Origin of the sequence: Bacillus sp. AFS059628 (assembly GCF_002571225.1) — a bacterium.
Lineage (GTDB): Bacteria > Bacillota > Bacilli > Bacillales > Bacillaceae_G > Bacillus_A.
In genome coordinates, this window is sequence record NZ_NVEC01000061.1 from 1 (window position 1) to 115,343 (window position 115,343).

General features: G+C 35.8%; 98 protein-coding genes, 2 pseudogenes and 1 riboswitch (1 of these 101 running past the window's edge). Of the genes and pseudogenes, 30 read left to right on the forward strand and 70 right to left on the reverse strand.

Translation table 11 applies throughout. From position 1 onward, the window contains the following. From COL05_RS20380 to COL05_RS20460, 15 genes and pseudogenes are all read right to left on the reverse strand, one after another. Positions 1-1,430 (reverse strand): ABC transporter ATP-binding protein (locus tag COL05_RS20380; protein WP_098669921.1); only part of this gene is annotated, 1,430 nt, incomplete at its 3' end. Positions 1,431-1,633: 203 nt separating this feature from the next. Then, positions 1,634-2,836, reverse strand: coding sequence for a PDZ domain-containing protein (locus COL05_RS20385; protein WP_098669922.1), 1,203 nt, complete (start codon positions 2,834-2,836; stop codon positions 1,634-1,636). Positions 2,837-2,995: 159 nt separating this feature from the next. Further along, positions 2,996-4,432, reverse strand: a complete 1,437-nt coding sequence (locus COL05_RS20390; RefSeq protein WP_098669923.1) for a S41 family peptidase — start codon at positions 4,430-4,432, stop codon at positions 2,996-2,998. A 118-nt stretch (positions 4,433-4,550) separates the two neighbouring features. Beyond that, entirely contained in the window at positions 4,551-5,444 is an 894-nt protein-coding gene (ftsX, locus tag COL05_RS20395) for a permease-like cell division protein FtsX (protein ID WP_098669924.1), read from the reverse strand. Further along, complete coding sequence (gene ftsE, locus COL05_RS20400) at positions 5,434-6,120, reverse strand: cell division ATP-binding protein FtsE (protein ID WP_074601739.1); 687 nt, start codon at positions 6,118-6,120, stop codon at positions 5,434-5,436. Before ftsE ends, ftsX begins: the two co-directional genes overlap by 11 nt. A 279-nt stretch (positions 6,121-6,399) precedes the next feature. Beyond that, a complete protein-coding gene (gene cccB / locus COL05_RS20405; protein ID WP_000727972.1) occupies positions 6,400-6,723 on the reverse strand; it encodes a cytochrome c551 in 324 nt (107 codons plus the stop codon). Between the two features lie 443 nt (positions 6,724-7,166). Continuing rightward, positions 7,167-8,265 (reverse strand): peptide chain release factor 2 gene (gene prfB / locus COL05_RS20410; protein ID WP_098669925.1). Its coding sequence is split into 2 segments (ribosomal slippage): positions 7,167-8,192 and positions 8,194-8,265, totalling 1,098 coding nucleotides; the frame shifts between segments, so codons are not numbered across the junction. A 144-nt stretch (positions 8,266-8,409) separates the two neighbouring features. Beyond that, complete coding sequence (secA, locus tag COL05_RS20415; RefSeq protein WP_098669926.1) at positions 8,410-10,917, reverse strand: preprotein translocase subunit SecA; 2,508 nt, start codon at positions 10,915-10,917, stop codon at positions 8,410-8,412. A gap of 275 nt (positions 10,918-11,192) precedes the next feature. Then, positions 11,193-11,735, reverse strand: coding sequence for a ribosome hibernation-promoting factor, HPF/YfiA family (gene hpf, locus COL05_RS20425; protein ID WP_098669928.1), 543 nt, complete (start codon positions 11,733-11,735; stop codon positions 11,193-11,195). Between the two features lie 323 nt (positions 11,736-12,058). Further along, positions 12,059-12,256, reverse strand: a complete 198-nt coding sequence (gene cspC, locus COL05_RS20430) for a cold shock protein CspC (protein ID WP_001990088.1) — start codon at positions 12,254-12,256, stop codon at positions 12,059-12,061. 126 nt (positions 12,257-12,382) lie between these two features. Then, positions 12,383-13,087 (reverse strand): ComFC family protein, encoded by a 705-nt coding sequence (locus COL05_RS20435; protein ID WP_098669929.1) that lies wholly within the window; start codon positions 13,085-13,087, stop codon positions 12,383-12,385. Then, positions 13,087-14,436, reverse strand: coding sequence for an ATP-dependent helicase ComFA (gene comFA / locus COL05_RS20440; RefSeq protein ID WP_098669930.1), 1,350 nt, complete (start codon positions 14,434-14,436; stop codon positions 13,087-13,089). The genes COL05_RS20435 and comFA overlap by 1 nt, the downstream gene beginning before the upstream one ends. A 126-nt stretch (positions 14,437-14,562) precedes the next feature. After that, positions 14,563-15,991 (reverse strand): annotated as a pseudogene (locus COL05_RS20445) (C40 family peptidase). A gap of 147 nt (positions 15,992-16,138) precedes the next feature. After that, positions 16,139-16,453: a winged helix-turn-helix transcriptional regulator gene (locus tag COL05_RS20450; protein WP_000400857.1), complete on the reverse strand. Its 315-nt coding sequence runs from the start codon at positions 16,451-16,453 to the stop codon at positions 16,139-16,141. A 173-nt stretch (positions 16,454-16,626) separates the two neighbouring features. Next, positions 16,627-17,469, reverse strand: a complete 843-nt coding sequence (locus tag COL05_RS20460; protein ID WP_098669933.1) for a DegV family protein — start codon at positions 17,467-17,469, stop codon at positions 16,627-16,629. A 239-nt stretch (positions 17,470-17,708) separates the two neighbouring features. Between COL05_RS20460 and COL05_RS20465 the strand changes: the two genes are divergently transcribed. Beyond that, positions 17,709-18,344: a YigZ family protein gene (locus COL05_RS20465; RefSeq protein ID WP_098669934.1), complete on the forward strand. Its 636-nt coding sequence runs from the start codon at positions 17,709-17,711 to the stop codon at positions 18,342-18,344. Between the two features lie 74 nt (positions 18,345-18,418). Further along, positions 18,419-19,540 (forward strand): LCP family protein, encoded by a 1,122-nt coding sequence (locus COL05_RS20470; protein WP_098669935.1) that lies wholly within the window; start codon positions 18,419-18,421, stop codon positions 19,538-19,540. Positions 19,541-19,579: 39 nt separating this feature from the next. On the opposite strand, the gene wecB is transcribed toward COL05_RS20470, so the two are convergent. Continuing rightward, entirely contained in the window at positions 19,580-20,695 is a 1,116-nt protein-coding gene (wecB, locus tag COL05_RS20475; protein ID WP_000140129.1) for a non-hydrolyzing UDP-N-acetylglucosamine 2-epimerase, read from the reverse strand. Between the two features lie 74 nt (positions 20,696-20,769). Beyond that, positions 20,770-22,140 carry a UDP-glucose dehydrogenase family protein gene (locus COL05_RS20480; protein ID WP_098669936.1) on the reverse strand — a complete coding sequence of 457 codons (1,371 nt, stop codon included), beginning with the start codon at positions 22,138-22,140 and terminating at the stop codon, positions 20,770-20,772. 548 nt (positions 22,141-22,688) lie between these two features. Here COL05_RS20480 and COL05_RS20485 point away from each other — a divergent pair. The 3 genes from COL05_RS20485 to COL05_RS20495 all read left to right on the forward strand — a co-directional run bounded on the left by COL05_RS20485 (position 22,689) and on the right by COL05_RS20495 (position 27,481). Continuing rightward, positions 22,689-23,762: a glycosyltransferase family 4 protein gene (locus COL05_RS20485; RefSeq protein ID WP_061529281.1), complete on the forward strand. Its 1,074-nt coding sequence runs from the start codon at positions 22,689-22,691 to the stop codon at positions 23,760-23,762. A gap of 201 nt (positions 23,763-23,963) precedes the next feature. Then, positions 23,964-24,701: a polysaccharide deacetylase family protein gene (locus COL05_RS20490; protein ID WP_098669937.1), complete on the forward strand. Its 738-nt coding sequence runs from the start codon at positions 23,964-23,966 to the stop codon at positions 24,699-24,701. 104 nt (positions 24,702-24,805) lie between these two features. Continuing rightward, on the forward strand, positions 24,806-27,481 hold the full coding sequence (locus tag COL05_RS20495) for a sigma-54-dependent transcriptional regulator (RefSeq protein ID WP_098669938.1): 2,676 nt from the start codon (positions 24,806-24,808) through the stop codon (positions 27,479-27,481). A gap of 140 nt (positions 27,482-27,621) precedes the next feature. Here COL05_RS20495 and exsM read toward each other — a convergent pair whose 3' ends face one another. Further along, positions 27,622-28,035, reverse strand: a complete 414-nt coding sequence (exsM, locus tag COL05_RS20500; RefSeq protein ID WP_098669939.1) for an exosporium regulatory protein ExsM — start codon at positions 28,033-28,035, stop codon at positions 27,622-27,624. 189 nt (positions 28,036-28,224) lie between these two features. Here exsM and COL05_RS20505 point away from each other — a divergent pair, with 189 nt between their 5' ends. After that, complete coding sequence (locus COL05_RS20505; protein WP_098669940.1) at positions 28,225-29,406, forward strand: chromate transporter; 1,182 nt, start codon at positions 28,225-28,227, stop codon at positions 29,404-29,406. A 41-nt stretch (positions 29,407-29,447) separates the two neighbouring features. On the opposite strand, the gene chbG is transcribed toward COL05_RS20505, so the two are convergent. From chbG to COL05_RS20530, 5 genes are all read right to left on the reverse strand, one after another. Beyond that, positions 29,448-30,152, reverse strand: coding sequence for a chitin disaccharide deacetylase (chbG, locus tag COL05_RS20510; protein WP_098669941.1), 705 nt, complete (start codon positions 30,150-30,152; stop codon positions 29,448-29,450). Positions 30,153-30,280: 128 nt separating this feature from the next. After that, on the reverse strand, positions 30,281-31,606 hold the full coding sequence (gene celF, locus COL05_RS20515; RefSeq protein ID WP_098669942.1) for a 6-phospho-beta-glucosidase: 1,326 nt from the start codon (positions 31,604-31,606) through the stop codon (positions 30,281-30,283). 3 nt (positions 31,607-31,609) lie between these two features. Beyond that, positions 31,610-31,933, reverse strand: coding sequence for a PTS lactose/cellobiose transporter subunit IIA (locus COL05_RS20520; RefSeq protein WP_000989055.1), 324 nt, complete (start codon positions 31,931-31,933; stop codon positions 31,610-31,612). A gap of 183 nt (positions 31,934-32,116) precedes the next feature. Next, complete coding sequence (gene celB, locus COL05_RS20525; protein WP_098669943.1) at positions 32,117-33,424, reverse strand: PTS cellobiose transporter subunit IIC; 1,308 nt, start codon at positions 33,422-33,424, stop codon at positions 32,117-32,119. Positions 33,425-33,441: 17 nt separating this feature from the next. Further along, entirely contained in the window at positions 33,442-33,744 is a 303-nt protein-coding gene (locus tag COL05_RS20530) for a PTS sugar transporter subunit IIB (protein WP_001023563.1), read from the reverse strand. Between the two features lie 400 nt (positions 33,745-34,144). Between COL05_RS20530 and COL05_RS20535 the strand changes: the two genes are divergently transcribed. Together COL05_RS20535 and speD are read left to right on the forward strand one after the other, a co-directional pair. After that, entirely contained in the window at positions 34,145-35,230 is a 1,086-nt protein-coding gene (locus tag COL05_RS20535; protein WP_098669944.1) for a polyamine aminopropyltransferase, read from the forward strand. A 27-nt stretch (positions 35,231-35,257) separates the two neighbouring features. Then, positions 35,258-35,629, forward strand: a complete 372-nt coding sequence (gene speD / locus COL05_RS20540; protein ID WP_098669945.1) for an adenosylmethionine decarboxylase — start codon at positions 35,258-35,260, stop codon at positions 35,627-35,629. Between the two features lie 109 nt (positions 35,630-35,738). On the opposite strand, the gene COL05_RS20545 is transcribed toward speD, so the two are convergent. The 3 genes from COL05_RS20545 to COL05_RS20555 are packed head-to-tail and all read right to left on the reverse strand — an operon-like array spanning position 35,739 to position 37,684. After that, positions 35,739-36,056: a PTS sugar transporter subunit IIA gene (locus tag COL05_RS20545; protein WP_000379634.1), complete on the reverse strand. Its 318-nt coding sequence runs from the start codon at positions 36,054-36,056 to the stop codon at positions 35,739-35,741. A gap of 9 nt (positions 36,057-36,065) precedes the next feature. Then, on the reverse strand, positions 36,066-37,367 hold the full coding sequence (celB, locus tag COL05_RS20550; RefSeq protein ID WP_098669946.1) for a PTS cellobiose transporter subunit IIC: 1,302 nt from the start codon (positions 37,365-37,367) through the stop codon (positions 36,066-36,068). 14 nt (positions 37,368-37,381) lie between these two features. Then, positions 37,382-37,684 (reverse strand): PTS sugar transporter subunit IIB, encoded by a 303-nt coding sequence (locus tag COL05_RS20555; RefSeq protein WP_048528123.1) that lies wholly within the window; start codon positions 37,682-37,684, stop codon positions 37,382-37,384. Positions 37,685-37,907: 223 nt separating this feature from the next. Here COL05_RS20555 and COL05_RS20560 point away from each other — a divergent pair, with 223 nt between their 5' ends. The 3 genes from COL05_RS20560 to COL05_RS20570 all read left to right on the forward strand — a co-directional run bounded on the left by COL05_RS20560 (position 37,908) and on the right by COL05_RS20570 (position 40,954). Further along, complete coding sequence (locus COL05_RS20560; protein ID WP_098669947.1) at positions 37,908-39,125, forward strand: dicarboxylate/amino acid:cation symporter; 1,218 nt, start codon at positions 37,908-37,910, stop codon at positions 39,123-39,125. 248 nt (positions 39,126-39,373) lie between these two features. Then, complete coding sequence (locus COL05_RS20565) at positions 39,374-40,531, forward strand: acyltransferase (RefSeq protein WP_098669948.1); 1,158 nt, start codon at positions 39,374-39,376, stop codon at positions 40,529-40,531. 42 nt (positions 40,532-40,573) lie between these two features. Further along, positions 40,574-40,954, forward strand: a complete 381-nt coding sequence (locus COL05_RS20570) for a VOC family protein (protein WP_098669949.1) — start codon at positions 40,574-40,576, stop codon at positions 40,952-40,954. 39 nt (positions 40,955-40,993) lie between these two features. Here the strand turns inward: COL05_RS20570 and COL05_RS20575 are convergent, their stop codons facing one another. Beyond that, complete coding sequence (locus tag COL05_RS20575; protein WP_098669950.1) at positions 40,994-42,994, reverse strand: YhgE/Pip family protein; 2,001 nt, start codon at positions 42,992-42,994, stop codon at positions 40,994-40,996. Between the two features lie 135 nt (positions 42,995-43,129). Here COL05_RS20575 and COL05_RS20580 point away from each other — a divergent pair, with 135 nt between their 5' ends. Further along, positions 43,130-44,014: a LysR family transcriptional regulator gene (locus COL05_RS20580; RefSeq protein WP_098669951.1), complete on the forward strand. Its 885-nt coding sequence runs from the start codon at positions 43,130-43,132 to the stop codon at positions 44,012-44,014. Positions 44,015-44,073: 59 nt separating this feature from the next. Here COL05_RS20580 and COL05_RS20585 read toward each other — a convergent pair whose 3' ends face one another. Then, entirely contained in the window at positions 44,074-45,159 is a 1,086-nt protein-coding gene (locus COL05_RS20585; RefSeq protein ID WP_142337594.1) for a transcriptional regulator, read from the reverse strand. Between the two features lie 91 nt (positions 45,160-45,250). Then, positions 45,251-45,400 (reverse strand): hypothetical protein, encoded by a 150-nt coding sequence (locus tag COL05_RS31480; protein WP_002174240.1) that lies wholly within the window; start codon positions 45,398-45,400, stop codon positions 45,251-45,253. Between the two features lie 256 nt (positions 45,401-45,656). Between COL05_RS31480 and cydA the strand changes: the two genes are divergently transcribed. The 3 genes from cydA (at position 45,657) to COL05_RS20605 (ending at position 49,761) form a co-directional block, all read left to right on the forward strand. Beyond that, positions 45,657-47,012 (forward strand): cytochrome ubiquinol oxidase subunit I, encoded by a 1,356-nt coding sequence (gene cydA, locus COL05_RS20595; protein WP_098669953.1) that lies wholly within the window; start codon positions 45,657-45,659, stop codon positions 47,010-47,012. After that, positions 47,005-48,030 carry a cytochrome d ubiquinol oxidase subunit II gene (locus tag COL05_RS20600; protein WP_098669954.1) on the forward strand — a complete coding sequence of 342 codons (1,026 nt, stop codon included), beginning with the start codon at positions 47,005-47,007 and terminating at the stop codon, positions 48,028-48,030. The genes cydA and COL05_RS20600 overlap by 8 nt, the downstream gene beginning before the upstream one ends. Before the next feature lie 372 nt (positions 48,031-48,402). Then, positions 48,403-49,761, forward strand: a complete 1,359-nt coding sequence (locus tag COL05_RS20605; protein WP_098669955.1) for an arsenic transporter — start codon at positions 48,403-48,405, stop codon at positions 49,759-49,761. A gap of 153 nt (positions 49,762-49,914) precedes the next feature. On the opposite strand, the gene thiC is transcribed toward COL05_RS20605, so the two are convergent. Together thiC and lldP are read right to left on the reverse strand one after the other, a co-directional pair. Next, complete coding sequence (gene thiC / locus COL05_RS20610; protein WP_098669956.1) at positions 49,915-51,675, reverse strand: phosphomethylpyrimidine synthase ThiC; 1,761 nt, start codon at positions 51,673-51,675, stop codon at positions 49,915-49,917. Positions 51,676-51,787: 112 nt separating this feature from the next. Further along, a riboswitch (TPP riboswitch) is annotated at positions 51,788-51,903 on the reverse strand. A gap of 71 nt (positions 51,904-51,974) precedes the next feature. Continuing rightward, on the reverse strand, positions 51,975-53,636 hold the full coding sequence (lldP, locus tag COL05_RS20615; protein WP_098669957.1) for an L-lactate permease: 1,662 nt from the start codon (positions 53,634-53,636) through the stop codon (positions 51,975-51,977). Positions 53,637-53,919: 283 nt separating this feature from the next. Between lldP and COL05_RS20620 the strand changes: the two genes are divergently transcribed. Continuing rightward, positions 53,920-54,237, forward strand: a complete 318-nt coding sequence (locus COL05_RS20620) for a magnetosome magnetite crystal formation protein family (protein ID WP_098669958.1) — start codon at positions 53,920-53,922, stop codon at positions 54,235-54,237. 91 nt (positions 54,238-54,328) lie between these two features. On the opposite strand, the gene COL05_RS20625 is transcribed toward COL05_RS20620, so the two are convergent. Together COL05_RS20625 and COL05_RS20630 are read right to left on the reverse strand one after the other, a co-directional pair. Then, positions 54,329-54,820 (reverse strand): metal-binding protein, encoded by a 492-nt coding sequence (locus COL05_RS20625; RefSeq protein ID WP_098669959.1) that lies wholly within the window; start codon positions 54,818-54,820, stop codon positions 54,329-54,331. A 50-nt stretch (positions 54,821-54,870) separates the two neighbouring features. Then, entirely contained in the window at positions 54,871-55,236 is a 366-nt protein-coding gene (locus COL05_RS20630) for a YkvA family protein (RefSeq protein WP_000435504.1), read from the reverse strand. Between the two features lie 545 nt (positions 55,237-55,781). Here COL05_RS20630 and COL05_RS20640 point away from each other — a divergent pair. From COL05_RS20640 to COL05_RS20670, 6 genes are all read left to right on the forward strand, one after another. Continuing rightward, complete coding sequence (locus COL05_RS20640) at positions 55,782-57,710, forward strand: LTA synthase family protein (protein ID WP_098669961.1); 1,929 nt, start codon at positions 55,782-55,784, stop codon at positions 57,708-57,710. Positions 57,711-58,221: 511 nt separating this feature from the next. Beyond that, on the forward strand, positions 58,222-59,106 hold the full coding sequence (locus COL05_RS20650) for a D-amino-acid transaminase (protein ID WP_098669962.1): 885 nt from the start codon (positions 58,222-58,224) through the stop codon (positions 59,104-59,106). Between the two features lie 209 nt (positions 59,107-59,315). Further along, on the forward strand, positions 59,316-61,058 hold the full coding sequence (locus tag COL05_RS20655) for a C40 family peptidase (RefSeq protein WP_098669963.1): 1,743 nt from the start codon (positions 59,316-59,318) through the stop codon (positions 61,056-61,058). Positions 61,059-61,404: 346 nt separating this feature from the next. Further along, positions 61,405-62,616: a NupC/NupG family nucleoside CNT transporter gene (locus COL05_RS20660; RefSeq protein WP_087955131.1), complete on the forward strand. Its 1,212-nt coding sequence runs from the start codon at positions 61,405-61,407 to the stop codon at positions 62,614-62,616. 263 nt (positions 62,617-62,879) lie between these two features. Then, positions 62,880-63,635: a diguanylate cyclase gene (locus COL05_RS20665; protein ID WP_142337596.1), complete on the forward strand. Its 756-nt coding sequence runs from the start codon at positions 62,880-62,882 to the stop codon at positions 63,633-63,635. After that, positions 63,632-64,933: a glycosyltransferase family 2 protein gene (locus tag COL05_RS20670; protein WP_098669964.1), complete on the forward strand. Its 1,302-nt coding sequence runs from the start codon at positions 63,632-63,634 to the stop codon at positions 64,931-64,933. The genes COL05_RS20665 and COL05_RS20670 overlap by 4 nt, the downstream gene beginning before the upstream one ends. Before the next feature lie 149 nt (positions 64,934-65,082). Here the strand turns inward: COL05_RS20670 and COL05_RS31980 are convergent, their stop codons facing one another. Both COL05_RS31980 and opuD read right to left on the reverse strand, forming a co-directional pair. Next, a complete protein-coding gene (locus COL05_RS31980) occupies positions 65,083-65,217 on the reverse strand; it encodes a hypothetical protein (protein ID WP_001993508.1) in 135 nt (44 codons plus the stop codon). A gap of 342 nt (positions 65,218-65,559) precedes the next feature. Beyond that, the gene (gene opuD, locus COL05_RS20680) at positions 65,560-67,077 is read right to left on the reverse strand and encodes a glycine betaine transporter OpuD (RefSeq protein ID WP_098669965.1); all 1,518 of its coding nucleotides are present in this window, start codon (positions 67,075-67,077) and stop codon (positions 65,560-65,562) included. Positions 67,078-67,741: 664 nt separating this feature from the next. On the opposite strand from opuD, the gene COL05_RS20690 reads away from it, so the two are divergent. Then, positions 67,742-68,614 (forward strand): cell wall-binding protein EntA, encoded by an 873-nt coding sequence (locus COL05_RS20690; RefSeq protein ID WP_098669966.1) that lies wholly within the window; start codon positions 67,742-67,744, stop codon positions 68,612-68,614. A gap of 80 nt (positions 68,615-68,694) precedes the next feature. After that, positions 68,695-68,997: a DUF3910 family protein gene (locus COL05_RS20695; protein ID WP_098669967.1), complete on the forward strand. Its 303-nt coding sequence runs from the start codon at positions 68,695-68,697 to the stop codon at positions 68,995-68,997. A gap of 130 nt (positions 68,998-69,127) precedes the next feature. Here the strand turns inward: COL05_RS20695 and COL05_RS20700 are convergent, their stop codons facing one another. From COL05_RS20700 to COL05_RS20710, 3 genes are read right to left on the reverse strand one after another with little or no spacing between them, the layout of a single operon-like run. Next, complete coding sequence (locus tag COL05_RS20700; RefSeq protein WP_098669968.1) at positions 69,128-70,507, reverse strand: zinc ribbon domain-containing protein; 1,380 nt, start codon at positions 70,505-70,507, stop codon at positions 69,128-69,130. Positions 70,508-70,520: 13 nt separating this feature from the next. Further along, the gene (locus COL05_RS20705; RefSeq protein WP_098669969.1) at positions 70,521-72,074 is read right to left on the reverse strand and encodes a hypothetical protein; all 1,554 of its coding nucleotides are present in this window, start codon (positions 72,072-72,074) and stop codon (positions 70,521-70,523) included. 5 nt (positions 72,075-72,079) lie between these two features. Next, positions 72,080-72,568, reverse strand: coding sequence for a zinc ribbon domain-containing protein (locus COL05_RS20710; protein WP_098669970.1), 489 nt, complete (start codon positions 72,566-72,568; stop codon positions 72,080-72,082). 171 nt (positions 72,569-72,739) lie between these two features. Here COL05_RS20710 and COL05_RS20715 point away from each other — a divergent pair, with 171 nt between their 5' ends. Then, positions 72,740-74,359, forward strand: coding sequence for an SWIM zinc finger family protein (locus COL05_RS20715; protein ID WP_098669971.1), 1,620 nt, complete (start codon positions 72,740-72,742; stop codon positions 74,357-74,359). Next, complete coding sequence (locus COL05_RS20720) at positions 74,343-77,099, forward strand: DEAD/DEAH box helicase (protein ID WP_098669972.1); 2,757 nt, start codon at positions 74,343-74,345, stop codon at positions 77,097-77,099. Before COL05_RS20715 ends, COL05_RS20720 begins: the two co-directional genes overlap by 17 nt. 125 nt (positions 77,100-77,224) lie before the next feature. Here COL05_RS20720 and COL05_RS20725 read toward each other — a convergent pair whose 3' ends face one another. Beyond that, positions 77,225-77,710 (reverse strand): VanZ family protein, encoded by a 486-nt coding sequence (locus COL05_RS20725; protein ID WP_098669973.1) that lies wholly within the window; start codon positions 77,708-77,710, stop codon positions 77,225-77,227. A gap of 110 nt (positions 77,711-77,820) precedes the next feature. Here COL05_RS20725 and COL05_RS20730 point away from each other — a divergent pair, with 110 nt between their 5' ends. Both COL05_RS20730 and COL05_RS20735 read left to right on the forward strand, forming a co-directional pair. Then, positions 77,821-78,045, forward strand: coding sequence for a DUF1659 domain-containing protein (locus COL05_RS20730; protein WP_098669974.1), 225 nt, complete (start codon positions 77,821-77,823; stop codon positions 78,043-78,045). A 67-nt stretch (positions 78,046-78,112) separates the two neighbouring features. Beyond that, the gene (locus COL05_RS20735; RefSeq protein ID WP_098669975.1) at positions 78,113-78,328 is read left to right on the forward strand and encodes a DUF2922 domain-containing protein; all 216 of its coding nucleotides are present in this window, start codon (positions 78,113-78,115) and stop codon (positions 78,326-78,328) included. A 19-nt stretch (positions 78,329-78,347) separates the two neighbouring features. Here the strand turns inward: COL05_RS20735 and COL05_RS20740 are convergent, their stop codons facing one another. Continuing rightward, positions 78,348-78,746, reverse strand: a complete 399-nt coding sequence (locus tag COL05_RS20740; RefSeq protein WP_000747726.1) for a DUF4359 domain-containing protein — start codon at positions 78,744-78,746, stop codon at positions 78,348-78,350. Positions 78,747-78,937: 191 nt separating this feature from the next. On the opposite strand from COL05_RS20740, the gene COL05_RS20745 reads away from it, so the two are divergent. Continuing rightward, a complete protein-coding gene (locus tag COL05_RS20745; RefSeq protein WP_098238609.1) occupies positions 78,938-79,444 on the forward strand; it encodes a competence protein ComK in 507 nt (168 codons plus the stop codon). 56 nt (positions 79,445-79,500) lie between these two features. On the opposite strand, the gene COL05_RS20750 is transcribed toward COL05_RS20745, so the two are convergent. The 13 genes from COL05_RS20750 to fabZ form a co-directional block, all read right to left on the reverse strand. Next, a complete protein-coding gene (locus COL05_RS20750; protein ID WP_098669976.1) occupies positions 79,501-79,971 on the reverse strand; it encodes a sigma-70 family RNA polymerase sigma factor in 471 nt (156 codons plus the stop codon). 221 nt (positions 79,972-80,192) lie between these two features. Next, positions 80,193-80,894, reverse strand: a complete 702-nt coding sequence (gene yknW, locus COL05_RS20755; RefSeq protein WP_098669977.1) for a YknW family membrane protein — start codon at positions 80,892-80,894, stop codon at positions 80,193-80,195. A gap of 126 nt (positions 80,895-81,020) precedes the next feature. Beyond that, positions 81,021-82,223: an ABC transporter permease gene (locus COL05_RS20760; RefSeq protein WP_098669978.1), complete on the reverse strand. Its 1,203-nt coding sequence runs from the start codon at positions 82,221-82,223 to the stop codon at positions 81,021-81,023. Further along, positions 82,220-82,900, reverse strand: a complete 681-nt coding sequence (locus COL05_RS20765; RefSeq protein ID WP_063221853.1) for an ABC transporter ATP-binding protein — start codon at positions 82,898-82,900, stop codon at positions 82,220-82,222. The genes COL05_RS20760 and COL05_RS20765 overlap by 4 nt, the downstream gene beginning before the upstream one ends. Beyond that, positions 82,897-84,090 carry an efflux RND transporter periplasmic adaptor subunit gene (locus COL05_RS20770; RefSeq protein ID WP_098669979.1) on the reverse strand — a complete coding sequence of 398 codons (1,194 nt, stop codon included), beginning with the start codon at positions 84,088-84,090 and terminating at the stop codon, positions 82,897-82,899. Before COL05_RS20770 ends, COL05_RS20765 begins: the two co-directional genes overlap by 4 nt. Before the next feature lie 239 nt (positions 84,091-84,329). Continuing rightward, a complete protein-coding gene (gene pgtP, locus COL05_RS20775) occupies positions 84,330-85,664 on the reverse strand; it encodes an MFS transporter (protein ID WP_098669980.1) in 1,335 nt (444 codons plus the stop codon). Between the two features lie 19 nt (positions 85,665-85,683). Further along, positions 85,684-86,718 carry an ABC transporter substrate-binding protein gene (locus COL05_RS20780; RefSeq protein WP_098669981.1) on the reverse strand — a complete coding sequence of 345 codons (1,035 nt, stop codon included), beginning with the start codon at positions 86,716-86,718 and terminating at the stop codon, positions 85,684-85,686. Further along, positions 86,715-87,497, reverse strand: coding sequence for a DUF3919 family protein (locus COL05_RS20785; protein ID WP_098669982.1), 783 nt, complete (start codon positions 87,495-87,497; stop codon positions 86,715-86,717). Before COL05_RS20785 ends, COL05_RS20780 begins: the two co-directional genes overlap by 4 nt. Positions 87,498-87,563: 66 nt before the next feature. After that, positions 87,564-88,994, reverse strand: coding sequence for a HAMP domain-containing sensor histidine kinase (locus COL05_RS20790; RefSeq protein ID WP_098669983.1), 1,431 nt, complete (start codon positions 88,992-88,994; stop codon positions 87,564-87,566). 11 nt (positions 88,995-89,005) lie between these two features. Then, on the reverse strand, positions 89,006-89,677 hold the full coding sequence (locus COL05_RS20795) for a response regulator transcription factor (protein ID WP_098669984.1): 672 nt from the start codon (positions 89,675-89,677) through the stop codon (positions 89,006-89,008). A 224-nt stretch (positions 89,678-89,901) separates the two neighbouring features. Continuing rightward, on the reverse strand, positions 89,902-90,813 hold the full coding sequence (gene tagU / locus COL05_RS20800; RefSeq protein ID WP_098669985.1) for a polyisoprenyl-teichoic acid--peptidoglycan teichoic acid transferase TagU: 912 nt from the start codon (positions 90,811-90,813) through the stop codon (positions 89,902-89,904). A gap of 366 nt (positions 90,814-91,179) precedes the next feature. Beyond that, complete coding sequence (locus tag COL05_RS20805) at positions 91,180-91,377, reverse strand: hypothetical protein (RefSeq protein ID WP_098669986.1); 198 nt, start codon at positions 91,375-91,377, stop codon at positions 91,180-91,182. A 386-nt stretch (positions 91,378-91,763) separates the two neighbouring features. Further along, positions 91,764-92,198, reverse strand: a complete 435-nt coding sequence (gene fabZ / locus COL05_RS20810; protein ID WP_070807206.1) for a 3-hydroxyacyl-ACP dehydratase FabZ — start codon at positions 92,196-92,198, stop codon at positions 91,764-91,766. A 502-nt stretch (positions 92,199-92,700) separates the two neighbouring features. Between fabZ and COL05_RS20815 the strand changes: the two genes are divergently transcribed. Continuing rightward, positions 92,701-93,144: an SRPBCC family protein gene (locus COL05_RS20815; protein ID WP_098669987.1), complete on the forward strand. Its 444-nt coding sequence runs from the start codon at positions 92,701-92,703 to the stop codon at positions 93,142-93,144. Between the two features lie 56 nt (positions 93,145-93,200). On the opposite strand, the pseudogene COL05_RS20820 reads toward COL05_RS20815, so the two are convergent. From COL05_RS20820 to COL05_RS20900, 17 genes and pseudogenes are all read right to left on the reverse strand, one after another. Next, positions 93,201-93,966, reverse strand: a pseudogene (locus tag COL05_RS20820) (UTP--glucose-1-phosphate uridylyltransferase); the annotation flags it as partial. Between the two features lie 256 nt (positions 93,967-94,222). Then, positions 94,223-95,860, reverse strand: a complete 1,638-nt coding sequence (gene tagH, locus COL05_RS20825; protein ID WP_098669988.1) for a teichoic acids export ABC transporter ATP-binding subunit TagH — start codon at positions 95,858-95,860, stop codon at positions 94,223-94,225. Between the two features lie 15 nt (positions 95,861-95,875). Further along, complete coding sequence (locus COL05_RS20830; RefSeq protein WP_098669989.1) at positions 95,876-96,682, reverse strand: ABC transporter permease; 807 nt, start codon at positions 96,680-96,682, stop codon at positions 95,876-95,878. Next, a complete protein-coding gene (locus tag COL05_RS20835; protein WP_098669990.1) occupies positions 96,679-97,962 on the reverse strand; it encodes a nucleotide sugar dehydrogenase in 1,284 nt (427 codons plus the stop codon). The genes COL05_RS20830 and COL05_RS20835 overlap by 4 nt, the downstream gene beginning before the upstream one ends. A gap of 3 nt (positions 97,963-97,965) precedes the next feature. After that, positions 97,966-101,496: a bifunctional glycosyltransferase/CDP-glycerol:glycerophosphate glycerophosphotransferase gene (locus COL05_RS20840; RefSeq protein ID WP_098669991.1), complete on the reverse strand. Its 3,531-nt coding sequence runs from the start codon at positions 101,494-101,496 to the stop codon at positions 97,966-97,968. 22 nt (positions 101,497-101,518) lie between these two features. Next, positions 101,519-102,994, reverse strand: coding sequence for a DUF6270 domain-containing protein (locus tag COL05_RS20845; RefSeq protein ID WP_098669992.1), 1,476 nt, complete (start codon positions 102,992-102,994; stop codon positions 101,519-101,521). Continuing rightward, positions 102,991-105,735: a bifunctional glycosyltransferase/CDP-glycerol:glycerophosphate glycerophosphotransferase gene (locus tag COL05_RS20850; protein ID WP_098669993.1), complete on the reverse strand. Its 2,745-nt coding sequence runs from the start codon at positions 105,733-105,735 to the stop codon at positions 102,991-102,993. Before COL05_RS20850 ends, COL05_RS20845 begins: the two co-directional genes overlap by 4 nt. A gap of 65 nt (positions 105,736-105,800) precedes the next feature. Then, positions 105,801-107,099 (reverse strand): glycosyltransferase, encoded by a 1,299-nt coding sequence (locus tag COL05_RS20855; protein WP_098669994.1) that lies wholly within the window; start codon positions 107,097-107,099, stop codon positions 105,801-105,803. After that, complete coding sequence (locus COL05_RS20860) at positions 107,050-108,309, reverse strand: glycosyltransferase family 4 protein (protein WP_070807214.1); 1,260 nt, start codon at positions 108,307-108,309, stop codon at positions 107,050-107,052. The genes COL05_RS20855 and COL05_RS20860 overlap by 50 nt, the downstream gene beginning before the upstream one ends. Before the next feature lie 298 nt (positions 108,310-108,607). Next, the gene (mreB, locus tag COL05_RS20865; RefSeq protein WP_000457986.1) at positions 108,608-109,609 is read right to left on the reverse strand and encodes a rod shape-determining protein; all 1,002 of its coding nucleotides are present in this window, start codon (positions 109,607-109,609) and stop codon (positions 108,608-108,610) included. A gap of 161 nt (positions 109,610-109,770) precedes the next feature. Next, positions 109,771-110,043, reverse strand: a complete 273-nt coding sequence (gene spoIIID / locus COL05_RS20870; RefSeq protein WP_000544012.1) for a sporulation transcriptional regulator SpoIIID — start codon at positions 110,041-110,043, stop codon at positions 109,771-109,773. Positions 110,044-110,354: 311 nt separating this feature from the next. After that, positions 110,355-111,203: a polysaccharide deacetylase family protein gene (locus COL05_RS20875; protein ID WP_098669995.1), complete on the reverse strand. Its 849-nt coding sequence runs from the start codon at positions 111,201-111,203 to the stop codon at positions 110,355-110,357. A gap of 165 nt (positions 111,204-111,368) precedes the next feature. Next, entirely contained in the window at positions 111,369-111,503 is a 135-nt protein-coding gene (locus COL05_RS20880) for a hypothetical protein (protein ID WP_000008901.1), read from the reverse strand. Between the two features lie 287 nt (positions 111,504-111,790). After that, positions 111,791-112,696 (reverse strand): stage II sporulation protein SpoIIQ, encoded by a 906-nt coding sequence (spoIIQ, locus tag COL05_RS20885; RefSeq protein WP_098669996.1) that lies wholly within the window; start codon positions 112,694-112,696, stop codon positions 111,791-111,793. Between the two features lie 161 nt (positions 112,697-112,857). Further along, positions 112,858-113,562, reverse strand: coding sequence for an ABC transporter permease (locus COL05_RS20890; protein ID WP_061680835.1), 705 nt, complete (start codon positions 113,560-113,562; stop codon positions 112,858-112,860). Then, positions 113,562-114,404, reverse strand: a complete 843-nt coding sequence (locus COL05_RS20895) for an ABC transporter ATP-binding protein (RefSeq protein ID WP_000170848.1) — start codon at positions 114,402-114,404, stop codon at positions 113,562-113,564. Before COL05_RS20895 ends, COL05_RS20890 begins: the two co-directional genes overlap by 1 nt. Positions 114,405-114,584: 180 nt before the next feature. After that, positions 114,585-115,343: the 3' portion of a LytTR family transcriptional regulator DNA-binding domain-containing protein gene (locus tag COL05_RS20900; RefSeq protein ID WP_098669997.1), read on the reverse strand. It continues 249 nt past the right edge of the window; only the last 759 of its 1,008 coding nucleotides appear in the window; its start codon lies off the right edge, out of view; its stop codon occupies positions 114,585-114,587.

A 115,343-nucleotide genomic window follows, 5' to 3' on the forward strand; every position in this document is an offset into this window, starting at 1 on the left:
CGCTGCTTCTGTCCACCTGAAAGTTTCACGCCGCGCTCACCGATAACAGTATCTAAACCGTCTGGTTGTGAGTAAATTAAATCTTCTAATTGCGCACGTTTTACTGCCTGCCAAATTTCAGCCTCTGATGCCTTTAAATTTCCGTAAGCGATATTTTCGCGAATCGTTCCAGAGAATAAGAACACATCTTGCTGCACGATTCCGATTTGCTTACGAAGTGACGATAACGTCATATCTTTCGTATCAATACCATCAATTTGAATGGATCCTGATGATTGTTCATAAAAACGTGGTAATAAGCTACATAACGTCGTTTTTCCAGCTCCAGATGGCCCAACAAACGCAACTGTTTCACCTGCATGTATTTTCAAACTAATGTCATTTAAAATCGGCTCTTTGTTTTCATATCCGAACGTAATGTTGTTATATTGAATATCACCATGTACATGTTTCACTTCCATCGCATCTTTAGCGTCCACAATATCTGGCTCTGTTTCAAGAAGCTCTACATATCTCTTAAAACCAGCGATTCCTTTCGGATAACTTTCGATTACCGCATTAATTTTTTCAATTGGGCGGAAGAAAATATTCGTTAATAGAACGAATCCGATAAATCCACCGTACGTTAATTCACCTTGCAACACAAACCATGTACCGCATATTAAGACGAAGAGTGTTACGAGACGCATAAGCATATAACTAATCGACGAATTTAACGCCATAATTTTATACGCCATTAATTTCGTTGTACGGAAACGAGCATTATTAACAGCAAATTGCTCTTTCTCAAACTTTTCATTTCCGAATGCTTGTACAACGCGGATACCACCAACGTTATTTTCAATACATGCATTAAAATCAGCAACATCTGAGAATAAACGTCTAAATGTACCTGTCATTTTTTTATTGAAGTACAGTGCTAACCATAATAAGAATGGAATGACGAAGAACGTTAATAGAGCTAACTTCCAGTTGATCATCATCATAAATGAAAATGCCCCAACTAAAGTCATAACGGCGATAAATAAATCCTCTGGCCCGTGGTGAGCAATTTCACCAATTTCCATTAAGTCGTTTGTAAGACGTGAAATTAAATGACCTGTTTTATTATTATCAAAAAATCTGAATGATAGCTTTTGGATGTGATCAAATAATTTCTGCCTCATATCCGTTTCAATGTTAACACCAAGCATATGTCCCCAATATGTAACAACATATTGTAAGCCCGCATTTAACATATACACTGCAAGTAAACCGAAACAAGCCCATAAAATAAGCGTCCAGTTTTGTCCTGGCAATAACTTATCAATAAATTGATTTACGATAAGCGGGAAGCCAAGTTCTAATAACCCTGCGACAACTGCGCAAGAAAAGTCGAGTATAAATAAACCTTTATACGGTTTATAGTAAGAAAAAAATTTACGTAGCATATCTTCCCTCCATTTTCTAAAATTAAAAAGACCCCCTAAATGATAACCATTATCAAATAATTATTCAAGTGATTCGACTATGAAACTAAAATAAGGTTCACGATAGTTGTCGTTTTTTACAGGAAAGTCGATATAAATTTCATTTACTATTAATCCTGTCCAAACAAAAAAGGGTATCACTACAAGGTGATACCCTACTTTTATTACATAGCTTCCGAATCCCACTCATGCTCCTGCTGAACAAACACAATACCTAATTCGTGATGTCCTCCGGCGTATAATGCCGTTTGAGCAAGGCGAAGCTCTCCATTTGTATCTAATACTTCTAATTTACAAAATGCTCCTGTCGTCTTCGTTTGAAGTGCATCATAAAATTCCTCGGCGCTTCTTGGAATGACTCCATTTACTTTCGTAATCATTTCTCCAGGTAGTAAATTCAGCTCCGCCCCAATTGTATTCGGGATTGTATCTAATACAACGAGTCCATCATTACGTGCAGCAAAGTACGCTGGTCTTGTTTCATCCGCAATTTTCTCTTGCATGGAAATTGTAAAACGTCCAAGCATTGCAACGCCCATTGCGATAATTGCAAGTACGTGCCACCAATAACTTGCGATTCCTAAAACAAGCACAAGTCCTGCTAATCCGTACACACGTCTTCCTGTAAATAATAAAGCTTCCGTCGGTTCATAACTTCTAATCCTTCTCATAAATCCAATTAAAAATGGAACGAAGAATAGAGAATATGTATCTGAACCGATTGAAACGACAGGCCACCATGAAATAAACTGCGTTACTGCGTCACCTGGTACAAGAATAAAAATAGGAACGATCCATAAACGCTTTGATTCGTGTAGGCCAATCTTTAGCCCACGCTTACCCTTCCTAATCTTCGGCGTCGAATATCCTACTGCATTTTTAGAAATCAACAAGCCCTCTACAACGAGCATAATGCCTAGCAAAATAGCAAGAGATACAATCGTACTCTCTTCACCTTCTCCAAGCTGTAAGAAGGAAACTGGTAGCTTAGAAGATAATAGAACACATACAATCGCGATACTAAACGTATAAGCTGCTGATAAATATCGATACATAGCCGTTAATCCAAATAATAACGTCCATAATAAGATGGCCCATAAGCTTGCTTTAGAAACAACAAGTCCAAGTCCAATTGTAATAATAGATACGATTAATCCGTATTTAACTCCTGCGAATAAAGATGTTCGCAGTTCAAACCAAATATCATAAACTTTAAAGGAAAAATCCTTTCGTTCTCGTAACATACGTAAGTATCCAACGAAGATACTACTTATTAAAAATACATAGACAGCAGGGTGTAAGAAAAAACGTCCAACCGCCCGCATTATTTCAAAAATCCATGCCTCCACGAATTCATTCACCACCATTTATATCATTCTTTCTTTTTATATTATCATAACTGGACAAACGTTTGTTTAACACAAAAAAATACAGGCATCAAACTGCCTGTATTTCTTTCTATCCCACTTTAATGGGCANNATAATCAGTGGGGGATGAAGAACCCCCCACTGATTAAAATTTCACTTTATTTCGCTATTAATTTTAATGCTGACTGTAATTGTAGATCATTTTCTCCAGAACGGATTTTTTCAATAATTTTCGTTTGAATCGCTTCAGCTGTCTTTTTATCAAGCTGTCCTGTCGCTTCCATCTTATTCGCATTTTGGAATGCTTTCAGCGCTGATTCTGTCTCTTTACTAAAGTATCCATCTTCACGTCCTGGTACATATCCTAAACTTTTAAGCATTTCTTGCGCGTGTTTTACTTGTACATCATTTGAATTGTATGAAAGTGTCTTTTCAATTTGAATTGGTGTCGCATGATAATAATCTGGTTGCTTCACTTCTACTGTTGGCGCAATTCCTTTTTTATGAATCCAGTTTCCATCCGGTGTTAACCATTTAAACATCGTTAATTTAATGTTGCTGCCATCTTTAAATGGAACGGCTTGCTGAACAGTACCTTTACCAAACGTTTTTTCACCAACTAAATCGTATCCTTCTCCCTCTTTTAGCGCACCCGCTAAAATCTCTGAAGCAGAAGCACTTCCATTATCAATTAATACTGAAATTGGATATGGCTTTCTCTCTTTCAGTTCAGTAGAGAATTTCTTCTTCTCACCATTTCGCTCTTCTACTTGTAGCATCGGCTTTTTATCCGTCATAATTTCCCCTAGTATCTCTTCTACACTATTTAAGTAGCCACCAGGATTACCACGTACATCAATCACTAAGCCTTTTATGTTTTTCTTCTCTAACTCTTTTAACTGATCCTTAAATTCTTTCGCCGTATTTTCAGCAAAAGAAGTGATTTGCATATAACCGATATCTTTTCCGCTCTCTTGTTTCACAGAGCTAAACACTGTGAAAATCGGAATTTTTTCACGCTTAATTTTAAACACAATCGGATCAGCTACTCCTGCACGTTTAATTTCAATCGCGACACTCGTTCCTTTTTTACCACGAATCTTTAATACTGCTTCTTCACGTGATAAATCTTTCACACTATTTCCATCTACAGATAAAATTTGGTCATTCGGTTTAATTCCAATCTTTTCTGCCGGTGAGCCTTTAATTGGAGATACGATAATAAGCTTACCGTCCGTTTTGTTCACCTCAGCCCCGATCCCTTCTAACTCAGGATCAAGCGATTCACTAAACTGTTTCGCCGTTTCTTTATCCATATACGTGGAATAAGGGTCCTTCAGCGTAGACAACATGCCTTGTATCGCACCTTCGACTAATTTTTCATCTTTCACGTCTTCCACATAACGTGAATCAATTAGTGCATACGCCTCATTAATTTTTGCCAAATTCCCTTGTGCAGTGCTAGCGTTTCCACTCGAAATTGTTTGCGTTACTTCTGCTGGGTTAACCCCAAATAAAGACATACCTGCAAACATTCCGCCAGCACCAATTAAAAATGCAACAACCATTCCAATAATTGCAACTCTACGTTTCAATGCGGAATTCCCCTTTCCAAAACACACAGGTGGTGTAGCAAAAGGCATCACACAGTGTGTGATGCCTTTACATATTTCTACTATATGATAAGCTTGTACGAATTATGTTTGCAACTTTTTATACTTTTAAGAAGCGACGAATTGACATTACACTTCCCCACATACCGATTAAAGCCCCGATTAACACTAGTAAACCAGCTAATTGGAATACGAAAGGACTGTATGGTAGAAGTTCGAAAATTGTTCCGCCAAGTTTCTCGTTAAACACACCTTGTAGTGAATTATACGTAACTAGAATTAAACCAATTGGAATAATTGATCCTAATACTCCTAAGAATAATCCTTCTAATAAGAATGGCCAACGAATAAACCAGTTTGTCGCACCTACAAGTTTCATAATTTCGATTTCTGTACTACGAGCATAAATTGTAATTTTAATTGTATTAGAGATTAAGAACATCGCTGTGAATAAAAGACCAGCAATTAACACAATCCCGATGTTACGACCCGTTTTTACAGTATCAAATAATCGTTCAACTTGACCTTTTCCGTACTGAACATTACTTACAAACTGCATTTTTTCAATCTTTTTCGCGATTGTCGCTGTATCTGTTGGTTCTTTTGCTTTTACAACGAATACGTTTTTAAGTGGGTTATCCTGCTCAAATAACTCAAACGTTTTTCCGCTATCGCCTAAGCTTTTAATTAAACGTTTTAACTCGTCTTCTTTAGAAGAATATTTAATAGAGTCTACTTTTGCAATCTTACTCATATCTTCTTCTAATTTCTTTTGATCAGCTTCTTTTGCTGCTGGATCAATGTGTACACGAATCTCTACATCTTGCTCTACTTTCGTCGCAAAATGGTTCATATTCATAATTGCTGTTAAAAAGACACCTACAAGTAATAATGTAACTGTTACCGCACTAACAGAAGCAAACGTCATCCATCCGTTACGTGATAGATTCTTTACACCTTCTCGCAAATGTCGACTAAGGGTCTTAGCCTTCATATCCGTATCCTCCCTCAATCTCATCTCGAACAATTTTTCCGCCTTCAATCGCGATTACACGATGACGGATTGTATTTACGATATCTGCGTTATGTGTCGCCATAACAATCGTTGTACCACGCTCATTAATGCGCTTGAAAATCTTCATAATATCAAGAGCTGTTTCAATATCTAAGTTACCTGTTGGCTCATCGGCAATTACAACCTTTGGTCTATTAACAATTGCTCTCGCAATCGCAACACGTTGCTGCTCTCCGCCTGAAAGTTCACTTGGAAGAGCGTCTGCACGATCTTCAAGACCTACAAGACCTAAAACTTCTGTTACACGCTCACGAATTGCATCTGGCTCTTCTTCAATTACCTCTAAGGCAAACGCAACATTCTCATATACCGTTAATTTAGGTAGTAATTTAAAGTCTTGGAAAATTACGCCTAATTGACGACGGAAATATGGAACGTCTCTTTCTGCTAATGACTCGATAGTAAGACCATTTACATTAATAGATCCTGTAGATGGCTTCTCTTCACGATACATCATTTTAATAAATGTAGATTTCCCGGCTCCACTCGGTCCAACTACGTATACAAACTCACCTTGTTTAATGTTAACTGTAAGACCAGCAATGGCTTTCATACCATTCGGGTACTCCTTATAAACATTCGTCATTTTTATCATTATTTATCACCCAATACTTAATGATTTTTTCGAAATACTTTTCTGTACATCTGAAAATAAAATCTTTATTCTCACTTAACTACTCTTGTTGAAGGTAGCTTCCATTCATGCTTTTTATTAGCAGCGCTACTCTATGTAATATATTTCAGCAAAATTCTACAAACCTCATTGTAACATCAAACGGTTTCCAATTCGGATACATTTTTGTTACAGTTATGTTACATTCCACAAAAAGGAAAACGAGTTGGCTATATAACCAACTCGTCTATTTTACTCTCTTTATTTATGTTCAGCTAACCACTCAGCTACTTTTTTTGCATCCTCACCTTGAATAAGTCCTGGTGACATGGAACCGCGACCTTTTTTAATAATTTCTTCGATATCTGCAGCATCGTACTTACCGCCTACTTTTCTTAAGTCAGGTCCAGTTGCACCTGATAAATCTGTTGCGTGACATCCAGCACAACTTCTTTGGAAAATTTGTTCTGCACTGTCTGTACTTGCAGACTGGTTCGAAGACTTACTCTCTTCTTTATTTCCACACGCTCCTAAAGCAAAAACGACTGATGTTCCTAGTGCAATAGCCAACAATTTCTTTTTCACTTCTATCGCTCCCCATTGTTGATATTCTTTTCATTCCTAACACACTCATTTTCATTATAAGCATTATCTTCATATAGAAAAACTAAGGTATATTTCATATTCTTCAAAAATACCGTGAGAACCCCAATGATATAAAGCTTTTATAAGTTGTTTCAATTCTGTGAACAACTTATAAACTTCTATAAAGAATCCTTTTTGAACAGGAAATTAAAAAAGTTCTGTATAAAGTCTTACTCTATTGCCGCTCTGTTTTACTATTCTCTACTTTTTACAAAACAATATACAACATTGTATGCTACATATAATCCCATCAAAAAGAGAAGTTGTCGTTTCCAACTTCTCTTCCTCTTTCGTTCATCCATATAGATAAAATAACACTCTTTATATCCTCTATATCCTCAACATACGCCAACAATTTTGTTGGTCTTTTTTCATTTAGCTTATTAGATGCGAGAACGTAAGTAAGCATCAATAAATGGATCAATTTCTCCATCCATAACTGCTTGTACGTTACCAACCTCTGTATTTGTACGATGGTCTTTCACAAGAGAATATGGGTGGAATACGTAAGAACGAATTTGGCTACCCCATCCGATTTCTTTTTGTTCACCGCGAATCTCATCTAACTCCGCTTGTTGCTCTTCTAGTTTCTTTTGATATAACTTCGCTTTTAACATCTTCATCGCATGCTCACGGTTTTTTATTTGAGAACGCTCTGACTGACACGTTACAACCGTATTTGTCGGTGTATGCGTAATACGAACTGCCGAATCTGTCGTATTAACGTGCTGTCCACCCGCTCCACTTGCACGATACGTATCAATTTTCAAGTCTTCTGTACGTACTTCAATTTCAACTTCATCATTGAATTCAGGTACAACTTCACAAGATACGAATGATGTATGACGACGGCCTGAAGAATCGAATGGTGAAATACGCACAAGACGATGTACACCTTTCTCTGCCTTTAAGTAACCGTAAGCGTTATGGCCTTTAATTAATAAAGTAACACTCTTAATACCCGCTTCATCACCTGGTAAATAGTCAACCGTTTCTACTTTAAATCCACGCTTTTCAGCCCAACGTGTGTACATACGTAGCAACATAGAACCCCAGTCTTGTGACTCTGTCCCACCAGCACCTGGGTGCAATTCTAAAATCGCGTTATTTTTATCATAAGGGTCGCTTAGTAATAATTGCAGCTCATACTCATTCATTTCTTGAATTAAGCCTTTTACTTCTGATTCCAGCTCCTCATGTAAATCTTTATCATACTCTTCTTTTAAAAGCTCATGCGTGATTTCTAAATTTTCGAACGTCTCGTCTAACTGACGGAACTTTCCAACCATATCTTTCAGTGCATTCGCTTCGTTAATGACAGCTTGTGCGCCTTGTTGATCATCCCAAAACCCCGCACCCATCATTTTCTCTTCTAATTCTGCAATTTGTTTCTCCTTAGTAGGAAGGTCAAAGAGACCCCCTAAAAGCCGCTAATCTCTTAGCCATTTTCTCTAATTCTTGTCTAATTTCTACTAATTCCATTTCCTTCACCTCTATGTAATTGCTGTTACTTTCGTATGAAAACAAGGGAAACTCTCTCCACTTATGACGGAGAGAGTTTAATCCTTCTTAATTATACATTTTTGATGTAAAACTTTGCAAAGTAGCCTGGGCTAATGCCTTGTATTACTTCCCAATACCACAGCAGTTTTTATATTTTTTACCGCTACCACATTTACATAAATCGTTACGGCCTACTTGGTCACCTTTTACAACTGGCTTTTTCTTCGCTTCTTCGCCATCGCTAGATGGGTGAACAGCTTCACCTTGAACAACTTCTTGACGCTCTAGGTTTTGTTCAATTTCAGCTTTCATAATGTAACGAGAAATTTCTTCTTCAATAGAAGCAATCATTGATTCGAACATTGCGAACCCTTCCATTTGATACTCACGAAGTGGATCAATTTGACCGTAAGCACGTAAATGAATACCTTCACGAAGGTGATCCATCGCATCAATATGCTCTGTCCATTTCGTATCTACAACACGGAATACAACAACTTTTTCAAACTCACGCATTTGCTCTTCTGGCATAAGCTTTTCTTTTTCGTTGTAACGCTCTATTAATTTCGCGATAATTGGCTCGCTCATTTCCTCCGGAGCAAGGCGACGTAATTCTTCTTCTTTTACATCTCCTTCTTGCAGAAGATTTGTATTTAAGTAGTCAACAAGACCTTTAATATTCCAATCTTCTTCAATTTCCTCTTGTGTATGAAGTGCAACTGCACGCTCTACTGTAGATTTCATCATACCTTCAATAATATCGCGTAAGTTCTCAGACTCCATTACCTCTTGGCGCTGCTTGTAAATAACTTCACGTTGCTGACGAAGTACATCATCGTATTGTAGTAACTGCTTACGTGCATCATAGTTATTTCCTTCTACACGTTTTTGCGCAGATTCTACTGCACGAGAAACCATTTTACTTTCAATTGGCTGAGAATCATCCATGCCAAGACGATCCATCATTGCTTTCATATTGTCAGAACCGAAGCGGCGCATTAGTTCATCTTCCATTGATAAGTAGAACTGCGTAACACCAGGGTCTCCTTGACGACCAGCACGACCACGTAACTGATTATCAATACGACGACTTTCGTGACGTTCTGTACCGATAACTGCTAAACCAATGTTTTTAATATCGTCCCCAAGCTTAATATCCGTACCACGACCCGCCATGTTCGTCGCGATCGTTACAGCACCTTTCAGACCAGCTTCTGCAATGATATCTGCTTCACGCGCATGGTTTTTCGCATTTAAGATGTTATGACGTACGCCTTTACGTGTTAACATTTTTGAAATAAGTTCTGACGTTTCAATCGCAACTGTACCAACAAGAACAGGTTGTCCTTGTTTATGACGATTTACAATATCCTCGACAACAGCATTAAATTTACCTTCCATTGATTTGAAGATTAAATCAGCACGATCATCACGAATAATCGGTTTGTTTGTTGGAATTACAATAACGTTCATATTGTAAATGTTACGGAATTCCTCTTCCTCTGTTTTCGCTGTACCAGTCATACCAGATAACTTTTCATACATACGGAAATAGTTCTGGAATGTAATTGTCGCAAGCGTCATACTTTCATTTTGAATTTCTACGCCTTCTTTTGCCTCGATAGCTTGGTGTAACCCTTCGCTATAACGACGACCTTTCATAAGACGACCAGTAAATTGGTCTACAATTACGATTTCGCCCTCTTGTACAACATAATCTGTATCACGGTGCATAACAACGTGCGCACGAAGTGCCTGATTAATATGGTGAAGAAGCGCTACATGTTTTAAGTCGAATAAGTTTTCAATATGGAAAGCTTTCTCGGCTTTCGTAATACCATCTTCTGTTAACATTACATTTTTCGTTTTCACATCAAATGAATATTCTTTTTCATTTTCTAACGTACGAACAAATGCATTTGCAAACATGTATAGCTCTGTTGATTTTTGAGCTTGTCCAGAAATAATAAGCGGCGTACGCGCTTCATCAACTAAGATAGAATCGACTTCATCGATAATAGCAAAGTGAAGTGGGCGTTGAACGCACTGCTCTTTATATAAAACCATGTTGTCACGTAAGTAATCGAATCCAAGCTCATTATTTGTGCTATACGTAATATCAGCAGCATAAGCCTCTTGTTTTTCTTCGCGTGACATACTGTTTAAGTTAATTCCTACTGTTAAGCCTAGGAACTCATGAAGTTGTCCCATTTCGTTCGCATCACGTTGTGCTAAGTATTCGTTGACTGTAACAACGTGAACACCTTTTCCTGTTAAAGCATTTAAATATACAGGCAATGTAGATGTTAACGTTTTACCTTCACCCGTTTTCATCTCAGAGATATTCCCTTCATGTAAGGCAATACCACCCATTAACTGTACGCCATACGGACGCATTCCGAGAACACGAGTCGCAGCTTCACGAACAACCGCAAAAGCTTCAGGTAGTAGATCATCTACTGTTTCACCTTTTGTTAGACGTTCTTTAAATTCAAGCGTCTTCCCTTTTAATTGTTCATCAGTTAATGGCTTAATAGATGGCTCTAGTGCATCAATTTGCTCAACTGTCTTCTGCATACGTTTAATTTGGCGTTGATTTACATCAAACACCTTTTTTAAAATACCGATCATAGGAAATACGCTCCTCTTTTTATTAAAATAAAACTTCCGATTGTTTTTTCTTTTTCTCTATTACAATCAGTCGTTATAAAAATCAAATGTATGTTATGCCAATTTTTCTCCTAATTAAAAAAACTAAAATGTATATACCTAATGATAATTGTAACACTTGTCTTATAACTATGACAACAATCGGCCGAATGTCTCGTTCTAAATTAAGAAAACTTTTTGTAGAAATCTATTTTCAGCAAAAAAAGCGCAGCCATTTCGGCTGCGCTTTTGAATTATTATTTAGTTTCGATCAAACCATATTTCCCATCTTTACGGCCATATACAACGTTAGTTTCGTTTGTATCAGCATTTGTGAAGACGAAGAAATTATGTCCTAGCATATCCATTTGTAGAATTGCTTCTTCAACGTCCATCGGTTTTAAATCGAATCGTTTTGTACGTACAAGTTCTAATTCATCCTCTTCTACCTCATCCAGAACAGCTACTGCCTCTGGAAGAATAAAGTTCGTTTTCACAGAACCTTTCTCACGTAACTTACGATTTACTTTTGTTTTATGTTTACGAATTTGTCGCTCAAGTTTATCAACTACTAAATCGATAGCAGCGTACATATCGCTATTAGTTTCTTCTGCACGAAGTAATAAATCAGTAAATGGAATTGTTACCTCGACACGTTGCTTGTCAGAGTATACTTTTAAATTAACTTTAATCTCTGGGAATGTATCAAAATAACGCTCTAACTTACCTAGTTTTTTCTCTACATATTCCTTTAATGCTGGAGTTACTTCAATATTTTCACCACGAATGTTGAATTTCATAGATGAATTCCTCCTTTCAAGCCTATGTACTATAATTTCGACACCGGCTTAAAAACTCCTTCTAACTTTTTTAAAAAAATTAGTGGAATTGCGATTTTTTTATCGTTTTTTGTTGAAATGAAAAGATGCATCGTTTCTATCTTTATTTTATCCTATTAACATCGTGAATAACGAATATAACTGTGGACAATTCGTTACAGAAAAGAAACAACTTTTTGACAACTTAACTCATAACAAAAAACCCCTTGTAACAAACAAGAGGTTCTACTACATATATATAACGTTGCCACAAACGCAGCTTTCTCTCCCCAAAAACAACATTCCTACAGTTTTACAACATTAGCTGCTTGCGGTCCACGTGCGCCATCTACAATGTCAAACTCAACTTGTTGCCCTTCTTCTAATGACTTATATCCATCTTGTTGAATCGCAGAAAAATGAACAAACACATCATCACCGTCTTCACGCTCAATAAACCCAAATCCCTTTTCTGCATTGAACCATTTTACTCTTCCTTGCATGTTCATTCCATTCCCTTCACTCTAAAAATCAGGGCATTTGCCCCACAATTTCACTATAACGAATGACAACTTACGAAGTCAAAGAAGACTTATCGTCTTTTTATTATCTCTTTCGACAGTTACAAATCAACTTCTACAGAGCGTCAAACTTGAAACTTCTCTAGCTCCTCTATCGTATAAAAGACTTCCAATTTGTCTCACTGTAATTCCTGTCGTATATACATCATCGACGAGTAAAATGTGTTGACCATGAAACATCTCTTCTTCCTGAAAATAAAAAGGATTACTTCCCGAAAGCCTTTCTTTACGTGTCTTCTTACTTTGCTTTTCTGTTTCTCTTCTTCTTAATGATGAATAAGACATGTTGACAGGTAAACAAGTTGCTAATAACTCTGCTTGATTAAAACCACGTTCATATTCCCGCTCCCTACTAAGCGGAACAGCAATAACAGTTGAAACGTCCGTAAAATACTTTTGAAATAGTTCCCGAAAAGATCGATGAAAGATATGAACTAACTCCGCATCTCCCCGAAACTTAAACTGTGCTACTATTTCTTTCATCTCATCATTGTACATGTGCAAAGAACGATTTTTAAAAGGACGATACTTCTCCTCATTTATCCACCTTACACAATCCATACAAATATCATTTTCTTTATATACGGAAGGCAAGTCTTCTAAAGGTCGCCCACACTCTATGCAAATCTTCCCTATAATATAGGAAAGTTTCCGCTCACACCTATTACATATATATTTTTTATGGGACTTTACAAAAAAGGTGTACCAACTAACTGTTTCCAATATATACTCATCACAAAGTAAACAATGCATTAGTCAATCAATCCTTGTTCCTTCGCATTTTTGTTCATACTTTGAATATGTTTTTTCGCCCGTACCATCGACTCTGTCTTACCGTAATGAAAATACATAACCTCGCCATATGGCTCTTCAAAACTACGACCCGCTCGGCCTGCAATTTGTACGAGCGCACTCTCTGAAAAAATTTCTTCTTCTGCCCCTAGCACCGCCACTTGTAAGTTCTTCACAGTTACCCCTCTTTCTAAAATTGTCGTTGTAACTAATAACGGAATGTCTCCCTTTCTGAAGGATGTCACTTTTTCTTTTCTCATCGGATCTTCTGCATGTACGCCATCGATTCGATTATCCAATCCTTTCAATAACAGACTTACATCTTCTATATATCGCACATGAGGAACAAATAAAAAAATAGGATACTTTTTGTTTAAGTTCATTTTTAACCATTGTAGTAACACGCGAGGAATTTTTTTATGATGGAGACTTTTCTTCCAATTTCCGCACCAGCTAAATAGAGGAACTGGTAACGGATGACGATGGTATCGTCCCGAAACAATGATACCTTTTTGTTTCCCCCTTCTGAAATTGCGCTTCCACTTTTCATCAGGGGTTGCTGTTAAATAAATACGCGCCGCTTTCTCTTTCATCGCTTGTTTCACTGCATACTGCAACATTTGATCCGCATGATAGGGGAAGGCATCAATCTCATCTACAATCATGACATGAAATGCTCTATAGTAACGTAACAGTTGATGAGTCGTTGCAACGACTAACGTTGCATCTTTTTCACGATCTACACTCCCTCCGTATAAAGCAGCTACATTTATACTAGGAAACACTTCTTGTAATCTCGGTGCTAATTCCAGTACAACGTCTGTTCTTGGCGTTGCAATACAAACCCTTTCTCCTTTTTGAAGCGCCTCTGCAATACCGTAAAATAACATTTCTGTTTTCCCAGCGCCGCATACAGCCCAAATAAAAAAAGATTCTTTCTGCTTAATAGCTTCTATAACACCTTTCGCCGCCAACTCCTGACCAATAGATAAAGTTCCATTCCACTGTAACGGATTTGCCCCCCTTTCTCCGTTTCTTTCACGAATCCCGCGAACGAGTACAGCACATTCACTAACTCTCCCCATCGTTATACACTTCCGGCAATACGTACATACTCTCCTGCACCTTTTACATAAAAATGATGCAAAGAGTCGTTGCTCTATATTTCCGCAGCGCTGACATGTATATCTAGAAGCATTCTTCATTACACCTTGTACACATACGACCTCTCCCTTCTTTTCCATATCACTTAATTCTCTCCGTAAATCTGAAGAGAGTTCTTCTAATAGTAATTGCTTTCCAGCAAGCATTAGCACTCACCTCCAGCATTACTATAAACCTTGCTTATAATCTCGTAAAAACGCAAAAAGCCGATAACCTACTTATAAAATAGTAAGCTATCGACTTTATACACATGTTTTATTCGTTTATAAATCCTAGAATCGACCGTATCCTAAGAAATGTTTTTGGTTGTAGCTACTGCTTAAGCTAGCGTAAGCAATCCCTTTATCACCAGCATGAATCATTTGGCCATTACCAACGTAAATACCGATGTGAGATGGACCTGGTTTATAAGTACCTTGGAAGAAAACTAAATCTCCAGGTTGTGGGCTACTTACTTTAGAAACTGAGTTCCAGTAACCTGCAACGTCTTGACGTCCTACACCATAGATGTAAGAAATGAATCCACTACAGTCAAAACCACCGTTTGATGGAGATGCACTTCCCCAAACATACGGTAAGCCTAAGTAACCTTGCGCTTTACCAATTACGCCACCCGCATTTGAAGCTGGTGCTGGCTCTGGTTTTTTCGTTTCTTGCTTAGGTGCTTCTTTTTTAGGCTCTTCTTTTTTAGGTTCTTCCTTTTTAGGCTCTTCTTTCTGAGCTTGTCCACCGTTGTTTGCTGGTGCTGCAGGTGCAGCTTGCTCTGCTGGTGCTGGCTGAGCTTGCGCAGCTTTAGCCGCTTGCTCTGCTTGCTTTTGAGCAGCAGCTTCTTGCGCAGCTTTTTCTTGCGCTTCTTGTTCAGCAATACGTTGTAATTGTAACGCTTGCTTCTCAAGATCTTTCAATTGATCTTCCGTACTTGTCATAGAAGTTACAACTGTATCCATTTTACCGCTTAAATCGTTTACTGCCGCTGCTTTTTTCTCTTTTTCAGCGTCAAGTTCTTTCTTAGCAGTTTCAATTTGAGCTTGTGCTTCTTTTAATTCTTTTTGCTTTGTTTTTACCGTTTCAACATCTTTTTTCACGTTCGCTTGATCTTCTTGTTGTGTTTTCATGATATCTTCGTCAGACTCAAGAATTTTAGAAACAGAAGTTAAGCGATCAACTAAATCTGCAACGTTTTTAGAGTTTACAAGAACTTCTGTTACAACATTTGTGTTTGGTTGCTCTTGAAGTGCAACTAAACGTTTTCTTAATAACTCTTCACGTTTTGCAATTTTCGTTTGTAATTCTGCAATATCTTTATTTTTCTTTTCGATTAATTGCTCCGTATCAGCAACTTTTTTCATCGTTTCATCAAGCTTTGAAGCATTCTCTTGAACAGACTTATCCAAACCTTGAATTGTTTTGTTTAAGTCATTCATTTGTTTTTGTAATTCATCACGTTCTTGTTGTTGTTTATGTAAAGTATCATTTTGTGTGTTAATTTGTGATTTCACGTCAGCAATTTTATCTTCTGCAAATACATTTGGTGTTAGCCCTGAAAACATTAACCCTGCAACTAATGCGCAAGATGCCATTTTTAGCTTTTTCATTGTATTTTTTACACCGCTTTCTTTTTTTCTTTTTCCGTATATAACCTATAAAATTTATACCATAATTCGGGATTTTTTTTGCTAATGTTACGCTTTTGTAAAACAAATGTAATATTATATGTAACACTATCGCAAAATATGCATATTTTTGTATGTATGTGTAGAATTTTAAATACTTTTTATAAGCAAAGAAAAAAACGCAAGGTTTCCCTTACGTTTTATTAAATGTACTAAGACGAATGAAATCAAAACGTTATTTCATCCATTTTTCAGCCCAATTTTGGACTTCATCCATAACACTTTCTAATGCTTTCCCTTTATCAGTTAAGCCGTACTCGATTCGAACTGGTACTTCTGGATAAACATTACGAACTACAATGCCTTCGCTTTCCAATTCCTTTAAACGCTCTGACAACATGCGATCGCTCATATTCGGTATAATATCTGCGATTTCTCTAAAACGTTTTGACTCTTCAAGCAAAGATTTAATAATTAAGCCAGTCCATTTCTTACTAAGCAAAGTAAAAGCTGACTCAAACTTTGGACATAAACAAGAATTATGCTCCATATGTTTCACCTCTCTTCCATTATAATATAGTTTCTTGTAAAAAGTAAGTTATAAAACTTTCCTCGTTATTTTATTTTACGTACATTTTACCATTTCCAAATATTAACTTGTCAACTACACGTAAAATATCCGTAAAAAAACCCTCTTCAAAAAGAGAGCTTTTTATATCTTTATTACTTCGTATACCATCCAAGACCTAATGCACCTTCACCTAAATGCGTACCAATTACAGCACCAAAATAACCTATACGGATTGTGACATGAGGATATTTTGCTTCTAATTCAGCCTTCCATTCATTCGCTTCCTCTTCACGTTGTGCATGAATGATAACTGCTTCCATAGGTACACCTTTACTTGCTTGCTCATCAAAAATTTCAACGATACGTTTTAATGCTTTTTTACGCGTACGAATCTTTTCAAACGGAATAATGATTTTATCTCTAAAATATAAAACGGGCTTCACTTGTAACAAACTACCGATGAAAGCTTGGGCACTATTTAATCTTCCTCCACGTTGTAAATGGTGTAAATCATCTACTACAAAATAAGCGTCCATCGTTTGTTTCATTTCGTCAAAACGGGCGATAATCTCTTTCGGATCCTTTCCTTCGCTCGCTAGCCTTGCACCCTCACGCACATAGAATCCTTGTACTTCACAACTAATTTCAGAGTCGTACGTATATACATCAATTCCCTCTACCATCTGTCCCGCTGTCGTTGAAGTTTGATATGTACCACTAATTCCACTTGAAAGATGGATGCTAATAACCGCATCATAATCCTTAGATAATTCTTCATATAGCTCAACAAACTTTCCGATTGCTGGTTGAGAAGTTTTCGGAAGTTCTTCTTGCTCACGTACTTTTACATAAAAATCATCTGCTGAAATTTCAGCTTCTTCTTGATAAGATTCCGTTCCAAACACAACGTTTAATGGAATCATATATATATTGAGTTCATCACGAATATGCTTCGGTATATATGCTGTACTATCAGTAACAATAGCTGTTTTCATTTTCGTACCTGCCTTATAAAAAAGTTTTTATTTCCTAATTTTACACGAAAACTAAAAATGGTGCATCCATACATGAAAATACCGGCTTGAAATTATACTCACCATTTTGACAAATTACAACAAAAAGGTGAAATACTCACCAAAAATTTTAACTTATTTATAAAAAATGTTTGAATATAAAAACGCTCGCTTTTAAAATGTAAAGTACTAGTCACTTTGGTAGATAGGGGCGTATTCGAGTGTTATTACAATATTTAACAATCAAAGACTACGGTGAGCACGAAATTGTCATTCAGAAATCAAGATTTATCTGTTACATTAGCCGAGCTACAACCGAAGAAGAAGCTCAAGAATTTATACAAAAAATAAAAAAACAAAACTGGAATGCGACACATAATTGTTCCGCTTATTTAATTGGCGAACAAGATCAAATCCAAAAAGCAAATGATGATGGCGAACCTAGTGGTACAGCTGGTGTACCTATGTTAGAGGTACTAAAAAAACGCGGTTTAAAAGATACTGTCGTTGTCGTTACCCGCTACTTTGGTGGCATCAAACTTGGTGCAGGTGGGTTAATTCGCGCATACGGAAAATGTACAAGCGAAGGCATTAATCATGTCGGTGTTGTTGAGCGAAAGCTCATGCGTGTTATGCAGACCGAAATTGATTACACATTACTTGGCAAAATTGAAAATGAATTACGCAATTCAAAATATGCCATTAAAGATATACATTATCTCGAAAATGTCACATTTGATACGTATGTAGAAGAAGCTGGAAAACAACCATTCACAGATTGGATGATTGAATTAACAAATGGGAAATGTACAATTACAGAGGGAGATATGTTGTACTTAGAACAAGATGCTATCTAAGAATAACTATATTATCACCTTTAAAGATTAATGTAGTGAATTACTTCCCTACAAATGAACTAAGGAGATTATATATGGAAGAACGTTATTATCATCTCCAAAATAGCAGAATAAAAAAGAAGCGAAGAAGAAAGTTTTTCATCTTCCTTATTTTCTTATTTTTATTTGGCAGTGTAGGACTTTATGTATTAAATTCTTACTCTTCTCTCATGGGGATGTATAGTGGTTTTACTCGTGAAAAATCGGATTTGAGAACCGAAGATGTAGAAATTACAAAAGAACCTTTTACAATCCTTATTATGGGTATAGAGGATTATGCGACAGACGGTCAAAACGGTCGTACAGATTCATTAATGTTTGCAACAGTCAATCCGAAGACGAAGAAAATTTCGCTTATGAGTATCCCTCGTGATAGTCGTGTTCCAATTGTCGGAAAGAATAAAGAGGATAAAATTAACGCTGCGCACGCTTATGGCGGAGAAGAAATGGCAATCAAAACGGTTGAAGGTTTTCTAAAAGTGCCTGTAGACCATTATCTTAAAATTGATTTCCAAGGCTTTAAAGGTATTGTTGATGCTGTTGGCGGCGTTACCGTTGACGTACCCTTCGATTTCTGGGAGCGCTCTGACGTGGATTACTACAAAAAAATTCAATTTAAGCAAGGACAGCAAAACTTAAACGGTGAAGAAGCACTTGCCTATGTACGTATGCGAAAGCAAGATCCAAATGGCGATTATGGTCGAGCTGCTAGACAAAGACAATTACTGGCCGCTGTTGCTCACAAACTAAACTCCACCTCTACTGTATTTAAAATTAAAGATTTAACGACTGTCGTTGGAAAATATATAAAAACCGACATTCCTATTTCAGACGGACTTGCTCTTTATAATAAACTTTCTGGGTTTGATCCTTCCACAATGCAAACGTTAAAGCTTGAAGGTGAAGACAAAAAGATAGGCGGTATTTATTACTTCCTTCCGGATCCAAACAGTGTTGAGGCAGTACGTAACGAAATTAAAAAAGAATTAGGAGAAAAGGTAAACACGCAAGAAAATCCAACAACAAAAACGGAATCAAATTCTAACTCTAGCGAAAAAGCAAAGAAAGAAACGAACCAAAATCAAAATAAAACACCAGCTGAGCCTCCTCCTTCCACAAATGCTCATGCAGAGTGGATTATGAGAAATCAGCAATAACAAAAGAGCCAAATCACATATGATTTGGCTCTTTTTTATTTACTTATTAAAGTGTTGTAAAATTGCTTCTACAATTCGCTCTGATGCACGGCCATCACCGTATGGGTTAGATGCTTTCGACATCTTATCATGAGCTTCTTTATCTGATAACAATTCATCAGCAAGACTAAAGATTGTCTCTTCGTCTGTTCCTGCTAATTTCAATGTACCTGCTTCAATACCTTCTGGACGCTCTGTTGTATCACGAAGAACAAGAACTGGTACACCGAGTGATGGTGCTTCCTCTTGTACCCCACCAGAGTCAGTTAACATTAAGTATGAACGAGCTGCAACATTGTGGAAATCAATTACATCTAGCGGTTCAATTAAATGAATGCGGCCATGATCGCCTAAAATATCATTTGCAGTTTCACGAACAACAGGGTTCATATGAACAGGATACACAACTTGTACGTCTTCATGCTTATCAACAAGACGTTTAATTGCACGGAACATGTTACGCATTGGCTCTCCTAAGTTTTCACGACGGTGAGCTGTCATAAGTACAAGACGATCATTTCCAAGTTTCTCTAATACAGGATGACTGTATGTTTCTTTTACAGTCGTTTTTAGTGCGTCAATCGCTGTATTTCCAGTGATGAAAATGCGTGACTCATCTTTATTTTCTTTCTGTAAGTTCGTCGCTGATTTCGCTGTAGGTGAGAAGTGAAGGTCTGCCATTACGCCTGTTAATTGGCGGTTCATCTCTTCTGGGTATGGAGAATATTTATCCCATGTACGAAGTCCTGCTTCAACATGCCCTACTGGAATTTGATTATAGAAAGCAGCTAAACTTGCAATAAATGTTGTCGTTGTATCACCATGTACAAGTACAATATCCGGCTTTGCTTCTTTCATTACTTTATCCAAACCTTCTAAACCACGTGTTGTAATATCAATTAAAGTTTGGCGATCCTTCATAATATTCAAATCGAAATCTGGTGTAATTCCAAAGATACTTAATACTTGGTCTAACATTTGACGATGTTGCGCTGTTACAGTCACAATCGATTCAATTTTCTCTGGATGTTTTTGCAACTCTAATACAAGAGGTGCCATTTTAATTGCTTCTGGACGTGTCCCGAAAATTGTCATTACTTTTAAACGTTCAGTCATTTCATTGCCTCTTTTCTTTCACTAGTTACAAATTCTATTATGACATATAAGAATATACATGAATACATACCTTTTTAACGAATAACGGAAAAGTCTCTCTTACAAATACTTTCTCTTCCAATCGAATAATAATCTATCCCTTGTTTCTCAACATCCTCATTAGTATAACAATTTCTTCCATCGAATAAAATAGGTTCTCTCATGAGTTGTGCGTACTTTTCTAACGGATAAGCTCTAATTGCTTCCCATTCCGTTATGATAAAAGCCGCACTCGCTCCTCTAATCGATTCATCTATACATTCACTATATTGTATAGTCCCCCCAAAGATATTTTTCATATTGTGAATCGCCTTCGGATCATATAGAACTACATCCGCCCCTATATTTAATAGTTCTTGTATCATAATAAGGGAAGGTGCATCTCTTATATCATCCGTATTCGGTTTAAATGCCGCCCCTAGCACGGCAATCCGCTGCTTATTCATATTTATTACTTTCTTCGCTTTCTCAATCAATAACAACTGTTGTTTATTATTTACTTCAATGACGGCTTTTAACAAACGAAAATCATGCGCCACATTCCCTGCAAGTTGCACAAGGGCTTTCGTATCTTTCGGAAAACACGATCCCCCGTACCCAATGCCCGCATTTAAAAAAGACGCACCAATTCGCTTATCCATTCCCATCCCTTGTGCAACGTCTAATACATTAGCTCCTACCTTCTCACATATATTTGAAATTTCATTGATAAAACTAATTTTTGTCGCTAAAAAGGCATTCGATGCGTATTTAATCATCTCTGCACTTTTTATATCTGTAACATATGTTTTCAAATATAATCCACTATATAAATTTTCAACTTTTCGTGCCGCTTCCTCGTTATCTGCTCCAATTACAATACGATCTCCTTGGAAGAAATCATAAATCCCTGAACCTTCCCGTAAAAATTCTGGATTCGATACGATATGTAATTCATATCTATTTTGTAATCTCTCCTCAATCCATTCCTTCATAACATCATTTGTTCCTACAGGGACCGTACTTTTCGTCACGACAATAATGTCATTCGTCGCATATGTTCCGATATCATCACAAGCATTTCGAATATATGTTAAATCCGCCGTTCCATCTAATAAAGATGGTGTCCCAACTGCAATAAATATAAATTCCGCATCGTTAAATGCTTTTACTCTACTCGTTGTAAAAGTTAAACGATTATTCTCACATGCATCATTCATTAGTTCATATAAGCCAGCTTCATAAATGGGCAGATCCCCTTGTTTTATCCGTTCCATTTTCTCATCATTTATATCAAAGCATGTAACCGAATGGCCTAACATTGCCAAACCTACTCCTGTAATCAATCCAACGTATCCGGTACCTATTATCGTAATTTTCATTTCCTTTTCGCACAGGAATATACAATAGAAAATATACGAATACATAGAATTTTCCCTGTGCTTCCCCCTCTCACATTAAAAATGAGAAAACTCTTTTACTTCTTTATTATATGAATTCCTTTTTTCATTCTTTTTTAAGTTTTTGTAAAATTAAACAACCTTCATTAATTATTTGTTAAACCAATTTGGATTTTACAGGAATGAATACTCCCCCTAATTTCTTTCCTCCAACTAAATTTTAAGGGCTTGAGCATTACTACCCGTACACGCGAGATAAATTCCCACATTTTAACACGGAACTTACTCATTTCTACGTGTAACACTTATAATATTGAAATGAAAGTATTCATCATCAAAGAACAAGAAAAAATGTCATATTCTAAATTCCGATACGATTAAACTTCTCAAACGATTCAACATTCTGTATACCATTGTCATATATTCTATCTGCTCCCATTTACCATACAAAGAAAAAAAGATTGAATTCTAATCTTTTTGTGATACCATATGTTATGAGCCTGTAAATAAACATCATAATTTTCAGATAAATACATTAAAAAAATTACGTTAGACTATAAAAGGGTGGGGTATTCATGGACTCACAAGTGATTTATGCCATTTTGGCATCTTTCATCACTGTACTCGTCGTTACTCCTTTAGTTATTAAGTTAGCTTTTAAAATAGGAGCAACAGATAAGCCAAACGCTCGTAAAGTGCACCAAAAGATCATGCCTCGTCTTGGCGGGTTAGCGATATTTATTGGTGTAGCTGTAGGATTTGTTGTCGGCGGCTTATACGAACAAAGAATGTTATCGATAACGCTAGGTGCGATTATCATTGTAATCATCGGTATTTTAGATGATATGTACGAGTTATCTGCGAAGGTAAAATTCGGTGGACAACTACTAGTTGCCATTATGATTGTAAAAAGTGGATTATTAGTGCAAGTATTATACATCCCAATCCTCGGGGATACTGAACTTGGATGGCTTGCTTATCCGATTACAGTATTTTGGATTGTAGGTATTACAAATGCCATCAACTTAATTGATGGCTTAGATGGATTATCTGCTGGTATTTCATCTATCGTACTTGCAACGCTAGCATATATGGCCTTCACTAGCCCATGGGGCACTGGAGCTGCTATTATCTTACCACTAGCATTAATTACATTAGCAAGTACAATTGGATTTTTATTCTACAACTTCCATCCAGCAAAAATATTCATGGGAGATACAGGCGCACTATTTTTAGGATACTGTATTTCTGTTATATCGTTACTTGGATTATACAAAAGTGTAACGTTATTCAGCTTTATCGTTCCAGTTATCATTTTAGGCGTACCTGTATTTGATACGACATTTGCAATTATCCGCCGTATCGTAAATAAAAAACCTATTTCAGCACCAGATAAATCGCATTTACATCACCGTCTACTTGCAATGGGCTTCTCTCATCGTAAAACGGTACTAATTATATACGCATTCGGTATTTTCTTTAGTGTAAATGCAATCATTTTCTCTAGTGCGACATTATGGTTATCCATTATTCTTCTTTTCGTTTTAATCTTCTTTACAGAGATTATTGCTGAAGTAATCGGGCTTGTACATGAACGTTACAAACCAATTATTTCCTTTTATAAAAAAGTGAAAAAACGCGAAGACTAATTGTAGTATAGCCTTTACTATTATGAAATATTCAAATAGCATCCTCTTTCTTATAAGAGGATGCTATTTTTTTACTCCCCATTTCATATTTCCAAAATATAGTTTGTTTGAGAGTCCCACTATTGGAGAAAGATATACATAATAAGAAAAGGATTATATTTTCTTTTTTACATCTTGATTGTCAAACTGAGGGTGAATGTTATGATCAAGCGAGTATTTCAATCCATTATTTTATTTTTAACAATTACTATGTACGCGTCATCTCATGCAGGAGCGACTACCATTCCCCCTGCTGAACATCATCCAAATACCGAAACTACCTCTTCTACCCAAAAAATCGCGTACTTAACATTTGATGACGGACCAAACAAATATACTACGCAAATTTTAAACATCTTAAAAGAAAAGAATGGAAAAGCAACTTTCTTTGTTATTGGTGGAAAAGTGCCACATTATAAAAAGACAATGCAACGATTGATTAAAGACGGACATTATATCGGACTTCACAGTATGTCACACGATGTAAAACGCCTTTACACTGGTGATCCATCTACTTTAATTACAGAGATGGAACAAGCACAAAGCATCGTTCAGCAAGTTACAAAATTAAATTCACATCTCGTTCGTGTCCCGTATGGTAGCATGCCATACTTAAAAAAGAATTACCGTGATGCACTTGTATCAGCCCAGTATAAAATGTGGGATTGGACAATCGATACATATGACTGGAAAAGCTATGACAATCCTTCTGCCATACTAGAAAGAGTACGTAATCAGAGCGATGAACAAGTCGAAGTGATTTTAATGCATGATTCGAGTGTAACTGTACAAATACTTCCAAAGGTAATTGATTATTTACAGTCACAAGGATACAAACTTCTGCCCTATAATCCATCTTCTCATCTCGAAGTAAACTTTTGGAAAGACACAAGATTGTAACAGCTTTAGCGCTTATATGCTAAAGCTGTTTTATTTTTCTCTTCCCACCCTTCCCATTTTTGTGTAAAATTTTAAATAGTGATGAAGTTTCGAGGTGAATAGAAATGAAACGAATAGATCTCATTTTTAACGCAATACAAAAAGGCAATTATACAGAAGGTGTAACCGCATTAGAACTCGCTACCCTTCTGCAATTAGATCGCGCCAATGTAAGTAGCGACTTAAACAAACTTGTAAAAGATAAACGTTTATTAAAAACAAATACGCGTCCTGTTCGTTTTTATATCGAAACGAACGCTTCATTGGAAACGCATTCAAAAGAAGTGACTTCATTAGATACATTTGCAATTGAAAATACGAGCCTTAAAATCGCAATTGAAAAAGCGAAAGCTTCTATTCTCTATCCTCCAAACGGTATGCATACTTTACTGCTCGGAGAAACAGGAGTCGGAAAATCTATGTTCGCTTCTTTAATGCACGAATATGCAATTGAAGTCGAGCAGCTTCCTAAAAATGCACCATTTATCGTCTTTAACTGTGCTGATTACGCAAATAATCCACAGCTACTACTCGGGCAGTTATTTGGGATCAAAAAAGGAGCTTATACAGGGTCAAGTGATCAAAAAGGGTTAATTGAAAAAGCACATGAAGGGATCCTTTTCTTAGACGAAGTACATCGCCTTCCTCCAGAGGGACAAGAAATGCTTTTCACCTTTATTGACCGCGGTGTATACCGCCGCCTTGGAGAAACAGAAAACGAACGTAAGGCACAAGTATTAATCATTACTGCAACAACAGAAGAACCAAATTCATTTTTATTAAAAACATTTACAAGACGTATACCAATGACTGTCACGCTGCCACCACTTCGTGAGCGTACGCATAAAGAACGCTTTGCTTTACTACAACTATTTTTCACAAATGAAGCAATCCGCCTGCGAAAAGAAATTCACGTTAGTCCGAATGCAATGCGAGCTTTCGTCTTTTACAATTGTCCCAATAACATTGGTCAATTAAAAACGGATGTACAAATTGCCTGTGCGAAAGCCTATTCTGACTTCGTGACAAAGAAACGTGATTCTGTCTATGTTTCAAGTACAGATTTACCTTGGTATATGAAAGAAGGACTATTCATTGAAAGAAAGAGCCGTCACCTATACCAAATACCGAATGAAACATTTGTATTTACAGGTGATGAAGGTTGGAGTAATCATAAAATAGAAAATGAAAAACAGTCTTCTATTTACGATTATATTGATTATAAATATGAAGAACTTCAAGCTCGCGGTATTGAAGAGGATGAATTAGAATTACTAATCGAAAATGATATTCAAAGCTTTTTCGTACAATATTTTAACCAAATGTCAAAAAAGACAAGTCATGAAAATGTTTTTAAAATTGTGGATCGTAATATCGTTTCCGTTTGCGAAAGAATTGCAGAACTTGCTGAAAAGCATTTATCTAAGACGTTTGATGAAAAAGTATTTCTCGCTTTAAGTTTACATGTACAGACAACTTTACAACGTTTGCAAGCTGGCAAACAAATTCATCACCCGCAATTAAATCAAATTCGTACGAAATATAAAGAACCGTTCTCTGTAGCTATGCAATGCATTCAACTACTGGAGGATGAATTACAAATAACAATGCCTATCGATGAAGCAGGCTTTTTAACAATGTTCTTCGTTGTTGATCCAATTCCTGCCTCGCAAACAGAAGTAAAAGTATTAATATTAGCGCACGGTAACGGCATCGCAACCGAAATGGCAAACGTCGCAAACGAACTGCTCGGCATTGATGAAGTAACCGGTATCGATATGCCATTACATGAATCGCCGAAAGATTTCTTAGAACGTGTGAAAGTGTATATGAAGACACTCCAAAATGTAAACGGGCTCCTCTTACTTGTTGATATGGGATCGCTCGCTTATATTGGTGATATATTAGAAACTGAGTTCAAAATTCCAGTGCGTGTTCTTTCCATGACAAGCACTCCACATGCACTAGAAGCAGCTCGAAAAGCTCAGCTTGGCTACTCGTTAGATGCATTATATGAAACGGTGAAGAACTTAACACCGTTTTACTTAAACGTACAAGAAGAAAAGAAAAAGCCACTATCTCCAATGAAATCTGTTATTTTAACAGCTTGTTTAACTGGGGAAGGCAGTGCTTTAGCTATTCAAAAAATGTTGGAAAACTATTTGCGATTTGACAAAGACTTAATTGAAATCATTCCGATTAGTATCGTCCATGAAAAAGATTTAACGAAAATGATTGAGAACATAAAAAAAGAGCGGAACATTATTTGTATCGTCACGAATTTCGATGTGAAGGTACCATGCTTAACGTATCATTTCCAAGACATTGTAAACTACACAGCGATTCAGCCAATTCAAGAATTAATTACGTATGAAGAAACATATGCAAAGATGGCTGATATTCTTGAACAACAAATGCAGCGCAATGACGGAGCACTACTTATTAAAACAATTCGTTACGCATTAAATACAATTCAAGAATTAATTTCCTTACAGCTAACTCCTGACAGTTTAATGGGTGTTATTCTTCATATGAGCTGTATGGTTGACCGTCTTCAAAAAGGAGAAAGCCTTCTCCCTCATCCAGATAAAGAGAAACGAAGACAAGATGAATACTGGATGTATATGAAAGTAAAAAAAGCGTTGCAACCAATTGAAAATACGTTTGAAATACAAATACCTGATGACGAAGTGTTTTATGTTATGGACTTCTTCATTAAAAATCAACCTGCAAAAAATTAATCGAGGCAGTTCTTTAGTATATCGACTGTAACTTGGATTATATTAGCGATTTTCAATATATATCGATTTACCGGCAATAATCGCTAAAATTTGCACCTTATAGCAGAAAAGGCTGTTCCAAAATATGGACAGCCTTTTTTCTACTTCTTTACTTTCCTGATTCTTCCCCTGATTTCGCCCTTCTTATTGGACTTCGTATAAACATTTACATATACATTCGCCTGCACGATTTCTTGCAGTAAGCTATCAAACGCTCTCCCCTGTAACGGCCCTTCAAAATCTCCCACATTAGCTACACCAGTAACGACTCCTTCGTTTACACTAATCCCTTGCTTTAACGGACCAAATAAACTTAAAACAACTGGGCCAATTTGATCCGCTTTCCCTAAATGAATTTGGCATGATGTAACTTTTTCGATGTTTTTCAATATGACGCGATATTGTAATTTCTTTAAATCACCACTAAATATAAACTCTGCTACGCCAAAAGCTTCTGTATTTACAGGAGGTATTTCCCTCTTGCCTGTTAACCTCGCAAAGAAATGTGTTGTCATACGGGCATTCTCCTCATATAAATTTCCCAGCACTACTTCTACTACTTTATGGTTTATACATAATCATTTATGACTTTTTCAAGTGTTAATTACGAAGAAAAGATTCACACAATCTTTACATTACAAGCGTTCCTTTTACCTCACTATCTCTTGTATAATGCACATAGAAAAACATTCTCGGAGGTCGTTTTGAAAAAAAACAAATACACTTTTCACACATTATTAGAGATTTTTCTCGTTTCATTTAAATTAGGACTTACTTCATTTGGTGGCCCCGTTGCCCATCTCGGCTATTTCCACCACGAATATGTACAAAAAAGAAAATGGATGGATGAACGAAGTTATGGAGATTTAGTAGCGCTATGTCAATTCCTTCCTGGTCCTGCTAGCAGCCAAGTCGGTATGGGGATTGGATTATTAAGAGGCGGGGTATTAGGAGCTATTATTTCATGGATTGGATTCACTTTACCGTCTGTGCTTGTTTTAGTTTTCTTTGCCTCATTCCTTAATCAGTTCAATCTTGGAAGTGCTGGCTGGATTCATGGGCTAAAACTTGTAGCAGTCGCTATTGTTGCTCATGCCATATGGGGAATGGCACAAAAATTAACGCCAGACCGAAATCGTGCGACGATTGCGATTGTAACTGCCGCAATCGCCTTATTATGGCCCAGTAGCTGGACACAAGTCACCCTTATTATAATATCTGGCTTTATAGGCTGGTTTTTATATCGCAACCAACCGATTGGCCAATCTCAACATATAAAAGTACGTATTTCAAAAAAAATAGCAGTTTCTTGTCTTATCTTATTCTTCGGGCTGTTACTACTGCTACCAATATTAAGACCGTTCTCTTATTACATCGCTTTATTTGATAGTTTCTATCGCTCTGGTGCACTTGTATTTGGAGGCGGACACGTCGTGCTACCTCTTCTTGAAGGTGAGTTCGTACAAAACGGAATGATGACGAAAGAACAGTTCCTAGCTGGATACGGATTAACACAAGCAATGCCAGGACCACTATTTACATTCGCCTCTTATATAGGAGCAGTGTTAAACGGGACGCTTGGGGCAATACTTGCAACAATTGCGATTTTTCTTCCTGCTTTCTTGCTCGTTATTGGTGTTTTACCATTTTGGAACAGTGTGAGAAAAATATCTTTCATACAAGGTGCACTACTTGGAGTCAATGCCGCTGTTGTCGGTATTTTATTAGCAGCTTTTTATAATCCTATTTGGACAAGCACAATTATGAAAACTGTAGATTTTGTTTTTGCATCTCTTCTATTTTGCTTGCTCGCTTTTTGGAAAACACCACCTTGGGTTATCGTTATACTCGGAGCCTTTGGCGGATATATTCTATCCATTTTGTAAATAGAAAAAACGACGGCATGATATAACCGTCGTTTTTTCTATTAAAACTTCACAAGCTCTATTCCTTCAGGTAATTCACTCTCTGTTAAAATACGCAATTCTTTCACGCGATCCATTACGTAAGAAGAACGCTTCACAAGCTCTGGATCAATATACGCTGGATGAACCATAATTTCTACCGTTTGTTCACCTTGTACTCTTTCTTTTAACTTCACAAAGTAATCTTCCGTCACACCATCCGCGTAAAAGTCACTGTAAAATACGTCAGAAAACGGGCGTACTGCTCGCTCTTCCTCACAACGACGAATCGGAACATTATATGTAGCCGCTAATCTCTCAAGAACATCGTGCAAAATCGGTAATCCGTGCACATGGTGATGACTATCTAAATGAGTTGGCGTTAATCCGTAAGATAAGAATTTCTCAATTTGAGCAGTCCATTCTCGCTCGACTTCTTCCGGATTTATCTTCCCTTCCCATACGATGCTTTGTTTATGAAACAATCCATCGCTACTTACAAGTGATGGTACGTCTCCAAGAAGCGGTTTCCCTGCCGTTAATACGAGATGTACGCCTACCCCTAATGTTTTATACTCTTTTGCTAAGCGTACCGCATGCTCTGTTCCTGGCATATTCATCATCATCGTCGTTGAATTTACAAGTCCATTTACATGTCCATCAATAATGCCGTAATTTGTACCTTCTGTAAGACCGAAATCATCTGCATTTACAATTAACTTAATCATCGTAATACCTCCTAATAAAGTGAAACTTTAATCAGTGGGGGGTTTTCTTCACCCCCCACTGATTATTAGTTNNTTACTGCCCATTAAAGTGGGATAGGATAAAAAAAAGCGGGCTAAATAGCGCCGCTTTATTTCTCTATCTTTTTGAAGAACTGTGGAAGATGTTCTTTATGTGCTTCCAACATTTCATCTAAAATTTGTTTTGCAACCTTATCTGATGGTACAAGTGGATTAATTGTCATAGCAAGCAGCGCTTTATGATAATCCCCTGTAACAGCAGCTTCAATTGTTGTGCGTTCAAATGATTTAATTTGCTGTACTAAACCGCGAACTGGTACTGGAAGATCTCCAACTGCAATTGGTTTTGGACCTTCTTTCGTAATAATACAGTTCACTTCAACAGCTGAATCATGTGGTAAGCTTGCAATTGTTCCGTTGTTTCGTGTATTAACAGGCTGGATATCACCTTTATTATTGTAAATAGACGTAATTAAGCTACATGCTGCATCACTATAATAAGCGCCGCCACGTTTTTCTAATTGTGGTGGTTTAATATCTAAGTTCGGGTCTTTATATAACTCGAATAAATCATTTTCTAATTGTTTTACTACTTCTGCACGTGTACCTTTTTCAACTGAAGCTTCTTTCTCTTCTTCTAACATTTCACGTGTTTTGTAGTAGTAACGATGGTATGGACATGGAATTGCACGAAGGCCGCGAATAAAGTCTGGCTCCCAGTTAAGCGCTGCGATATTTTCCATCGTAATTTGCTTTTCTGGATCTGTTACAAGCTCTAACACACGATCCATTACACTTACGCCATCTAAATATACGTCTAGTCCATATACCATATGATTTAACCCTGCAAAATCAACGTGAACACGACTTGCATCTACTTCAAGCAATTTTGCAAGACCCATGCGAATTCCGATTGGAACGTTACATAGACCAACTACTCTTTGAATATTTGTATAACGAAGGACAGCTTCTGTTACCATACCTGCTGGGTTCGCAAAGTTAATTAACCATGCATTCGGACAAAGCTCCTCCATATCCTTACAAATATCTAAAATAACAGGAATCGTTCTCAGCGCTTTGAATAAACCACCAGGACCATTCGTTTCCTGACCGATTACATCATATTTTAATGGGATTGCTTCATCTTTTGCACGAGCTTCTAATAAACCTACACGAAGCTGCGTAGTTACGAAATCAGCATCTTTTAATGCTTCGCGGCGATCAAGCGTTAAATGTACCTCGATCGGTAAACCAGATTTTTTCACCATACGTTTCGCTAAGTTACCAACGATTTCTAACTTTTCTTTTCCTGCCTCAATATCTACTAACCAAATTTCACGAACAGGAAGCTCATCATAACGTTTAATAAATCCTTCAATTAACTCTGGTGTATAACTAGATCCACCGCCGATTGTAGCAATTTTAATTCCAGTCATGCTTTATTCCCCTTTCGCTTCTAATTTTTTATAAAGATCAATAAATTCTGCCGCCAATTCTTTTACTGTAATCGCATTCATTAAATGATCTTGTGCGTGAATTAAAAGGACACTAACCTCTGTTTTTTCTCCTCTTGCTTCTGATTGTATGAGCTCTGTTTGGAAATGATGCGCTTCATTAATCGCTTCTTTCGCCTTCACCATCGCTTCATCAGCCTCTGCCATTTTCCCCTGTTTGGCAAATTGAAGTGCCTCCATCGCAAAGCTTCGTGCATTACCACTATTTAAAATTAATTGAAATGGAATTTGTTCTGCTGTAGTCATCATAATTACCGCCCTCTCTATTATGGTTCAACCGATTGAAATACCCCTTCAGTTTGAACATTTCTATTACATTATTATTTTATAAATGATAGTTTGGTGTTCTTGTAGATGGATTTCATCTTTTTGAACATGATATAAAGGTGATTGTTCTCACAGATAACACTATCTGCGAGAACAATTACTATGTTACATAGGTACAGAGTTGTCATTTCCTTGTGCTGCTGCTTTTTCAGTACGAACAACAGAACGATCGCATAATACAACGAATGGATAGTAGATTACCATCGCAATTACAAAGTTGAATAACTGTAGAATTGCCCCTGAAAGATGTCCACCTGTTACAAGATAACCACTAATAATTGGTGGTGTTGCCCATGGAATCATCGCAACTGTTTTTGGTACCCATCCAATAGATATAGCTGTATAAGAAGTAATTACTAATACAATTGGTGTTATGATAAACGGCAAGAATAAAACTGGATTTAAAATAATTGGTGTACCAAAGATTACTGGTTCGTTAATGTTGAATGCACCAGGTCCAATTGATAGACGAGATACACCGCGTAATTGTGCACTTTTTGCTACAATTAACACAACGACTAAGAACGCTAATGTTGCACCAGAACCACCAAGATATACGAAAGTATCAAAGAATGGTTTTGTAACAATGTTTGGAACATCAAATGCAGATGTGCCACCTTGGAATAACTTCATGTTTTTCTCTAATGCCGGTAAGTATAATGGCTCAATAATACCACCAACGATATTTGGGCCATGTAAACCGAAGAACCAAAGAAGATGAACAAGGAGTACAATGACAATTGCACTTGGTAATGTCCCCGCTAAACTTTGCAGTGGTGATTGAATCGTATTAAAGATAAATTCATGAACACTTGTACCAGCTAATTTCACTGCTAATTGAATACCTGCAACTACTGTTAAAATAACAAATGCTGGAACTATAGCTGCGAACGATCTTAAAACTGCTGGTGGTACTCCATCAGGCATTTTAAATGTAATGTTTCTTTGTACAAAGAAACGGAATACCTCAGTAACAAGGAGTGCCACAATAATTGCTACGAATAACCCTTGTGCACCTGTCCAAGCTAAGTTCAATCCGCCTTCTTTCGGTGTTGTTGGCGTAAGAATAATTAACGCACCAAATGAAATAATACCTGCTGACAAACCATCAACGCCGTAAGATTTTGCTAAGTTATAACTTGTTGTAAATGCTATGATTAGTGCTAGAATCGCGAAAGAACCAGTCCACATTCCACCGCCAACTTGTTTCCACGTTTCACCAAACAAACCTTTCATGAAATCTTGGAAAGCTTCAGACGGAAAACCATTAATTAGTGATGCTAGTGCACCAACTAAAATAAGTGGCATAACTGCAATAAATCCATCACGGATCGCAGCTAAGTGACGTTGCGATCCGATTTTACCAGCGACAGGAACAATATATTTCTCCATAAATGCAATAAACTTTTGCATTTCGCTTCCCCCCCTAATTATTTTTTAAGTGTTAATGCGTGATCTAAAACTGCTTCTCCATTCATCATGCCGTAGTGCATTGGATTGATAACATCGATTCCAACGTTTTTCTCATCAGCAAGCGTTTTCATTGAAGACAGCATGTAACGAACTTGTGGTCCTAGTAATAATACATCTGCTTGATCGATATTGTTTTTTACTGCATCCCCAGATACAGCCCAAATCTTTCCTTCTAGACCGCGAGCTTTTGCAGCCGCTTCCATTTTTGTAACTAGTAAACTTGTAGACATCCCTGCTGAGCAACATAATAAAATATTCATTTGAAAATCCCCCTTGTGTAGTATAAAAAATTTATGTTTTATTTATTTTTCTTTACGCTATTTATTAATGCAATTATCGTGCCAACTTTTTAAAACCACTAAAATCAGTGCTTTTTCGAGCATTTTCTTTGTGTGTTAACGCTTTCAATTAGTGTGTCACTCAAAAAACACACAGTGTGTTATAAAACAACACGCTTTTAACACATAACTGTATGAAAATAGATTAGTGTTTAGTTGTCTAGTTGTATTTAAAATAAAAAACACTAAAAAATCTTTTTTAGCATGAAAATCTAGTGAAAAATAAACCTCTCTTAAACACACTCTTTTCTCTATTGTCCAAGCAGCTTCTACTAGATTACATAGAATAGAGTAAAATAACACAATTCGAAAGGGGATTCCTATGCCAAAACATAGAAAACAGAAGAAAATAAAGATTTATAGAATAACTAGCTATAAAAAAGACAAGCGCTCTGAATTAAACTCTGAGAAATTTGGACTAGAACAACGGGAAATAGAAAATAAGCAGGACAAGCACAGTAAACAAGACAATCCGAACAAGCAAGAACAATCGGAACCTATAATAGAAACAAGTTCACACAACTTAGATATATGGGATGAAATTTCTCTCAAAGAAATACAAGCTGGTGAACATACAAGTTTATTTACAGAACAAAGTAATTACCAAAATATTAATTTGTTACAAGTAAGCGATGTTCGTTTATATTTGGACAAGCAACTACAATTCAGTTCCGTTGATGAGCAAATTTATCATGAAGCACTTGTTCATCCAATTATGTCAAAGGTAATTGATCCAAAACGTGTTCTTATATTAGGTGGTGGCGATGGTCTTGCTTTACGAGAAGTTTTGAAATATGAAACTGTGCTACATGTAGACCTTGTTGATTTAGATGGATCGATGATTGATATGGCTCGTAACGTTCCTGAATTAGTTTCTTTGAACAAAAGCGCATTTTTTGATAATCGTGTGAACACACACGTATGTGATGCAAAAGAATTTCTGAATTCCCCTTCCTCTTTATACGATGTAATCATTATTGATTTTCCAGACCCAGCGACAGAGTTGTTAAGTACTTTATATACAAGCGAACTTTTTGCTCGTATAGCTACATTTTTAACAGAAGATGGAGCATTCGTCTGCCAATCTAATTCGCCTGCTGATGCACCTCTAGTATACTGGAGCATCGGTAACACAATTGCACACGCTGGATTAACTGTGAAAAGTTATCATACAATCGTTCCTTCTTTCGGAACTGACTGGGGTTTTCATATTGCTGCTAATTCTGCCTATGTACTGGATCAAATTGAGCAATTATATGTTGTGCCAACTCCTCGAACATTACCTTCTCTTCTTTCTCCTTTATTTCAATTTAAAGAAGAACATTTAGAACAACGTAATCTCGCTCTTTTAAATTCAGAATCGAACCTTATCCTACATCAATGTTACAAAAAGGAAATGGAATTTTAACGATATTATAGTGAGGAGTGCTACCTTATGGAATACTCTACTTTCGGTAAGCATATAATAGTAGATTTATGGGGAGTGGACTTTTCTCTATTAGATGATGTTCACTTTTTAGAATATCATTTAGTTACCGCTGCTGATCGCTCTGGTGCACATGTTTTAAACGTAAGTACAAAAGAATTCAATCCGCATGGCGTTACTGTTTTAGTTTTACTATCTGAAAGCCACCTTTCTATTCACACTTATCCAGAAAAAAACTTTGCAGCCATTGACTGTTATACGTGTGGTACGACCGTTGAACCGCAAATAGCGATTGATTATATCGTAAGTATATTAAAACCAAATGAGATGCATATAAAAAAGCTAATCCGTGGTATAGGGGAGATTGTTACTACCGATTAAATACCACCCTTACTCATTTCTAAAAAGGAGGATTGTAAATACCATCAGTGGAACGAACACTCCACTGATGGTACAGACACATACATAAAAAACCTTGCATACGCAAGGTTCATTCAGCTACCGACATCTTCTTATATAATTCTACAAATTCACTCGCTAATTCCTTCACCGTAATTGCATTCATTAAATGATCTTGTGCGTGCACCATCAAAAGGGTAACTTCGGTCTTTTCCCCACCAGCTTCTTTCTGTATGAGATCCGTTTGTACACGGTGCGCCTCTTTTAATTCTTCTAACGCTTCTTGTAATTTAGCTTCTGCTTCTGTAAACTCTCCACGCTTTGCGCAATCAATTGCTTCCATTGAACAACTTCTCGCATTTCCCCCATGCAAGATTAAGTGAAAGGCCTTCGTTTCTATCGTATCCATTTTAGTTCTTTACTCCCCCTTTTCTTCCGCCACTTTTTGTTTATCCCATATTTTTAAGAACGGTAAATAAATGAAGAATGCAAGCGCAAAGTTAACAAGTTGTAAAACAACACCTGAAATTTTCCCACCTGATCCTAAATATCCACTAAATAGAATTGGTGTCGTCCAAGGAACAGCAGCACCGCTCGGACGAGCAACTAATCCCCATTCCATTGCAAAGTAAGAAACAATTGTTAACACAACTGGAACCAATATAAATGGAATTAATAAAATTGGATTCATGACAATCGGCATCCCAAAAGTTACCATCTCATTAATATTAAATATACCAGGCGCAATTGACAATCTACCTATACTTTTTAATTGCTGACTTCGGGCAAATAATAACATTCCTACAACTAAAGCAAGCGTTGCACCAGATCCGCCCATATAAATCCATAAATCAAAAAACTGTGCAGTAATCGTATTTGGTATATCTTGCCCTGCTTGGTAAGCAATTCGGTTTTGATCCATTAACGACAACCAAACGGGACTCATTACACCACCAACAATAGTAGCTCCATGAATTCCACATGACCAAAGAACATGAACGAGAATAACAGCTATTATTGCGCCCCAAAGACTAGCACCAAGTACACTAAGTGGTTCCTGTAAAATTTGCCCTACAATATTATGGATACTGCCAAAAGAAGTATTTTCTATAATTAAGCGTAAAAGCCAAATAACCGTTACAACAATAAATCCTGGAACAAGTGCGGCAAATGAACGTGTCACAGCTGGCGGAACTGTCTCTGGCATCTTTATAATTATCTTTTTTTGTACAATAAACCGATAAAGCTCAGTAGATATAAGTGCAATAATCATTGCTACAAATAACCCTTGGCTTCCCATTAATGCAGCTGGGATAGCACCTTCTACAAGTACACTCTCTTTTGTACTTGGTATAATATATGCAACTTGAAATGGCGTCGCAAGTAAAAATGTCACAAGCGACAATGCCCCGGATGCTAAAGCGTCCACTTTATAATATTCTCCAAGCCTGTAAGCGATTCCAAAAACAGCTATTAAAGCCATTATATTAAAAGTTGCACTAACTGGATACCCCAAAGCCCTCTGCCAATTCTCCCCAAACAAACCGGCCATAAAATCATTATAACCTGGTATTGGTAAAGCACTAATGATGAGGAAAAATGATCCTATAATTAAGAAAGGCATCGTCAATACAAGTCCATCACGAATCGCTAGCAAGTGCCTCTGCTCTGCAACCTTCCCTGCTACTGGCATTACATATTTCTCTAAAAACCGTATCATCTATCCCACTCTCCTCATGGTTTCATTGACAAAGCTGCTTGCAGGATTGCTTCCCCATTACAAAGGCCGTAATGGACGGACTGAATGACATCAACAGGTATCCCTTTCCCTTTACATAACTCTTTCATTTTCGGTAATAAATAGCGTACTTGTGGTCCAAGTAAAAGTACATCAGCTTCATCTATGTGACTATTTACTTCAGAACCTGATACTGCCCAAATCTTTACCTCTATCCCTCTTGCCTCTGCTGCTTTCTCCATTTTCGTAACAATTAAACTGGAAGACATTCCCGCTGCACAGCAAAGTAAAATATTCATCCCTTTTCCCTCCCCCTTTTTCCAAACCTAAGTCACGGTGCATCCTTTGCCACCACTAGGTTACAAATATATATGTCTAGATTTCCTGCTGTATGCCGAGCTTAAAAACAAAAATTTCTCGGTTTTCACGCTATTCCATCTATCATTATTCTCCTAGTAAAGAAGACGCTAACTCGCTATAATAATTCAGTATGATTTTTTTAATTGATAGGAGGATATATTTATGAAGGCATATCGCTTTCCACTTATTTTATTATCTTCTATCCTAATTGGTGGTTTCATTGGTTATTTCATGGGTGCCGATGCAGTTGCTTTAAAGCCGCTTGGTGACATTTTCTTAAACTTAATGTTTACGATTGTTGTACCGTTAGTGTTCTTTAGCATTGCATCATCTATTGCTAATATGGATGGATTAAAACGTTTCGGTAAAATTATGTCTAGTATGGCTGGGACTTTCTTATTTACAAGTATTTTAGCTGCTATTTTTATGATTATTGTCGTGAAGGTATTCCCGCCAGCACAAGGTGTTGTATTAGAACTAACACAACCTGACAAAGCTGAAAAAGTAGTTAGTGTTGCAGATCAAATTGTCGGTATTCTAACAGTATCTGACTTCTCGAAGTTACTATCTCGTGAAAATATGTTAGCTCTTATTTTCTTTTCTATTTTAATGGGGGTTGCAACTTCAGCAGTTGGTGAAAAAGGAAAGCCATTCGCTACATTCTTACAAGCTGGTGCAGAAATTTCAATGAAAGTTGTATCTTTCATTATGTACTACGCTCCAATCGGACTTGCTGCTTATTTCGCAGCATTAGTTGGTGAATTTGGACCACAACTTCTTGGAACTTACTTCCGAGCAGCAATGGTATACTATCCAGCGTCTCTCATTTACTTCTTTGTATTCTTCACGTTCTATGCATACCTTGCAGGTCGCAAACAAGGTGTACAAGTATTTTGGAAAAACATGGTCTCTCCTACAGTTACATCACTTGCAACTTGTAGTAGTGCTGCTAGTATTCCAGCGAACTTGGAAGCAACGAAGAAAATGGGTATCTCGTCTGACGTTCGTGAAACAGTTGTCCTTCTTGGATCTACACTTCATAAAGACGGCTCTGTTTTAGGCGGCGTATTAAAAATCGCATTCTTATTCGGTATTTTCAACATGGAATTCGAAGGACCGAAAACATTAGCAATCGCACTTGTTGTTTCTCTATTAGTAGGGACAGTAATGGGCGCTATTCCAGGCGGCGGTATGATTGGTGAAATGTTAATCGTTTCTTTATATGGCTTCCCGCCAGAAGCATTGCCAATTATCGCAGCAATCAGTACAATCATTGATCCTCCTGCAACGATGTTAAACGTAACAGCTGATAACGCTTGTGCCGTAATGACAGCTCGCCTTGTAGAAGGTAAGAACTGGATCAAAAACAAATTTGCTTAATAAATAGAAAGAGGATGCTCGTTTTGAGCATCCTCTTTTTGTCGTTATTTGTTGATAAGTCGATATCCCTTGTCGAAACGTCGATATATTGAAAAAAACGTTGATATATTTGAAGTTATGAACGATATATCCAAAAAATCGTCGATATAATCCATTCCGCCACAAATTTGTTAAAACCTTCACAAATATTCCACACTCATTATCCATTCTCCGTACTATAATCATGTATGGAAAAGGAGATGGACACAATGACACAAAGCGCACCAGAATTTAAAGTTTTGCAAAGCATTGCATTCCTTGCTGTCGTTTTGCAAAGTTCGTTATTATATACAATGAATCAAGGACATGTTTTACTTGAGCAATCCCTCATTATGGGCATGCTATTTAACCTTGCAAAATTTTCAGCACCTGCATTCATATTTATCGTCGGCTTTCACTTAATTCGGCAATATACGAAGCAACTAGCCTACACAGAATATCTTTATGAAAAAGCCACACATTTACTCATTCCTTATTTCTTCTGGTCTATTCTTTACTTATTAACAACAAACGATATGATTACACTACAAAGCGGAATAAAAAGTTTATTACTCGGAACAGCAGCACCCCATCTTTGGTACGTAATTATGATGTTCCAAATTCACTTATTGTTCCCTTTGCTATGCACGCTATTTTATTGGTTTCAAAAACGAACAGAAAATAAAAAAGACATATATAAATATATGACCGTCTTTGCTTCTCTATATTTCCTCTTAATGTGGTATTCTTCTCACTACATTTTTAATGGAGAGAAATTGACTAGCTCAACCATTTTGCATTATACAGACCGTTCCTTCTTCTTCTACTCATTCTATTTTGTCATGGGAGGAATCGCTGCTGTCGCACTAAAAGCGTGGCGTACATTTGTCATAAAACATATTCCGCTTATTACAATCTTATTTTTTATCTTATTTTTATTCATCAATTATGAGTTATTTAGTTTTTACGGAGCAAACTCTATTCATTTAACCGTTTCGACTTATTTAAAACCGTCTATGTTTTTATATATCGTATGCGAGATTATTATACTTTACGTGCTGTCTATTACAATCGTACAGCGACGCGGTTTCTTATATAAAGCTTTACGCTTTATCGGGAATTACACATATGGCGCTTATTTAGCTCACTTTTTCTTCTTGCAACTATGTACAAAATTTCTTTCTTTATTCACACTGCAAGAAAACACCATATTATATAGCCTATTATTATTTACAATAACGGCCACAATCTCGATTTCAGCAATGGTCATTTGTAGTACACTACCATTTCATACGTGGATTACGGGCCCTTCTCCTAGGGCAAATATGAAATGGGCGAAGATTGTACTTCGGAAAAATCACGAAAAAGTATTCAAATCATATCTTTGATATAATAGAATTCCATACAAGAAAAGAAAGTAGGACAAACCTATGATTAATCAAATTGGACAAATTATGTTATATGTAAATAACCAAGACGAAACAGTGCAATTTTGGACAGAAAAAGTAGGGTTCCAAATCATCGCTGAAGAAAATAACGGAAAAGGATTTCGCTGGATTGAAATCGCTCCAACGAAAGATGCAGGCACAAGCATCGTCCTTCACGATAAAGCGTTAATTGCGAAGATGCAACCTGAATTAAACTTACATACGCCTTCACTTATGTTCTTCTCTAATAACTTAGTTCAACTGTATAAAGATCTTTCTGAGAAAAACGTTACAGTTGGGCAAATTGTAGATTTACCTACAGGTAGAGCATTCAACTTTGCTGATAACGAAAATAATTATTTTGCGGTAATGGAACGTAAATAAAAAGAAGCTATCCGAAAAAATCGGATAGCTTCTTTCATTTTAAGAAACTTGTTCTGCATTCGTTTCCTTATGCTGTATATGACTCGTGATCCAAGCAATTCCGCCGGCAACAACGAGATAGCATAATAATATTAAAATTTGCATTTGTAATTGCGACCAATCTCCTAAAGAAATCACATCTTGTAATCCTCTAAGAGAATGGGACATTGGGAGAAATTGTCCAATCTTGCTAAGAATAGCTATATTTAATTCTCCTGGGAAAGTACCTCCGCTCGTCGCTAATTGCAAGACGAGAAGTGTTACCGCTAAGAACTTTCCAACGAGACCAAATACCGTTACTAACATGAGAATAAATGTCATGAACGTAAAGGAAATAACAATACTTGATAAAATAAAGAGTGGCACACTTGCAACTTCTAATTTCATAGCTCCTAGCACAACCACATCTACTAGTAATGCTTGAATAAGTCCAATTACATATACCAATCCTAGTTTATTAATAAAATGTACCGTTCCGCTTACCTTCATATTTTGTCTACGGCCAAGAGGTAAAATATTCGATGCCATAATTCCGCCAACATAAAATGCAAGTGATAAGAAATATGGTGCAATACCTGAACCGTAATTAGGTACATCAGAAACTGTCGACTTCACTAATTGAACTGGCTCTGAGAACATCGTATTGCGTGCATCATCATTGCGAACATCCGCTATCTTCTCTGCTCCATCCCCCAATTTCGTAGAAAGTTCTTTCGCGCCATCGTCAAGTTTAACAAGTCCGTTCGTTAATTGATCAGCACCATGATTTAGCTCTGTTCCGCCACTCGCAAGGTGATTTACACCTTCTTGTAATGATGTAAATCCACTTCCCCACTTCGTAAATCCATTAGCTAAATTCGCAGCACCATCTGCAATCTTTTTCGTTCCAGTAGTAGCCTCATTTAACTTAACTCCAAATGTATTCATGCCTTCTTCAATCTTATGTTGACCGTCAGCAAGCTTCTTCGCGCCTTGAGTCAATTGTTGTTGGCTATTATTTAAAGAGTTTGTTGCTTTAGCTAATCCATTAGAAGTAGCAATAATCTTTTGAAAGGCAGGATCTTGTTGCACTTCTGGATGACTTTTCACGTACTCTTCTAATTGTTGTTTCATACTATTAGCCGCACCATCCGCTTTTACTTGGCCTTCAGCAAGCTTCTCACTTCCGTTCAACCATTCATTTGTACCCGCACTTAATTCACTAACCCCTGATTGTAAAGTTTTTTCACCTTGCATCAATAACTCCATCCCGCTATGAAGCGAGTTTGCTCCTTGGCTTAGCTCGTTTGCTCCGCCAGTTAAGGCTGATTGGCTAGCAGCAAGTTTTTCACTTCCCTCTTTCACTTTTGATGTCCCGTCACTTAAACGATGAATACCATCTACAAGCTGATTCGCCCCATTTTTTGCATCTGTCGTTCCTTCATGTAACTTTTCAGCGCCATTACTTGCATCACTCAATCCTTGCGCTAAGTCTTGAAACTTTGAAAAGACACCTTCTGTATAAGATTTCGTAATACTATTTGAAATTTTTGTTTTCATATTTTCAACAGCTGTCGTTCCAATTTGAGCTGCTACAAAGTTTTTACCCGGATTTACTTTGTACTGAAGCTGCGCTGGCTCTGGCTTCTCATCCATTAGTGTACTTACCTTTTGAGAGAAGTCCTCTGGAATCGTAACAACCATATAATACTTATCTTCTTTCAACCCTTCATCAGCATGTTTTTCTGATACGAAATGAAAAGCTAGATCCTTATTCTCTTTTAAATTTTTTACAAAATCGTCTCCTGCGTGAATTGTTTTTTCATCCATCGCAGCACCCTTATCTAAATTTACAATCGCAACAGGTAATTTATCTAATTTCCCATATGGATCCCAGTATCCAGCTAAAAAGAATCCTGAATAAATTAAAGGAACGATTAATAAAAAAATTAAAGCGATACGTCCATGTTTATGGTGCCACATCGCTTTCCAATCTTTAAATATAAGTTGAATTCCATTCATGAAACATACTCCTTCTCCTAATTTCACACCATTACAATGGTTTAACAGATTTACTATACACGCCACTTTTCATACTGTATAATACATCTTTAATTATCAATTCATTCCTTTTGGTCTATAGAAAGGAGAATCAAAATGGAACTTCTTCAACTAAAATACTTTCAGACAGTCGCACGATTAGAACATATGACAAAAGCGGCTGAGGAATTGCATATTGCACAACCTTCACTCAGCAAAACAATCGCTAGATTAGAAAAAGACTTAGGCGTCCCGCTATTTGATCGCCAAGGTCGACAGATTACATTAAACTCTTTTGGGAAAGTATTTTTAAAACGAGTAGAGCGCATTTTTCATGAATTAAGTGAAGGTGAACGAGAAATTAAAGATTTAGCTGAATTACAACAAAGCTCTATTACACTGGCAGTTTCTATTCCGAGAATATTACCAGAACTACTCGGTTCTTTTTTACTAGAACATCCTAACGTTCGGTTCCAACAGTTTCTCGCATCTACTCCTTCTATGAAACGACAACTAGATAATATAGAAATTGACTTTTGCATTTCTTCTGTGCCAATTGAAGGCGAGGAAATTATGTGGGAACCACTTATTACAGAAGAAATTTTCTTAGTCGTCCCTTCAGGTCATCGTTTATCAGGACGCGACAGTATTCACCTGCATGAAGTAAAAGACGAATCGTTTATTAGTATGAACACTGGTTACGGATTTCGGCACTTAACAGATGAATTTTGCAAGGAAGCTGATTTCACTCCGCATATCGCTTTTGAAGTAGATGAACCAACCGTAATTAGCGACCTTATTAAGCAAGGTCTCGGCATCGCTTTCGTCCCAAGTTTAACTTTATTAAAAAACTCTACTTTAGCATTAAATAAGTTACGTATTATTGAACCGAATTGCGAGCGAACTATCGGCTTAAGTTGGTCGAAAAAACGCTATTTATCGAAAACTGCTCAGCAATTTCGTGAATTCGTGATTAACTACTTCTCTAATATTAAGACGTAAAATTATATGGATAAATAACGATACAAATAGAAGGTGCCCCCTCAAAAGGATGGCACCTTCTATTTCTTACTCTTCTCCAATTCCATTTCCGCTAAAAGTGGCAATACGTTATCGAAAATATGTGTATTATTATTTCCGCCCGTTACGTATCCACCATAATATCTACTAAATACATTATCATTTCGAAATGTAACCATATGATCATATAATTCCTTTGCAAACTTTGTATCACCTGTTTGTAGTACGTACATAATCGTTAATCCGTAAGCCGCTGGTGATTCATAATTCACAGTTTGTTTTCCCGTTTCTAAATTGTAACGACCGTATAGCTTTCCATCCTCCTGAAATTTCTTCTTTATAAATTCCAAGTAAGCATCTGATGAAAGGCCACCTAGACTCCGGTGATAAGCAACGTATGATTGATCAATTAGATTCACTTCTTTATCGTACGTAAATGTGCCATCTTCTTTATACTCTTTCGGGAATGCCCAGCCATGCCTTGGGTAATTCGCTAAAAATTGAACGACTTCCTGATATTGCTGAGCAGAAACTTTGCCGTACTTCTTCATATAGGAGAATGCGTGCGGATTTAAGTATGATGTCGTTGCAAAATTATTTTGCTTCCCTGCATCTGCATCATAATAATCAACGTAATAATTACCTTTCTTATTATAACGAATGACAGCGTCACTCAATTGATCTGCCAAGTTTTTATAACGCTCTTCCTTATACATTTCATAAGCACGATATAATTGCTCTATAATACGAAGATCATCTATAAGTGCATTGGTAGCCGATTGCATTTCTCCCTTTTCAGAGATTTTCCATATAACGATTTGATCCTTATGTACAAAGTTATTTTGAATAACCTTAACTTGTTCATCGAATAACGCTTGATCGTCTTTATCGAGTGTATATTGTAGCCATAGCCCTGCCGATTCCGATAGAGCTTCACGGCCCTTCGCTTCACCCGTGCCTGCCTTTGTATCCGCTAAACGATATGTAGCAAGCGTCCCATTGTCATTCACCATATGTCTCAAAATAAAATGTTCTGTACGGTTTCCTTGTATAGCTGACCAAAATACAATTCCACCTAAAGCGATTGAGAGAACAACTCCAACCCCTATATATAAACGTTTCCGCAATCCTTTCACCTCCCTATTAAGGCTAACCTTAATTTTACCAGAACATACACAAATTCAAAAAAGACAATCTATTAGATTGTCTCCCGTTCCTCTATCCCTCACAAGCCTCTTTAGAAGGTCTATATAGCGATTCCACAAGTCGATCATACTCCCGACGCGTAATCTCTTTATTATACAGCTTCAATAATAAATCTCTATGCTCTTTTGAAAATGCCATCTTTTTAATGACTTCAGGATACATAAAACATCCTCTCCATTTCACATAAACTTCTTCACCCCGGAAAAATAGAACTTATGTTCGCATAAAAGATTATAAAATATTCCTTACTAAAAAACAAACAAAATATTATTAAACATTAACTTCTTTCTTTTTAGAATATTCAAACATTATATTACCATATCCACTTTTTAAATACATATATATTTTTGGTAGTTTTTTTGAATAAATCTTCCAATTCAATCAGAAAATAATGGCAAAAAAGAAGAGGAGTTTACATATGGATACGGTAACATTAGCAAGAGCATTTTTCGGTTCTTCATTAGCATTCCACATTATCTTTGCAACACTTGGCGTGGGACTTTCATTAATGATTTTTATAAGTGAAATACTCTACCACTGGAAGAAAGATTCCGACTACGCCATTATGGCGAAAAGATGGACGAAAGCGTTCGCCATCCTTCTCGGTGTAGCAATTCCGACTGGAACAATCGTTGGTGTGCAAATCTCACTTCTTTGGCCTGGTTTTGCCAAAATTGTTGGGCAGGTTATTTCTGTCCCCTTTCAAATTGAGATTTTCGCCTTCTTTTTAGAGGCTTTGTTCATGTCCATTTATGTATACGCAGCTGACAAACTCCCTCCATTCATGAGATTAATCTCATTATTCTTCGTCATGATTGGTGCCACGGCATCTGCCGTGCTTATTACATCAGCAAATACATGGATGAATACACCAGCAGGCTTTTCAATGGGGCCAGATGGATCCGTTTTTAACGTTGATCCTTGGAAAGCTTTCTTTAATCCGAGTTTTGGCACAAGCGCATTCCATGTTGTGATTACAGCCTACGCAACTGGAGCTGCTGTCATTGCCTCCATCGCTGGATTTAAATTATTAAAGAAAAATTTAAGTGAGCGTGAAGTGGCGTATCATAAAAAAGGACTGCTGTTAGGACTCGTTGTGACATTTATTACAGGGGCTACGATGTGGCTTTCGGGACACGAATCGGCAATTGCCTTACATAAGCATTCTCCTGAAAAACTTGCATCTGCTGAAGCTTTATTTGAAACGACATCACATGCACCGTTATCAATTGGCGGCGTTGTAGATCCTAACACACTTGAACTAAACTATGCACTAGAAATTCCGAACATGCTTAGCCTACTAGTTGGACTAGACCCTAGCACGGTCGTAAAGGGACTAAATGAATTCCCACAAGAAACATGGCCACCATTTTACACACATACACTATTCAACTTAATGGTCGGCACCGCTGCCTTCACCTTTGCAGTTGCAGCAATTTCCCTCTTATATTGGTACTTTGTTTACCGAAAAAAAGGCGCAGAATTACCGAAGTGGCTTCTTTGGGGAGCGGCCGCATGTGGACCAATTATGATGCTCGGCATTGAATTTGGATGGATTTTTAGCTGTAGCGGTCGTCAACCGTGGACCATTTATGGTATGCAACGTACAGTCGACGCTTCTACACGCGCTGATTTTGTCGGTCCTTTATTTATTCTATTCATCATTTTATATATTGGACTCGGTATTTTAACTGTTTTTGTACTACGGACATTCTTTAAGAAACATCCGCTTACAAATGATTTACATCACGAAGGAGGCGATTCTCGTGCATGAGGAAAGTATTGCAATCATCATCTTATGGGCTCTTATTTTCGTTTATAGTATCTTGGGGTCCATCGATTTTGGGGCAGGTTTTTGGGGCATGGTATACGCAAAACATCCAACGCTCGCTGCTAAGCTTGCCAACCGATACTTATCACCAACTTGGGAAGTAACAAATACATTTCTTGTCTTTGTCGTTGTCGCTTTTCTCGGTTTCTTTCCGAAAGCCGCTTTCACCCTTGCGACAGTCATGTTCGTACCAGTTATGTTAATTTTAATACTCATTGCAATTCGTAGTACATTCATGGTATTTGCTTACTCTGTACCAAAGTATCAGTATCTTCTTCGGGTTATTTCAGGTATTACCGGGCTCTTAATTCCAGCCTTATTAATTACCGTTTTACCCGTTACAGAGGGGGCTTATATTACAATGTCTGAAGGAAAAGAAGTACTCCTGTATGGAAAGCTTCTTTCTAGCCCAGTGATCTACTGTTATATGCTCTTTGGGCTAACTTCGGAACTATTTCTCTCTTCTCTCTTTCTTGCTGATTTTGCGAAAGAGCAAGGTTCAGAAGATTCGTATAGAATTTATAGAAGAAACGCCATCATCCTTGGTCCTGCAACACTCGTTACGGCGATTATCGCCCTCGTTGTAATGGACCCGGAAACACACTGGCTTATGCAAGGACTCATAAAGCAATTCCCATGGTTTACAGTTTCTATCGTTTTATTCGTTATCGGGTACTCTTCTCTTTGGTGGACAAACAAGAAGTATGACTCACTAGGATACCCTCGTATTGCCGTTTTAGCAGTCATCGCTCAATATGCATTTGCAAGTTACGCTTACGGTGTTGCACATTTACCGTATATTATTTATCCTGATGTAACTGTATTTACAAGCTTTACAACGGTCGAAACATTCTATGCATTGCTTATTCTATATGCAATTGGCATTGCAATTTTATTACCAGGATTTATTTTCTTCTGGAATTTATTCTTGAAGGATCGAACTTTTTTAAAGGAAAAATAATTCACCCTTGGAGTCTGTCCCAAAAATCATATTGGGATGGGCTCCTTTTGTCATGTTTTTTCGACAAGTTGATATATTTTAAAAATCACTGATATATTTTGAGTTACGCCGATATATTTTAAAAATTGCTGATATATCTCAATAATTGCCCATATAATTTCTATTTACTATCTTACTGCCCCCCTAATTTATAGACTCCTCTCACAATAGTTATTTCACTATTCGTGACACTTGTCCTTTCGCTTGAAAAACACATATTCACTTTATTCCATTATATGTCTAGTTCTTCCTATTTTTCGCTGAATATACTACTAATACAAACCTTGAGACAAGCTACATTGGTTTAAGGAAAAGTAGAAAGGTAGGTAAAATATGAGCATTGAAATATGGGTTACTATTATTGTATTCTTCTTAACGATGATTGTTATCTTTTGGCGACCCCGTGGTTTAAATGAGGCGTGGCCGGCAGCAATTGGCGCTGGCATTATCTTGATTACTGGACTTGTATCAAGACCAGACGTCATAGACATTATTAGTAAAATTGGCGGTGCCTCTATAACAATATTAGCGACCATCGTTATGGCGGTTATATTAGAAAGCTTTGGCTTCTTCCACTGGTCCGCGGCGAAACTTGCAAACTTAGCAAAAGGCTCTGGTCGTCGTTTATACTGGTATATTCAATTATTATGTTTTCTTATGACTCTTTTATTTAATAATGATGGTAGTATTTTAATTACAACTCCAATTTTAATTCTTCTTCTAAAAAACCTTCAATTAAAACCGCATCAACAAATCCCCTATTTATTAAGCGGTGCTTTAATCGCTACTGCATCCAGTGCACCAATTGGTGTAAGTAATATCGTAAACTTAATTGCATTAAATATCGTGAATATGACTCTTTATATGCATACTGCTATGATGTTTGTACCTGCAACATTAGGACTATTGTTTATGTCATGGCTTATGTATACAGTGTTAAAGAAAAAGCTACCAAAAAAATTACCTGTTTCTTCATATGATATCGAAGAAATATTCTTCACAAAAAACTTCCATCCGTTAAAAGGAAAAAATTCAGTTGATACGAAACAAAAACGGACAAGATTCATGCTAAAAGTATTAGGCTTCGTCTTCCTTATGCGCTGTCTTCTATTCGTTGCATCCTTCTTATCCATCCCAATTGAAATTGTTGCCGTACTCGGTTCACTCATTCTTCTCATCTGGAGATGGTACTACTTACGAACGAATCCTGTCGACATTTTGAAAAAGACACCGTGGCACATTTTAATTTTCGCTTTCTCTATGTATGTCATTATTTACGGGCTTCATAATGCAGGATTAACAGCGGCGCTTGTAAATTGGCTTGAGCCAGTGGTAAGTCAACATCTACTCTATGCTAGCTTTGCAATGGGCGGACTAGTCTCCCTCCTCTCCAACGTCTTCAACAATCACCCTGCACTTATGATTGGGACAATCACATTAACAGAAATGGGACTAGATCCAATCACTTTAAAAACGATCTATCTCGCAAACATTATTGGTAGTGACATCGGTTCACTATTATTACCAATCGGTACGCTAGCTTCCCTCATATGGATGTATATCCTGAAACAAAACAAAATTAAAGTAAAATGGAAAGACTATTTAAGTGTATCCCTTATCGTTATTCCACTCACAACAGTCGTCACATTATTCCTCTTATTCTACTGGGTACATCTCTTCTTCGCCTTATAAAGTGAAACTTTAATCAGTGGGTGTCTTATTACTGCCCATTAAAGTGGGATAAACGACAGAAGCCCGCTTTGCTACCGTCTTAGCAAAGCGGGCTTCTTCTATATTTAAGTTAGGTACTACAGTGTGATCAATCAAGTAAAGAGGTGTAACGTGTTATTGGTATAAATGACTACCTGTTTCTTTAAATTCTTTCGCTTTCTCTTTCATTCCTTTTTCAATTGCTTCTGTCGTTTCTAAATCATTTTCTTTTGCATATTCCCGAATATCATGTGAAATTCTCATACTACAAAACTTCGGTCCACACATAGAACAGAAATGAGCTGTTTTCGCGCCTTCTGCTGGCAATGTTTCATCGTGATACTCCATCGCACGTTCAGGATCTAAAGATAAATTAAATTGATCGCGCCAACGGAATTCAAAGCGAGCTTTTGAAAGTGCATCATCACGCTGATGAGCCGTTTTATGCCCTTTCGCAAGATCAGCTGCATGCGCTGCAATTTTGTACGTAATAACACCCGTGCGTACATCATCTTTATTCGGTAAACCTAAATGTTCTTTCGGCGTTACATAGCAAAGCATCGCCGTTCCAAACCAGCCAATCATCGCAGCTCCAATTGCAGATGTAATATGGTCATAACCTGGTGCAATATCTGTCGTTAATGGCCCAAGTGTGTAAAACGGCGCACCCTGACAAATATCAAGTTCTTTCTCCATATTCTCTTTAATTAAGTGCATCGGTACATGCCCAGGTCCTTCAATCATCACTTGCACATCATGTTTCCAAGCAATCTTCGTTAATTCACCAAGTGTTTCAAGTTCAGAGAATTGCGCTTCGTCATTTGCATCTGCAATCGAACCTGGACGTAATCCATCTCCAAGAGAGAACGAAACGTCGTACTGCTTCATAATTTCACAAATTTCTTCAAAATGAGTATACAAGAAGTTTTCTTTATGATGGAATAAACACCACTGTGCCATAATCGAACCACCGCGTGAAACGATACCTGTCGTACGCTTTGCAGTAATCGGAATGTAGCGAAGTAATACGCCCGCGTGAATTGTAAAGTAATCAACGCCTTGCTCCGCTTGCTCAATTAACGTATCACGATACACTTCCCACGTTAAATCTTCTGCAATTCCATTTACTTTCTCCAGCGCTTGATAGATCGGTACAGTTCCAACTGGTACAGGTGCGTTACGAATAATCCACTCACGTGTCGTATGAATATTTTTACCTGTAGATAAATCCATAATCGTATCTGCACCCCAGCGCGTTGCCCACGTCATCTTCTCTACTTCTTCTGCGATAGAAGAGGATACAGCAGAGTTTCCGATATTTGCATTGACCTTCACATGGAAGTTACGTCCAATAATCATCGGTTCTGCTTCCGGATGGTTAATATTTGCTGGTAAAATAGCTCGACCTTCCGCGATTTCCTTACGAACAAACTCAGGCTCTACTCCTTCACGGATCGCAACATATTCCATCTCAGACGTAATAATGCCATTACGTGCATAGTGCATTTGCGTAACATTTGAACCTTGCTTCGCTCTAAGCGGTTTGCGACCCATTTGCGGGAAAACAGGTGTATGTTTCGAAGCTACCTTCACACCGTCATCCTCTGGTTTTACTTCGCGCCCTTCGTACGCTTCTACATCCCCGCGCTCTAAGATCCAAGAGTGGCGCGGTGCCTGCAACCCCTTTTCCAGCTCCACTTTATACGCAGGATCTGTATAAGGACCGCTCGTATCATATACACGAATTGGCGGATTCGGAATGCCGTTCGTTTCACTTTGTTCAATCTCACGCATCGGCACTTTCATACCCGCGCGTGGCCCATCCACATATACTTTCTTACTTCCTGGTAAACTCGATTTCAATTCAATTTGCTCAGATGAAACAGATTGTTTCATAACCTTTGTTGCCCCCCTGTACGTGACAAGGACGAGATATGGCCAGCGTATGCCAAAATAAAAAGAGCCAGGTCCATAAAAAAATAAGGACCTGGCTCATAAAGACATCATTATGTAAAGCCGTTAACTTCCCTACGCTGGTACGAGCCAGATCAGGTCCAAAGGGTTAAGAAGTTCACGCGCTTCTCTCTCAGCCTACGCATACGTTAGGCACCCCTAGTTTATCACTGATTTAATTTTCAATACTTTCTCATCATACACGATAATCTGAAAAATGCAAAGTTTATTTCTTTTGTTACTTATGGAATCATCCACGTTAAATAATATGCCTGTACATACGTCATAATACCAACAATAATGACGAAGAATAAACTATGCTTCACTGTAAAGCGGAATAAATCTGATTCTTTTCCAGCAAGTCCAACTGCTGCACAAGCAATTGCAATCGATTGCGGAGAAATCATTTTTCCTGTTACACCGCCCGTTGTATTTGCTGCAACGAGAAGTACTTCAGATACACCGACTTGCTGCGCTGTAATCGCTTGTAAATTCGAGAACAATGCATTTGCTGACGTATCAGATCCTGTTAAGAATACCCCAATCCAACCTAAGAATGGTGAGAAGAACGGGAATAGTGCTCCAGTTCCTGCAAGCGCTAACGCTAATGTAGAAGATAAACCAGAATAGTTTGCAATAAATGCAAATCCTAATACGAATCCAATAGATAGAATTGGCATTTTAAGCTCATTTAACGTTTCTTTAAATGTCGCTACTGCATCTTTTACACTCATTTTCAAAATAAAGATAGAAATGATACAAGCAATTAAGATTGCTGTTCCTGTTGCTGATAATACATCAAACTTCAAAATCGCCTCGTAAGGCGTTGGTTTATTTACAATTGGCTCTGCTTTCATTACTAAATTGTGTAAGCCTGAAATTTCAAACTTAAACACGAGGCTTTCCAATGCGCCGCCTGGAGCAAATAAAGCTTTAAAGAAACTTTGACTCCAAATGACTACCATCACAGTTAAAATAATAAATGGAGACCATGCTTTTACAACTTTCCCTACTGTTAGTTTCGGCATAGATGTTGCCGTCGTTGTCGCAGCTACTTCACTATTTGCTTGTTTAGACTGATAAATTTCTTTCGGCTGCCAAACTTTTAAGAATAGCGATAAACTCACTAAACTTACTAGTGCTGACGTAATATCCGGAAGTTCTGGTCCTAAGAATGTTGCTGTAATGAACTGCGTAATTGCAAATGAACTACCCGCTACAAATAGAGCAGGCCATGTTTGTCTTACCCCTTTAAATCCATCCATTAAAAATACGATGAAGAACGGAACAAATAATGATAAGAATGGTAGCTGATGTCCAGCCATTTGTCCAATTTTATGTGGATCAATACCAGTTACTTGTCCAGCAACTGTAATCGGAATTCCCATCGCTCCGAACGCTACCGGTGCCGTATTTGCGATTAAGCAAAGACCCGCTGCATATAAAGGATTTAATCCAAGACCTGCAAGAAGCGCTGCCGTAATCGCTACTGGTGCACCAAATCCTGCTGCTCCTTCTAAAAATGCTCCGAATGAAAAACCGATTAAAATAACGAGTAAACGATGGTCATTCGTAATGGATAATACAGATGCACGAATGACATCAAATTGACCTGTTTTCACAGATATTTTATATAAAAATACCGACATAATGATAATCCAAGCAATTGGCCATAATCCGTATAAAAAACCATATCCGGTCGCTGCCATCGCCATTGTGAACGGCATCTTATAAGCAAATAACGCCACTAAAATTGTAAGTACAACTGTAATAAAACCTGCCACATACCCCTTCATGCGGAAAACTGCTAACGCTAAGAAAAAAAAGATAATCGGAATAAGTGCGACCGCTGCCGAAATCCAAATATTTCCGAACGGATCATAAACTTGTGTCCATGTGTTCATTGTTTTCTCCCCCTAAAGAATCCCCTTTTAAATAGAATAATCCCATCAATAGACTATCAGGTCATCATACCTTTAAGTCTAAAATAAAAAACGTTTAAGAAAACGTTTTCAATAATTTTATCACAACAAATTCCATTACAAAAGATTTTTTTGAAAATTTTATTATTTAGTATGAAAATCTTACAAAAACGTCACGTTCTTGTAATGTTCATCGATAGGAAGCTCGCTACATTTCCTGCATAATAAAGATATAACAACAGATATTATTTATGAGGTGATATATATGAACGGAAACAAAATATTAGCAGCTTTATCATACTTTAGTGTATTATTTGCCCCTATTTTATTCCCAATCATTGTGTGGATCGTGGGTGATTCTGAAACGAAACCACACGCAAAACGTGCTCTATGGACACACATTATTCCAAGTATCGCGGCATTTATCGGATTTATTATTCTAGGAATTATGGGTATCGGATCAAATCAACCAGACGTAACACTTGGCATTGGATCAATGATCATCTTATGTATTTGCGGTATTATTAGCTTATACTACTTCATTTGGAACATCGTAAAAGGTATTAAAATACTGACAGCTTAAGTTTAAACAAACGTTTGATTAAAACAGCACGGTAATACGACAACCTTTTAATAAGAAAAAAACGTCCCAAAATATCTTTTGGGACGTTTTTTTATCTTCTGCGTTTTTTCTTTTTTCTCATCATTTTTTTGCGGCGCGTATTCACTTTATCCGCTATAATGTGAAGCGTACTTGCTACAACAATTCCCATTACGAACGTTACAATTTCAACCTCATGTTCCTTCGCCATTTCTATTAAATTCCCATCAAACGCAATTACATTTAATAGGAATAAAAACGGAGAAAACACAATTAACATGTATGCAATACGAATTACATCACCAAGTATAATTGTATGTGTAAAGAAGGAGCGATGCGGCATGACCTTCTTATACGGATACCAAAATATACGCAGGAATCCCCATTTATTATACGCATTACTATACGTATCTAAATCCGGTGTTAAAAATGTAGTACCTACTAGAAAACCAATTGCAAAAGTTAATAAAAAATCAAAATTTGTTAATCCATACGAAAAGAGCATAAACAAAACAACCGGAAGGGATATTAAGTTTATTTTCGTATGCGTTCTTCCTGATGGCATAATGCACTTCCTCGCTTACGTTTGCCCTGTCACCATATGACAGTTCTCACCTATTGATCTAATTTCTGATCGATAAAGGATGTGTCTATATCCGAACCAAACCATTCTGCCAACTTCACTCGTGCCTTATCTTTCACATCTTCATTGACGTATAACGACGCTTGTAATAGCGCAGCCATTAACGCCCCTAAATCATCCGTATAACCAATTCCAGCAACGAAATCTGGAATTGCATCAATCGGTGCAATAAAATAAGCAAGTGCTCCAATTACAATAATTTTCACTCGTTTTGGAACATCCGGTTTCTGCAAAACGTAAAACAATAATAAACTTGCATAAATAACCGATTGCCCTGCTTGTTTTGCAACATGTTTCACTTTTTTCCAAAACGCTTCAACTGAAAATTTTTGTTCCATATAAAAGCCTCCCTATTTTTTAAAAGAAATAAGCTACAATATGTTATCAGTAAAAGTTCATCAAAATTACACATAATCTATCAATGAACTTCCATTGTAACAAACAAACGAAAAAAGAACAAGTGTTCGTTAATTTTTACATACTTTCCTTCATATAATAGGTTTCTAGATAACCACTTACCTATTGTCATTTCTTATTTCTCAACAAGAAAATTTTCACTTTCACTTAACATTCCGCTCTACCTTTGTTATATTTTCTAGTTGACGGACATATAAACGAATGTTAAAGTTTTCTCTGGTAGTGACAAATCTCATACAAAAAATGTAAAATGTTATAGTGTTTCTCAGAAATGAATTTTGTTGTATAATACAGAAATGACGTTATGCTTATGAGTAACACAAGAAACTAAAAGGGTATGCATAGTTATAGTCGTATATGGGTGAATATAGAACCTCTAATTATGGCCAAGAAAACTATGTATTTTTTATTTTAGCATTTTTCGCTCCAAAATCGACCAAGCCTGATAGAGAAAGGGTGGAAATGAATGAAAGAAACCTTGAAATCACAATTTCAAAACGTGCGTTTCACGGTATTCGTAGCTTTAGCTTTATGGCTGAAGACGTACCTTATTACACGCACAAGCTTTGATTTAAAACTTGAATCTTTCATGCAAGAATTCATTTTATTCCTTAGCCCATTAGCAGCATCATTACTGCTTGTTGGTCTTGCATTATTTGCAAAAGGGAAAAAACGTAACTATATAGCACTTGGAATTAATTTTGTTTTAACAATCGTTCTTGTTGGTAACGTAATGTTCTACGGATTCTACAATGACTTCGTTACTTTACCAGTACTAGGACAAACATCTAACTTTGGAAGTTTAGGTTCTAGTGTGAAAGAATTGTTTAACTACAAAATTATCCTTGCATTTGCTGATATTATCGTATTCTTCATTTTATTGAAGAAGATGAAGAATTTTGCACCGACAGAACGTGTAGCACGCCCAATGCGTTCCCTATACTTCGTGTCAACAGTTGCTATTTTCTTCGCAAACTTAGGACTGGCAGAAGCTGAGCGTCCTGAACTATTAACACGTTCATTCGACCGCGTTATGCTTGTTAAAAACCTAGGTTTATATGTACACCAAGTGTATGATCTTGGCTTACAAGCAAAATCAAGTTCACAAAAAGCCTTCGCTGACGGTAGTAAGTTACAGGAAACAGAGAACTACGTAAAAACAACGCAAAGCAAACCAGATCCAAATATGTTTGGTACTGCAAAAGGGAAAAACGTAATTGTTGTCTCTCTTGAGTCATTACAAACATTCTTAATTGGTGCAACAGTTAACGGACAAGAGGTTACACCATTCTTAAACCAATTTACGAAAGAAAGTTATTACTTTGATAACTTCTTCCATCAAACTGGGCAAGGAAAAACATCAGATGCTGAATTCTTAGTAGATACTTCAATGTATCCGCTAGACCGTGGTGCTGTATTCTTCACACACGGTAATAATGAATATACAGCAACTCCAGAAATTTTACGTGAGCAAGGATATTACACATCAGTATTCCATGCGAACAACGCAACATTCTGGAACCGTAACATTATGTATCCGGCACTTGGTTATGACCGTTACTACAACGAACTTGACTACAAGATTACGCCAGAAACAAAATTAAATTGGGGATTAAAAGATATCGAATACTTCGATCAATCTATCGATATGTTAAAACAAGTGAAGCAACCGTTCTACACTCGCTTCCTTACTTTAACAAACCATTACCCATTCACTTATGATGACAGCACGAAATTAATCGATGAATACAATTCTGGTGATGGCGTGTTTGACCGTTACATGGTAACTGCTCGCTATTTAGACGAAGCAATGAAACACTTTATTGAGCGTCTAAAGGCAGAAGGCATTTACGACAACTCAGTTATCGTATTCTACGGTGATCACTATGGTATTTCCGAAAACCATAACCGTGCAATGGCACAGTTCTTAGGAAAAGAAGAAATCACTGCATTTGACCATATGAACTTACAAAAAACACCGATGTTTATTCACGTTCCAGGTCAAAAAGAAGGTAAAACAATTTCAAAACCAACTGGTGAAATTGACATTAAACCAACAATTCTAAACTTACTTGGTGTAGATTCTACGAATCAAATTCAATTTGGTCATGATGTATTCTCACCAGAAAATAAAGGATTCGTTGTTCTTCGTGATGGTAGCTTCGTTACAGATAAGTACATGTACACAAACAGTACATTCTACGACCGTAACACCGGTGAAGTTGTACAACTACCAAAAGAAGAATCTCAACCACTCATTGATCGTGCCCAAAATGAATTGAACATGTCTGACAAAATCATTGAAGGTGACTTACTTCGCTTCTCTGAAAGTAACAAGACCAAAACTGGTGAAGTAAAGACAGCTATTAAAGAAGAAAAGAAGAGCGCTGAGTAATCTCAGCCTCTTTTTTTTATATTTCTCCATACAATTACTTATATTCATTAACTTTAACATTACATAACCTTTACCAAATATTCACATAGAATTAACGAAACATCTCTATAATAAAATATGTAAACGAGGTTCTCTATATTTCTTATCTCTCATCTGTAATAAGATCCCTTAAAGAAATATGTGAATCGTTTATTTCTACTTTCTTATAATTGTCTTTCAATATGTTTTGTTTCCATACACAAAACATTCAATAAGACGATGTCCCTATGAAAGATAGCTACCCTCCTTGTGCAGCATTCCATAAGAATGTTGCTTTTTTTTATTGAAAAGCAGGATTCTTATTTCCTATTTTCGAATTTGTATATACAAAATGCTATACACCACCACTACTTCTCTACCATTTACAAATACATATACGTCATATGTAAAGAAGTACTCACATAAAAATTACTATAGTGATTTTTATTCCAAATGAATGAAAGTTTCACTTTACTTATGTACTTACGAAAGGATGGGACGAAAATTGGCATATGAAAGATTTGTACTTTGGAATGATGCAGTTATTGATACAACAAAACAAAAAACGTACATAGAACTCGAAGAAAGAGGCTTACAGTTTGGAGATGGTGTCTACGAGGTTATTCGCCTATATAAAGGGAACTTTCACTTATTAGATCCGCATATCACAAGATTATATCGCTCCATGGAAGAAATAGAATTAACACTTCCTTTCTCAAAAGCAGAACTGATTATCCTACTTTATAAACTAATCGAAAATAATAATTTCCACGAAGATGGAACGATTTATTTACAAGTATCTCGTGGTGTACAAGCTCGTACCCACACATTTTCATATGACGTCCCTCCGACAATCTACGCCTACATTACAAAGAAAGAAAGACCGGCGTTATGGATTGAATATGGTGTACGTGCTATATCAGAACCGGATACGCGCTGGCTACGCTGTGATATTAAATCATTAAATTTATTACCCAATGTATTAGCTGCTACGAAAGCGGAACGAAAAGGTTGTAAAGAGGCTCTTTTCGTACGAAATGGTACTATAACTGAGGGAAGCCACTCTAACTTCTTTCTAATTAAAAACGGAACTCTTTACACACATCCAGCTAATCACCTTATTTTAAATGGCATTATTCGTCAATATGTCCTTTCTTTAGCGAAAACCCTTCGCATTCCGGTACAAGAAGAGCTTTTCAGCGTTCGTGATGTTTATCAAGCGGATGAATGCTTTTTTACAGGAACGACAATTGAAATTTTACCGATGACTCATCTCGATGGAACCGCAATCCAAGATGGTCAAGTTGGTCCTATCACTAAAATGCTACAAAGATCCTTTTCTCAAAGTTTATTACAATCCAATATGTCATCTTCTTAAACACGAATCATTTCTATCCTTTCTACATTCAATATATGTATTTAAATGGAAATCAAGGTATAGATTTATGCCTTGATTTTTTTTGTAATCTTTTTGTCATATTCAGATTCCCGCATAAGTCTTGACAGTAATCGACATGCTCTTTAGAATTTTTAACAGTTGGTAAATATTTCTTCACTACATTACAGACAGAAAGGAATCGACAAATTATGAAAAAATACCTTGCCGGTCTTGCGGCAGTGTCTGTAGCAGGAGGAGCAGCACCTACACTTGATAGTGTTCAAGCTGCCCCTGAACAAAATACACAAAAAGCTGCTACAACTGTCCAAGCTTCTGCATCAAACAGCTCATCTTATAAGGTTAACGCTGACGTATTACATGTTCGTGCAGGATCAAGTACTTCTCACGACATCATCTCGCGCGTTTATAACGGACAATCCTTAAACGTGATTGGCGAAGAAAATGGTTGGTTCAAAATTAACATTAATGGAAAAACAGGCTTTGTTAGTGGCGAATTTGTATCAAAAAATGGAGCAAGCAATTCTAATGTAAGTACAACAGGTGGAAAGAATAAAGTTACTGCTGATGTATTACGTGTACGTACAGCTCCTAACACTTCTAGTTCTGTTTCAGGACGTGTATATGAAGGACAAACATTAAACGTAATTGGCCAAGAAAACGGTTGGGTGAAAATCAACCATAATGGACAAGTAGGTTATGTAAGTGGTGAATTTGTATCTGGCGTTTCTGCTAATGCAGGTTCTTCAAACAACAATACGAATAATAACAACCAAGAATCTGTAAAACCAGCAAGCGGAAACTATACAGTAAATGTATCTTCCCTTCGTGTTCGTACAGGCCCTAGCACTTCTCACACAACTGTAGGTTCTGTTACAAAAGGACAAGTCGTACAAGTTGTTGGCGAAGTTCAAGATTGGTTCAAAATCAATTATGCAGGACAAACAGCTTACGTAAGCAAAGATTACGTAACAAAGGGTGGTTCTAACGATAACGTTACACAAGGAAACAACCAAAATAATAATCAAAATAATAATGTAACTGTTCAAACAGGTGGTACTTACGTTGTTAACGCAACATCTCTACGCGTTCGTACAGGCCCTGCTACTTACCATAGCGTAATTGGTGGCGTATTAAATGGTACGACATTAAACGTAATTGGATCTGAAGGTAGCTGGTTTAAAGTTAACTATCAAGGAAAAACAGGCTACGTTAGTAGCGAGTTCATGAAATTTGTTAAAGGTGGCACTACTACTCCTGAGCAACCAAAACAACCTGAACAACCTAATCAAGGTGCAATTGGTGACTACTACATTAATGCTTCTGCATTAAACGTACGTAGCGGCGAAGGTACAAATTATAGAATCATAGGCGCACTTCCACAAGGACAGAAGGTTCAAGTAATCTCTGAAAACTCTGGATGGAGTAAAATTAACTACAACGGTCAAACTGGTTATATCGGAACACGTTACCTGTCTAAAACACCAGTTGGTGGCGCAGTAGATAATAAGCCTAACAACAACCAAAATAACAATCAAAATAATAACAACAATAATACGGGCAATAATAGCGGTGACAGTTCTTCTATACTTGCATATGCAAAATCAATGCAAGGCGTACCATACGTTTGGGGCGGTACTTCTGCTACTGGCGTGGACTGCAGTGGTTACATCTATCACGTATTTAAGAAATTTGGTCATAACATTAGTCGTCAAAGTGTTGCAGGATATTGGAGCAGCTTACCAAAAACTTCAAGCCCACAACCAGGTGACTTAATTTACTTCCAAAATACTTATAAAGCAGGTCCTTCTCACATGGGTATTTATCTTGGGGGCGGATCATTCATCCAAGCTGGAGATAAAGGTGTAGCAATCGCTTCATTAAGTAACTCTTATTGGAAGAGTCATTTCTTAGGATACACAAAAGCACCTTAAGTTATATTTTTAGAGCCTTCTAGATTACTAGAAGGCTCTTTTTAATGTGTATAACCTATTTCCCTAAAAAAATAATGTATCTATTTTTTTATTTCATACACTATATTCTACAATAATGCCCCATAACGTTATCATAATGTATATTTTCACACAAAAAACATAACCTATTTCATGTCTATTTATTTTATATGTGTTTTTTTAAAGAATTTTCTTTTTATTTAAACTTTTCGTTAGACGTTTGACCTCTGATGTCCATTATGATAAGTTACTTAAGATGTTATATTCGTAAACGTATAGACAACTGGTTTATACACTTTTTTTACTATGAGGAAGGAGCATACACTGCATGAATCTTTTATGGGGAATTGGCGGCGTGATTGGAGTATTAGCAATCGCTTTCTTACTATCTTCCAACCGCAAAGCTATTAATTGGCGCACAATTTTAATCGCGCTAGCATTACAAATGTCATTTTCATTTATCGTATTACGCTGGGATGCCGGAAAAGCAGGTTTAAAACACGCTGCAGATGGCGTTCAAGGATTAATTAATTTTTCTTACGAGGGAATTAAATTCGTTGCTGGGGATTTAGTCAACGCAAAAGGCCCTTGGGGATTTGTTTTCTTCATTCAAGCACTACTTCCAATCGTATTTATTAGTTCATTAGTTGCAATCTTATATCATTTCGGTATTATGCAGAAATTTGTCAGCGTCGTTGGTGGCGCATTAAGCAAACTTCTTGGAACTTCTAAAGCAGAAAGTTTAAACTCTGTAACAACTGTATTTTTAGGACAAACTGAAGCTCCAATCTTAATCAAACCTTACTTAGCACGTTTAACAAATAGTGAATTCTTCGCTATTATGGTAAGCGGTATGACAGCTGTTGCCGGATCAGTTCTTGTCGGCTATGCAGCAATGGGTATTCCGTTAGAACACTTATTAGCAGCAGCAATTATGGCAGCTCCATCAAGTCTATTAATTGCGAAACTAATTATGCCAGAAACAGAACAAGTAGATAATAACGTTGAACTTTCTACAGAGCGTGAAGATGCAAACGTTATTGACGCAGCAGCACGTGGCGCATCTGAAGGTATGCAACTTGTTATTAACGTAGCAGCAATGTTAATGGCTTTCATCGCATTAATTGCCTTATTAAACGGTTTATTAGGATTAATTGGCTCTCTGTTCCATATTAAACTTAGCCTTGATTTAATCTTCGGTTACTTACTATCACCATTTGCAATCTTAATCGGGGTTTCTCCTGGTGAAGCTGTACAAGCAGCAAGCTTTATCGGTCAAAAACTTGCAATCAACGAATTCGTTGCATACGCAAACTTAGGACCACACATGGCAGAGTTCTCTGCAAAAACAAACTTAATTTTAACATTCGCAATCTGTGGATTCGCAAACTTCTCTTCTATCGCAATTCAGTTAGGTGTAACAGGAACATTAGCTCCTACTCGCCGCAAACAAATTGCACAATTAGGGATTAAAGCAGTTATCGCTGGTACATTAGCTAACTTCTTAAATGCAGCAGTTGCAGGTATGATGTTCCTATAAAAATAACGCAAAGCCCCTCCTCTTTGGTAAAGAGGGGGGCTTTTTATTATGCTCTTTATTTTTTCAATATATATTAAATACTTACGTCTACATATAAAAACATTATGATACAATAATTATCAAGTCTGTTTATTTTTTCTTACAAAAGAGGGATACTACTTGTTGTTGCCTCTCAAAAAGAAGCTAGTCATCCGATCTATTTCTTAATAATTGCGCATACTACAAGTATCCTTGTATGAATTATCTTTAAGGAGGAAAGTTTTGTGAAAGATAACTTCTATAAAGTCCTCTCTATGTGGATTTTACAAATTTTATTTTATTTTACAACCGTACATGTAACGCAATATGAGCATGCTCTCATTTTTACAATCATATATGTAATTGTTAATGTACTATTTCTATTTTTGCCTGATAAAACTGCATTTGTTCTCTTCATATTAGGAACCATTATTTCGGTATTCTACCTATTCTACCAAGCATGGCTTTACTTATGGAGCACATCAGAACAATGGGAATATATTATTACTCACTTCCTAATGGCAGCAAACTTCTTTACCGTATATATCTCCACTCACCTATTAAAGAAGGTTATTCATGAAAATAAAAAATTAACCGAACGTGTGAGAACGTTAGAACAATACATTGGAGAATCGAAATTATTAACAAGACAAGAATTCGAAAGACGACAAGCATTATTAATCAATGCAATGAATCGTCGTAATGAAACAGGCGTTATGATTTATTTTGACTTCACTTCCTTTAGTAAATATACGAAAGAAAGTGTTATGGATCGTGTAGCTTCATTATTAGTTGGAACGGTAAGAGCTGACTTTGATCTTACTGCTAAATACGATAATAATACGCTCGTTATTCTATTACAAAACACAAATGAAGCCGGTGCTGACATTGTAATGAACCGCCTAAAACCAAAAATGGAGCAATGGCTTGCTGCTGAAGCAATCCAAGATATAAAAATTTCACGCGAGCAAATTGGGAACAAAGGACAGACGTTATTATGATGACACTCGTTATACTTCTTTTATTCCTTTTATTTTGTGTACTCGTGTTTTGGATTAGCATTACATTTTCGATTAAATATGTACTTATTTTCACGGCCTTTCTATTCTCTGGCTTACTCGTTTACTATTCTTTCTTAACACTCGCAGGTTTAGTTCACCGAAATAGTAAACGAAAAGATCGTACGCTAGAACATTATCCAAGTGTCGACATTTTAATACCTGCCCACAATGAAGGGGTCGTTATTAAAGATACTTTAGAGGCGATGGCGAAGATTGAATATCCAGGTAAACTAACTGTTTATTTATTAAACGATAACTCTCAAGATGAAACACCTGAAATTGGTGACGATTTTGACAAAGCTTATGCTCATATTCGTCACATTCGTGTTCCGCCTGGTGAACCAAAAGGGAAATCACGTGTATTAAACTATGGTCTTAGTATTTCAGATGGTGAATACTTCTGTGTGTATGATGCAGATAACCAACCTGAACCACATGCACTGCGAATGCTTGTAGAACATGCTGAAACAACCGAAGATGCTGTTGGAGCTGTTGGTCACGTTCGTACTGTAAATGAAAACAGAAACTGGCTAACACGAATGATTTCATTAGAATTTCAAATTTTCCAGCTCCTTATGCAATCCGGCCGCTGGTTACTCTTCCAAACAGGTTCACTAACAGGAACAAACATGCTTCTTCGTCGCTCTGCATTAGAAGAACTTGGCGGCTATGATCCTTATGCAATTGCAGAAGACGCTGAATTAACATTACGTATTACACAAAAGGGCTATCTCTTACCAATCGTGCCGGAATCGATTACATGGGAACAAGAACCTGAACATTTAAAAATCCTTATTAAGCAGCGTACACGTTGGCTCCAAGGAAACTTGTACATTTTAGAAAAAATGTTTTCTTCATTAAGTTTCTTTAAAGGGAAACTTCTCGTCCATTCCTTACAACAAGTTTTAGTGTATGTTGTATTTTGGCTATTCTTAATCATTTCGAACGTTTGGTTTGTAATCGGGTTACTCGGGATATTCCAAATTCAATATAGCATTCCGCTACTATTCATGTGGTATGTCGCATATGTTACATATGTTTCTCAATTATTTAGTGCCCAGAGTGTGGAACGAACCTTTACACCAACTAATATTTTCATTAGTGTAATCATGTACTTCACGTACGCACAACTCTTTACGTACTTATTCATTCGCAGCTTAATTTTATACTTACGTGCAAAGAGCAAGAAACAGGTCATTGGCTGGGATAAAACAGTTCGATTCAAAAAAGATAAATAAATAAAAATAAGCACAGAGCGCCGTATGCTCTGTGCTTATTTATTGCCGTATAAATTATATATATCAGACAATACCCCTTAGCTGAAAGTAATTTCACGTCCATCCCCCAACGAACGATCGACCTTCATTTATATACGAAAAAGTGATTGCTATTTTTGTAGAACCAATTGCTTCTCTTGCTGTTCTTTGCGCGTTTCAGTCTTAGGTTCCGTGTTTTCTTGGACACTACGATGTGCCACACGTTTCAAACAAATATGCTTCCACTTTCTTTCGTAACGTTTCATTATTCTAGATGTCCCCCTTGAATGCGCTTTAAAACTATTTGAAATCGCTTACAGGAAATAATATAGCACATATACATAAAAGTGACAACACATTTCCGACAATTTTTTGTCAAAAATACAAATAGAATTCTCAAGATATCGAACATTGTCGAAATGTATCGATTTTTCTTCGTATAAAAGGCATACTACTCACATAGTAAAGTATTTTATTTCCCTGACTTGCTATTAGAATTCCTTCTATATAAAGTGAAACTTTANNGCTGAATTTTGAGGTGGGGTCTTACTGCCCATTAAAGCGGGATAAAAAAAGAGCTGATACAAAATCAGCTCTTTTTCCTTCTATTATTTATGACGCTTCATACGCCCTTCTTTTTGTAGCTCTTTAAACAATGCTGCCATCATAAAGAAAATAACGAAGACGAATGGGAATGCCGCTATAATAGCTGCCGTTTGTAAGGCTTCTAATCCTCCAATATATAATAGGGTAGAAGCGATCGCAGCTAAAACGATACCCCAAATCATTTTAATGCGATTTGGTGGATTTAAACTACCGTGTGTCGTTAACATTCCTAAAACAAACGTCGCAGAATCTGCTGATGTAATGAAGAATGTTGCAATAAGTAGAATACCTAATACCGATAAAGCTGATCCAAAGCTGCCCATCTGATCGAACATAGCGAATAATCCTACTTCTGTTCCCATCTCTTTCACTTTATCGAAGATATGAGCATCACCAAACAGCTCCATATGAATACCAGTCCCGCCGAAAACAGAGAACCAAAGTGCACCAATTACGGTCGGTACGAGTAACACACCGATAACAAACTCACGAATGGTACGCCCTCGTGAAACACGCGCAATAAATGTACCTACGAATGGTGACCATGCGATCCACCATGCCCAGTAGAAAATTGTCCATGACTGAATCCATTGATTTCCGCCTTCGTCTAATGGACTTAAACGGAAACTCATGCTTGGCAATTCCTGAATATAAGAACCGATTGTCGAAGTGAAGTAATTCATAATAAAGTTTGTTGGACCCGCAAATAATACAATGATCATAAGTGCAAATGCAAAAATAATGTTCGTATTACTTAAATATTTAATTCCTTTATCAAGACCTGTTTGCGCAGATAACATAAATAACACTGTTACGATTGCAATAATAACTAACTGAGTCGTTAATGAATTCGGGATAGATGTTAAATAACTAACACCACCTGCTATTTGTTTCGCACCAAGACCTAATGATGTCGCAACACCAAATACAGTCGCGAAAACAGCTAACACATCAAATGAATGAGCGATACGCCCATGGTCCCCGCCTTTAAATAACGGACCTACTGTCGCACTAATTGTACTTGCTTTTCCTTTTCTAAAAGTAAAGTAAGCAATACAAAGCGCTACAAATGCATATAGTCCCCACGGATGTAATCCCCAATGGAAAAATGAAAAGCGTAGTGCAAGACGCGCACTTTCCTCAGTTGCACCTTCCCCAAACGGAGGTGCGTATAGATGGTTTAATGGTTCGGCAACGCCCCAGAAAACTAAACCGATACCCATACCAGCACTAAATAACATAGCAAACCATGTCATATAACTATAATCAGGCTCGTCATCATCTTTACCTAAACGAATAGAACCGTATTTCGAAACAATTAAAAAGATAGACACACCTAAAATTATAGAAACAGAAATAATATAGAACCATCCAAACTTACTCACTAATGCAGTTTGAATTGCGGTTGTTACATTTCCTAAGCTACCTTTTCCGATAATAGATTCGGGAATAATCCCCCAAATTGTAAATGCAATACATAATGTTAATGAAACGATGAATGTTTTTGTCAGTTTCCTCATCAAATCCCCCTTCGTAGGTTTTACTTTTTTAAATAACATAAATTCCGATATGTAAAATCGGATAGAAAACTATAATTTTACGGTGATTTTCTTACTTTCACCTTCACCAACTAGAATTCTTATGGACAGCCTTACCTTCCGTATAATCTTTTCACTCTGCAAGAGCTATAAGATCGAAATACTGCTGTCAAATTGTGCGAGAAAAATGCGGATGGGAATGTGTTTTCCCAAAAAAGGATGTGTTACAGATTTAAAAAAGGGCATTTTTCTTCCTTGCAACCCTTTCTTTTTGTAACAATTATGCGGTTTTTTTGCTAGTATATAGCACGTGTTTATAGTTTCACAAACGAAATGTTTATGTTTATATAACTATATTACCCATAAAACGGTAAAATACTCAAGGAATGTAATCGTTTAGTAAACATCATGTAACATTCCTGTAATATTTTTATTTACACCGAAAACAATATGTTGTATTAAATATTTTGAATATAAGTAGAAACCTACTAATCATATAGAATGAAAAACGCTTTCCTATATTTTTTGTTATATTACAGGATGTTAACGACTTATTACGAATGGTTTGTAATTGTGTGTTTTCCCCAAATCCGAAAAAATCTGTTGCTATAATGAGGACACGAAAACAAACGCAATGGAGGCTATCATGAAAAAATTAATTGGAATAGCAACAGCAGCAGTTTTTGGTCTTGGGATTTTCACATCATCTGCTAATGCAGAAACTGTTGTAACAACAGACGTAATAAATGTACGCGAAAACCCTACTACTGAATCAAAAGTTGTCGGTAAATTACTAAACGGTAATAAAATAGATGTACAAAATACAGAGAACGGATGGTCAAAAATCACTTTAGATGGTAAAGACGCATTCGTAAGTGCAGAGTTCACAAAAAGCATCTACTACGTAACAGCTAACGTATTAAACGTACGTGCTGAAGCGAACACAAACTCAGAAATTCTTGGGACGCTTAAGAAAGACGATATGATCGAAACAACGAACCAAGTACAAAATGAGTGGTTACAATTCGAATATAACGGGAAAACAGCTTATGTTCACGTTCCTTTCTTAACAGGTACAGCACCTGTTATCGAGAAACAAGAACAACCTGCTCCTGCTAAAGCTGTAGCACCAGCTAAAGCACCTGTAGCACAAGCAAAACAAGCTGCTAAGCCTGCTGTGAAAGCTGCTGAAACTAGCACACCTTCTGGTGGTCGTGAGTTAACAGTTGTAGCTACAGCATATACAGCTCATCCGAGCGAAAACGGTGGCACATACGGTGGCCGTGTATTAACTGCAATGGGTCATGACTTAACAGCGAACCCGAACATGAAAATGATTGCTGTTGACCCGAAAGTAATCCCATTAGGATCTAAAGTATGGGTAGAAGGTTACGGAGAAGCTATCGCTGGAGATACTGGCGGTGCAATTAAAGGTAACCGTATCGACATCCTACTTGGATCAGATAGTGCTGCTCAAAAATGGGGCCGCAAAACTGTTAAAGTGAAAATTTTAAAATAACCAATGACTGCTAAAGCCAGTTCTCTTTGTTGAGAGCTGGCTTTTATTTTTTTATAATAGCTATAAAGGAGGCTATGCCCATGAATGTACAAGCAAAAGTAGACTGGATCGGTACACCAAAACCGTATATATATAAAGATGAAGTAACATATGACGCTACTTCCATTGACTTTTCACTCGCTGGTGATGACAATCGTTATAAATTAATTGTGCTCAGTTCTGAAAAAAATACACATTACAAACTTGTCCAATATGGAATCAAACCAGGCTCACAAAAGCCATTCCCTATCGACATTCCATTTGAACAAAACATGTTACCTATTGTAGAACAAATATTACATGATCCATATGTACAAGCGATAGTAAAGGAAACGCGCTCATAATTGTAAAAAGGATATCACCTCGCCATATTTTTTGGCTAAGTGATATCCTTTTTGTTTTTCCTTCTTAAACACGAGATATACACTACAAAAAAGAGGTTGTTCAACAATATTGAACAACCTCTCTCCTTTATTAGCGAGTCGGACCAGATACTTCCTCTGATTTAAGCGTATTATTTGCTCCAAGAGAATGGTACAATATCTTTCCATTTCCATTAACAGTAACGATATGGTCATTATTAAAACTTTTGAACTTCACAGATCCATCACCGTAACGAATATGATACTCTTCATATGTCGTTACTTTATATTTCGTAGCACTTTGACGCTCTACGTTACGAATTTCTATTGTTAATAAGTCTTCAGTAATTCCTTTTTTGTGTAGATATTGTATATAATCACGGTCTTCCTTGTATGATTTCCCGCTCTTATCATAATTATTTTCAATTAGACTAAAATCATTTAATGCGATCGCACGTACATTATCATAAATATGATTTCGTACAAAATCACCAACTCCCGAACTAGAAGCTTCTTTCGGGAATTTTAAGTAATATGTACTTTGGTCTCCCACTTTGATACTTTCAGATTTAACGACACCATATTCAGCGTTTTTCTCTAAATGTACCTCTACTGTTTCATCTGCCGGTACAGGACCAAGTTTATAACTTCCACGGCTCAACTTCCCGCGCTTCTTACCATTGACAAATACAGTTGCATCATTTTCATCAGAAGAAATGGTTACATAGTTTCCTTCTAATGATAATTTAACATCCACCTTCGACTCTTTTTCATCTGCCAAGTCCACTTCTTTTTCTGTTTCTAACTCAGTTAGTTCCGTCTTCGCTTTTGCCTTTACAACGTAAGAACCAGGGAAATATGGACCAACTTCTTTTAAAGTTTTATCATTTGATAACTCTGTCTCTTTTTTATCATTCACATATATTTCAGCACTTTTCGCAGTTGTGCTTACATTCATATAATAAGATTTCATATTAAGTTTATACTTCGGATATAAAAACCATTCTTTTCCGTCTTCTATAATTTGACCATCTTTAAATGCTGCTTTATCACTTGCTAGTTTTTGATCAACTGTCTCTCTTTGTAAATAAGATAGCAATTCTTTATTATAAGATGGATTTTCTTTTAAATAACGGATGTACCCCTTAATATCTTCAGCTTTAATTTTCAAGCTTGGATCATCTACTTTTACAAACTCATCAATTGCATTCACATCTTTCTTTTGGAATGCTTCAATCATAACATTGACCTGTTTTTCTTTTGAAAACTTACTTGCACCAAATTTATAGGCACCAAACAATATAGCAAAAACACTAACAAATCCTATAAGTAACACTATATTTCTCTTACTTTTCACTGGCTTTATTTCTCGTTGTATGTCTGAACGAGAAGAAGCTGTTTGATCAGCAACTACCTCTACCTTACTTCCACACTCCGGACAAAAGTTCAAATGATCCGCAACTTGTTTATTACATTTCCCGCAAAACTTCAAATGGCTCTCCTCCTTATTTTTTTACTAACTTCATACCAGCAAACGTTAATGCGTAAGAAAGAAGAAAACTACCTACTATTAAATACACTGTGCTACTTTGAATAGAGAATAATGGTCCGGAAATATCAACAAACTCCTTCATAACTTCTCTACTTCCTGAAGCTTCAATATGAATTTTCGCCAACTCATTTACACAAAGCATCATCACAGTATACACCGCACTAAATACTGCGATAGTTACGTACATATTTTTCATCGGATATTGAGCCAATTTCATTCCAGCTCTAAATAGTAAAATACATGGTAATAAAATTAATAATCCCCACCAATGCATATAGGAATTGAAATCCTCAATTTCTTTTACTCGTTTTAAATTAGCTCCGTTAGCGATTTCCAGATCTTTTAATGACGTACCATTTACTGATATTCCTGACGTATAAGATAAATGCAATGGACCTTTTTCCACTGAATATCTTCTCATTTCTTTATCCATATCTCCCCATTCAATTGCCGTTGGGGCAAAGTGAGCCATATTCCACATATATGGTGTTGCTTCTAATGAAATTAATGTTTTATATGTTTTCTCCGGAAAATCAATTGGTCCCACTGACTTTGAACTGCTAAATAAAATTGTAATAAGTATAATACCAAATGTAATAAGCAATCCTTTTAATACAGTTACTACACCATAATAAATAGACGTTACGTATGGAACGCTTCGACTCATAGAAGATAATAGACGGTATGGCCCTGCTTGAATACACATGCCAACAAACGTAAATAATACAGCAAATAGAATGCCGTACAATAAACTAACAATATGAGAATAACCAATGTTGATTGTCATCGTTTTATAGAATTGAGAAATTGTCGTAGAAGAACTTGCAATAAAGCTTACGATACACAAGAAAATCCCATATACAATACCAATAACACTTGATGTTAGTAACTTCTCACGCCAAACAGTAGAAGGATTGCTTCTTTCCACAAAGAATCCAATTCCACCTAATATAAGTGCTGGAATAGTTAACAAGATGAACAATGGGAAATGAAGGATAAATGACATCCCATATTCCCCGCTCCCACTAACTTCAAGGCCTATTAAATGGTACATTAAGATTAATGGTGCTATGCCAATGAAAGATTGATTAATAGTAGCCACATTCAGCACACCATTCATATTTGTAAGCATCGTTCTCACTAAGTCATTAACCGCCGCATCGACAACTAAGCTACCAATCCAACCGGCTATAAACATACATATGATTGCAAGTCCACCACCAAGTAAACCTTTTTTCAAAGTGCTTCCAGATGGACTTACATGTAATTGTAAACCTTCGTCTTGTAATCTTGTTTTCATTTCTTTTTTCATAATACCTAATAAAGAATCCCCGCATTTCTCACAATACGTAGCAATCCCTTTACTTTCCACTCCACAAGTTCGGCAATACTTGGAGTCTTTCGGCGCTAACGTAACTTCACTCTCTACACTACCTGTACTAGATCCATCGTGTGTACAATAATTCGCTACATCCGATTGTTCTAAACCACAAGTTTTACAATACATGTTCCTCACTCCTTACTTTGCTTCATACCACAAACTGGACAGAATGTAGCCTCTGTTGCAATTTGTTCACCACATGAAGTACATGATCCATTTTCAACATTTTTTGATTGAAGGAGTAACTCGTTTTCTTTCCCGCACTGTCCACAAAATTTATCATTTAATGATAATGGGCCTCCACAGCTACACTGCCCTTTCTGTCCTTGTTTCTGTAAATTAGCAATTTGCTTACGCGTGTTATAAATAGCAACATCCAGCTCTTGTACTGGTTCTATCATATTTTTCAACACATCTATTCGAACTTCATCATTGCGGAGTTGCATATATACCGTTTGGCCCAGTTCAAGCAAAATTTCAGTTTTCGCTTGTAATTTCTCTTGCGTAATTTTCTTTAATTGCGCAACCTCCTGAGCTACTTGCAACTTCATCTTTCCTTGCTCAATTCCCTCTTGCAATTTGTTCATACCGTTACCAAACTTCGCCTGTAAATCTGACAATTTTTTCCCTCCTATAAAGAATATAGTAATATACGAAATTAATATTTTATATATTACCATGATTTTCAAGTTATGTAATCCAAATTTTGTAATCAAAATTTCATTTTTTCTGTTTTGAGCATTTTTTGTTTATAATGGTAAAGGAAAGAAATATGTGTACGGAGGAATATTATGCTGCAACACTCAATTACGAAAGATGAAATTATGATGATTGCGAATGAGTTCGTTCAAGGACTAGATCCACAGCAAACAGCTGATCAGGAACATGTCGCTACAGCTCGGCACCTATATCGTAGTGGTGTTGTCTACAACGTTGACTTTGATGGTTATACGCTATCAGGAACTGTAGATGCTGAAGGCAGCGTATATAGTGTCCATATCCCGATTCGTAACGTAGCTGAAAGCTATTGCGATTGCTTCGCACCAACGCAATGTGAGCATATGCTCGCTGTGTTACTATCTGCAGCGTCTAGTTTCGGGCAAGTAGGAGATGTATTAAATTTATTTAAAAATAATACGAAACCTTCTCTTCCTCCTATTCGAACTGCAAGACAAGTATTGCAATCATCAGCTTTTGAAGACACGGATTATAAAAGTTGGCAATCCTATTTTGATAATGAATATGAATCATTTAAAAAAGAACAAGCTCGGCTTACTTATAAACAAATGTATTTTCTTATGAGTATTTTTACGGACTTTTATACGAAACTTGAGCGGAAGGCTCCGCGTATCGTTGTGATACATGAATTGTTCAGGTTACATGCAGCGCTTTATTGCTTTCAAAAATTATTAGAAGAAATTCAGGACTTCGAAGCAAATAAAACGTATTCTTATCATCAGCCTGTTAACGTCGTTCGCCTATTTGTAGATAAGGTGGAATCCATCGTTCGGGACTTACAATCAGAAGCGATTCCTTCAGAGTCCGAAGCAATTTTGCAAGAAACAGCTCGTCTCGTTCACGAAGTATTCTTCTCCACCGATGCCTATACGCAAGAGAGGTTCTTTATTTATCGCCACATATGGAGTGAACTGTTACACAATAAAGAGCAACTGCATGAAGAAGAAAAACGAATCGATACGAAAATCAATCCACTTTCCAAAGCGTTAGCATCTTCTCATCTACTGTTTTTAAATGATGAAGACCTATTAGCGATGGACTTACTAAAGAAACAACCTGCTTCTGTTGTAAGTCTGTACTTCTATTGGTTAGAAGAGTTGTTAAATACAATGAAATGGGATCGTGCGAAAAACTGGCTTTCCTTTACGTATAAACAAGTGAAGAAAACGATACATGAGCACGAAAATACAATTTTCATAAAAGATATCGTTCGCTTATTCGTCATCATGTATGAAACGTATGCAACTCATACAAATGAACAAGCTGGATTCGAAATGATTTTGCAAGAGCTATTACCATATAGTTTCGCAAACTATGAACAATACGTACTCGCGAAAAAGCAGTATCGAACATGGGCAGAACTTCAGCTCTTACATGGATTTGAAGCAATTGAACTTTTGAAAGAGCCACTGAAAGATATTGAAAAGGAAGCACCAGAAGCGGCACTTCCTCTTTATCACCTTGCTGCCGTAGAGGCCATTGAAGAGCGAAATCGCAAATCATATAGACGTGCAGTTCGTTACTTAAAGAAATTACGTACATTATATAAACGATTAAAGCGTACGGATGAATTTGATGCCTTCATTATTCACATCGCAAACTTACATTCACGTTTGCGTGCACTACAAGAGGAATTACGGAAAGGAAAATTAATCGATGATCAATCAAACTGAAGTAACAATTAGGCTCCAGCATGTTAGTCAAGGTTGGTTCCTTTGGGGAGAAGATGATAGCGGTACTCCATTATCCGTAACTAGTTGGAAACGAAATGCATTTACATGGCACTCCACTTCCTTCTACGGCACGTTTCTAAAAGAAGCAACCTTTGAAGGAAAACAAGGTGTTATGCTGACAAACGCACAAGCATTTGAATACATCGCTAATAAACCGATGAACTCCTTTTCCCATATTCAAATGAACGGCCCGATTACAGCACTTACGGAAGATGCGAACGAATTATGGGATGCCTTCATCAGCGGTAGCTTCGTCCCTGATATGGAGCGTTGGCTTAAACAACCATCTTGGAAAGTTCAAAATACTCCAATCGAAGATGACACATTGGCATCTCTTTTCTCGGCTGCAGTAAATGAAAGCATACTACAAGATAACCGTTCAAATGACGGATGGGAAGATGCAAAGAGACTTTATGAACATTACGACTTTACGAAAAGACAATTGGATGCAGCACTACATGAAGAAGATTGGCTTCGAAAAATTGGTTACATTGAAGATGATCTTCCCTTTACAATCGGACTACGGCTACAAGAGCCACAAGAAGAATTTGAAATGTGGAAGCTTGAAACAATTGTTACACCAAAGCGTGGTGCACATCGCATATATGTATATGAAAACATCGATTCTTTACCAAAACGCTGGCACGATTATGAAGAGCGTATTCTGGAAACACAAGAAGGTTTCAGTAAGCTCGTTCCATGGTTAAAAGATGGAGATACATTCCGAAGCGAGCTATTTGAAACAGAAGCGTGGAACTTCTTAACAGAAGCAAGTAACGAATTACTCGCTGCAGGTATTACGATTTTACTACCATCATGGTGGCAAAATTTAAAAGCGACAAAGCCAAAATTACGTGTGCAACTGAAGCAAAATGCGACGCAAACGCAATCTTTCTTCGGTATGAATACGCTCGTTAATTTTGACTGGCGCATTTCAACGAACGGCATTGATTTATCAGAAAGCGAATTTTTCGAACTCGTTGAACAAAACAAACGATTATTCAATATAAATGGTCAATGGATGAGACTGGACCCAGCCTTTATTGAAGAAGTACGAAAGCTCATGAACCGTGCCGATAAATATGGACTCGAAATGAAAGATGTCCTTCAGCAACATTTATCCAACACGGCTGAAACAGAAATTGTAGAAGAAGATAGTCCATTTAACGATATTGAAATTGAACTAGATGGATATTATGAAGAGCTATTCCAAAAACTATTGCACATTGGAGATATTCCGAAAGTAGATGTCCCTTCTTCACTAAATGCTACACTCCGCCCGTATCAACAACATGGCATTGAGTGGTTATTATATTTAAGAAAACTTGGATTCGGCGCACTGTTAGCTGACGACATGGGACTTGGAAAAAGCATTCAAACGATCACTTACTTACTATATGTAAAAGAGAACAATCTCCAAACAGGACCTGCCTTAATCGTGGCACCAACATCTGTTCTTGGAAATTGGCAAAAAGAATTTGAACGTTTCGCACCAAATTTACGTGTTCAGTTACATTATGGAAGTAATAGGGCGAAAGGCGAATCATTTAAAGATTTCCTTCAATCAGCAGATGTTGTATTAACATCTTATGCATTAGCCCAGCTTGATGAGGAAGAACTTAGTACGTTATGCTGGGATGCTGTTATTTTGGATGAAGCACAAAATATTAAAAACCCACATACGAAACAGTCAAAAGCAGTACGAAACTTGCAAGCAAATCACAAAATTGCTTTAACCGGTACACCGATGGAAAACCGCCTTGCCGAGCTTTGGTCTATTTTCGATTTCATTAATCATGGATATCTTGGCAGCTTAGGACAATTCCAGCGCCGCTTCGTCTCACCAATTGAAAAGGACCGTGACGAAGGAAAAATCCAACAAGTTCAACGATTTATCTCGCCGTTTTTACTGCGTCGTACGAAAAAAGATCAAACAGTCGCATTAAACTTACCAGATAAACAAGAACAAAAAGCTTACTGTCCACTTACTGGAGAACAGGCTTCCTTATATGAACAACTTGTTCAAGATACGTTGCAAAATGTAGAAGGATTAAGCGGGATTGAAAGACGCGGATTTATATTACTCATGCTGAACAAACTTAAACAAATTTGTAATCACCCTGCTCTTTATTTAAAAGAAACAGAACCAAAAGATGTCATCGAACGTTCCATGAAAACGAGCACGTTAATGGAACTCATTGAAAATATAAAAGATCAAAATGAAAGTTGTTTAATCTTCACGCAATACATCGGTATGGGGAACATGTTAAAAAGTGTGTTAGAAGAACATTTCGGTCAGCGCGTCCTCTTCTTAAATGGTAGTGTACCGAAGAAAGAACGTGACAAAATGATCGAGCAGTTCCAAAACGGAACGTATGACATTTTCATCTTATCGTTAAAAGCAGGTGGAACTGGCTTAAACTTAACCGCTGCCAACCATGTCATTCACTACGACCGTTGGTGGAATCCAGCTGTAGAAAACCAAGCAACAGACCGCGCATATCGCATTGGTCAAAAACGCTTCGTTCATGTTCATAAACTTATTACAACGGGGACACTCGAAGAAAAAATTGATGAAATGTTAGAAAGAAAACAATCACTAAACAACGCCGTCATTACAAGCGATAGTTGGATGACCGAACTATCTACAGACGAGCTAAAAGAATTACTTGGTGTATAAAGTGAAACTTTAATCAGTGGGGGTTTTCTTCATCCCCCACTGATTATCAGCCCTCACCNNATTTTGAGGTGGGGGTCTTACTGCCCATTAAAGCGGGATAAACAAAAGGAGCTAATCTCAAAAGATTAGCTCCTTTTTCTATTCCAAAACCAATTACTTATTATAATCCCTGTTAATCCGCCGCACGTATCCAGTAATGAATCTTGCCACATCGGTGTACGATCTCCCGTAGTCCATTGATGAATTTCATCAAATGTTGCATATCCCGCAACGAAAAGAAGAGCGTATAGGAAACACCTTTTTCTCGAATAACCCGATTGATGAAAAGCATAATATATCAATGACCCGAGCATAAAGAACACCATAAAATGAGCACCTTTACGAAGGAAAAACTCAATAAATCCGCCTACACCTTTATTTGCAATGCTAACAGGTGTACCACCGCCATAATCGATAGATACCCACGAGAAATGCTCTTTTACAAACTCCACATTTACATATTGTTCAATATCTGAGCGCATATCCTGCTTTTTATATGGTTGTGCTGAGGAATAGAAAATCAACCCCATCCATAGTAAAACAGGAATCCAAAATAACCATTTACGATTCATTCTTCCGAAACCCCTCTCTTAGTCTTTTAAGAGTACCAAAAAAAAGAATAAATTTCACGCCAAAACATGACATTTGAACCCTATTTATATAGTGAAAGGGGGTGATAAACATGGCAGTCGAAACAATCGTAATGGACTTAACTTTACGTCTTGTCTTAAACAATGGATTAGATAAGAACGGAAAAACAGTTTTCAAGAACAAACAATTTAAGCGCGTTAAAACAAACGCAAACTTAGAACAAGTACAAAACGTAGCACGTGCTCTTGCTTCCTTACAAGCATCACCACTTCACGCTATACAACTTGTTAGCACATCAGATCTTTCTAGCCTATAAGGTAGAACTGTAATCAGTGGGGCATCCCCCGCTGATTATACGATAAATAAAAAGGAGGAAACAACGTATGCAAGTACTAGAATTAATTTTCGCGAAAGAAGATGGAAAAACAGTCGTCTTCTCTATCGAGAAACCGATCACACCCGTTGATGCACAAGTCGTCAATCAAGTAATGGATACGATCCTTGCCTCATCTGTATTTTCATCAATCAATGATAGTACTCGAAAAAAAGGAGCACGTCTCGTAGAAAGGAATGTATCTGAAGTTTCCATTACCTTATAAACAAAAAGACGAATCTGCATCATTTTGCAGATTCGTCTTTTTTCTTCGGCATTTCAATCGGAATAAAGATTTTAGAAAAGCCGACACATACATATTTATAGTGTTCTCCACCTATATCGAACTCAGTCTTATATGTTGAGAAGAATATATAATCATCTCGCTTCGTATAATGATCGATTAATAGTCCAACTTGTGGCTCAACATATTTTTTCGCCAACTTCTTACCAGCCGATGCTAAATCGCCAAGGAGACCCTCTTCATTCTCTTTTTGAACTTCGTCTAGCTTCTTACTTACATCATTACGTTTCATAAACTGCTTCGCTGCCCAGTCCGTATATTCACCTTTACTCGGATTACTATTTGCTAAATATACTAGAAGAACAACAACTAGAGCCATAATAATATACCTTTTCTTCATACTATATCACCGCCTACTCTTTTCTATTTTCATATATATGTACAAGCGATGCAAATTAGAAAGACTAACATCTATTGATTGTAAACGAATAATCAAAATTTACAATATGAAACGGAATATTAACAATTATTTTACTTAATTCGTATATAATAATATCGATAATATTATTTTAAAGGGGAGGACTCGAAGTTATGAACAATGAAAATGATATCTTTATTTCCAATGCAACAATGATGTTAGAGCCTTACAAGCACCCTTATTACCAAACAAAAATAATAGAAAGTAGTGGGAATCATCTTTACTCCTGTCAAACTGCTCTCCAGCTCATCAAACAATCTTGTCTAGCCAATGTTCACTCTACTTATCAAGGCAGGCGTAAAGCAGTTCAGACAAACTTTCATTTCAAACAAAATGTCCCAATTCCAATTAATCATCGAGAATATATTTGTGCTTTCCCGACAGAATCTCCTTCTTCTCCAAACTGTATATGGCTGTTTTATAATCATATAGACGACATAGAGTTTTTCAAACAGGGCAAAAAAGCTACCATTCATTTTTCAAATGGCACTACTACAACCATACATATCAGTCCTCATAAGCTAAAACAACAATTATTAAAAGCTGGATACGTATTAGCACGTATGAACATGCAAGATTCACTACAATTCAAAAACCTCTTATTACATTTACTACCTTAACAAAAATAAATAGAATGGAAAGCAATATACTTTGCCTTCCATTCTTATAATACTATTTATCCTCTTAAGCTATTTCGCATTTTATCAAGTGCTTGCCGATACACCCATCTCACTTGATAATAAGTCATTTCCATCTCACTAGCGATCTCCCCCATCGTCTTCCCTACAAAAAAGCGTTCAAAAATAATGTACTTCTCCTTCTCATCTAACACACTCATAAAATCTTTCGCTTTCCTTTCAATATCTTCAAAATGAAAGATATCCTCATACTCTCCTACATATACACACTTTTCTTGCACTGCAAACTCTTTCTTCAATCTTTCTAATATATAACCACGCACTGTTATAACTGCATATGCAGGAAAGCTTCCTTTATCCGCATCATACCTTTCATATGCATACCAAAGACCAATTAAACCACATTGATAATACTCTTCATGATCTTGATAAATACCTAACTTCTTTATTTGATTCACAATCATACCTTCATACAAAACAACTGCCTCTTTAAAAGTTGCTGGTTTCACACAGTACCCACTTCTAAAAGGTATACCTCTTTGTTATTCCGCCGGTATCTCCACAATATAAAAATAAAGAAGTGATTTCACTGTGAGTAATTTCAAATACGTCCGCCGAAATTTGAAATTACACTAAACCGTATTTGAAATTCTGCTGGCAGTATTTGAAGTAGGGGTAAAAATAAAAAAGGGTGACTCCCTTGAAGAGTCACCCTTTAATAATCATATTATTATACAGGCAAACCAGGTAAGAACTTTGCAATCAATACAACAATCGCAGCTAGGAATCCCGCTTTAATAATGAATAAAACAATAATTGGAATAGCTGCTTTCACTTTACTTAATCCTGCTGTAACTTGTAATCCTAACCAAATTAAAACTAAATTCCATAAATAGAACAATTCAACTGTATTACCAATTCCATATGCAAGTGAACCCTGATCGAATAGTGGTCCTAAACTTGTATACGCAGTTGGTCCAGCACCTAAAATTAAAGCTATAACACCATTAATAAGTCCACCAATAATAACAATAATATCCGCGTATACAATAATCATTACTATTTTTTTATAAGAAGTATCATTCCCATAGAACATCATAAACACCTTATAAATAGCTGCAATAACAAGTGTTGCAATCATAACACCTACTATTCCCCATATCGTACCAGAAATTACATCTGATACAAGCGAACCCTGCTTTGCAAATTCGCCTCCTAATTTCTTTTGCATTTCAATCATCTCAGGTGATGTATACGTAATATACGAATTTAAGCCACCTACAAGCCCTTGTAATAGCGCTACTATGAAGAACATGCCCCAAACTTTCTCAGTCGTCTTCATTCTCTCAAACTGTACACCTGGAGAAGTAATCATTCCAAATAATGATGGCTTTTCTCCGCCAACTTTTTGTGTATTCAAATTCGCTTCCATTATAACGCCTCCTTCTATGTATATAACCCGTTCTAACGGGCGGTTCACTTCCTCACATGGAGGCTACGAACCGCCCACTAGAACGGTGATATGTAGTAGAGAGCCTCTCTCTACTACACTACTAACTTACTCATAACGTAATGCTTCAATTGGATCTAATTTCGCAGCTTTGTTTGCTGGAATTAATCCGAAAATAATACCAAGTGTCATAGAGAACAGTACGCCTCCAACGACAACTTCCCATGAAACGAGTGGTGGCCATTTCGCAAATGTGGAAACGATATAGGCCCCGCCATATCCAAGACCAATTCCAATTAAACCACCTAGAAGTGTTAACATAACTGCTTCAATTAAAAACTGTAATAAAATTTTACTACGTGTTGCTCCAAGTGCTTTACGTATTCCAATTTCGCGCGTACGCTCCGTTACGGATACGAGCATAATGTTCATAACACCAATACCACCAACGACTAATGAAATACCTGCGATACCACCGATAATCATCGTCATGATGTTAGTTACTTTAGAAACATTTTCTTGGAATTCTTTTAAGTTCACCAGTTCATATTTACCTGGAATTTCACTTGGCTTACGACTATTTAATACATCAACAGCTTGTTTCCCAGCCTTTTCTAAATCATCTACATTTTTAGCTTGAACTGCGATATTTTGAATATCATCTGTTCCGAATAAAATAGGCCATAACGTAAGGGGGATTAATCCTTCTTCCATTTCAAATCCCATAAACTCATTATCAGATGTATACACACCAACAATTTGCATTGGCTGCCCCTTCATCTCAATAATTTGTCCAACTGGGTTTACGTCCTTAAATAACGTTTCTTCTGTTTTTGTACTAATCATCATAACGTTATTTGCATGAGTAATATCTGATTCACTTAAAGTACGTCCCTTTACGACCTTTACTTTATTAACTGCAAAATATTCATTATCAAGACCAATAACATTCAGATTTGCCTTTTTATCATTTACATCAAGTATCTCCATCCCCTGATTTGTTGTAATAACGTGGGATACATCCTTCACTTGTTTTACTTCCATAATATCTTCTTCCGTTAACTTCGGTATTTCATGCCCGCCCATATTAAACTCATCATTAATATCTGCTTTAAATTGAATTGGCATTAGGTTATTACCACCAGAACCTGCGAATTTCGACTTCAGCATCGCTTCCCCGCCTTGCCCAATCGCAACGACAGTAATAATAGAACCTACCCCGATAATAATACCGAGCATCGTAAGAGCTGAACGCAGTTTATGAGCTAAAATAGAAGATAGGGCAATTTTTATACTATCTAGTAAACTCATACCGCACACCTTCTATCTTCTGTAATTTTCCCATCTCGCAATACAATGCGGCGGGAAGAATACGCTGCTACTTCCTCTTCATGTGTAACCATAACAATCGTTGTACCTTCTGCATTAAGCTTCGTGAAAATATCCATAACTTGCTCACCAGACTTCGTATCAAGCGCACCAGTCGGCTCATCGGCCATAATGAATGTTGGATTATTGGCAATCGCTCTTGCAATTGCTACACGCTGCTTCTGTCCACCTGATAACTCATTCGGTAAATGATGCACGCGATCGGCTAATCCAACTTTACCTAACGCCTCTAAAGCACGCTTACGACGCTCTGCCTTCTTCACGCCGCCATATACGAGCGGAAGCTCAACATTTTCCACTGCTGAAAGGCGCGGCAGCAAATTAAAGTGCTGAAACACAAAACCAATATACTCATTACGAATTAATGCAAGCTTTGACTCATCTGCTGTTAAGATATTCACATCATTCAGCATATATTCGCCTTCTGTTGGACGATCTAAACAACCGATAATATTCATAAGCGTTGATTTACCAGAACCAGACGGTCCCATAATCGAAACGAATTCACCGCCCTGAATCGTTAAACTAATACCGTGCAAAATCGGCACTGCCAATTTTCCTTGATAATACGTTTTAGCAATATGATTTAACGTAATCATTTCTCTTTCACTTCCATCCCGTCATACACATCGTTGGAAGGATTTTTAACCACCTTTTGCCCCACTGTTACGCCTTCTACAACCTCTGTCCAGTCTCCATCAGTAGAACCTTTTTTCACATTTTGTTTACGAAGCTTTCCTTTATCCTCAACATAAACAAATGCATCATCGTCTTTTTCTACAATACTCTTAGTCGGAACAGCAATCATCTTCTTATTCTCTAAATTTACTTGCAGAGAAACGTGATAACCCGGAGATAAACCATCTTGACTATCAAGGCTTGCCTTATATGTATATTGGGACATATTTTGAGTCGCTTCACCCATACCACCAGCCTGCGCCATCTCTGCACTCGTTGGGAATTCACTTACCTCTGTAATCTTACCTGTCCACTTTTTCTTATTATTTGCTTTCGCAGTTACAGTAAATGTTTGATCCTTTTGAATTTGTGACTTTTGAAGCTCAGTTAACGTCCCTTGAATTTGGAACGGATCTTTAGAAGCTACTTGTAAAAATGCTTTCCCTTGACCACCTAACGCTTGAGATGAACTTTGCGCCGCATCCTTATCTAACTTTTGAACGACACCAGCAAAATTACTATAAATCGTAAGTTCTTTCTGCTTTTTACTTAACTCTTCTTTTTGTAACTTCCCTTTTTCTTTCTCAAGATCAGTTGTCTTTTGCGCTATTTCCAGCTCACTTACTTGCTCTTCCATCGGATCTGTTACTTCTTTCCCAGCTCCGCTATCTTTCGCTTTCTTAATTTCTTTCTTCAGCGAATCAATCTTCTTCTTCCCTTGATCATAACGCATATCAGCCATCTTCTGATCAAGCTCAGCTTGCTTCATTTGCAAATTAATCTCTTCATTATCATAAGAGAATAACTTCGCGCCTTTCTCTACTTCTTGTCCTTCTTTTACTTCAATATCTTTCACTTTTCCTTTAGTTGGATCCGCATAGAAGCTTTCAATATTCCCAGGCTTCACCTGACCAGAAATTAGCTTCGTATTATTCAGCTTTCGCTCCGTTACCTTCTCAAAGCTTACAGCGTCAGCCGTTGTTGCTGCGCCTTTCTTCTTACCTTGCATTACAAAAATATTAACTGCTGCTACAATAACAATTAGTGCAATAACCCCAATAATAATCCACTTCTTCTTCTTGTTTGGAGTACGAACCGTATTTGGTACCATATTCTCTCTCCTTTTATAACTTAATAGTTTAATATAAAAATTGTATAAAACTTTCTGAAAACAAATTACATATTATTACATTCTTTTTACAAAGTTTTACACATCCATTTATATTGTAACAAAAATTCCAATGATTAGAAATATGACATATTGTCTTTTAAGATAGATTTAAGGAAAGATTATATTCATATAAGAAAAGCTATCCAAAATAATAATTGGATAGCTTTTCAAACAAAATATTAAGCTGCTTTAGGAGCTTTTCTTTCATGTCCACGTTGAACGATGAACAAGAAGACTGTCGATAAAATTGCACCTGTTAATAGTAAAATGAAACAACCATCCCAGCCAGAACGATCAACAATAACACCGATTGCTGCGTTTGCTACAAGGCTTCCACCTACATAACCGAACAGACCACACATACCAACTGTCGTACCTACTGCAAATTTCGGTACTAATTCCATCGCACTTAAACCGATTAAGAACTGTGGTACGTAAATTAAACAACCGATAATAGAAACTGCAATACTTACAACAAGTATGCTAGTTGCTTGCCAATATACAAACGTACCAATAACAACTCCCACCATACTAATGATACATAATGGCATACGTTTTCCTTTAAATAGTTTATCACTTAAAAAACCAACGATTAATGAACTTGGAATTGCCATACCTTCAAAGATTGCGTACGCCGCGTGTGCTTCATTTTTTGAGAACCCTTTAACTGTCGTTAAATAAAGTGGAACCCAGTTAATAACACCGAAACGAATTAAATAAACAAATGCATTCGCAATACATAAGAACCATACAAATTTATTTTTCACTACATACTTCATTAAAATTTCTTTTGGTGACATCTTGTTAGCATTATCCGCTTTTTCAAGATTTTCATAGTCATTACGATACTCATCAATTGGAGGAAGACCTTCTGATTCTGGTGTATCCTTCGCATTAATCCAAACAAGAACTGCAATTACCATTGCGATAATCGCTGGGAAAATAAACACGCCGCCTTGCCAGTGGTTTTCACCGAAAATACCTACACCAATTCCGACAAGTGGTGGTACAAGCATTCCACCAACGTTATGTGAAATATTCCAAAGACCTGTTTTCGTACCACGTTCTTTCTTTGAGAACCATTTTGTCATAACGATACTACAAGGGGGTGCTCCCATACCTTGTACAATACCATTTAGAACAAGTAATGTAACAATCATTCCAAATGACGATGCAAAACCGAAACAAATATTTACAAGCCCTGATAAGAATAAACCGACTGCAATAAAGCGCTGGGCGAAAGCTTTATCTGATAAATTCCCCATAAAGAACTTACTAAATCCATAAACAATTGCCATTACTGAACCTAGTAGACCAATTTCAGCCGTACTAAAGCCATATTCTTGTACTAAATACGTACTTGATAACGTAAAGTTACTACGAACTAAATAATAAGCAGCATATCCAACTGAAATCCCGATTAACACACGAATACGTAGTAATCGATATACACGATCGATCATATCCGCTGGCAATCTTTCAATTGCAGGTGCTGGCTTGAGCCATTTAAACATATTCTTTCGTCTCCTTTTCTCACTTCTGAGAGAGACGTTGTCTATTCCATATCTCGATTATTCCGCTATTTGATATATTTTGGTTTGTTCTTCTAACCGGCTGTCCTTCTATTTCTTTCTCATTCTTCGCAAACATTGTTGGCACGCCAAACGAAACTTTTTCTAAAATGTGACCCGCTTCTTCCGATAAACAATAATCAATAAATAAATCCGCAATAATACCATTCGGTGCACGCTTTAGTTTCGAAATCGCATTAACAGATAATCCTGTTTGCTCAGGTACAATACTTACAACTGGAAAGCCTTGTTTTTGAAGCATTCTCTGATCTCCCATGAAATTCATGCCTATCATATACTCACCACTCGCAACAAGCTCTACTGGTATGTAACCATTCACTGTTACTTCACCAACTTGTCCTGCGAGTTTCTTAACATATTCCTTCGCTTCCTCTTCACCTACAGTTTCAATAAGTGATTGAAAAAACGTATATGCTGTTCCTGATACATTTGGATCTGGCATCACAATCTTTCCCTTATACACTGGATTTAATAAATCTTGCCACCTTGATGGATAAGGAAGTCCGAGCGGTGCTATTTCTTCATTCCACCGCTCTTTATTGATCGCAATTGCTAGCTTCTCCACTTCATAACCGTACCAATAACCGTCTTTATCTGTAACAGTTTTTGAAATACGGTTCGCATGCTGACTCGTAACAGGAATAGATAGATTTTTTTGTTTCATCATTTGATGCGCATCTACCGTACCGCCAATAATAATATCCGCTTTCGGATTTCCAGCTTCCTCTTCTACCCTCCGAAGAAGCTCCTCTGTCGAAAGACGAATAAACTCATACGTACAGCCGCGTGGTTTACAAAATGACGAAAGCAAAGCTTCACCAACTTCCTCGCGAGCTGCCACATACGCAACAAGATGACGATCATCCAAAATAGGGAGACCACTTTTATTATATTTAATAGAGGTTGTATCTCGAGAGCAACTAGACATCGCTCCTCCAATTACTAGCAAAAAGAAGAAAAAGGCTATCTTTCTCATGACACATTCTCCTTTACAAATACATTTGCGAGGGAGCTTTTCATATACATGACATTCCCATTATTATCACCGAGATATTGCACAACAAAATACGATGGATATACAGAAATAGTAAGAACGTCTTCTCGCTCATTCTTTATACGCTTCCCTGTTTTATAAGCGGTAATATAAGCAATCGGTTCATTCTGTGATTGTAATAATTTCTGTATTTCTCCGTAATCTGTAATTTGCTTTGCGTATCGAATTGAATCAAATATTTGCGTAAGATTCATCGTACGTTCTACATCACCTTGACGTACTATGACATCCTGTGCTGACGCAAAAAAGTCATGAATACGTTCTGGCGTGTAATACAGGCTTAACAAATACGTTTGAAATGCTGAGATCATTGGATCCGTACCATTCTTTCCGTACATATCAGCCCCGTACTGGAACAAGTCACCTACTGCAAAAGTACGTTTCTGTCCATTCAAGTACGTTACTTCTCCAGTAAATACTTGTTCTTGACTCTTAGCTTCTCTCGGTTCTATTTGAATTCGGTCAAAGAATGAAACAATCGTATGCAAACGAACTTCATCCGTTATAACAATTTCTCCCCACTTTTCATGCCTAACCTTCATTTCAGTAGGCAGGGATTCATTCACTCTTTGTAAAACAGTTTGTTTGTCATTCACTATTGTGATTCGATTGTATATTTGCTTCTCCATCACATAAAACAAAATAAGAGAAAAGATTATACAAAGAACAAACATAAGAATTTGAAATGATAGCCTTTTCATTTCTGCCTACCTCCAAGATAAAAAAACGTTGTTTCGAAAATACCGCATAATTGTTTCATAAATGTATCATTTAACCGCTTTCAATTGTTTTATGTCTTCCATCCGTCTTGGAAGCAAAAATGTAATAAATATTGTAGTACCAACCGCTTCACTACTCTCAATTCGCATACTTCCGCCCTGCTTATTCATAATCTCCTGACAAATATACAAACCGTAACCATTCCCGTAACTAGAAGGAAGTACCTTCCCTTCTGGTGATCCATTCCACTCTGCAAGCACACCTTCATCTATACCAATACCATCATCATGAACAAACACCTTCGCCTCACGTTCATTTACAATTACATTCATCCGAATTTGCGTAGCATCGCTATATTTTATAGCATTATCGAGCACGTTTAAGAATATCTGCTTCGTCTTATCAAAATCCGCAACAACGTGTACATCTGTTAACTCATTTATCATTTCAATCTCAAATTTCTGCAGGCGAGGTTTCACAATTGAAACTGCTTCTTCAGCCAATTCCCTTATATTCACAACTGTAGGTGACACTTCAAACGTACTCGTCCCGTACTTTGAAGACTTAAGTAATTCCTCTACAAGTGATAATAAACGCTCACTTTCTACAGCTACATAACGCAGGCTCTCCTGTACATCTTCCTTCGCCTTTAACTTCGGAATTAAATCCACGTAGCCAATAATCGCCGTTAGCGGTGTTTTCAGCTCATGTGTAATGCGGTCTAAGAAATCTTTCTGCTTTTCTTTCTCCTCCTTCAATTGCTTAATATGCAGTTCAATTCCATCAGCCATCGCATTAAAAGAGGCTGAAAGCTGAGCAATTTCCACATATTCATTTAGCTCAATCTTACTTTTATAATCACCATTCGCAAGTCGGTGCGCCATTTGTCTTAACTGATCAATCGGCTTATGGAGAGAATTTGCCAAACGAATCGCAAAGAAAATACCCGCAGCTACTAAACAAAGAGACGTCATTAAAAACGTCCAACCGACATTTGTTAAAATTTCCTTCTCACCCGTTAACTCATTTATAAACCGAACACTTCCAATGACATCGTTTCCATAATATACCGGGCTTGAAAATAAAAGAATTGGAGCCGGGTCTCCCTCTTCAAAAACATACGATTTCTTCCCCTTCAAAGAACTCTCAATATCAATATTCCGGTGAAGAAGTGCTCCCTTTTGCGTATCCGCAACAACATCTCCATTCTTCCCAATCATCTGTACACGGACATCCATACGCTTCGCTAAATACGAAGCAATTAAAAGTGAATTCGGACCGAGCGTCTCGACCTCTGCTTCCTTCTCTAAATAATTCATCGTATAAATTTGTGCTTCTACACTTAACTTCTCCAAAGAATTTGCTGCATTATGATACATATTCTTTTCTAACGTAATATAAACAACTGCATACAAAAGAACAAAAATCGGGATTAACAGTCCAACTATTCCAAACACCATATTTCTTTTTAAAGACATACCATCACCACTTAACAATCCAGTTTATAGCCAACGCCATAAATTGTCTTAATATATTCCCCGCTATTCCCTAACTTCTTCCGCAGTCTTTGCACCATAATATCAACCGCTCTCGTATTTCCGATATACTCAAACCCCCATACCTTCTCAAGTAACTCATCTCGCATAAATACACGCTGCGGATTTGAAATAAACAACTGACATAAATTAAACTCTCGGTACGTCAACTGAATTTCTTGTCCACTAACATGCACCTTTCTTTCCTTAGGACAGATTGTTATCTCTCCCGCCCTGATTACTTCATGACTTACCGTTACCTCTTTCTTCTTCACGCGCCGCGTCATATTCTTAACCCGAAGAATAAGCTCTGCATAATTAAATGGCTTCGTCACATAATCATCAGCACCAAGCTGCAACCCAAGCAATTTATCATTCATCTGACTCTTTGCAGTTAACATGAGTACTGGAATATCTCGATCCTTCTCACGGAACAAACGAAGCAACTCATAGCCATCTTTATCTGGAAGCATAACATCCAAAATCAAAACATCCGGCCCTTCATTCCATCTCTCTAAAGCTTCTCTTCCGTCAGCCGCCGTAAGTACTTCATACCCTTCCATCTCAAGCTGCATCCGAATCAAATTACGAATACTCGATTCATCATCAACTACAAGTATTTTCATTATTTTCCTCCTTCCATTCCGTATTATAAGTACATTTTAGTATAGCAAAAATCCTATAAAAAAAGAGAGGGTATTGTCGAACATATGTTGAACGACAATACCCTCTCCCCTTTTATTATTTAGCTACAAAATAATCCGTTACATATTGTGCCCAAACTTCATGACCTTTAGCAGTTTGGAAACCGAATTCTGTCTAAAGAAGTTGGGTCATTACTTATTATTTATTACTTAGTTACTTCAAGATGCGCTCTTAATTTATTCGTTAAATCTTGTTTTGCTGCATCTGGAACATAGTAGTACCAAATGCCATCAGCAGCCTTGTGACCGTCACCTGGGATTTGGATATCCTCACTATTTTTCAAGCAATCTTTATAATTCTTTTGCATATCAAACATTTGATCTTGCGTTAAGTTAGTTTTCACATTCTTTTGAATTGCTGCTAATACATCTCCATAACCTGTTAAAGAAGAGAAGCTTGCACCTTTTTTGATAACACCTTGCATCACTTGACGCTGGCGCATCTGACGACCAAAGTCACCACGTGGATCTTGTTTACGCATACGTGTGAATGCTAGAGCTTGGTCACCTGTTAAATGAATATTTCCTTTCGCAAAATGATGTCCATCCTGCGTAAATTCTAAATCATTATTTACATCTACCCCACCAACAGCATCAACGATATCTTTAAAGCCTTCCATGTTCACTTCAATATAATAATTAATAGGAACATTCAAGAAGTTTTCTACTGTCGCTACAGACATATCTACTCCACCGAATGCATAAGCATGATTGATTTTATCGCTTTTGCCTTTTCCAACAATTTCTGTATAAGTATCACGAGGAATACTTACTGTTTTCATAGAGTTATTTTTAGGATTTAATGTAATCACCATTAAAGAATCCGAACGCCCCTTATCATCACCGCGCTCATCTGCCCCTAATAATAAAATTGACACTGGTTCACTCTTGCTAACTTTTTCTCCAACTTTATTGTTGTTTTGATCACGTTTTAAAGGTTGATGAACTTCCTTTAATGTATTAGATACAGAAGAATATACATTATAGGCATAAATTCCTCCACCTATGATTAGTACTCCGAGAATAACGAGTACCCAAAATAAAATTTTCTTTTTCATACCTTTACCCTCTTTATTAAAATTTTAAAATAATATATCTATTTTTATACTCCTCACTATATTACATTATTCTTGATTAAAAATAAAAGATAAATTAAACAAAGCAATTAGTATTTGCCAACAAAACAAGGAAAACTCCATCAATTAAATGATGAAGTTTTTTATTAGCTTCTACATTCATATGAATGTAACTTCTTTATAAAATAATAAGATTCAATCTTTTTATTTCTAATTCTTTTAAAGTTCGGCCATCCTCTCGCATTAATATGGATTTCTTCTATAATTATAAAATCCCTTGTTTCATGCATACCAAACACGAGTGATTTAATATTCGGATAATTAACCCTATACATCGTACCTTTTTCACTACTTTTCTTTGATGTACCAAATATCTTTTGAAATATCTTTGCAACTAACAGCTACATAGTCATCGCTCCAAACAAAATTACCGGATTTCAAAATTGCAATCATCCTTGGATTATTTTGATATAAAAACATATCGCCATCTTTAAACTTTCCATTCTCATAATCATGTAAAACCTCGTATAGCTTCACATTCATCATCTCTTTTTCTCTATTTTAATAAAATCATTTTATATTCCTTTTACTAAAAAGTTGTGATTTTCTTATGAAATCGCTGCGAACTTTTGTAATTTTTTTAAAATCTTTTCCTTATATGCTTAACAATTTAATTTATAAATTCTTACCTTTGCTTTATTCTTTCATCAAACTATAAATACCTGCAAATTTATATAAATTCCCTTCTTATTATTCCAATTTCTCCATAACTTATTTAATAAAAACTCTTACTCATATTCTAAAGTTTTCCTACTACTAAACTTATTTGTTAAACAAATCATATATTACTACTTGCAAATAAAATAGGTGGACACAAGGCTAAAAATTCAACCCGGTATCCACCCATCTGTATCAAAAACATTTTACGTTTACTATTCTTTTTTATCTCCAAGGGCGAACGTTATTTCTGTCTCACAAGCAATTTCACCATCTACAGTAGCAACTGCTTTTCCTTTTCCAATTGCTCCACGTACACGCGTCATTTCAACTTCTAAACGAAGTTGGTCACCTGGACGGACTTGTCGTTTAAAGCGGCAATTATCAATGCCTGCGAAGAATGCTAAGCGACCACGATTCTCTTCTTTCTTCAACATAGCAACAGCGCCAACTTGTGCTAACGCCTCTACAATTAAAACACCTGGCATTACAGGATAATCTGGAAAATGCCCATTAAAAAATTCTTCATTAGCTGTAACATTCTTTATCCCAATAGCACGCTTTCCTTCTTCTACTTCTAAAACTTTATCCACTAGTAGAAATGGATAGCGATGAGGAATTATTTCTTTAATTTGTTGAATATCTAGCATACACTTCTCTCCTTACACAAGATTGGTCATACCACCAGAAGTTATACTATCATTATCCCATTTTAAATCTCATTTGTCATTATAAAAAAGGATTTCAAAATTTCTCTTCTAAATAAAAAAATGTATACACTCTTTTCAATATGTATTATCACTGACACGGAGGTTGAAAAGAGTGTATACCCAAGTTAGGGAAAGGCAAATTATATCAAATATATTAAGCCTTAATGTCGTATTCAAGATTCATTATATATGACAAAAATAAGAAATTAAAACCTAATTTTCGACCTTTTTCGTATTAATTCCCTAATATTACTCATGATTTCTCTATTTTCCTTACATTCTCTTAAATGTGATATTTAGAAATATGAATTTTAATAAAAAATTATTAAAATTAAAGCAAAAACGCTTGTAATAGAATTTACATACCCATATTATAATAAAATGAATATGAGATTTTAGCCTAATTATTCAAATACCTTTATTTTTAGAAAGGGATCAAAAAATGGCAAAAGGTATACATACTATAGAGTTAAATACTTCACCAGACCAAATTTGGAAATTTATTAGTGATATAAACAATTGGGCTCCACTAGTAACAGGCTATGTTAAACATAAAATTATTGATGACAAACATTCAACTTGGCGTTTGCACGGTGATCTAGGATTTATCAAACGAGATGTTAATCTAAATGTTGAAATTATTGAATGGCAAATGCCTAATAAAATTAGCTTTACGATGACTTCTCCAGCAAAAAAATTAATTGGTAGCGGCTTTTTTCATGCTGAATCACTCTCTCCTTCTACTACGAAAATAACAAGTCAGTTAGAATTGCGAACAACTGGTAAAGGAGCCTTTGTTTTTAACGGTACCATAAAACCATTTGTTCCTAAAGTGACAAAGCAACTTTCTAAAAAAGTGGCAGATAAATTAATGAAACAGTTATAAAAAAACATCTCAGAAATTTATTGTACACTAAATTTCCGAGATGTTTTTTATGAAAGTTAATTATTAACCATATCTTTTTTTAATAATTTCTCCATATAGCTTAATAATTCATTCTTTAACCCATCATGCTGTAATGCCATTTCAATTGTTGTTTGAATGAATCCAAGCTTCTCTCCAACGTCGTATCGCTTTCCTTCGAAATCATAAGCAAATACTCTTTGTATCTCATTTAAGCGCTGAATAGCATCCGTCAACCGAATCTCGCCACCTGCTCCTGTTTGTTGATTCTCTAAGAGCGTAAAAATCTCAGGTGTTAATACATAGCGCCCCATAATTACTAAGTTAGATGGTGCTGTTCCTTGATCTGGTTTCTCTACAAACCTGCTAACCTGATAACTACGACCTTTTTGTACTAGTGGATCAATAATACCATAGCGATGTGTCTCCGTTTCCGGAACAGTTTGAACACCGATTACCGATGATTGTGTTGCCTCATATTGATCCATTAATTGGCGTAAGCATGGCGTTTCAGCTTGTACAATATCATCACCAAGTAAAACAGCAAATGGCTCATTACCAATAAACTTACGAGCACACCATACAGCATGACCTAAACCTTTCGGCTCTTTTTTGACGAATATAGTGGATATTAATTTTAGAAAACTCTTGCACCTTCTTAAGGATTTCATGTTTACCCTTTTCTAGTAAGTTCTGTTCCAACTCAAAAGAATGGTCAAAGTGATCTTCGATAGCACGCTTTCCTTTTCCAGTTACAATAATAATATCTTCAATTCCGGATTCAATCGCTTCTTCTAAAATGTATTACTTTAGTTGCTGGTAAAATTATTTTTTACTGTTTTCATTCCTACTCCATTCGTAGTTTATAACACGTATTTTTAATCATATTACTGCAAGTTATAATCTATATTTCAACTATTCTATTTTAAAAATTAAATATTCAAACTAAAAATCCCAATATACATTCAACATTTTAAGTTCCTTAGTTTTTATCAGCTACTTAACCATTCAAAATAAGAGTTATCTTTATAAAAAGATAACTCTCCAACAAAGCCTGTTACTATTGTTTTTTTACTATTGATATTGACTGAACCTCTTTATGTGTTTCATCGGAACGTGCGGAAATATAATAACTTTTAGTTTCATAAAAATAATTTTTTTCATTATCATTGTTCATCATTTCGGTACCTAATACTTCATGTAATTTTGCAAATGACATTGAAATATCTTGAAACACAACTTCAACAACTTTATCTTGTGAAATAACAAATTGAATATTTCCATCTTTAATAATTTTTTTCCCAACTTGATTCGGCAATGTAATTAAAGGGCTAGGGTATTCTACTTTTAGTTCATCAATTGCTTTCCCTAAATATCCTGAAGCAATTGCAACATTCGCACCGTATACACGCTTCAATAAATCGGTTAAATTTGTTAATTTTATATCTTCAGCCATTTCAGTTCCTAATTTAAATGGTTTCATATACTTTGTATTGATCCATCCACTTTCACCATTTAATAGCTTAACTTCTAGCCATTCTTCATTTTTTTCTACGCTCTTATCCTTAGTATCTACACTAAAAATCTCACCAAAATTTGCTACACCTATTTTATCACTATTTATCTTCGCTTCTTTACGGATACTAATCCCATTACTCATTACAACGTACTTCTGTACCTTTTCTTTTTCGCTTATCTTATTTTCAGATACAGTCTTACTTGAAACAATTTTTTCTGCATTGGTTTCTGCCTTATTAGAAACTAACAACATATCCTTATAATAAATGCCTGCAGTAATTCCAGCTACTATCACTGTTAAAACAATAGCAGGTATAACAATTTTTTTTCTCTTCGCTTTGACTTTACGGTAAGGCTTTCTTTTAATACTTGTAGAATTTTCTTGTAATAATCCGTGTTGACAATTCAATAACTCTTCTTCTTTTTGTTTTTCTCGTTCTTCTGCTGTCATTTGATTATATCTTCTTAAAAATCCTTCGTAATGCCCAACTACTTCATGTACATCCCCATACTCTTTAAATTGACCATAATGTAGCCAAAGAGCTTTTGTACAGAAGTTTTTCACTTGAGAAAGTGAATGACTAATAAAAAAGATAGTCTTCCCTTGATCCTTAAATTCATTCATTTTATCTAAACATTTTTTAGTAAACGTTTGATCTCCAACAGATAAAGCCTCATCAATTACCAAAATATCAGGATTAATATGAACTGAAATCGCAAATCCAATTCTAGACTTCATCCCACTTGAATAAGTCTTCACTGGTTGATACATAAATTTTCCTATATCTGCAAACTCAATAACTTTTGGTGTAATCTCTTTAATTTGCTCTTTCGTAAGCCCCATCATTAAGCCTTTTAGCTCAATATTCTCAAGCCCCGTTAACTGTCCATTTAATCCTGAAGATATTGCAATTAATGTTGCTGATCCTTTAATAGTGACTTTTCCTTTATTAGGGATTGTCACCCCAGCAATTAAATTAGATAGGGTACTTTTCCCCGAACCGTTTAGCCCAACAATACCAACTATCTCCCCTTCTGGTACTTCAAAGGATACATTATTTAAAGCGTAATGGTATTCACCATCTTGACTTTTAAAAAATAAATCTTTTAGCTTATCAGAGGGTTTTTTATACATTTTATACCTTTTTGTTACATGTTCGAATTTCACTTTATAATTCATTGAATCATTCACCTTTTATAAGTAGTCAACAAACTGCTTGCGGAACCTTATATGAAACATTGATCCAATCACAAACAAAATAATTGCGATTCCCCAGAAATATAATGTATATAATGACCATATAAAACTAATATCACCATGTAATAATGAAAGTCTATAACCTTCTATCACATAATAAAATGGGTTTGCTTTCATTAAAAACGCAAAAGCACCACTCATATGTTCACTTGGTTTCCACAATACTGGTGTTAAATAAAATAACATCCTTGTAATTGATTGAATAAACAAATGTATATCTCTTGATATGGTAGAAACTGTAGAAGTAATAAAAGCTAACGCAATTAAGAAACAAAAAGTAGAAAATATGCAATATATCAAACCAATTATACTAAGAAAACTTAATCCTTTAGTACATACTATAATAATTAATAGCACACCTAGCAAAATCATGTGTGTATATAATTGCGATAATATAACATATGTTGGAATAACACTCAGCGGAAAATTCATTTTAGACACTGCATTAAGCTTAGCGTAAATAGAATTAGAGCCCTGAATAATTGAACTGTTAATAAAGAACCATGGAATAATACCACATATCATCCAAACAAAGAAAGGAACCCCTTCTACAGGTGCCCCGCCCCTTATGCCTAGACCAAAGACTAACCAATAAACTAAAATTTGTGTTAATGGATTTAAAAATACCCATATAACTCCTAACGTACTTGCCGCATATTGTTGCTTGAGTTCATACAAAGAAAGCCTTCCCATCAAATAGATGCTATCTAATTGTTCACGAATAACACTTTTTATTGCTTTCATACAACAACCTCATTTTCCTGTAACACCTTATATATATTACCAAAGTTAACAATCTCCATATTACTATCAGGATTTTCTACTATAAAGTTACGAGTATCAAAAAGAAGTGGTTGTCTCATTTTGGAAGCTAATTTATTATAGTCCATACTACTAAACTCACTATGATCAGCTAATACAAGAAGTAAATCCGCTGCCTCCAAGGCCTCTTCTGCTGATAGTGTTTTAAAGAAATTTGTTCGAATGTATGGATCATGAATTGTAACTTCGTATCCTTGTTCATGAAGCAAGTTTATAACTTCTAGTGCCGGACTCTCCCTCATATCATCTGTATTTCCCTTATAAGTTACGCCAAATACGGCAACTTTTGGTTTTTCAATTCCTTTAAGTAATTTCCTAACATTCTCCATAACATATGAAGGCATAGAAATATTTGTATCTCGGGACATTCGAATAATATTTGTCAGTTCTGGTGCTTTTGCTACAATAAAATATGGATCAATAGCTAAACAATGTCCTCCTACTCCAGGGCCTGGTCGGTGTAAATTTACACGTGGATGCTTATTCGCCATTTCAATAACATCTAATACATTTATCTCTAAATTATTACATACCTTGGCCAATTCATTTGACAATGCAATATTAACATCACGGAATGTATTTTCCATTAACTTAGACATCTCTGCTGTTTTTGCATCTGTCTCTACTATTTCTCCTTTTACAAATATACCGTATACTTGAGCAGCTCTCTTAGCACAAGCTGGGGTTACTCCACCTACAATTCTATTATTATAAACAATTTCATGCATAATTTTCCCTGGTAACACACGCTCTGGACAATGTACTAAAAAGATATCTTTACCTACTTCAAATCCAGCTTCTTCAACCAAAGGTTTTACATAATCATCCATACTACGCGGGGCAATTGTTGACTCCACAATTAATATATTCCCTTTTTTAATGTAAGGAATAATTTTTTTTACTGCCGTTAAAACTCCCGTCAAATCACATGATTTATGTTCATCTTTTTGATTAGGCGTTGGGACAGCAACAATAAAAACATCTGCTACTTCCGGTGTAGGGGAGGCACGCAACATCTCTGTATTTACCGCCTCTTTTACAACCTTCTCGAGTTCTGGCTCTTCAATATGGGCTTCTCCTCGATTTAATTTATCTACAACATCTGAATTAATATCAACCCCCACTACTTCAACGCCATGTTTCGCAAACATGGCGGAAGTAGGGAGACCAATATACCCTAATCCTATTACACAAATCTTCACAAATTATCGACTCCCACTAACAAAATTCACAAGTCTATCACAGTTACGTCCATCATCATATTTAATATATTTCTTCTTATTGATTCTCTTGAGTTTTCTCTGTTTAACCAGATATGATTCCACGGCATAAATTACATCGTCTTCTGAATAAGATACATATCCTGGTAATAATTTCTCAATATTTTCTTGAGATATTGGTGTGTTATTTTGAAACAAATAATTAATGATTGGTTTCTCTAAATATACAAAGTCAAAGGAAATACTTGAATAGTCTGTAAGCATCATAGAACTTCTCTCAATTAATTGTCTTACATTCACCTTATTGAAGTCATGGATTTCAACATTTGGTGAGGATTTTAACTTCTCTACTATACCTAAGGTGTCTTTTTCTAAAAGTTGGCATGTTCTAGGATGTAAACATACATCTAGTATGATATTGTTTCTTTCCAGGACCTCTATAAATTTATTATTATTCAATAAAGATTGGATGGTCTTGAAATATTTACTTTCCATTAAGTGATCTAAGTTTTGTATGTTTTTACGCCAAGTAAATGTCATCATAATACGTTTTTCTTTTTCTTTATTTTTTAACGTATCAAATCTAGGAAGCCCATAATTCAAAATTTCCTCATTATTGTAACCAAAATGATTCTTAATAATTTGTTCCTCTAAATTACTACTTGTCAAGATATAGTCCGCTAAGTCTTTATTAGAATGATATACATTCTCCACTCGTCCAGGGAGAATAATACCATGTTGAATAAATACACGTTTGGCTTTCCTTAAATGCTTAATATTTGATGGTAACAATATATTTACATTATCACTACTAAATATATACTTTGCATTCATTGAATAGATAATATGCTTTAGACTATAGAATGGGATAACATGCCCAAGTCTTTTAACTTTATCATAGTCAGGATATTTTTTATCAATTAAATAATATACATCCTTATTAGGGTATTTTTCTCTACAATGTTTAAAGAACCAATATCCGGTGTCATTTGCAGAATTACCCATTTTTTCACCAACTAACCAAATTTCTTTTTTATGAAGCAATAAATTTGAAAGATCCTCCGTTATTACTCCTAATAGCAATTTTAATTTCTTAGACTTACTAATATAATTATTATTTTTAATTTGCTTTATTGAATATTGTTTTTTCCTTATATTAGACGCCAATTTCCTTTTTAAGTACTCCCACTTACTATTAAACTTCTTGTAATTTAAAGCCAGCTTACTCCTAGTTTTCACAATAGGAATAATTTCAAATCTATTCTTTCCATTTTCTACAAAATGATTATTTGCCTTATAAATAAAATTATTATTCATTCCTCCAAGTGCGGCACTTTTTAACTCCCCCAGAAATTCAGTCTCAATAAAGAAATCATATCCACCTGGTTCGATACTTTCATCGAATTTAATTATAACTTCATAACCACTATGACCGTATTTAAAACGTGCTGAAGAAAATTTATTATTATATGAATAAGTTGGTGTAAAGCGATATTCCCTCTTACTCTCTCTATGCTTCATCAGAATAGTGTGTTTAATATCTTTTTTATTTGTGATTGAAATATTTTTAAGATATGCTAATCCTTTTAAAACCAATTCATTATCGACAAATTTAATATCAATTAATCGATTCACTAACTTAGTAGACTCAAAGAGATGTGTAATATCAATTAAAATTTCTTTCTTTTTATACATAAAGGAAAAATATACATTATTGTTACGTTTTAAGGTCTTAAAAGGAAATTGATCTATATAGTCATACATCATAACCTTATTAAGTAATTGTGATAAAGTTATTAACTCCCCATACTTTTCATTTATCAGAAGCGATAATTTAACATAATTTATAATAGAAAAGATTTTTATTCTTTCTTGATCAAAGTTCTTGCTAAATAAAGTATTCTTTATTATCTTTAGCGCTTGAATTTGTTCATTTTCAGGATAATCTAGAATATTAGCAATATGTTGATTCGCTTCCAACATTCTATAATATTGAATATCATCATGAAATCTCCCTAACCTAGCAATAGAAAAACGATTCTTATCGATAATCGAATCGACAGTTGTTAAAGCTATTTGTAGATCTAGTAGGTTTTTTATTGTCTTCTGTTGTGTAGTAGATTCATTATCAGTTTCACGCCTACCACGATAATAATATACAAAATCCTCAATTAAAATAGTTTTTCTAGAATCAAAAAAGCTTTCAATAGCAAATAGGAAATCTTCTCCATATCTAATGTGTTTATTGAATTTAGTTCTTTGGATTAATTCTGCTCTATAAAATTTAGCACATGAACTTGGGAATAAATATAGAATTGGATTATGCTTAATATGTGTTTCTTTATATCCTTTAATACTATTTTCATATTTATATCTCTCGGCAAATCTTGGATTCACTTTGGAAGATTCAAAGAATGACTCACCTACAAAGGACATCATTTTACCCACCACTAAATCTGCTTTTTGTTCTTCAGCATATGAGTACATTTTCTCACAAGCATCCTTTGCTAAATAATCATCCCCATCTAAAAATGTAATATATTTTGCCTCAGCTAAACTAATACCTATATTTCTTGGTTCTGATGGACTCCCCGTATTCTCCAAAAAACACCACTTGATATTTTTATGTTTATTTGCCAAATCTCTAATGATATCTTGTGTGTTGTCTGTTGATCCATCATCAACTACCACAACCTGTACATTTTCAAGTGTCTGTTTTAGTGCGGATTGAATAGCTTGTCCAATATAATTTTCAACATTATAACTAGCGATAACAACCGCAGCATTATATTTATACTCTCTTTCTTGGTATAAACATTGAATTTCTTTTACAAGCCTTTGAATATACTTCTCATTTTTTTTTGCAGGATTTAAAACCTTGATTAAAGACATGTCAGAATAATTTTCTTCTTTAATACTAATTACTTTAGCATTATGAATATTTTCTTTTAAATATTTGTAATACCCATTTAGTTTCTCATTCCACGCTCTAATTTCATTAATATTTTTAAATTCCTTGAATTCTCCATCTTTTAAATACCGTTCTGATAGATACATTTCATGAATAATTACCTTATTAGTAAAATGACTATTTAAAAGCTTTACAAATTTATCACAATATTTTTTCCAAATACTAAACTCAACATTTGAAACGACACTAGAAGCTGGTTGTATTTTTGAATATAAATTGCTGTCTCTTAATAACCAACTATCCGCAATCATAGTATCTTTATATTTCAGTAAGTTATATCGCTCATCTAATAAATCAATAACAATATAATCGTTTTTTCTGCCTAACTGTTCTATATCCTCTACAACCTTCTTATTAAGTTCATTAGCTAGAATAACTTGTTTGTTATATACTGCTGGTTGTATTTTTTTAGAATCAATGTTCAACGATGGGGACATTATATCTATAATAGAACCTAGTGTATAATCAATATCAACATATAACTTTTCATTTGATACCATACTTAAAATTGTTCCTGTTTCATAACCAAGAGAAATAATATTCATTCTGCTCACCTTCCAACCGTTTCTAATCTGTAATTTTCCCTATTTGTCTTTCTAACTCTAAGTAATATTTATCATTAAAATGATATGGGAAGCACCCCCATAAATGTTTTGAGTCGCAGTAGAAATAGTTCTCTTCCCTCGGCTTAATTACATTTATCCCCTCAAAATTTTCTTTAAAATATTGATAATAGTGGGCTAATAGCTTATTGAATTTACAAATATAATCTTGGTTTTCAAATAAATACATCTGATTATCCTTTAAATAGGAATTTACCATTTGTACTTCATTTAAAATAATTTGCTCTGGACGGAAGTATTTTTTCAATTCCTCAATAAAATTGAAACAGTTTTCTTCCCAGATCTTTGTTACCTCCGCCTCAAATCTATCTAATATAGTCACATTAAATTCCTTTTGCAAATTTGATTCTCTATACTCCCAACTTCTGGTGAAATATGTATTTTGATACTTTAAAATATCAAAACGTTCTTCCATAAAGTCTATTACCAAATAATCTGTCTTCTTAGCAATATCTTTTAAATTTTTTATAAAAGTTTTGTCTAGGTCCCTATGTAGTGCTTTTCTTCTAAAAGCACTAATCAAAGATATTTGGTCCTCCTTATATGATATTTCTTTTGCTGTTACACTAGCCAAACTACTCCGAGCATAGTAATCTATTATTTCATATTTCAGATGACCATTATGCTCCTCATATACTCTAAAAATATCCCTGGAATCACAGCTACCAAATATCAATATTTTATTTTTTAAACTTTCATTTCTATATTCCGGTTGTTTTATAGCAAATTCATTCCATAAAGCTCCATACAGACGTTCATAATAATTGGCACTTAATAAATGTGGTCTTAATAAATACTTATGATTAGCATCCGCATAGTTCTGATCTATTTTTATAATATTAATCCCTTCAAAATTCGTTTTAAAAAATTCATACTTTCCCTTTAAAACTTCGTTAATTTTTTTAATCTCTTCCGAATTAGAAAACTCTAATAATTCCCCATCCTTTATATATTTTTCTGCCAAATACAGTTCATGAAGAATAACCTTTTCATTAGGAATTAACTTTTTCAATCTATCTATCAGTAATAAACATGCGCTATACCATGCTTCATTAAGTTCGTTTTGATAAACTTCATTATCCTTTAAAAGATTCATTAATGAACTACCTTGAACATCATAATTTAAAGTAATAAAACTACTATCTTTTTTTACTGAACTATACGTTTCATCCAAAAAGTCTATGATAATATATTCACTCTCTTTCGCCTTCTCAGATAAGCGTTTTAAATAATCTTTTTTTAATTGTTCTAAGGTATAATGATTTAAATTTATTGTATCTTGTTGCTCTAATCCTTTAATGGGTTTAGACATTAAACTCATTATATTTGTTTTACATATGCTATCAATTAAAGATATACCTGGTTTTTTATATAGATCGAACAACAACCGGCTTCCTGTTCCGATAGTGATGACTTTCATATTTTTTTTTCCTCTAATCTAGATATTTTTTTTAATATTGCCTCACAATGTAAGGTTTTACCCCTCACTAAAAATTTTTTCTCTTTACTTTGAAAATTGTAAAACAATCTGCTTCCTTTAAAGCAATGCAATATACTTTGAAGAATTGCATCTAAATCCGTTACCACAGGACCAAATAAATCTTCCTTATGGTTAATTGGTCCCTCGTTATAATGTTTAGAATAAAATTCATCATAATCAAACTGAAAAAAAATAACAGGCTTATTCATATAAGCAAAATCAAATGAAACTGTAGAATAATCTGTAATTAGTAAACGATGTCGTTTTAATAGACTTTGCACTGTTTCTTCACCTTGTTTCATGACCTTGATTCGTTCATGAAATACAGGTGTTTCTGCACCAAATTTTTGAGTCTGATAATGCGGAAAGAAAGTCAATTTCATGTCTTTCTCTTCTAACATCTGATGGAGCTCTTTACTTTTTAAAAATGACATATATGTCTGCCAGTACTTAGATTCCATTAATTGGTCTTTCGTTTTAATCCAACTTCTCCAAGTTGGCATAAGTAAAATTTCATTCCCTTTACTTTCATCCTTTAGGGCATCCCAACGTGCAAGCCCTGTTACGATTACCTCATCTTCCTCATATCCAAATTCTTTGACGATATGCTCCTTTTCAAACTGTGAGGACACAACAAATAGAGAATAGCCCATTCGATTTTTATTTAACACATGATTTACGCGACTTACACCTATAACCCCATGTTGAATAAAAATCTTCTTATTTTGCTGCCATTCGGGATAGTACTTTAAAATGTGTTTATAGTCATCTGTATACATATTGGCTGTTTCTGAATAACTGTTAATTGTTTTATTACAAATCAACAAATAGAATGTATGTTTAAAACTTCCGTATTGAATTATATTACCTAATCCTTCAATATTTTTATAATCATTACTTTTCTTATTAATAATATAAAAAACTGGAACATCCGGTTGTTTCTTTCGAATATACGTAAATAAGTGATAGGAATTATCTTGTGCTGTATCTTCTCTTTCACCAATTAACCATATATTCTTTCTACGAAAATATGATCCAAATAATTTATAGAATATAATTGCAAGTAATGCTTTATAATTTTTTCTTTTAAATAATCCTAAATCATAGCGAAGTGACCGCTTAATTTCACTATATGTATTCATCATTCTCTTCATATAGTTAGACTTGTGGATTTGAATTGTAGCTTCACTATTTTTATATAGTATCTTAATATCCAATGAATTTTCATTTTGATACTTTGTATTATTGCGTAACTGCGCTAACAGAACCCTTAGCGGTTCTTCAATAACAGTTTTCCCTATGCTGAGGCGTATTGATATTTTCCATTCTCCCTCCTCTAACAAATCTCTTACATTGACTTCTATTGTTTTAAAACCCGCATCATTATAGTCAATGGTATTGTTAGAAAATAAATATGATATATCAGTACGTAAGGAGTTTTTTAGTTGAATTGTTTTAGTGGCTCCATCTTTATAAAATACTAATTCTTTTTTTATTTTTTTAGTTGATACATTTTCAACAAATGCATATCCACTAATTGTAAGAATCTCTTTACGAAGTTTTATCCCTTCAATTTTATGAACTACAGTTAAATCATTAACTTGTAATAATTCTTCATATCGAGGGAAAAATCGATAATAAAAATAATAATATTTTCCATTATCATATACATGTTCTTTTGTAATTAATTCATCCTGAAAGATGTTTAATAACTTCTCTAAACCTATATAATCATTTTCTTTTATCATTTCAGTAATTAATTGATCCCGCACATTAAAACCTTCTACATGCTTAAAACTAATTAGGCTTGATAGAAACTTATTTCCGAGTCGAATGACTTCTAAAAGCTTTTCATTTGAAAAACCTTTTCCCTTTAAAACAATGGAATCCACAAAGAATTTCCACTGTCTCTCCTCTATAGTATGGATTAATGCCAACTTTTTTTTCTCTCTATACATGGCCGCTAATTTCATTTGTAATATAACTAACTGATTAAAAAATGTAATCGTTGTATTTTTAGATAGGTTATTGTTACCGCTATCTACTATCCTATAATAAAGCAAGGGTATCTCACGTACGATTACCCTTTCTGCAACCAACAAACATCTTTGAGTAAATAGCAAGTCTTCCCCTACCCAAAGATCTTCATCAAAATGAATACCATTAAGGACGCACATTTCTCTTTTAAATATCTTATTACTCGTGGATGGAGTGAAATGTAATTCTAAGTTCTTCGCAACATTTCTAATTAATGGGAATTCCTTATTAAATAATTTTTTCATATATGAAAGTGTCCAACTTTTATATTCATTAAAACAAATAATGTTGGCAATAACCATATCTGCATTATTTCCGCTCGCAACCTCATACATTTTCTCATATCCAGCTAAATTTACATAATCATCTGCATCTAAAAATGTAACATATTCCCCATTTGCTTTTTGTAATCCGACATTACGAGCAGCACTCACACCAGCATTCTGTTGTCTATAAACTTTCAAATTACTATTGTGCTTTTCATACTGCCTCAATACTGTCATACTATTATCAGTTGAGCCATCATCAACAACAATAATTTCAATCCCCTTTAATGTCTGCTCAACAACAGATTGTATACACTGAGCTAAATATTGTTCTTTATTATAATTTGTAATTACTACACTTAGCTTTACTTTCTTCAAGAAACCCTCATTCCCATCTTTTAGTTCATATGGTAACGTAGAAATCGAAAATCTTTTCCCCTATATTATTCCAAACCCTTATATATTTTTATAAAGAATTCTTTTTCATTTTCCCAATTATAATTATTACGGGCAATGAAGCTATTTTCTCTCATTTTCTCTCTCTCTTCTGGATGTTCTAGTATGTAGTTTACTCCTTCAGCAATGGAAGCAGGATTGTGAGAATCTATACAAACCCCAACATATTCATTTTCCACCACACGTTGTATCTCTGGAAAACTACAAGCAACAACTGGAACCCCGCTCATCATATATTCAAATAGTTTATTAGATGAAGCTGAATAATGATTAAAACAAACGTTATTTAAAACTTGAAAACCTAAATAAGCGTTCTTCGTATAGTGTAATAATTCATTTACAGGTACTTTCGGAATGAATTTCACTTTACTTTCCAAGCCTAAATCCAATACCATCTTCTGTAACTCAGGTTTAATACGTCCATCACCAATAAATACAAGTATGCCCTTTTTAAACATTGGAACTGCTTGCACTAGTTTTTCTAAACCTCTACCCACTTGAATTCCGCCTTGATATAATAAGATAGGCTCTTCCTGTGGAATCTCTAACACCTTATGCAAATTAATCGAATTACTGTCCTCTGGTTGTGTTACAAAAGGATAATTATGAATAACCTTAGGATAAAAGCCATATAAATCTTCCGCATATTTTGCACGAGTATGATTTTCCATAATCATCACATCTGTATATTTCAGGAAGAATTTCTCCATAATCCCATAAATTTTACTATTGTATCCAGTGCGGCTAGTCTGTACCTCATGTGAATCATAGATTAATTTCTTCTTTCTAAATACTTTCGCACAAAGCCATCCTTGTGGTAGTGTATTTAAATCATTGGAATGATAGAAATCATATTCTTTTTTCAGACCAACCTTAACCATTTGAATCAATATATAAGAGCGTACAATTAATGTCCGTAGCTTTCTCATAGAAAATAATGCACCAAATAACAATATCAAACATGTTATCATTGGGAATTTCCACAAACAAAGTGCTGCAATTACTCCAAATAAAAACATTGTAACTATATTTTTCGTTATTAATTGCTTTACTCGTTTTGCTGCACCCAAGCCTTTTTGTAAAAGAGATAGTCGATTATTTACACGTGTTACTGTAAATCCTTCTTTTCGCATCTCCCATTTAGGTAAATCATTTTGTTTCCAATCATGAATACAAATCAAGTCTACTTCATAATCCTCTTCAGCTAAAGCCGTGCATTCTCTTAATACACGAGCGTCATTTGTGAAGTGGTTCCATACGAACATACATACTTTCTTCTGTGGCATCATTTTCCTCCATTAAACTTGTTAATACTTTAATATTATTTTTCCACCTCAAATATTGGAAAGCAAATTCATGCCCATTGTTTCCCATTTTTCTACGCAATATCTCATTTTCAGCTAGTTTGATAATGTGCTCTCCTAATTCTTTAACTGTTCGATCATTTGAAATCAAACCACATTGAGCTTCATTAATAACTTTCTCAGCATATCCAGACACATCTCCAATAATAGGCTTTTTCATACACATATAATCAATAACCTTCCCTGGCAAAACGGTTTGAAATACTTTTTCATCTACTAAACTAACATATGCAATATGTGCCTTTGCAACTTCTTTTAGGGTTTTATTACGACTTTTCGCTTTAATAATTTCTATATTAGAAAGTTTTTTTTCTTTAATAACCTCAGCCACCTGATAACTTTTAAACCCATAACCAATTATTTTAAATTTAATATTTTCCTTTTCTCGTAGATATTCAGCCACCTCGATCAACTTTAATACATCTTGAGCTAACCCTATATTTCCTGTATAAATTACTTCAACTATTTTAGTACTTGAATCAGTTATAGCTTGTTTAGTTTCTATCATATGTAATTCTTCTTCTGTTAAAGAGTTTGGCATAAATGATACTTTTTCACGTCTAACCCCTTTTAACTCCAGGTATGGAATAAACCCTGCACTATTTACAATAATTTGATCAGCTACACGATATAACATCTTTTCTAAAGCATATGCTATCGATAATACAAACCGATTTGCAAAAACTCCAACTCCTAACAATGATTCCGGCCATAAATCTCGTACATCTAATAATAATTCAGCTTTCAACTTTTTTTTAGCAAAAAAGCCTGCTATACCAATAAAAATAGGTGGAGTTGAAACAAATACATAATCATATTTTTTATCCATACGGAATATAGCCATAATAAAAAGCATTGTGATTTCTAAATACAAAAATAATCTTCTTAGCATATTATTTGTGTATTTTTTCACTCTTGGTTTTACTCTTATAACATCTTCACTATTTATCGATTCTTCATCCCAAAATTCCTTCTTCTTATATAAATTCTCATTTGGATATCTTGGATCAGTAGTCAAGATTGTAACATCGTATCCTCTTTCACTTAATTCCAAATAAATATTCTTTATTCTATTTGCTGCACTTCCGATTTCTGGATAAAAATTTTGTGCTATTACTAACACCTTCTTCATTTATCTATGTCCCTTCTTCCTCCCATATCAAATAATACCCCATTCTATTTCACCTAATTACTTACTATTTTTACTATTTTTTAACAAAGCTCACTTTAAATTTACAAAGTTCGCTTTAAATTTACAAATACAAGGATATCACTAAATCTGACAAAATTGAACCTTTCTAATTAATAATTTACCTTTTTACAACTCATATAAATACAACATAATATATAAATATTAATATAAATATAAATAAACCTTGAGCAGTAGATAATAAATCCAACTGTTCAAGGTTTACATATTAATTCAACATTTATCGTAAAGCACGACGTGGTAATTTATCGATATTCTCTAACATAATGCCTGTACCAACCGCAACGCAGTGCATTGGGTTTTCAGCAATTAATACTGGTACTTTTAGTTCTTCTGCTAGAAGCATGTCGATACCGTGTAGTAAAGCTCCACCGCCTGTTAGAATAACACCGCGGTCGATGATGTCCGCCGATAATTCTGGTGGTGTACGTTCTAGTACGCCTTTTGCAGCTTGTACAATAACTGCTGCATTTTCTTTTAATGCTTCTGTAATTTCTTCAGAGCATACTGTAATTGTACGTGGTAAGCCTGTTACCATGTCACGTCCACGAATTTCAAGCTCTTCGCTACGTGCACCTGGGAATACTGTACCAACTTTAATTTTAATATCTTCTGAAGTACGTTCTCCGATTAATAGCTTATACTTACGTTTAATGTAGTTTAAGATCTCCATATCAAACTTATCGCCAGCCATTTTGATAGAGGAAGAGGTAACAATATCACCCATAGATAGTACAGCGATATCTGTTGTACCTCCACCAATATCAACAACCATGTTACCGCTTGGTTGGAAGATTTCCATACCAGCACCAACTGCGGCTACTTTTGGTTCTTCTTCTAAGAATACTGTTTTACCACCTGAACGTTCAGCAGCCTCACGAATTGCTTTTTGTTCTACTGATGTGATATTTGTTGGACAACAAATTAAAATGCGAGGTTTTGAAAAGAAGCTCTTTACGTCCAATTTGTTAATGAAATACTTTAACATTGCTTCTGTAATTTCGAAATCTGCGATTACACCATCTTTAAGTGGACGAATTGCTACAATATTACCGGGCGTACGTCCCACCATACTTCTTGCTTCTTCACCTACTGCTAATACTTTACCTGTGTTACGATCAATAGCAACAACAGATGGCTCATTCAATACAATACCCTTACCTTTAACATGGATTAATACGTTAGCCGTACCTAGGTCAATTCCGATATCTCGCGCAAACATTCCCGTTTTTTCCTCCTCGATATTCAAAATCAGGTTACACCCGAATTCTTTTACACCTAATTTCTGATTTTATCACAAATTTAACAGAAACGTAATATTCACAAAAGGAATTCTTCTGAAAAATATTACCGAATTGAAACGGGATGTTTACGATCGCATATTTATTGACGTACCGGCTTTTCTACATCTTCTTTTCTATACTTTTGCTTTGTTGCTTCTCCGCCTCTTAAATGACGAATAGACTTATGATAATCAAGAATTTCTTTTACTTCATTTGCGAGCTCTGGATTAATTTCTGGTAGACGTTCCGTTAAATCTTTATGGACTGTACTCTTTGATACCCCAAATTCTTTTGCAATGACACGCACTGTCTTTCTTGTCTCCACGATATACTTACCAATCTTGATAGTTCTCTCTTTGATGTAATCGTGCACACCACTCGCCTCCCTAAATTGGATGTGAGAAGTGTGAAATGAGCCTCGCTGCATACGACTTAGAAGTAAGTGTGAGTGCTGTTTGTAAGCGTTAAACATTCTTGGATTTATAATGAAATGATTCACGATTTCTCACCTCAAACACTCTCTTTGCTTTGGTTTATACCATTGTATTGCCCGCACTACTGATATATGCTACATGTTCACTATTTTTGCGGACTAAGTACAAAAATATTTTAACTTCAGAAAAAATACAGGTTAAAACAAAAAAGCCTATTAGAATTTAAATACAATTCTAATAGGCTTGAACTTTACTTACTTGAAATCTCATATTTACCTGAAACTATATTCTCAAAAGTATCCATTTTAGTATCCGCTGAAATAAACCAACGTTTAATCTCTAGCGGTTTACTGTTCTCTGTAGCATACCCTGCGGAACTAGTAAAAGCTAATGCTACTCCCAATTCATTTAATGCTTCTACCGAAGCATTATTATATTTTCCAAATGGATAAGAGAAGTAGTTTGTTTGCAACAATTTATTACTTTGCAAAATATCTTTCTTAACATCATCTTTAGCTGCTTTAATTAATGCCGGTTTATTATCTATTACTTTATTAAGATCGTGTGTATGACTTCCAAATTCAAATACATCTTTCATTTTTTCTAACTCAATTTTACTCAACGTTTGAATATTCTTAGAATCAAACTTTTGAACTTTTTCAGTCAATTTAGATGATACTGCAAATGAAACAGCATGCATTTTATATTTTTTTAGAATTGGGTATGCATAGACATAATTTGATTTTGAGGAATTATCAAATGTAATTAGTACACTTTTTTCAGGAAGTGACTTCTTATCTTGTATAAAACCCTCAAATTCCTTTAGCGTTAACGCATGATACTTATTGTCTGCTAAATATTTAATTTGTTTTTCAAATTCACTTACAGATAAAATATTTTTCTTATCCTTAAATTCTGGATTACTCTTCTTATCTTTATCTTTAGCTAAATAGTAATACTGCAAAACAGGTACCTTCTTCTGGTTACTTTCAGCATTCATTTTATTATAAATGAAAAATCCAATCCCCGCGATTAATGCCACTACAACCGCTATTACAATAAATAATTTTTTCGAACTTTTGCTTTCTCTTGCTTTCAATTTAAAACTTCCCCCTCAACCACAACAAAAAAACACAGTATTTTAAAGTCCTACTGCATTCAAATATCGTTTTCTTATGTAAAAAATCACAATTAGTATTATACGGTCTAACCTTAAAAATTCCAATAGGTGTACAAAAAGAAAAAGACACTCTTTCTTAGAGCGTCATTCTTCCCGTTCAAACTCTTCTTCTAATAACTGATGGTGGGGAACCTCTTTTTTACCAGCAATGTAATAATATAAAGTAAATAAAACAAACAATAAAATAATAGCAGTCGACAGAACAAACAAAAATGACACAGTATCCCCTCCCTTTTGTAATATATATTCGAGAATCTCGTCATTTTTCCTTGTTATTGCAATTTTTTTCTCGAAATTGAGTATTTTTATATAAAGTGAAACTTTAATCAGTGGGCGCCATTTCCCACTGATTATTAGCCTTCACCAATCGGGCCTTTACGGGCAGTTGACCCCAGGCCTAACTTCTTAGCTTTCACTGAATTTTGAAATAGGGGTCTTACTGCCCGTTAATGCGGGGTAGAAATAAAAAAATCAGCTCTCTAGTGAGAACTGATTTTTTCACTTTCTTATTCTTGTGAAGAAGAACTGTTAGATGATTCTGTAGAACCATTTGTTGATTTTTCTTCTTTCTTCGGTTCTTCTTTTTTGTCACTAGTCGAACCGCTTGTTGATTTCTCTTCTTTTTGAGACTTGTCTTCTGTTTTATTTTCTGGTTTCGTGCTCGTTGACTTTTCTTCTTTTTGAGATTTGTCTTCAGCTTTTTTACCAGAAGCGTTCGTTGCCTTTGCAGCACCTGCATCAGCTTTAATTTCTGCTACTGACTTATTTAAGTAGCGCTCAGGGTTCACAGCCACATTGTCTTTACGTACTTCAAAGTGAACGTGAGAACCTGCTTCTTTATTCATTGCACTTAGACCGGATTTTCCTAATACTTCACCTTGTACAACTCGTGCACCTTTTTCTACTTTTACACTGCCTAAGCTTTGATAAGAAGCTGCTACACCATTTCCGCTATCAACTGTTACAACATAACCAAGAAGTGAATCTTTTTCAGCTTTCGTTACTGTACCACTTAAAGCAGCTGTAACATTGAATTCTTTTCCATTCTTCGCAGCAATGTCAATTCCTTTGTTCGGGGAATATGTGTTGTTATAAAAGACAAGTGCTTTTTCTTGTTCCGCCTCAGTTGCTGCATCTTCATAGAATTTCTTCTGTACGACTACTTCCACACTCGCGGCAGCTGGCATTTTCACTACTTCTGAAGATTTCGTTACTGGTACTGCTGGATCTTCCGTTTGTGTATACGGTGTTGCTTGATCTTGGTTCGGAGTCTTCTTCGGATTAGCTCCTTGGAACCATAACGCAACCATTAAGATTACCGCTGCACAAGCAATGTACAGTGCCGGAAACACCCATCTTTTTTGAAATAAATGTACTACCTTTTGCGACTTTTTATTATTTCTTCCTCGCATTCCATCATCACCTCAGCAATCATTTTGAACAATATTCACGCATCCTATACAACGTATAACTAATTACTTTTCGACAAAATCTGTAAAAATATGTATAGGAATTGTAAAATTTCCGAGGAAATGATTGAAAAAAGAAAAAACTGAGCGTTTCAGCTCAGTTTTTAGTCCAATTGTTTCTTTTTGTATACGATTAAACATGCAATAAGTGAAATAATAAGCCACACTCCAACATTTAGCATATGTCCACTAATACTACTAAACCCAGCACCCTCCACTAGGCTTTTAATTGCTTTTTCAAGATGAGATGTTGGAAGATAACTAATCATTGTCTTAATCATTTTATTTTCAACCATCGGCTCAAATTGTACAGCTAAATACATCGTCATTAATATCGGCATTCCAATTAGTGATGTTTGCGGGACAGACTCAGCTAGTAATCCAATCACTGTTCCAATTAAGATAAATAGAATTGTTCCACATAAGAAAATAAGTGCTAGCAATAATAGATTTCCACTTAATTGATCTAGAATAAATAAGTTTACAATGGAAATACCTAACGTTAAACATGCTGTTAATATACTTTTACCAAGAAGGACTTCAACAGAAGAAGCCGGTGAGAGCATTAACACACGTAACGTATGTTTTTCTTTCTCTTCTGCAATTACCATTGATTGAACAAACCCTGCAACAAATAGAAAGGACATTAAAGTAATGATGCCAACTCCTGCCTGTCCTTCTCCAAATCGACTAAATATAAATGCAAATATAATTGGTAAAGATGCCATTAATAAAACTTGTGAATTTGTCTTAAAATCCTGTACTTCTTTTCTAAAAATAGCTGATACACGTCTCATTGAAAATGTCATTATAATCCCCTCCCAGTAACTTCAATAAAGATATCACCTAACGTTGGCTCATAAGAATGAATGGATAATAGTTCCCCTTTTTTCATCCACTCTGAAATGCGTTTTGCACCTAATTCATCTTTTTGTACCGTTTCTTTCTTCTTATCCTTTAAAACGACTTGTATTTGATCTTTCGCGTATTGTAAGCGAAGGTTCTCCGGTGTATCAAGCGCTACAATTTCTCCACCACACAGAAAGGCAATGCGGTTACAAAGCGTTTCTGCTTCGTCCATGTTGTGCGTCGTTAAGAAAATTGTCGTTCCTTCTTTATTTAAGTCTTTTAAGATTTTATGAATGTTTTGTACGTTAACTGGGTCGAGTGCCGATGTTGGTTCGTCTAAGAAGAGGATATCTGGTTTATGAAGGATTGCTCTTGCTAGTGTAACGCGTTGCTTCATTCCTTTTGATAGTTTCTTTACCAATGTTTTTTTATCATCTAATAGATTCACTTGCGCTAGTACTTCATCAATTCGTTCTTTTTTACAATCGTATAAATCACAAAATAATAGTAAATTATCATAAATGCTAAGTCTCTCATATAAACCGCTGTTGTCTGTTAAAATACCAATTCGTTTGTAATCGATGCTACTTGGTCCTGTAATATCTTTTCCTAGTACCCTTACCGTTCCAACACTATGAAGTAGTTGAGAAGTTAAAATCTTTACTGTAGTTGTTTTTCCGGATCCACTCGGTCCGAGGAATCCAAAAATTTCTCCTTGCTTCACTTCAATATTTACATTTCGAAGTGCTGTTTTTTCGTTGAAACTTTTCATTACATCTTTCATTTCAATTGCTAATGTCATCTCGTCATCCCCTTTGTTTTTTCTTTTATAGATGAAAGTCGCTTTAGCGCTTTTCGTTTGTTTGTTTCGCTTTTCTTGACTTAATCATATGAAAAACAAAGAGTAGGCGCAGTAAAATAACGGTAAAAGGAGTATTTTTACCGGTGAATGAATCGTTTTTTGAGCTTATTAGAGCAATTTTTATAGCCCAATCACACCTTTTAATTCATCCATTCGTCCTTTTGAAAGCGGGATTGAACTTTTTCTTTCGTCATCTAAAATTAAACTAAAACTATTACGAGTCCACGTAATCACTTCTCGTACTCTTTGTAAATTTACAAGGTACGAGCGATGACATCTAAAGAACCCGAACCCTGTTAATCTCGCTTCTAGTTCAGTTAATGTTAACGCACATACGAAATCACCTTCGCGCACATGAATATGTGTCACTCCGTTTTGCGTTTCAATAAAATGAATTTCCATCGGATCAAGTAAAATGATTTTATCGTTTACTTTCGCTGGAATTCTTTCAAGTTTCATTTGCGGAATCATTTGAACAACCTTTTCTTCATCCAACTCTGCAATTTCTTCTTGTTCAATTTCTACTTTTTTCACACCATCATTGTTTAATATGTATACATCTTCTGTTAATGAAAGAGCATCTGATAAGAAAGAAGATGTGATAAAAATTGCCTTTCCTTGCTCTTTCATTTTCATAATTGCTTTCCTGATAATAATCGTACTCTCTGTATCTACATTTTGCTCCGGCTCTTCCAAAATAACTAAGTCTGGATTATGAATCATAACTCGTCCAATATGAAGGCGACGTTTCTCTGAAAATGATAGTTTTTCTATTTTAACGTTTAATTTATCTAAGAGGCCGACATATTGTACAACTTCCTCCGTGCTCATATTTGATTCATAAAGTCCTATTAAAAATTTAAAGTATTCCTTTACCTT

Coding starts and splice junctions, on each gene's coding strand:
- COL05_RS20385 (WP_098669922.1), bottom strand. CDS start 2,836: ATGGTGGTGAATGAATTCGTGGAGGCATGGATTTTTGAAATAATGCGG.
- hpf (WP_098669928.1), bottom strand. CDS start 11,735: ATGAAATTCAACATTCGTGGTGAAAATATTGAAGTAACTCCAGCATTA.
- COL05_RS20480 (WP_098669936.1), bottom strand. CDS start 22,140: ATGTATTCGTATATTTTCTATTGTATATTCCTGTGCGAAAAGGAAATG.
- COL05_RS20715 (WP_098669971.1), top strand. CDS start 72,740: ATGCTGCAACACTCAATTACGAAAGATGAAATTATGATGATTGCGAAT.
- COL05_RS20735 (WP_098669975.1), top strand. CDS start 78,113: ATGCAAGTACTAGAATTAATTTTCGCGAAAGAAGATGGAAAAACAGTC.
- lldP (WP_098669957.1), bottom strand. CDS start 53,636: ATGAACACATGGACACAAGTTTATGATCCGTTCGGAAATATTTGGATT.
- COL05_RS20655 (WP_098669963.1), top strand. CDS start 59,316: ATGAAAAAATACCTTGCCGGTCTTGCGGCAGTGTCTGTAGCAGGAGGA.
- COL05_RS20745 (WP_098238609.1), top strand. CDS start 78,938: ATGAACAATGAAAATGATATCTTTATTTCCAATGCAACAATGATGTTA.
- COL05_RS20630 (WP_000435504.1), bottom strand. CDS start 55,236: ATGGAACAAAAATTTTCAGTTGAAGCGTTTTGGAAAAAAGTGAAACAT.
- COL05_RS20450 (WP_000400857.1), bottom strand. CDS start 16,453: ATGGAGCATAATTCTTGTTTATGTCCAAAGTTTGAGTCAGCTTTTACT.
- COL05_RS20805 (WP_098669986.1), bottom strand. CDS start 91,377: ATGATGAATGTGAAGCTATACGAGGTTTTACATGATTATGAGAATGGA.
- COL05_RS31480 (WP_002174240.1), bottom strand. CDS start 45,400: ATGTATCCTGAAGTCATTAAAAAGATGGCATTTTCAAAAGAGCATAGA.
- COL05_RS20760 (WP_098669978.1), bottom strand. CDS start 82,223: ATGAGTTTACTAGATAGTATAAAAATTGCCCTATCTTCTATTTTAGCT.
- COL05_RS20785 (WP_098669982.1), bottom strand. CDS start 87,497: ATGAAAAGGCTATCATTTCAAATTCTTATGTTTGTTCTTTGTATAATC.
- yknW (WP_098669977.1), bottom strand. CDS start 80,894: ATGGAAGCGAATTTGAATACACAAAAAGTTGGCGGAGAAAAGCCATCA.
- thiC (WP_098669956.1), bottom strand. CDS start 51,675: ATGAAACAATCTGTTTCATCTGAGCAAATTGAATTGAAATCGAGTTTA.
- celB (WP_098669946.1), bottom strand. CDS start 37,367: ATGATACGGTTTTTAGAGAAATATGTAATGCCAGTAGCAGGGAAGGTT.
- COL05_RS20790 (WP_098669983.1), bottom strand. CDS start 88,994: ATGTCTTTAAAAAGAAATATGGTGTTTGGAATAGTTGGACTGTTAATC.
- celF (WP_098669942.1), bottom strand. CDS start 31,606: ATGACTGGAATTAAAATTGCTACAATCGGCGGTGGATCTAGTTATACA.
- COL05_RS20855 (WP_098669994.1), bottom strand. CDS start 107,099: ATGCCACAGAAGAAAGTATGTATGTTCGTATGGAACCACTTCACAAAT.
- ftsX (WP_098669924.1), bottom strand. CDS start 5,444: ATGAAGGCTAAGACCCTTAGTCGACATTTGCGAGAAGGTGTAAAGAAT.
- COL05_RS20650 (WP_098669962.1), top strand. CDS start 58,222: ATGGGACGAAAATTGGCATATGAAAGATTTGTACTTTGGAATGATGCA.
- COL05_RS20625 (WP_098669959.1), bottom strand. CDS start 54,820: ATGCCATCAGGAAGAACGCATACGAAAATAAACTTAATATCCCTTCCG.
- tagH (WP_098669988.1), bottom strand. CDS start 95,860: ATGAATTATAAAGTGAAATTCGAACATGTAACAAAAAGGTATAAAATG.
- secA (WP_098669926.1), bottom strand. CDS start 10,917: ATGATCGGTATTTTAAAAAAGGTGTTTGATGTAAATCAACGCCAAATT.
- COL05_RS20815 (WP_098669987.1), top strand. CDS start 92,701: ATGGCAAAAGGTATACATACTATAGAGTTAAATACTTCACCAGACCAA.
- cydA (WP_098669953.1), top strand. CDS start 45,657: ATGGATACGGTAACATTAGCAAGAGCATTTTTCGGTTCTTCATTAGCA.
- COL05_RS20470 (WP_098669935.1), top strand. CDS start 18,419: ATGGAAGAACGTTATTATCATCTCCAAAATAGCAGAATAAAAAAGAAG.
- COL05_RS20620 (WP_098669958.1), top strand. CDS start 53,920: ATGAACGGAAACAAAATATTAGCAGCTTTATCATACTTTAGTGTATTA.
- COL05_RS20580 (WP_098669951.1), top strand. CDS start 43,130: ATGGAACTTCTTCAACTAAAATACTTTCAGACAGTCGCACGATTAGAA.
- COL05_RS20890 (WP_061680835.1), bottom strand. CDS start 113,562: ATGACATTTTCAATGAGACGTGTATCAGCTATTTTTAGAAAAGAAGTA.
- COL05_RS20490 (WP_098669937.1), top strand. CDS start 23,964: ATGATCAAGCGAGTATTTCAATCCATTATTTTATTTTTAACAATTACT.
- COL05_RS20845 (WP_098669992.1), bottom strand. CDS start 102,994: ATGAAAGTCATCACTATCGGAACAGGAAGCCGGTTGTTGTTCGATCTA.
- COL05_RS20560 (WP_098669947.1), top strand. CDS start 37,908: ATGAAGGCATATCGCTTTCCACTTATTTTATTATCTTCTATCCTAATT.
- COL05_RS20485 (WP_061529281.1), top strand. CDS start 22,689: ATGGACTCACAAGTGATTTATGCCATTTTGGCATCTTTCATCACTGTA.
- COL05_RS20640 (WP_098669961.1), top strand. CDS start 55,782: ATGAAAGAAACCTTGAAATCACAATTTCAAAACGTGCGTTTCACGGTA.
- COL05_RS20435 (WP_098669929.1), bottom strand. CDS start 13,087: ATGCATTGTTTACTTTGTGATGAGTATATATTGGAAACAGTTAGTTGG.
- COL05_RS31980 (WP_001993508.1), bottom strand. CDS start 65,217: ATGAAACGTTACGAAAGAAAGTGGAAGCATATTTGTTTGAAACGTGTG.
- COL05_RS20545 (WP_000379634.1), bottom strand. CDS start 36,056: ATGGATACGATAGAAACGAAGGCCTTTCACTTAATCTTGCATGGGGGA.
- COL05_RS20730 (WP_098669974.1), top strand. CDS start 77,821: ATGGCAGTCGAAACAATCGTAATGGACTTAACTTTACGTCTTGTCTTA.
- COL05_RS20725 (WP_098669973.1), bottom strand. CDS start 77,710: ATGAATCGTAAATGGTTATTTTGGATTCCTGTTTTACTATGGATGGGG.
- COL05_RS20555 (WP_048528123.1), bottom strand. CDS start 37,684: ATGAATATTTTACTTTGCTGTGCAGCGGGAATGTCTTCCAGTTTAATT.
- COL05_RS20895 (WP_000170848.1), bottom strand. CDS start 114,404: ATGACATTAGCAATTGAAATGAAAGATGTAATGAAAAGTTTCAACGAA.
- COL05_RS20770 (WP_098669979.1), bottom strand. CDS start 84,090: ATGGTACCAAATACGGTTCGTACTCCAAACAAGAAGAAGAAGTGGATT.
- spoIIQ (WP_098669996.1), bottom strand. CDS start 112,696: ATGCGAGGAAGAAATAATAAAAAGTCGCAAAAGGTAGTACATTTATTT.
- COL05_RS20495 (WP_098669938.1), top strand. CDS start 24,806: ATGAAACGAATAGATCTCATTTTTAACGCAATACAAAAAGGCAATTAT.
- mreB (WP_000457986.1), bottom strand. CDS start 109,609: ATGTTTGCGCGAGATATCGGAATTGACCTAGGTACGGCTAACGTATTA.
- wecB (WP_000140129.1), bottom strand. CDS start 20,695: ATGACTGAACGTTTAAAAGTAATGACAATTTTCGGGACACGTCCAGAA.
- opuD (WP_098669965.1), bottom strand. CDS start 67,077: ATGAGGAAACTGACAAAAACATTCATCGTTTCATTAACATTATGTATT.
- COL05_RS20780 (WP_098669981.1), bottom strand. CDS start 86,718: ATGAGAAAGATAGCCTTTTTCTTCTTTTTGCTAGTAATTGGAGGAGCG.
- COL05_RS20740 (WP_000747726.1), bottom strand. CDS start 78,746: ATGAAGAAAAGGTATATTATTATGGCTCTAGTTGTTGTTCTTCTAGTA.
- speD (WP_098669945.1), top strand. CDS start 35,258: ATGGAATACTCTACTTTCGGTAAGCATATAATAGTAGATTTATGGGGA.
- COL05_RS20670 (WP_098669964.1), top strand. CDS start 63,632: ATGATGACACTCGTTATACTTCTTTTATTCCTTTTATTTTGTGTACTC.
- COL05_RS20695 (WP_098669967.1), top strand. CDS start 68,695: ATGAATGTACAAGCAAAAGTAGACTGGATCGGTACACCAAAACCGTAT.
- ftsE (WP_074601739.1), bottom strand. CDS start 6,120: ATGATAAAAATGACGAATGTTTATAAGGAGTACCCGAATGGTATGAAA.
- COL05_RS20705 (WP_098669969.1), bottom strand. CDS start 72,074: ATGTATTGTAAAACTTGTGGTTTAGAACAATCGGATGTAGCGAATTAT.
- tagU (WP_098669985.1), bottom strand. CDS start 90,813: ATGAAAAAGAAAATTTTATTTTGGGTACTCGTTATTCTCGGAGTACTA.
- COL05_RS20605 (WP_098669955.1), top strand. CDS start 48,403: ATGAGCATTGAAATATGGGTTACTATTATTGTATTCTTCTTAACGATG.
- COL05_RS20575 (WP_098669950.1), bottom strand. CDS start 42,994: ATGAATGGAATTCAACTTATATTTAAAGATTGGAAAGCGATGTGGCAC.
- COL05_RS20860 (WP_070807214.1), bottom strand. CDS start 108,309: ATGAAGAAGGTGTTAGTAATAGCACAAAATTTTTATCCAGAAATCGGA.
- fabZ (WP_070807206.1), bottom strand. CDS start 92,198: ATGCTAGATATTCAACAAATTAAAGAAATAATTCCTCATCGCTATCCA.
- COL05_RS20535 (WP_098669944.1), top strand. CDS start 34,145: ATGCCAAAACATAGAAAACAGAAGAAAATAAAGATTTATAGAATAACT.
- COL05_RS20565 (WP_098669948.1), top strand. CDS start 39,374: ATGACACAAAGCGCACCAGAATTTAAAGTTTTGCAAAGCATTGCATTC.
- COL05_RS20720 (WP_098669972.1), top strand. CDS start 74,343: ATGATCAATCAAACTGAAGTAACAATTAGGCTCCAGCATGTTAGTCAA.
- COL05_RS20840 (WP_098669991.1), bottom strand. CDS start 101,496: ATGAATATTATTTCTCTTGGTTATGAAACAGGAACAATTTTAAGTATG.
- exsM (WP_098669939.1), bottom strand. CDS start 28,035: ATGACAACACATTTCTTTGCGAGGTTAACAGGCAAGAGGGAAATACCT.
- COL05_RS20830 (WP_098669989.1), bottom strand. CDS start 96,682: ATGAAAGCAATAAAAAGTGTTATTCGTGAACAATTAGATAGCATCTAT.
- cspC (WP_001990088.1), bottom strand. CDS start 12,256: ATGCAAGGAAGAGTAAAATGGTTCAATGCAGAAAAGGGATTTGGGTTT.
- COL05_RS20660 (WP_087955131.1), top strand. CDS start 61,405: ATGAATCTTTTATGGGGAATTGGCGGCGTGATTGGAGTATTAGCAATC.
- COL05_RS20795 (WP_098669984.1), bottom strand. CDS start 89,677: ATGAAAATACTTGTAGTTGATGATGAATCGAGTATTCGTAATTTGATT.
- COL05_RS20765 (WP_063221853.1), bottom strand. CDS start 82,900: ATGATTACGTTAAATCATATTGCTAAAACGTATTATCAAGGAAAATTG.
- COL05_RS20460 (WP_098669933.1), bottom strand. CDS start 17,469: ATGAAAACAGCTATTGTTACTGATAGTACAGCATATATACCGAAGCAT.
- COL05_RS20570 (WP_098669949.1), top strand. CDS start 40,574: ATGATTAATCAAATTGGACAAATTATGTTATATGTAAATAACCAAGAC.
- comFA (WP_098669930.1), bottom strand. CDS start 14,436: ATGCTTGCTGGAAAGCAATTACTATTAGAAGAACTCTCTTCAGATTTA.
- COL05_RS20690 (WP_098669966.1), top strand. CDS start 67,742: ATGAAAAAATTAATTGGAATAGCAACAGCAGCAGTTTTTGGTCTTGGG.
- chbG (WP_098669941.1), bottom strand. CDS start 30,152: ATGATTAAGTTAATTGTAAATGCAGATGATTTCGGTCTTACAGAAGGT.
- COL05_RS20530 (WP_001023563.1), bottom strand. CDS start 33,744: ATGAATATTTTATTATGTTGCTCAGCAGGGATGTCTACAAGTTTACTA.
- pgtP (WP_098669980.1), bottom strand. CDS start 85,664: ATGTTTAAATGGCTCAAGCCAGCACCTGCAATTGAAAGATTGCCAGCG.
- COL05_RS20520 (WP_000989055.1), bottom strand. CDS start 31,933: ATGATGACTACAGCAGAACAAATTCCATTTCAATTAATTTTAAATAGT.
- celB (WP_098669943.1), bottom strand. CDS start 33,424: ATGCAAAAGTTTATTGCATTTATGGAGAAATATATTGTTCCTGTCGCT.